Annotated in this window: 102 protein-coding genes and 4 tRNA genes (2 of these 106 only partly in view); 56 read left to right on the forward strand and 50 right to left on the reverse strand. The window is 49.7% G+C overall.

Annotation, left to right across the window (positions count from 1 at the left end):
- The 3 genes from ACJJIZ_RS07095 to ACJJIZ_RS07105 form a co-directional block, all read left to right on the forward strand.
- Positions 1-487: the 3' portion of an amidase gene (locus ACJJIZ_RS07095; RefSeq protein ID WP_444915662.1), read on the forward strand. The gene continues 935 nt to the left of window position 1, outside the view; only the last 487 of its 1,422 coding nucleotides appear in the window; its start codon lies off the left edge, out of view; it ends in the stop codon at positions 485-487.
- A 472-nt stretch (positions 488-959) separates the two neighbouring features.
- The gene (locus ACJJIZ_RS07100; protein WP_444915663.1) at positions 960-2,525 is read left to right on the forward strand and encodes a M28 family peptidase; all 1,566 of its coding nucleotides are present in this window, start codon (positions 960-962) and stop codon (positions 2,523-2,525) included.
- 357 nt (positions 2,526-2,882) lie between these two features.
- Positions 2,883-5,510: a TonB-dependent receptor plug domain-containing protein gene (locus tag ACJJIZ_RS07105; protein ID WP_444915664.1), complete on the forward strand. Its 2,628-nt coding sequence runs from the start codon at positions 2,883-2,885 to the stop codon at positions 5,508-5,510.
- Positions 5,511-5,636: 126 nt separating this feature from the next.
- Here the strand turns inward: ACJJIZ_RS07105 and ACJJIZ_RS07110 are convergent, their stop codons facing one another.
- The 4 genes from ACJJIZ_RS07110 to can form a co-directional block, all read right to left on the reverse strand.
- Entirely contained in the window at positions 5,637-6,368 is a 732-nt protein-coding gene (locus ACJJIZ_RS07110) for a glycerophosphodiester phosphodiesterase (RefSeq protein WP_444915665.1), read from the reverse strand.
- Positions 6,369-6,527: 159 nt separating this feature from the next.
- On the reverse strand, positions 6,528-7,040 hold the full coding sequence (locus tag ACJJIZ_RS07115) for a flavin reductase family protein (protein WP_413663130.1): 513 nt from the start codon (positions 7,038-7,040) through the stop codon (positions 6,528-6,530).
- Between the two features lie 103 nt (positions 7,041-7,143).
- Positions 7,144-8,760, reverse strand: a complete 1,617-nt coding sequence (locus ACJJIZ_RS07120; protein WP_444915666.1) for an FAD-dependent oxidoreductase — start codon at positions 8,758-8,760, stop codon at positions 7,144-7,146.
- A gap of 94 nt (positions 8,761-8,854) precedes the next feature.
- Positions 8,855-9,511, reverse strand: coding sequence for a carbonate dehydratase (can, locus tag ACJJIZ_RS07125; RefSeq protein ID WP_444915667.1), 657 nt, complete (start codon positions 9,509-9,511; stop codon positions 8,855-8,857).
- A gap of 136 nt (positions 9,512-9,647) precedes the next feature.
- On the opposite strand from can, the gene ACJJIZ_RS07130 reads away from it, so the two are divergent.
- The 7 genes from ACJJIZ_RS07130 to ACJJIZ_RS07160 all read left to right on the forward strand — a co-directional run bounded on the left by ACJJIZ_RS07130 (position 9,648) and on the right by ACJJIZ_RS07160 (position 17,275).
- The gene (locus tag ACJJIZ_RS07130) at positions 9,648-9,851 is read left to right on the forward strand and encodes a hypothetical protein (RefSeq protein WP_413663128.1); all 204 of its coding nucleotides are present in this window, start codon (positions 9,648-9,650) and stop codon (positions 9,849-9,851) included.
- A 136-nt stretch (positions 9,852-9,987) separates the two neighbouring features.
- Positions 9,988-10,497 (forward strand): GNAT family N-acetyltransferase, encoded by a 510-nt coding sequence (locus tag ACJJIZ_RS07135; RefSeq protein WP_444915668.1) that lies wholly within the window; start codon positions 9,988-9,990, stop codon positions 10,495-10,497.
- A gap of 1,153 nt (positions 10,498-11,650) precedes the next feature.
- Positions 11,651-12,373 carry a hypothetical protein gene (locus tag ACJJIZ_RS07140; protein WP_413663126.1) on the forward strand — a complete coding sequence of 241 codons (723 nt, stop codon included), beginning with the start codon at positions 11,651-11,653 and terminating at the stop codon, positions 12,371-12,373.
- Positions 12,374-12,609: 236 nt separating this feature from the next.
- Positions 12,610-13,722, forward strand: coding sequence for a phospholipase A (locus ACJJIZ_RS07145; RefSeq protein WP_444915669.1), 1,113 nt, complete (start codon positions 12,610-12,612; stop codon positions 13,720-13,722).
- 80 nt (positions 13,723-13,802) lie between these two features.
- Entirely contained in the window at positions 13,803-14,207 is a 405-nt protein-coding gene (locus ACJJIZ_RS07150; protein ID WP_444915670.1) for an NUDIX hydrolase, read from the forward strand.
- A gap of 247 nt (positions 14,208-14,454) precedes the next feature.
- Positions 14,455-16,503, forward strand: a complete 2,049-nt coding sequence (locus ACJJIZ_RS07155; protein ID WP_444915671.1) for an aminotransferase class I/II-fold pyridoxal phosphate-dependent enzyme — start codon at positions 14,455-14,457, stop codon at positions 16,501-16,503.
- A gap of 31 nt (positions 16,504-16,534) precedes the next feature.
- Entirely contained in the window at positions 16,535-17,275 is a 741-nt protein-coding gene (locus ACJJIZ_RS07160; RefSeq protein ID WP_444915672.1) for an SDR family NAD(P)-dependent oxidoreductase, read from the forward strand.
- 42 nt (positions 17,276-17,317) lie between these two features.
- Here the strand turns inward: ACJJIZ_RS07160 and ACJJIZ_RS07165 are convergent, their stop codons facing one another.
- Positions 17,318-18,976: an acyl-CoA dehydrogenase family protein gene (locus tag ACJJIZ_RS07165; protein ID WP_444915673.1), complete on the reverse strand. Its 1,659-nt coding sequence runs from the start codon at positions 18,974-18,976 to the stop codon at positions 17,318-17,320.
- A gap of 690 nt (positions 18,977-19,666) precedes the next feature.
- Between ACJJIZ_RS07165 and ACJJIZ_RS07170 the strand changes: the two genes are divergently transcribed.
- The 6 genes from ACJJIZ_RS07170 (at position 19,667) to ACJJIZ_RS07195 (ending at position 24,096) form a co-directional block, all read left to right on the forward strand.
- Entirely contained in the window at positions 19,667-20,350 is a 684-nt protein-coding gene (locus ACJJIZ_RS07170; protein ID WP_413663120.1) for a helix-turn-helix transcriptional regulator, read from the forward strand.
- 4 nt (positions 20,351-20,354) lie between these two features.
- Positions 20,355-20,783, forward strand: coding sequence for a CsgE family curli-type amyloid fiber assembly protein (locus ACJJIZ_RS07175; protein WP_444915674.1), 429 nt, complete (start codon positions 20,355-20,357; stop codon positions 20,781-20,783).
- On the forward strand, positions 20,783-21,184 hold the full coding sequence (locus ACJJIZ_RS07180) for a curli assembly protein CsgF (RefSeq protein ID WP_413663118.1): 402 nt from the start codon (positions 20,783-20,785) through the stop codon (positions 21,182-21,184). The genes ACJJIZ_RS07175 and ACJJIZ_RS07180 overlap by 1 nt, the downstream gene beginning before the upstream one ends.
- Positions 21,185-21,225: 41 nt before the next feature.
- Positions 21,226-22,071 (forward strand): CsgG/HfaB family protein, encoded by an 846-nt coding sequence (locus ACJJIZ_RS07185; protein ID WP_444915675.1) that lies wholly within the window; start codon positions 21,226-21,228, stop codon positions 22,069-22,071.
- A 306-nt stretch (positions 22,072-22,377) separates the two neighbouring features.
- A complete protein-coding gene (locus ACJJIZ_RS07190; protein WP_413665886.1) occupies positions 22,378-22,863 on the forward strand; it encodes a hypothetical protein in 486 nt (161 codons plus the stop codon).
- A gap of 54 nt (positions 22,864-22,917) precedes the next feature.
- On the forward strand, positions 22,918-24,096 hold the full coding sequence (locus ACJJIZ_RS07195) for a hypothetical protein (protein ID WP_444907429.1): 1,179 nt from the start codon (positions 22,918-22,920) through the stop codon (positions 24,094-24,096).
- Between the two features lie 91 nt (positions 24,097-24,187).
- On the opposite strand, the gene holA is transcribed toward ACJJIZ_RS07195, so the two are convergent.
- The 3 genes from holA to leuS all read right to left on the reverse strand — a co-directional run bounded on the left by holA (position 24,188) and on the right by leuS (position 28,413).
- Positions 24,188-25,192, reverse strand: a complete 1,005-nt coding sequence (gene holA / locus ACJJIZ_RS07200; RefSeq protein ID WP_444915676.1) for a DNA polymerase III subunit delta — start codon at positions 25,190-25,192, stop codon at positions 24,188-24,190.
- Between the two features lie 13 nt (positions 25,193-25,205).
- Complete coding sequence (locus tag ACJJIZ_RS07205; RefSeq protein ID WP_444915677.1) at positions 25,206-25,730, reverse strand: LPS-assembly lipoprotein LptE; 525 nt, start codon at positions 25,728-25,730, stop codon at positions 25,206-25,208.
- Positions 25,731-25,815: 85 nt separating this feature from the next.
- The gene (leuS, locus tag ACJJIZ_RS07210; protein WP_444915678.1) at positions 25,816-28,413 is read right to left on the reverse strand and encodes a leucine--tRNA ligase; all 2,598 of its coding nucleotides are present in this window, start codon (positions 28,411-28,413) and stop codon (positions 25,816-25,818) included.
- 161 nt (positions 28,414-28,574) lie between these two features.
- Between leuS and ACJJIZ_RS07215 the strand changes: the two genes are divergently transcribed.
- From ACJJIZ_RS07215 to ACJJIZ_RS07225, 3 genes are all read left to right on the forward strand, one after another.
- Entirely contained in the window at positions 28,575-29,024 is a 450-nt protein-coding gene (locus ACJJIZ_RS07215) for a zinc ribbon-containing protein (protein ID WP_108734284.1), read from the forward strand.
- A 197-nt stretch (positions 29,025-29,221) separates the two neighbouring features.
- The gene (locus ACJJIZ_RS07220; RefSeq protein ID WP_444915679.1) at positions 29,222-29,803 is read left to right on the forward strand and encodes a YdcF family protein; all 582 of its coding nucleotides are present in this window, start codon (positions 29,222-29,224) and stop codon (positions 29,801-29,803) included.
- 172 nt (positions 29,804-29,975) lie between these two features.
- Complete coding sequence (locus ACJJIZ_RS07225; protein ID WP_282931509.1) at positions 29,976-30,389, forward strand: hypothetical protein; 414 nt, start codon at positions 29,976-29,978, stop codon at positions 30,387-30,389.
- Positions 30,390-30,399: 10 nt separating this feature from the next.
- Here the strand turns inward: ACJJIZ_RS07225 and ACJJIZ_RS07230 are convergent, their stop codons facing one another.
- The 6 genes from ACJJIZ_RS07230 to miaB all read right to left on the reverse strand — a co-directional run bounded on the left by ACJJIZ_RS07230 (position 30,400) and on the right by miaB (position 37,130).
- Positions 30,400-31,317 (reverse strand): TIGR01777 family oxidoreductase, encoded by a 918-nt coding sequence (locus tag ACJJIZ_RS07230; RefSeq protein WP_444915680.1) that lies wholly within the window; start codon positions 31,315-31,317, stop codon positions 30,400-30,402.
- Positions 31,318-31,431: 114 nt separating this feature from the next.
- Entirely contained in the window at positions 31,432-32,997 is a 1,566-nt protein-coding gene (gene lnt / locus ACJJIZ_RS07235) for an apolipoprotein N-acyltransferase (protein ID WP_444915681.1), read from the reverse strand.
- A 60-nt stretch (positions 32,998-33,057) separates the two neighbouring features.
- Positions 33,058-33,954, reverse strand: a complete 897-nt coding sequence (locus tag ACJJIZ_RS07240; protein ID WP_413663108.1) for a CorC family transporter — start codon at positions 33,952-33,954, stop codon at positions 33,058-33,060.
- A 71-nt stretch (positions 33,955-34,025) separates the two neighbouring features.
- On the reverse strand, positions 34,026-34,496 hold the full coding sequence (ybeY, locus tag ACJJIZ_RS07245; RefSeq protein ID WP_444891860.1) for an rRNA maturation RNase YbeY: 471 nt from the start codon (positions 34,494-34,496) through the stop codon (positions 34,026-34,028).
- Between the two features lie 16 nt (positions 34,497-34,512).
- Positions 34,513-35,568: a PhoH family protein gene (locus ACJJIZ_RS07250; protein WP_413663106.1), complete on the reverse strand. Its 1,056-nt coding sequence runs from the start codon at positions 35,566-35,568 to the stop codon at positions 34,513-34,515.
- A 194-nt stretch (positions 35,569-35,762) separates the two neighbouring features.
- Positions 35,763-37,130, reverse strand: coding sequence for a tRNA (N6-isopentenyl adenosine(37)-C2)-methylthiotransferase MiaB (gene miaB / locus ACJJIZ_RS07255; protein WP_413663105.1), 1,368 nt, complete (start codon positions 37,128-37,130; stop codon positions 35,763-35,765).
- Positions 37,131-37,310: 180 nt separating this feature from the next.
- Between miaB and ACJJIZ_RS07260 the strand changes: the two genes are divergently transcribed.
- The 3 genes from ACJJIZ_RS07260 to olsF all read left to right on the forward strand — a co-directional run bounded on the left by ACJJIZ_RS07260 (position 37,311) and on the right by olsF (position 40,416).
- A complete protein-coding gene (locus ACJJIZ_RS07260; RefSeq protein ID WP_172975496.1) occupies positions 37,311-37,643 on the forward strand; it encodes a DUF1820 family protein in 333 nt (110 codons plus the stop codon).
- A 311-nt stretch (positions 37,644-37,954) separates the two neighbouring features.
- On the forward strand, positions 37,955-38,746 hold the full coding sequence (locus ACJJIZ_RS07265) for a UDP-2,3-diacylglucosamine diphosphatase (protein ID WP_444896292.1): 792 nt from the start codon (positions 37,955-37,957) through the stop codon (positions 38,744-38,746).
- Positions 38,743-40,416, forward strand: coding sequence for a bifunctional ornithine lipid synthase OlsF (gene olsF / locus ACJJIZ_RS07270; RefSeq protein WP_444915682.1), 1,674 nt, complete (start codon positions 38,743-38,745; stop codon positions 40,414-40,416). Before ACJJIZ_RS07265 ends, olsF begins: the two co-directional genes overlap by 4 nt.
- A gap of 84 nt (positions 40,417-40,500) precedes the next feature.
- Here olsF and ACJJIZ_RS07275 read toward each other — a convergent pair whose 3' ends face one another.
- Positions 40,501-41,775: an aspartate aminotransferase type Ic gene (locus ACJJIZ_RS07275; protein ID WP_444915683.1), complete on the reverse strand. Its 1,275-nt coding sequence runs from the start codon at positions 41,773-41,775 to the stop codon at positions 40,501-40,503.
- A gap of 191 nt (positions 41,776-41,966) precedes the next feature.
- Positions 41,967-42,833: a DUF6279 family lipoprotein gene (locus ACJJIZ_RS07280; protein WP_444915684.1), complete on the reverse strand. Its 867-nt coding sequence runs from the start codon at positions 42,831-42,833 to the stop codon at positions 41,967-41,969.
- 262 nt (positions 42,834-43,095) lie between these two features.
- Between ACJJIZ_RS07280 and nagB-II the strand changes: the two genes are divergently transcribed.
- Positions 43,096-44,094: a glucosamine-6-phosphate deaminase NagB-II gene (gene nagB-II, locus ACJJIZ_RS07285; protein ID WP_444915685.1), complete on the forward strand. Its 999-nt coding sequence runs from the start codon at positions 43,096-43,098 to the stop codon at positions 44,092-44,094.
- A 32-nt stretch (positions 44,095-44,126) separates the two neighbouring features.
- Positions 44,127-45,257, forward strand: coding sequence for an N-acetylglucosamine-6-phosphate deacetylase (nagA, locus tag ACJJIZ_RS07290; RefSeq protein WP_444915686.1), 1,131 nt, complete (start codon positions 44,127-44,129; stop codon positions 45,255-45,257).
- Between the two features lie 29 nt (positions 45,258-45,286).
- Here the strand turns inward: nagA and ACJJIZ_RS07295 are convergent, their stop codons facing one another.
- Positions 45,287-46,333, reverse strand: a complete 1,047-nt coding sequence (locus ACJJIZ_RS07295) for a LacI family DNA-binding transcriptional regulator (protein ID WP_444915687.1) — start codon at positions 46,331-46,333, stop codon at positions 45,287-45,289.
- Positions 46,334-47,161: 828 nt separating this feature from the next.
- Here ACJJIZ_RS07295 and edd point away from each other — a divergent pair.
- From edd to ACJJIZ_RS07335, 8 genes are all read left to right on the forward strand, one after another.
- Entirely contained in the window at positions 47,162-48,982 is a 1,821-nt protein-coding gene (gene edd, locus ACJJIZ_RS07300; RefSeq protein WP_444915688.1) for a phosphogluconate dehydratase, read from the forward strand.
- Positions 48,983-49,035: 53 nt separating this feature from the next.
- On the forward strand, positions 49,036-50,496 hold the full coding sequence (gene zwf / locus ACJJIZ_RS07305) for a glucose-6-phosphate dehydrogenase (protein WP_444915689.1): 1,461 nt from the start codon (positions 49,036-49,038) through the stop codon (positions 50,494-50,496).
- A 69-nt stretch (positions 50,497-50,565) separates the two neighbouring features.
- Positions 50,566-51,276: a 6-phosphogluconolactonase gene (gene pgl / locus ACJJIZ_RS07310; protein ID WP_444915690.1), complete on the forward strand. Its 711-nt coding sequence runs from the start codon at positions 50,566-50,568 to the stop codon at positions 51,274-51,276.
- A 21-nt stretch (positions 51,277-51,297) separates the two neighbouring features.
- The gene (locus ACJJIZ_RS07315; protein ID WP_444915691.1) at positions 51,298-51,924 is read left to right on the forward strand and encodes a bifunctional 4-hydroxy-2-oxoglutarate aldolase/2-dehydro-3-deoxy-phosphogluconate aldolase; all 627 of its coding nucleotides are present in this window, start codon (positions 51,298-51,300) and stop codon (positions 51,922-51,924) included.
- 75 nt (positions 51,925-51,999) lie between these two features.
- Complete coding sequence (gene gap, locus ACJJIZ_RS07320) at positions 52,000-53,034, forward strand: type I glyceraldehyde-3-phosphate dehydrogenase (RefSeq protein WP_444915692.1); 1,035 nt, start codon at positions 52,000-52,002, stop codon at positions 53,032-53,034.
- A gap of 118 nt (positions 53,035-53,152) precedes the next feature.
- Complete coding sequence (gene pyk, locus ACJJIZ_RS07325) at positions 53,153-54,589, forward strand: pyruvate kinase (protein WP_444907446.1); 1,437 nt, start codon at positions 53,153-53,155, stop codon at positions 54,587-54,589.
- Between the two features lie 868 nt (positions 54,590-55,457).
- Positions 55,458-57,233, forward strand: coding sequence for an HNH endonuclease (locus ACJJIZ_RS07330; protein ID WP_444915693.1), 1,776 nt, complete (start codon positions 55,458-55,460; stop codon positions 57,231-57,233).
- Between the two features lie 18 nt (positions 57,234-57,251).
- Positions 57,252-57,698 (forward strand): SMI1/KNR4 family protein, encoded by a 447-nt coding sequence (locus tag ACJJIZ_RS07335; RefSeq protein WP_444915694.1) that lies wholly within the window; start codon positions 57,252-57,254, stop codon positions 57,696-57,698.
- Between the two features lie 254 nt (positions 57,699-57,952).
- Here ACJJIZ_RS07335 and ACJJIZ_RS07340 read toward each other — a convergent pair whose 3' ends face one another.
- A complete protein-coding gene (locus tag ACJJIZ_RS07340; protein ID WP_444915695.1) occupies positions 57,953-58,123 on the reverse strand; it encodes a hypothetical protein in 171 nt (56 codons plus the stop codon).
- A gap of 473 nt (positions 58,124-58,596) precedes the next feature.
- Between ACJJIZ_RS07340 and ACJJIZ_RS07345 the strand changes: the two genes are divergently transcribed.
- From ACJJIZ_RS07345 to ACJJIZ_RS07355, 3 genes are all read left to right on the forward strand, one after another.
- Positions 58,597-59,925, forward strand: coding sequence for an RHS repeat-associated core domain-containing protein (locus ACJJIZ_RS07345; protein ID WP_444915696.1), 1,329 nt, complete (start codon positions 58,597-58,599; stop codon positions 59,923-59,925).
- A 1-nt stretch (position 59,926) separates the two neighbouring features.
- Complete coding sequence (locus tag ACJJIZ_RS07350; protein ID WP_444915697.1) at positions 59,927-60,337, forward strand: SMI1/KNR4 family protein; 411 nt, start codon at positions 59,927-59,929, stop codon at positions 60,335-60,337.
- Positions 60,338-60,965: 628 nt separating this feature from the next.
- The gene (locus ACJJIZ_RS07355) at positions 60,966-61,787 is read left to right on the forward strand and encodes a hypothetical protein (protein WP_444915698.1); all 822 of its coding nucleotides are present in this window, start codon (positions 60,966-60,968) and stop codon (positions 61,785-61,787) included.
- A gap of 1,184 nt (positions 61,788-62,971) precedes the next feature.
- On the opposite strand, the gene ACJJIZ_RS07360 is transcribed toward ACJJIZ_RS07355, so the two are convergent.
- Positions 62,972-63,130 (reverse strand): hypothetical protein, encoded by a 159-nt coding sequence (locus tag ACJJIZ_RS07360; protein WP_444915699.1) that lies wholly within the window; start codon positions 63,128-63,130, stop codon positions 62,972-62,974.
- Between the two features lie 806 nt (positions 63,131-63,936).
- Here ACJJIZ_RS07360 and ACJJIZ_RS07365 point away from each other — a divergent pair.
- From ACJJIZ_RS07365 to ACJJIZ_RS07375, 3 genes are all read left to right on the forward strand, one after another.
- Positions 63,937-64,488, forward strand: a complete 552-nt coding sequence (locus ACJJIZ_RS07365) for a putative adhesin (protein ID WP_444915700.1) — start codon at positions 63,937-63,939, stop codon at positions 64,486-64,488.
- A 554-nt stretch (positions 64,489-65,042) separates the two neighbouring features.
- Positions 65,043-65,957 carry a zinc metalloprotease gene (locus ACJJIZ_RS07370; protein ID WP_444915701.1) on the forward strand — a complete coding sequence of 305 codons (915 nt, stop codon included), beginning with the start codon at positions 65,043-65,045 and terminating at the stop codon, positions 65,955-65,957.
- A gap of 33 nt (positions 65,958-65,990) precedes the next feature.
- The gene (locus tag ACJJIZ_RS07375; RefSeq protein ID WP_444915702.1) at positions 65,991-66,392 is read left to right on the forward strand and encodes a hypothetical protein; all 402 of its coding nucleotides are present in this window, start codon (positions 65,991-65,993) and stop codon (positions 66,390-66,392) included.
- Between the two features lie 78 nt (positions 66,393-66,470).
- On the opposite strand, the gene ACJJIZ_RS07380 is transcribed toward ACJJIZ_RS07375, so the two are convergent.
- The 3 genes from ACJJIZ_RS07380 to ACJJIZ_RS07390 form a co-directional block, all read right to left on the reverse strand.
- Positions 66,471-67,334: a DUF4396 domain-containing protein gene (locus ACJJIZ_RS07380; protein WP_444915703.1), complete on the reverse strand. Its 864-nt coding sequence runs from the start codon at positions 67,332-67,334 to the stop codon at positions 66,471-66,473.
- A gap of 47 nt (positions 67,335-67,381) precedes the next feature.
- Complete coding sequence (locus ACJJIZ_RS07385; RefSeq protein WP_444915704.1) at positions 67,382-67,981, reverse strand: class I SAM-dependent methyltransferase; 600 nt, start codon at positions 67,979-67,981, stop codon at positions 67,382-67,384.
- Between the two features lie 366 nt (positions 67,982-68,347).
- A complete protein-coding gene (locus ACJJIZ_RS07390) occupies positions 68,348-69,361 on the reverse strand; it encodes a Vgb family protein (protein WP_444915705.1) in 1,014 nt (337 codons plus the stop codon).
- A 409-nt stretch (positions 69,362-69,770) separates the two neighbouring features.
- Between ACJJIZ_RS07390 and ACJJIZ_RS07395 the strand changes: the two genes are divergently transcribed.
- Together ACJJIZ_RS07395 and ACJJIZ_RS07400 are read left to right on the forward strand one after the other, a co-directional pair.
- Entirely contained in the window at positions 69,771-70,952 is a 1,182-nt protein-coding gene (locus tag ACJJIZ_RS07395) for an MFS transporter (protein WP_444896316.1), read from the forward strand.
- A gap of 197 nt (positions 70,953-71,149) precedes the next feature.
- Positions 71,150-71,224: transfer RNA gene (locus ACJJIZ_RS07400), tRNA-Cys, on the forward strand.
- An 82-nt stretch (positions 71,225-71,306) separates the two neighbouring features.
- On the opposite strand, the gene ACJJIZ_RS07405 is transcribed toward ACJJIZ_RS07400, so the two are convergent.
- On the reverse strand, positions 71,307-71,867 hold the full coding sequence (locus tag ACJJIZ_RS07405) for a disulfide bond formation protein B (protein ID WP_444915706.1): 561 nt from the start codon (positions 71,865-71,867) through the stop codon (positions 71,307-71,309).
- Positions 71,868-71,878: 11 nt separating this feature from the next.
- Positions 71,879-72,034 carry a DUF5993 family protein gene (locus ACJJIZ_RS07410; protein ID WP_444915707.1) on the reverse strand — a complete coding sequence of 52 codons (156 nt, stop codon included), beginning with the start codon at positions 72,032-72,034 and terminating at the stop codon, positions 71,879-71,881.
- 427 nt (positions 72,035-72,461) lie between these two features.
- On the opposite strand from ACJJIZ_RS07410, the gene ACJJIZ_RS07415 reads away from it, so the two are divergent.
- Positions 72,462-73,169: a SapC family protein gene (locus ACJJIZ_RS07415; protein ID WP_444907459.1), complete on the forward strand. Its 708-nt coding sequence runs from the start codon at positions 72,462-72,464 to the stop codon at positions 73,167-73,169.
- 139 nt (positions 73,170-73,308) lie between these two features.
- The gene (locus tag ACJJIZ_RS07420; protein WP_444915708.1) at positions 73,309-74,391 is read left to right on the forward strand and encodes a sulfite exporter TauE/SafE family protein; all 1,083 of its coding nucleotides are present in this window, start codon (positions 73,309-73,311) and stop codon (positions 74,389-74,391) included.
- Between the two features lie 119 nt (positions 74,392-74,510).
- Here ACJJIZ_RS07420 and ACJJIZ_RS07425 read toward each other — a convergent pair.
- From ACJJIZ_RS07425 to ACJJIZ_RS07475, 11 genes are all read right to left on the reverse strand, one after another.
- Positions 74,511-74,585, reverse strand: a tRNA-Gln gene (locus tag ACJJIZ_RS07425).
- A 39-nt stretch (positions 74,586-74,624) separates the two neighbouring features.
- Positions 74,625-74,701 (reverse strand) — tRNA-Met (locus tag ACJJIZ_RS07430).
- A gap of 92 nt (positions 74,702-74,793) precedes the next feature.
- Positions 74,794-75,747 (reverse strand): DMT family transporter, encoded by a 954-nt coding sequence (locus tag ACJJIZ_RS07435; RefSeq protein ID WP_444915709.1) that lies wholly within the window; start codon positions 75,745-75,747, stop codon positions 74,794-74,796.
- A gap of 58 nt (positions 75,748-75,805) precedes the next feature.
- A complete protein-coding gene (gene ychF / locus ACJJIZ_RS07440; RefSeq protein WP_282933944.1) occupies positions 75,806-76,897 on the reverse strand; it encodes a redox-regulated ATPase YchF in 1,092 nt (363 codons plus the stop codon).
- A gap of 206 nt (positions 76,898-77,103) precedes the next feature.
- Positions 77,104-77,700, reverse strand: a complete 597-nt coding sequence (gene pth, locus ACJJIZ_RS07445) for an aminoacyl-tRNA hydrolase (RefSeq protein ID WP_444892988.1) — start codon at positions 77,698-77,700, stop codon at positions 77,104-77,106.
- A 5-nt stretch (positions 77,701-77,705) separates the two neighbouring features.
- Complete coding sequence (locus tag ACJJIZ_RS07450; RefSeq protein ID WP_444915710.1) at positions 77,706-78,326, reverse strand: 50S ribosomal protein L25/general stress protein Ctc; 621 nt, start codon at positions 78,324-78,326, stop codon at positions 77,706-77,708.
- Between the two features lie 189 nt (positions 78,327-78,515).
- Positions 78,516-79,445 (reverse strand): ribose-phosphate pyrophosphokinase, encoded by a 930-nt coding sequence (locus tag ACJJIZ_RS07455; RefSeq protein ID WP_108735320.1) that lies wholly within the window; start codon positions 79,443-79,445, stop codon positions 78,516-78,518.
- 355 nt (positions 79,446-79,800) lie between these two features.
- Positions 79,801-79,875 (reverse strand) — tRNA-Gln (locus tag ACJJIZ_RS07460).
- 11 nt (positions 79,876-79,886) lie between these two features.
- Positions 79,887-80,810 carry a 4-(cytidine 5'-diphospho)-2-C-methyl-D-erythritol kinase gene (gene ispE, locus ACJJIZ_RS07465; RefSeq protein ID WP_444915711.1) on the reverse strand — a complete coding sequence of 308 codons (924 nt, stop codon included), beginning with the start codon at positions 80,808-80,810 and terminating at the stop codon, positions 79,887-79,889.
- A 68-nt stretch (positions 80,811-80,878) separates the two neighbouring features.
- The gene (lolB, locus tag ACJJIZ_RS07470; RefSeq protein ID WP_444915713.1) at positions 80,879-81,526 is read right to left on the reverse strand and encodes a lipoprotein insertase outer membrane protein LolB; all 648 of its coding nucleotides are present in this window, start codon (positions 81,524-81,526) and stop codon (positions 80,879-80,881) included.
- Complete coding sequence (locus ACJJIZ_RS07475; RefSeq protein WP_444915714.1) at positions 81,510-83,327, reverse strand: tetratricopeptide repeat protein; 1,818 nt, start codon at positions 83,325-83,327, stop codon at positions 81,510-81,512. Before ACJJIZ_RS07475 ends, lolB begins: the two co-directional genes overlap by 17 nt.
- A gap of 237 nt (positions 83,328-83,564) precedes the next feature.
- Here ACJJIZ_RS07475 and hemA point away from each other — a divergent pair, with 237 nt between their 5' ends.
- Genes hemA through ACJJIZ_RS07495 form a run of 4 tightly spaced genes read left to right on the forward strand, consistent with a single transcriptional unit; the run spans position 83,565 to position 87,741 of the window.
- Positions 83,565-84,842, forward strand: a complete 1,278-nt coding sequence (hemA, locus tag ACJJIZ_RS07480; RefSeq protein ID WP_282933939.1) for a glutamyl-tRNA reductase — start codon at positions 83,565-83,567, stop codon at positions 84,840-84,842.
- Positions 84,839-85,921 (forward strand): peptide chain release factor 1, encoded by a 1,083-nt coding sequence (prfA, locus tag ACJJIZ_RS07485; RefSeq protein WP_444892992.1) that lies wholly within the window; start codon positions 84,839-84,841, stop codon positions 85,919-85,921. The genes hemA and prfA overlap by 4 nt, the downstream gene beginning before the upstream one ends.
- Before the next feature lie 50 nt (positions 85,922-85,971).
- On the forward strand, positions 85,972-86,799 hold the full coding sequence (gene prmC, locus ACJJIZ_RS07490) for a peptide chain release factor N(5)-glutamine methyltransferase (RefSeq protein WP_444915715.1): 828 nt from the start codon (positions 85,972-85,974) through the stop codon (positions 86,797-86,799).
- Between the two features lie 42 nt (positions 86,800-86,841).
- Positions 86,842-87,741 (forward strand): cation diffusion facilitator family transporter, encoded by a 900-nt coding sequence (locus ACJJIZ_RS07495; protein ID WP_444915716.1) that lies wholly within the window; start codon positions 86,842-86,844, stop codon positions 87,739-87,741.
- 11 nt (positions 87,742-87,752) lie between these two features.
- On the opposite strand, the gene ACJJIZ_RS07500 is transcribed toward ACJJIZ_RS07495, so the two are convergent.
- The 3 genes from ACJJIZ_RS07500 to ACJJIZ_RS07510 form a co-directional block, all read right to left on the reverse strand.
- Entirely contained in the window at positions 87,753-89,219 is a 1,467-nt protein-coding gene (locus ACJJIZ_RS07500; RefSeq protein WP_444915717.1) for a succinylglutamate desuccinylase, read from the reverse strand.
- A gap of 121 nt (positions 89,220-89,340) precedes the next feature.
- On the reverse strand, positions 89,341-90,771 hold the full coding sequence (locus ACJJIZ_RS07505) for an MATE family efflux transporter (RefSeq protein WP_413663066.1): 1,431 nt from the start codon (positions 90,769-90,771) through the stop codon (positions 89,341-89,343).
- 172 nt (positions 90,772-90,943) lie between these two features.
- Positions 90,944-91,657 (reverse strand): alpha/beta hydrolase, encoded by a 714-nt coding sequence (locus tag ACJJIZ_RS07510; protein ID WP_444911393.1) that lies wholly within the window; start codon positions 91,655-91,657, stop codon positions 90,944-90,946.
- Positions 91,658-91,801: 144 nt separating this feature from the next.
- Between ACJJIZ_RS07510 and ACJJIZ_RS07515 the strand changes: the two genes are divergently transcribed.
- From ACJJIZ_RS07515 to ACJJIZ_RS07525, 3 genes are all read left to right on the forward strand, one after another.
- On the forward strand, positions 91,802-92,419 hold the full coding sequence (locus ACJJIZ_RS07515; protein ID WP_444915718.1) for an HvfX family Cu-binding RiPP maturation protein: 618 nt from the start codon (positions 91,802-91,804) through the stop codon (positions 92,417-92,419).
- A 47-nt stretch (positions 92,420-92,466) separates the two neighbouring features.
- On the forward strand, positions 92,467-93,975 hold the full coding sequence (gene rhlB / locus ACJJIZ_RS07520; RefSeq protein WP_444915719.1) for an ATP-dependent RNA helicase RhlB: 1,509 nt from the start codon (positions 92,467-92,469) through the stop codon (positions 93,973-93,975).
- Between the two features lie 274 nt (positions 93,976-94,249).
- Positions 94,250-95,398, forward strand: a complete 1,149-nt coding sequence (locus ACJJIZ_RS07525) for a hypothetical protein (RefSeq protein WP_444915720.1) — start codon at positions 94,250-94,252, stop codon at positions 95,396-95,398.
- Positions 95,399-95,451: 53 nt separating this feature from the next.
- On the opposite strand, the gene cysZ is transcribed toward ACJJIZ_RS07525, so the two are convergent.
- From cysZ to gatC, 5 genes are all read right to left on the reverse strand, one after another.
- Positions 95,452-96,282, reverse strand: coding sequence for a sulfate transporter CysZ (gene cysZ / locus ACJJIZ_RS07530; RefSeq protein WP_444915721.1), 831 nt, complete (start codon positions 96,280-96,282; stop codon positions 95,452-95,454).
- A gap of 43 nt (positions 96,283-96,325) precedes the next feature.
- Positions 96,326-96,622: a PA4642 family protein gene (locus ACJJIZ_RS07535; protein WP_108734243.1), complete on the reverse strand. Its 297-nt coding sequence runs from the start codon at positions 96,620-96,622 to the stop codon at positions 96,326-96,328.
- A 66-nt stretch (positions 96,623-96,688) separates the two neighbouring features.
- Positions 96,689-98,140: an Asp-tRNA(Asn)/Glu-tRNA(Gln) amidotransferase subunit GatB gene (gatB, locus tag ACJJIZ_RS07540; RefSeq protein ID WP_444915722.1), complete on the reverse strand. Its 1,452-nt coding sequence runs from the start codon at positions 98,138-98,140 to the stop codon at positions 96,689-96,691.
- Positions 98,141-98,151: 11 nt separating this feature from the next.
- Positions 98,152-99,597: an Asp-tRNA(Asn)/Glu-tRNA(Gln) amidotransferase subunit GatA gene (gatA, locus tag ACJJIZ_RS07545; RefSeq protein WP_444915723.1), complete on the reverse strand. Its 1,446-nt coding sequence runs from the start codon at positions 99,595-99,597 to the stop codon at positions 98,152-98,154.
- Positions 99,598-99,668: 71 nt separating this feature from the next.
- Positions 99,669-99,956, reverse strand: coding sequence for an Asp-tRNA(Asn)/Glu-tRNA(Gln) amidotransferase subunit GatC (gatC, locus tag ACJJIZ_RS07550; protein ID WP_444915724.1), 288 nt, complete (start codon positions 99,954-99,956; stop codon positions 99,669-99,671).
- Between the two features lie 357 nt (positions 99,957-100,313).
- On the opposite strand from gatC, the gene ACJJIZ_RS07555 reads away from it, so the two are divergent.
- From ACJJIZ_RS07555 to msrB, 7 genes are all read left to right on the forward strand, one after another.
- The gene (locus tag ACJJIZ_RS07555; protein ID WP_020412569.1) at positions 100,314-101,348 is read left to right on the forward strand and encodes a rod shape-determining protein; all 1,035 of its coding nucleotides are present in this window, start codon (positions 100,314-100,316) and stop codon (positions 101,346-101,348) included.
- 139 nt (positions 101,349-101,487) lie between these two features.
- Positions 101,488-102,330: a rod shape-determining protein MreC gene (gene mreC / locus ACJJIZ_RS07560; RefSeq protein WP_413663056.1), complete on the forward strand. Its 843-nt coding sequence runs from the start codon at positions 101,488-101,490 to the stop codon at positions 102,328-102,330.
- Entirely contained in the window at positions 102,317-102,796 is a 480-nt protein-coding gene (gene mreD / locus ACJJIZ_RS07565) for a rod shape-determining protein MreD (protein ID WP_444896337.1), read from the forward strand. Before mreC ends, mreD begins: the two co-directional genes overlap by 14 nt.
- Before the next feature lie 97 nt (positions 102,797-102,893).
- The gene (locus tag ACJJIZ_RS07570) at positions 102,894-103,505 is read left to right on the forward strand and encodes a Maf family protein (protein ID WP_413663054.1); all 612 of its coding nucleotides are present in this window, start codon (positions 102,894-102,896) and stop codon (positions 103,503-103,505) included.
- Positions 103,502-104,989 carry a ribonuclease G gene (rng, locus tag ACJJIZ_RS07575; protein WP_413663053.1) on the forward strand — a complete coding sequence of 496 codons (1,488 nt, stop codon included), beginning with the start codon at positions 103,502-103,504 and terminating at the stop codon, positions 104,987-104,989. Before ACJJIZ_RS07570 ends, rng begins: the two co-directional genes overlap by 4 nt.
- A gap of 36 nt (positions 104,990-105,025) precedes the next feature.
- Positions 105,026-109,228 carry a YhdP family protein gene (locus ACJJIZ_RS07580; protein WP_444915725.1) on the forward strand — a complete coding sequence of 1,401 codons (4,203 nt, stop codon included), beginning with the start codon at positions 105,026-105,028 and terminating at the stop codon, positions 109,226-109,228.
- A 74-nt stretch (positions 109,229-109,302) separates the two neighbouring features.
- On the forward strand, positions 109,303-109,845 hold the full coding sequence (msrB, locus tag ACJJIZ_RS07585) for a peptide-methionine (R)-S-oxide reductase MsrB (RefSeq protein WP_444915726.1): 543 nt from the start codon (positions 109,303-109,305) through the stop codon (positions 109,843-109,845).
- A gap of 59 nt (positions 109,846-109,904) precedes the next feature.
- On the opposite strand, the gene yjgA is transcribed toward msrB, so the two are convergent.
- From yjgA to ACJJIZ_RS07620, 7 genes are all read right to left on the reverse strand, one after another.
- Positions 109,905-110,420 carry a ribosome biogenesis factor YjgA gene (gene yjgA, locus ACJJIZ_RS07590; RefSeq protein WP_444896341.1) on the reverse strand — a complete coding sequence of 172 codons (516 nt, stop codon included), beginning with the start codon at positions 110,418-110,420 and terminating at the stop codon, positions 109,905-109,907.
- 46 nt (positions 110,421-110,466) lie between these two features.
- Positions 110,467-111,834, reverse strand: a complete 1,368-nt coding sequence (gene mgtE, locus ACJJIZ_RS07595; RefSeq protein ID WP_413663049.1) for a magnesium transporter — start codon at positions 111,832-111,834, stop codon at positions 110,467-110,469.
- Between the two features lie 99 nt (positions 111,835-111,933).
- Entirely contained in the window at positions 111,934-112,203 is a 270-nt protein-coding gene (locus ACJJIZ_RS07600) for an HPr family phosphocarrier protein (protein ID WP_413663048.1), read from the reverse strand.
- 19 nt (positions 112,204-112,222) lie between these two features.
- Positions 112,223-113,083: an RNase adapter RapZ gene (gene rapZ / locus ACJJIZ_RS07605; RefSeq protein WP_444907483.1), complete on the reverse strand. Its 861-nt coding sequence runs from the start codon at positions 113,081-113,083 to the stop codon at positions 112,223-112,225.
- A 105-nt stretch (positions 113,084-113,188) separates the two neighbouring features.
- Positions 113,189-113,650, reverse strand: a complete 462-nt coding sequence (ptsN, locus tag ACJJIZ_RS07610; protein WP_444896344.1) for a PTS IIA-like nitrogen regulatory protein PtsN — start codon at positions 113,648-113,650, stop codon at positions 113,189-113,191.
- A gap of 3 nt (positions 113,651-113,653) precedes the next feature.
- On the reverse strand, positions 113,654-113,944 hold the full coding sequence (hpf, locus tag ACJJIZ_RS07615) for a ribosome hibernation-promoting factor, HPF/YfiA family (protein WP_108734230.1): 291 nt from the start codon (positions 113,942-113,944) through the stop codon (positions 113,654-113,656).
- A 196-nt stretch (positions 113,945-114,140) separates the two neighbouring features.
- Positions 114,141-115,343, reverse strand: partial view of an RNA polymerase factor sigma-54 gene (locus ACJJIZ_RS07620; RefSeq protein ID WP_444915727.1) — the 3' portion only. It continues 264 nt past the right edge of the window; the window shows 1,203 of its 1,467 coding nt (coding positions 265-1,467); its start codon lies off the right edge, out of view; the stop codon is at positions 114,141-114,143.

The raw sequence follows: 115,343 nt of genomic DNA on the forward strand, positions 1-115,343 counted from the left end.
TTTTGGCTGTCTATTTTGCGCGGGAATAGCGAGTATCTTTAGGGCGATGGATAGTACCAGGCGCCAACTGGTGGAGCCCCAATTGTTAGAGGTCGCAGAACAAGCGGACAAATTATCCTTACCTGATTATCTCGACGCGCTGAAGTGGCGAGATAACTTTGTCGAGCGATTACAGGAATTTTTTCTGAAATATGATCTGTTAGTGACCCCAACTTTACCTATTACCGCATTTAGTGCAGGGGTCAATGTGCCGGATAATAATCCAGGCTCTCTATGGTATTCCTGGACACCTTATACCTACCCCTTCAATTTATCAGGCCATCCGGCAATATCAATCAATTGCGGTTTTTCAGCGAGTGGTCTGCCTGTAGGCTTGCAAATAGTAGGCAGAAAATATGCTGATGAGACCGTTTTATGTGCAGCCGCTGCTTTACAAAACCAGCAGGGATTAAAAAAGAGGCTTCCTGGTTGGGTGGATTCCTTGTGAATTGTAATCTTCAAATTATTCTTGTAGATCTAATTAAAATAAAGGGCTGAAAAACCCTTTAGTTCAGAAATTATTCCTAGTTCTATTTGCTATTAATAGTGTTTTTATATTCTATGTTTTTTGTGTATTTGTGATCCACTTAAAGTTTATTGCGGCTCTTACGTTGAAAGATGCCAAATTGTTTTAGTATTTATTTGAATGTGCTAGCTTTTCCTTGCCGGATTGGTCAATCCGGTTTTGTTTGTTCTCTCTGCGCTTTTCGAAATTCGAATAATAAAAATATTTCTGGATTGTCCGCGATTGTTTATAGGTATGGCCTGTAGTTCCATCCTCATTGGTTTTTGTATTATTTGAATATTATTGAGATTCAAAACTGCTGTTTGTGCAGGCTTCTTGCATGTGTGTTTATTGCCTGCCTGTGTTTTTGAAATATTAGGAATTCGCAGGGGGCTAACTTAATGTGGAGAAGATAATGAAAAAAATTATTAGTAGGTCTTTAGTTGGGGTTCTTGCACTCCCCGGCGCTGTTGTGGCAGAAGAGCTGTGGATAACTATAGGTAGTGATGGTTATAAAACCTTAAAGCAAAACAGTAGCCTGGTTGCCAAGCAACCACTCTCGATTCAAGGTGAGGAACGTAACGGAGTCACTATTCTAAAAGTTAATGAAAAGAATCTTTCCGAAATATCGACTCTGATGCATATCAACCATAACCGTTGTGGCGGCTTTATGGTGCATGACTCATTGGAGGAAGCAGAAGCTGCCCAGATTTCATCGCTGACGACAACAGTGAATAACGTGATCGCTTACTCTATTGATAATGCAGATGTGGTTAACGCCCTGCAGGCAGAGATCTCAGAGTCTAATATACGGTCAACTATTCAAAGTTTGTCGAATTTTACTAATCGCTATTACACCACTTCAACCGGCGTGGATGGTGCTGAGTGGATAAGGGATGAGTGGCAGGCATTAACGAATTCACGAAGTGATGCCTCTGTCGAACTTTATAGCCATAGTTGGGCGCAACCCTCTGTAATTTTGACGATTCAGGGGCAAACTGACCCGGATGAAATTATCGTGCTGGGGGCGCACCTGGATTCTACGGTCGGTTTTGGCACTGGTGAAGGTACGAGAGCGCCGGGGGCTGACGATGATGCGTCTGGCATAGCAACATTGACTGATGTCATTAATGCAATTGTCGCTACAGACTATAAGCCGGATAAAACGCTGGCTTTTATGGGGTACGCTGCTGAGGAAGTGGGGCTGCGGGGGTCAGATGATATTGCTAGCGATTACAAATCACAGAATAAAAATGTGATAGGTGCCTTGCAGTTGGATATGACTAATTACTATGGCTCAAATAGTGATATCTATATTATTGGAGATTACACCAATAGTGCCCAGAATAGCTTTCTTGAGGATCTGGCCCAGACCTACCTGAGCGGCCTCACTGTTGGAACAACTTATTGTGGTTATGCGTGTTCTGATCACGCATCTTGGTATAACCAGGGTTATCCGGTTTCCTTTCCTTTTGAGGCGACTTTTAATGGCTCAAACCCTTATATCCACACTTCAAGTGATACCCTCGCTAATAGTGGTGGAGATGCCAGTCATGCGGTGAAGTTTGGAAAGCTTGCTGCTGCCTATGTCGCTGAATTGGCCAAGGGTTATATAGGGGATGATCCGGGCCCAGACCCCGATCCGGACCCCGATCCCGATCCAGACCCCGGTGAGGAACAAACAGAAACCTTTAGTGGTGATGTGGGGCGAGGTTCGGAGGATCACTATGGACCTCTCAGTGTAACGCCCGGTACAGATTTTATCGCGGATATGACCGGTACTAATGATGCCGATCTATATGTCCGTTTTGGTGCGGCACCTACTTGGCGCTATTACGATTGCCGTCCCTATGAGGGAGATAGCTCTGAGAACTGTTCCTTAACCGTGCCAAGTGGTGAGAGTGAAGCCTATTTTATGGTGCGGGGTTACAGTCGCCTGGGATCGGATTATGAGGTTGATGTTACTTATACACCTCAATAGACGGTGCTGATTTCACCTATTTATTTTTTTAAGTGAACTCATTGCTGTCACTTTTACTTCAGCCTTTCTAAAAGTCACGTTTGGCAGTTTTTAGCATTTGCTAAACGTGTACCCCCTCCTTTTAAAATAAATATCGCGACATTAATTTTTTGATTTGTTGGAAGTTGACATTTAATCGCGTAAAAGATCTACCCTAGGCGTGCACTAATTTCTGGCATGGATGCAATTAGACGGAACGTCAGTATGCCGCTTTTTTTGTTTAACCCCTGCACGGATCTAATTTGATGTGCATTGCTTTGATGAATTATCCGGTGATGTTCTGTTTGATGTTAATAATGAGAAGAGAGGGTGGTGAATATGAAGCGTTACTTGTTGAGACCTTTGTCATTGGCGGTGGCAGTTGCGATTTTTAACTCTGGTGGGTATGCGATTGCTGAGGAAAAGGAAGAGGGTGCCTCTAATACTGCTGATCGGGCAATGGAGGAAGTGATAACCACAGGTACACGCAAAGAGGGTGTATCTCCCACCGAGACTCTTTCTCCGGTAGATGTGGTTGGCGGAGAGGATATTGCGGATCAAGCGAGCTTTGATCTTACTGAGTCCCTGGCAAAAATTGCCCCTTCATTTAATACGCAGAGATTTCCAATTGCTGATGGTACCGCTTTTATCCGCCCGGTAACTTTACGTAATTTATCCCCAGATCAAACTTTGGTACTGGTCAATGGAACTCGCCGCCATCGCTCTGCGCTGGTTAATTTGCAGCTTGCCCCCCTGGGTACAGTTAACCAGGGTGCCCAAGCCGTCGACTTTTCGGCGCTACCCTCTATGGCTATAGAGCGAGTTGAGGTTTTACGTGATGGCGCTTCAGCACAATATGGCTCCGATGCGATTGCCGGTGTCGTTAACATTATCCTGAAGGATGATGCAGAGGGATTTAGCTTATCAGCTCAGACAGGGGAGTATTTTGAAGGGGATGGAACCCGGATGAGTATTGCCGCAAATACGGGATTTGCGCTGGGTAATGCAGGATTTATTAATGGCACCGTTGAATTCTCCCGCGCAGATAAAACCTGGCGCAGCGAAGCGCGGCCAGATGCGCAACAGGTAGGATCAGTTGTGGGAAATAATTTAGTACCACTGGATGGCTTGGGTCAGAGATGGGGTGATCCCGATGTTGAGTCCCTGAAGTTTTTTATTAACAGCGGCCTGGAGATCTCTGATTCGGTAGAGCTCTATGGAAATTTCGGTTATTCACAAAATGAAACAATTTCTGACTTTTTCTATCGTGGACCGGTGCTCGACCCAGAACACCAGTTTACTGCGAGAGGTACCCTGCAAGTAGACAGCCCTAATGATCCCCTTGATCCGAATAGTATCGACTACATGCCCGACCCAGCTCCCCAGTCTTTAGTGGATTCTATTTTGGAGCAAGGTCTAAACCCCTCGGATTACCTGGTAGCAGATACTTCCAGCGACAGTGGGTACGTGTTGCGAAACCCAATTTATACTCAGTTCCCCGGCGGCTACAACCCTGAATTTGGTGCAGATATTTATGATATCGCTGCTGTATTCGGGGCGCGTGGAGAGCTTGCCAATGGCCTCTCCTGGGATCTACGCGGACGTTTGGCTGAAAATGAAGTGGACTATGTCCTGAAAAATTCAATCAATCCAAGTTTGGGTATTTTGTCTCCTACTTCCTTCAAGCCGGGAACCCTCACGCAGGAAGAGTCCAGCCTCAATGCGGATTTTGTCTACCCCATTGATGTCATGGCTTTTGCTTCGCCATTGAACCTTGCATTCGGCGCTGAGTGGCGTGAAGAGACTTACTCAATTGGTAGGGGGGATGCAGCGTCCACTGAGGTAGGTCCAACTGCTGCGTATTTTGGTGTGGGTTCAGATGGTTTTCAGGGATTCCCGATTGAAGCGCTGGGTAGTTTCAGTAGTGAGAGTATTGCAGCTTACATTGACCTTGAAGCCGATGTGACTGAGGCTCTGACTTTGGGAGCGGCTTTACGGTTAGAGGAATATGATGAGTTTGGCTCGACATCGGATTGGAAATTGTCAGCACGGTATGATGTGAATGAACAACTGGCATTTCGAGCGACGGTAAATACTGGTTTCAGGGCGCCAACACCCGGACAGGTGAATACCTTAAATGTTACTACTACGACGGACTCCAGTGGCAACCTGATACCCAATGGAACCTATCCTGTGGCTCATCCGGTAGCGTCAGCGCTCGGAGCCGTTGAGCTGGAGCCGGAGGAATCCACCAGTTTTACCCTGGGTGCAGTTTTTGCTCCACTGGACAATACCAATGTGACAATAGATTACTACAACATCGACATCGAGGATCGCCTGGCTCTGCGCAACAATGCCATCGGAGATGACGAAGTGATTCTGTTGCAAAATGCCGGTATAGAAAATGCAGCACTACTCAACGGCAGCAATGCAAACTATTTCGTCAATGCTTATGACTCGGAAGTGTCTGGTATAGATCTGGCAGTTACCAGTGATTTCGAGATTTTTGAAAGTTTATTGGTGGTGGATTTACGCCACAATCACAATCGCCAGGAAGTTACCAGTGTTACGCCAAATACCATCAATGCCTCACGGGTATTTGACCTGGAAAACCAAGTTCCCAGTGATCGAACGACTTTAACTTTTGATCTGGATACGGGTGATTTATTTGCAGGGTACCTGCGTTTTAATCGCTATGGCAGTTGGGAATCAACAGGCGGGTTGTTTGGTGCTGGGGATGCTAGTGATACCTATAGTTATGGCAGTGAAATTCTCGTTGATATCGAAGCGACGTTTACGCTGTATGAAAATTATAAATTGTCGTTGGGGGGCGAGAATATCTTTGACGTAATGCCTGATGATGAGCAGGAGCCCACATTGCGATATCTCGGGGTACGTCATGCCCTCACATCACCATTTGGTTTTAACGGTGGCTATTGGTATTTACGTGCTAGCGCAGAGTTTTAAGCAGTATAAATAGGGGAGACTATTTAGCCTCGAGTCTTTTCCTGCTTTAACTTACAGCAGTAGCCCGGTAGTTGACCCGGGTTACTGTCTTTTCTCTTAGTTGGTGAAGGGGATCCTCTCCAACGTCTAAGTGCCAGTTTTTGTGAATTCAACACGGGCATTAAAATCGGATACGATTTGAGGTTCATCAGTGAAAACCCCATCAATACCTTGAGCTGCCAATAGTATCAAATCGTTGGGGTCGTTGACGGTAAATACGTAGTTCTTAAGCCCGCGCTGTTTTGCATCGGCTATTAAATCTGCATTTATAAAATCTACGTTCGTATGTAATGAATAGGCCATTAATGGAGCAGAGCAGGCTGCAAGATCGAGGGGAACACCGGAAACCAGCACTCCCCGCCGAACCTCAGGAGCTAATTGCAGGCACTGGTACAATTGGCGGTGATCGAAAGAGGAAACGATGTATTGCTCGTAGCTTGCACCAGTATCCTGCGTAAAGGTGTGGATTTCATCCGCGAAAAGGGCTGCACAGTTAGGCCCTTTCAGCTCGATATTGAGTTGGGCACTATTTCCCACAAGTTCCAGAACTTGCCTTAATGTAGGGACCTTATTCCCGCAAGGGAGAGGTCTCTCTTTCAGGGCATCGGGATGCATTTCAGTGATGAGTTCAGAGCCCGCGATTAGGCGTCCGAGTCGCCGGTCATGCTTGACCAGAAGCTGCCCACCAATATTCCACACATCAATTTCGATACCCCTGACGTTGAGTTCCAACGCATGCCCGATTGCTTGGAGAGTGTTTTCACTGGCTCGCTGTTGATAGCCCCGGTGGGCGAAACAGAAGAGCGTAGTTGAAGTCATGGCTTATCAGTCCATTTTCATGGTTTGCTTCAGACTGCCCTTGAATTATTACGAGGTCACTAATGCAACACCAAAGTTTCTGCCAAATACTGGTTAATTGGCATTAAAAAATTATTTTTATAGCCTTTGGGTAGTGATTAGGCTCCAAAAAGTGAGCTGCTACTCTCCAGCCAATGCACGATAACAGCCTTGATGAAAGACCAGGGGTTCACCACCAAAAGCGGCAAATTCCAGCACCTCTCCAAGCAATATTGTGTGATCTCCACCATCAATGCACTGCGCGCGGCGGCAATGGAAATAGGCTGCACACTCCTCTAGGCGAGGTATACCATTGGGGCCTTCATACCAGTTGACCTGTCCAAACTTGTCTGCCCCTCGACCAGCAAATAGGTTTGAGACATGTTGTTGGTCTGCTCGCAGGATATGCACGGCAAAGTGCTCCCGGGTGGTAAATGCTTTATAGCCCATGGACTGCTTATCGATACTCCATAGAACCAGGGCGGGGTCGAGGGAAACGGAATTAAAGCTGTTAGCCGTCATGCCGGCAGGTTGGCCATTGGTATCCTGAGTGGTAATGACAGTTACACCGGTAGCAAAGTGGCCGAGGGTGTCCCGCAGTAGCCGGCTTTGCTCGGGTGACGGGGAAATCGTACGGCTTTTCTCTGTCGTCATACTAGGGCTACTTGTACCAAAACTTTGAAGGGCCGCCATTTTAAGGCAAAAGTTAACGGTTTGCGCGCTTTACCTCGAATAGCTATTAAAATAAGTATGATTATCAGTCATTTTTTGACTGGTCGTTCATAATTGGCTGGCACTCTTGGCTGAGCCTTTCCCGGAGGGCGATCGCACTACCGGTAAGGGCAAAACCTAGTAGATTGCCCTTTTCGTCGCGAAATTCGGCGCAAACCCCTGAATCTTCTTTGTTGATTTGCCAAGTCCCCTTGGTATCAGGGCTTGGTGGGCAAACGGTAGTTGGGTGCAGGGTTGTCTTTACGGCCACAGGAATAACGCCAAAGCAAACGGGAGTCAGATTTCCTGACAGAGTTTGTGAGAGACTCTTCGCACAGCTGATTAGGGGGGCGACAAAGAGTAACTGATGGCCGTCTATTTCTGCGCAATCCCCCAGGGCGTAGATATCGAGATCGCTTGTTTGCAGATATCGATCTACAGCAATACCTCTTTGCACGGCTATACCGGCCATGGAGGCTAAGCCGGTGTTAGCCTCAAGTCCAAGTGCGGCGAGAACGACATCCGCTTCTATTTGCTCTCCATTACTCAGCTGGGCCCGGAAACCGGTGCTCAATTTCTCGATACGCTTTAATGATGAGCCCCCATGGAAGCGAACGCCATAGTCTTCCAGGGCTCTCTGCAGATCGCGTCCGGCGACTTCCGGCAGCAGTGTCGCCAGTGGCCATTGCTCTATATCAACCAGATCCACTGCGAAGCCGGTCTGTACCAGATCGTTGGCAAATTCACAGCCAATCAAACCAGCGCCCAGGAGTAGTATGCGCTTGCGCCCCACCACGGCAGTTCGAAAACGGTGGTAGTCTCTGAGATTATTTATGCGAAAGATATGTGATTGGGCATCCCCCTCATAGTGGGGAAGTTTGCGGCACTTGGCCCCGGTTGCCAGAACTAGCTTTCCATAGGGAATCTTGGATACATGCTCTGCACCATCCTGCTGAATCGTCAGAGTTCTGTTTTGGCGATCTATATGTATTACCCGCGTGTGAACCAGAATTTGTGCATTGAGTTCGCGAGCCATATCTTCAGCACTGGAAGTGCTGAGTTGCTGTGCAGTCTTGCCGTGAGAGAAAGAGGCTGACAGCAAAGGCTTGGAGTAAAAAGCCCCATCATCGGCGGTGATTAACAGGAGAGAAGACCGGGGGGTAAGCTTGCGAAATTCTCGCGCCAGATTATACCCGGCCAGCCCTGTGCCAATAATAATTAAAGGTGCTGAGGTTGTAGTGGATGCGTTTTGGTTGGCTGAAGGGGACGGGGCTATGGGGGCTTGGCCCACGAGGACCATATCAAATTCTTGTTTACTAACGCCGCATTGAGGGCAATTCCATTCGTCGGGAATATCCTCCCACCGAGTACCAGGAGCAATGCCATCTTGTGGACATCCCTCGGCCTCATTGTATGTCCAGCCACATACCATACACTCCCAGATCCGGAAGCCATCATTGCTAGCTAAGCTGGCTTGAGTGGTATCGGCGCCAATCTCCAGCATGGAGAAATCTTGTTTGGCTGCACCACACTCCGGGCAGTACCAGTCTTCAGGTATATCTTCCCAGCGAGTACCGGGAAGAATTCCATCCTCGGGCCAACCTTTGGACTCATCGTATATCCAGCCGCAGTTCTGGCACTGCCACTTTCTGTATGCCGACATGTTTCTCCACCAAGCAGGGTCGAGCCCGATAAATAAATACCGGGGCTTTCCCATTTATAGCGGTAAAAACGAAAGGAGTTGTGGTTGGGCGGTATTATTCCGTGCTGCGCTGGGCGATTTTACTGAGAGCACTTTGATAAATATCAGCAATTTCCCCAGGGTGCTTGATTGAAATACCCAAATCGTGCAGCAGGCCATCCTTGAGTCCATATACCCACCCATTGACGGTCAGTTCCTGGCCCCTACGCCAGGCATCGCGGACAATGGTGGTCTGGCAAACGTGTATTACCTGTTCCAGAACATTGAGTTCGCACAGTAAGTCTGTGCGTTGCTGTTGCTGGAAAAGATCTATCAAGGTGTGATGCTTATCCCTGACATCCTGAATGTGTCTCAGCCAGTTATCGATCAGGCCAAGTTGCTCGTTATTAAGTGCAGCCTGGACACCGCCGCAGCCGTAATGACCACAGACAATAATATGTTTTACTTTTAGGATTTCTACAGCGTACTGCAGTACTGAAAGGCAGTTCAGGTCTGAGTGGACTACTACATTGGCAACATTTCTGTGGACAAAAAGCTCCCCGGGTAATAGGCCGACAATTTCATTCGCGGGAACGCGACTATCAGCGCAGCCAATCCAGAGGTATTCAGGGCTCTGCTGCTCAGACAGTTTAAGGAAAAAGTCAGGCTTATCTTCGCGAGTTGCCTCTGACCAATGTTGGTTGTTCTCTATTAAATGATTAAGCGGGTGCAATGAATCTATCCTGATGTGACCGTTTGGACAATTAGTCAGCAGGATAGCGACTTTGTTCGTGCGCGCCAAGTGTATCTGGTCTAATCTAAAAAGATGACTATTGCCTAAAACCTGGTCTAAAAAGGAATCTAAGATCATGGGAAGAAAGAAAAGCGCCATTCCCAGAAGGCGGCAGAGGGTTTCCAGGCACTCGAATTCAGTGGGGCGGCATCGCTTGAGAGTGCGTCAATTGCTTGCAAGAAGGACGCGTTTGCGTAGCTATTTACAGCATTTCCCAATGGATGAAAAAGCCAATATCGAGGCGGTACCGGAAAAGAAGGGTGCTGAAGTTACGGAGTAAATCCGATATTGTACCCTCTGTTGTCCACGCTGTATCAGAGATCTATAAGTGTGGTGGATAAGTTGGCTGTATAAGTGGTTATTAAATTACATTCAATAAAACCGTTGAGCTAATGGAAAAGTAAAAAGAGAATCATATGGTGTTGTCAGGTTGTAATGTAGGTATTGACTTAAAAATTAGTTTGGCGAATTATGATGACTTGCATGATGCAAAAAGCATAATTGCTTTAATGGAAGAGTATGCACTTCATCCATTTGGTGGTGGTGAAGCTCTTTCTGATCATTGTCGAACAGGGTTGGTGCCGGCACTAAATGAATTTCCTGGAGCTTTTAGTATTTTAGCATACCGAGATAGTAGAGCTGTTGGTCTAATTAATTGTTTTACTGGTTTTTCCACTTTTTTATGTAAGCCTCTTATTAATATTCACGATGTTGTTGTTAGTGAATCTGCACGAGGTTTGGGCGTTTGTACGGCTATGCTGGGTTTTCTTGAGAAAGAAGCAAAAGATAGGGGATGTTGTAAGTTAACCTTGGAAGTTCTACAAAAAAATTACACTGCGCAGGCTGCTTACCGTAAGACTGGCTTTAAACCGTACGCCATGGATGAGGAGTTCGGTCAAGCCGAATTTTGGCAGCGATATCTTTAATGTTCACCTTTTAAAATTTGTAGTCATTGTATGGAGCTATCTTCCGATAAGCCGTGGCTGTGATCTGACAGCTACGGCTGACCAATACTGTTAGATATTTTATTGGTAGCTGCTGAAGTGCGATGTACCCCAATTATTAGTTCCATAGATTGGGTCTGTAGCCCTGAGATTTTACTGATTGATAATATTAAAAATAATGTCCATACAAACGGTGGTAGCAGTAGATACACAGAAGCTTTATGGAAGGGAATGTTTCTTGAGGTTTTGGGTGTTTTAAGAGTCCTAAATACCAATATCATATTTCTTGACTTTGGTGACGCTAGTGCGTGAAAGCTGGTAGGAGAAAGCGATATTTATAGGGATCTAATGGTTGTATTCCAGCAACATCATGGATACCTAAAGATATTGTCTCCGTAGCTCTTCTAAGATAATTAGTAGTTGAATTAGCGATCCTCTATTCAAACAAATTTCTGACATGCTGTTGCGTCGAATTTTACTCGCCATGAAAGCCATTCACTTTGCTGTACCAGCAAGTTACTGGTTTCGATGAGTGATATGGATAATGATAAAATTCGAGAGTTTACTCTTTGGTCATGCTCAAGAATTAAAGGCTACCAAATATATTTGGCTCATTCCCCCGGAAATCCTGTGCTGATAGCTGGAGTTTTATGCTTATGTGACGTGGGAAAAATTATTTGATGTTTATTGCGTCAGCTTGACGTTATTCCGCTTAAATAGTTTAAGTTTCTTTTGGGTGAATGAGAATAAAAGAAGAGGCTTTAAGTACTTTTGAAGATATAGGTTTTCCAATGATTGATAGTTGGTTCTAGGTCAGGAGTTACCTGGAATTTTTGATGAGCCTATTTTGGGGATACCTTAAATAAACCTCACTAGAGCTTTATATAAAACGTTCACTCTTTTGGTGCATCCAGCTGGAAAATTCTTCAACTACTTCAGGTTAAGTCATTCACTTTGGAGGTATTTCAGCTGTTTCATAGTTTTCCCTTATTTTTAAATCCTTGTGTTAGTCACTGTCTCCATAGTGTTTGGCTAAAGGAGGCGTAAAAAACGAGGTTAGCCTCCCTCCATGTGCAATACTTTTTGGGTACTGGACCGCCGGTCTGATGTACAGCGAGCAAGGAGGGAACCTGCGATGCGTTTAAATTCAACTTTGGCTCAGGGTCGCTATCACTACAGTTGTGATGGCAGGGAAATGCCTGTGCAAGATAGTTGGCAGTTAGGGAATGATGAGCAGGGGCGACGCTCGCTTGTCAGTCGGCGCTTAGTCGGGGACCAGGGGTTTGGTATCGAAGTATTTGCTCTTTTGGAAGGGGGGCTAGTGAGTGAGTGTGTTGTGCATTGGCGAGATGAAGTTGATGAGGTGAGCGCCCACTACAAGTTAATTCCAGAAGAGGGAAAGAGTCCTGCGATAGGTGATGATATTCAAGCCAGCTGGACAGGCCCCAATGGCCCTCAGCAACTCAATATCGAAGGGGAAGAGCGGCTATTGTTTCCACTGATGCGGGTTTTTATGGGGCCTGTCTTGTCGAGGTTGGTACAACATGAAAATGGCCTGGAAGTTGTGTCTCCTGATATTGTCGATCCATCTCAGCGGGGTAAGTTGCTCTCTCCTAGGGTGAGCCATCGCACGGCAAGATCAATGGCGGGGGATGTTTCGAGCCAGAAGGCTCAGGAACTGGGTTCTGATATTATTGCTTACATTTACCAGGGCGATGAAGCTGAAAGAGATGCCCATTGCTATGTTGATAGTCGGAGCCTGTTAGTGGGGTACGATTGGCCATCTAGTACTGGCCGCCTGTGGCAGGTTCGGCTGAGGGACTTGGAGTGGTCGTCGAGCTTAAAAGGACTACTTTAGCCCAGCTTGAGGAAACTTTATAACCACTATTGGTCACACAAATAGGCTTAAATGGAGATTGCTGTTTCTATACCTGTCATTATTTAGTTTTTTGTTCTAGCTAAGCTGAAATAAGGGCTTCTCTAGCCTGATTGGCTGTCTTGTCACGATAATCGCAAAATTATGTAGTGGGACTTGTAATCCTCTCCAGTGTAAGCTTGCATCATGATTGCAATAAATGACTGGGGGAAAGCGTTTTGTCCTACTATCGAAGAAGGGTTTTTGCCGGGCTCACATTACTTTCTTCTGTTGGGTTAGTTGCACAGTTGCCAACAGCTTTAGCTGAAGAGGTGCCAGAATCAACTTTTTCTATGGATGCAGGAGAAAACCTGCAGACCCACCATAAGCGCTGCTTGAACGAGCAAATTCTTGTTTCGGATGCCGATGTCACGATAAGGGAAATCCGACGTATCTGCGCTGAAAGAGTTAGAGCTGAACTGACTCTTGAAGAGGATCCGGTGATAGCGGACTTTATTGTCGACGAGTATGAGGAAGACCTTCCTACAGATGAAGTATTGTTAGGGGGGAGGGCTCAGGCTATCAGGGATGCTGCCAATAACCCTTTTACTTTAGCTTCCCATAAAACTAACTACGTGCTGCCAATGGTCTACAATCCAGCCCCTGAAGAGGGAGGGCTGGCAGACATTGAAGGCCTAGCTGAGGCAGAAGAGTTGGATAACGTCGAAGTTCAATTCCAGCTTTCTGTGCAGGTTCCTATTTGGCGGGGTTTTTTGGGGCAGGCTTCTGTACTGAGTGTCGCCTATACAAATCGCAGCTTTTGGCAGGCGTACAACTCCGATGACTCCGCTCCCTTCCGTGAGACAAACCACGAGCCGGAATTGATTCTGAGTTGGCTCAATGACTGGAGCCTATTTGGTTGGAATAATGTGGCTAACCAGGTAGCGATTAACCACCAGTCAAATGGGCGCAGTGAACCCTATTCCCGCAGCTGGAATAGAATATATGCGAATTTCATTTTTGAGCGGGATAATTATTCAATCAGCCTAAAGCCCTGGTACAGGGTCCCTGAAGATAAGGATGATGATGATAATCCGGATATTGAGCACTACTTGGGGCATTTTGAATTGGGTGGGCGATACCGCGATGGGGATCACACGATTTCAATGATGCTACGTAACAATTTGCGCTCAGATAATCGTGGTGCAGTGGAGCTGACCTGGGGCTTCCCTCTCGGGAAACGCGTCGATGGGTATGTTCGCTATTTCAATGGTTACGGCGAGAGCCTCCTTGATTATGATGAATCGGTGCAAACTTTAGGGTTTGGATTTGTGTTAGCCCAGGGATTTTAACCTTAACGTCGAGGGCGTATTCGCAATGAATAGGCTCTCGTTTTTCTCTTCTTAACCTGACTTATTATCAGGGTTTGTTCATGGCCTTTGATGATAGTTACCGCCTGAGTGCCCATGCGGTAATCACGAATACTGTCGGGGAGGTGCTGCAGCTGAAAGCGACTTATGCTGAGCGTAGCTGGGGCTTGCCTGGCGGAGCATTAGACCCGGGTGAAACTGCCCATGAGGCATTGGTGCGGGAGTGCCATGAGGAACTTGGGCGTGAAGTTCGAATAGAGTATCTCAGTGGTATCTATTACCACAGCGCTTTCAACTCTCATGTTTTTATTTTTCGAGCCCATTTCGTTAAAGAGAGTGACTATATTCTCTCTGATGAACATTCCCAATGGGCTTACTTTCCGCTCCACCGATTATCCCAGGTACAACGTCACAGGGTCGAGGATTGCTTAACGTTTAGTGGTATTGTGCGTAGCGCAAAGTTCTAACTTTATTATCTTCCTTGGCAATAGATCTGGTATGCCAGGGTACATTTGGCGAAAATCGCCAAATGCAATGTAGTCGCAGAATTCCCCTCCCTCCTACATTAGTATTTGCCCCCTGGTGTTTATTGCCCTGGAATTCCAGAGCCACCGCAACTCGCGGGGGCCTTATAAAAGTTAATAAAATCAAATAGTTGAATAATTGATACAGCAAGCTGTACTCACCTGCAAGCTATGCTGATGGATAAGAATTATGGGTTTGGAATTGAAGATGCCTGAGTTGGGCAACCTAAACGAAAATAGCCTTGAATTAGAGTGCCGGGTCGCTCTGGTCAGTTCTGATAGCAAATTGGCCAATGAGTGGATTACCGCTCTCAATAATACGGCAGCAGTACATGACAATCCTTTTGGTCTTCATTTTGAAGCCGTAACGCCCGCAGATGCTGAAAGGTTGGCAAAAGAAGAGGATTCCCTGCAAGCGGTCATTGTCGATGGTGGCAGTGACGGGCAGGGGCTGGATGCTGCAGATGACCTCGCTGACCGAATTCACGCTTTGCGTTCCCAGCTTAATATCTTCCTCGTAGCTCACAGTGGTTTTGCTGGAACAACCTCCAAGACGGGCAAATCCGGTTCAAAATCCCTGGCAAATTTGCGTCGCCGCTTCGATGAGTTGTTCGACCGCCGTGAGGGCAATTTCAACCATATGTTCCGCTTGGTGCAGGCGTTTATTGCTCGAAGAGCTTCGACTCCTTTTGCCGACACCCTGAAAGAATACGTATTCTCAGCTCGGGATGCGTGGCATACACCTGGCCATTCTGGTGGTGACAGTCTGCGCAATAGTCCCTGGGTGGGGGATTTTTATCGCTTTATGGGTGAACATATCTTCAATACAGACTTGTCTGTATCTGTTCAAGTTTTAGATAGTTTACTCGAGCCCCACTCGGTTATTCAGGAGGCGCAGGATCTAGCGGCTCAGGCTTTTGGAGCTCGCCATACCTTTTTCCTGACCAACGGCACCTCTACCGCGAATAAAGTGGTTATTCAGCAAATTCTTGGTGGTGGCGGAAAAATTATCGTTGACCAAGCGTGTCACAAATCAGTTCACCATGCGATTGTGATGAATCGCTGTGAGCCGGTTTACCTGAAGTCTGTACTGCATCCAGAATTTGGAATTTACGGGCCGGTAAAGCGTTCGGATATTGAAGCTGCCCTGGATGAGCACAGTGATGCGCGCCTATTGGTAATTACCTCCTGCACCTATGATGGATTGCGTTACGACCTTAAGCCAATTATCGACTACGCCCATGAGCGTGGAGTGAAAGTGCTGGTGGATGAAGCCTGGTTTGCCCACGGTTTCTTCCATCCCGAGTTGCGGCCTACAGCACTGGAGTGTGGGGCAGATTATGTGACCCAAAGCACCCACAAAATGCTGTCGGCCTTTTCCCAGGCCAGTATGATCCACGTGCAAGACCCGGACTTTGATGAATTCCGTTTTCGTGAAAACCTGAATATGCATGCCTCTACCAGTCCTCAGTATGCAATGATTGCGAGCCTAGATGTGGCGCGTAAACAAATGGCGATGGAGGGGTATGGTCGTTTGAAGCAATGTCTAAAGATGGTGGAAATTTTACGTAATGCCGTTAATGAGACAGGTGTGTTCCGCGCGCTAACACGTGATGACTTAATTGCTGACCCACTTGCCAGTGATAACATTCGCCTTGATCCCACCAAGGTGACTATTGATATTTCCAAGAGTGGTTACTCTGGCAATGAAATGCAGATTAAATTGTTTGATCAGTATGGCATCCAGGTGGAAAAGACCACCTACAATACCATTACTGTACTTGTAACCCTCGGTAGTACAGAGAGCAAATTACTTCGCTTGATTCATGCTCTTAAGCAATTGGCAGGAAATACTCACAAGCGTATTCATATCGGGTCGCCGAGGCGTTTGCCAGAATTTACCCGTTTTACATGTCTACCGGCAGATGCTTATTTTTCGGAAGCAGAAGAATTGCCGCTGATGGATAATGGCACAGAAGCTATTGAGAACCTGGTTGGTCGGACCAGTGCAGATGAAATTGTTCCCTATCCGCCAGGTATTCCGGTCCTTGTGCCGGGACAGGAAATTTCAGCCCAGATAGTGCAGTTTTTACAGCAGCTACTTCAGGGGCAGAATACGACAGAAATTCACGGTCTTATTTTCCGCTCTGATGAGCCGATGCTAAGGGTCGTTAAGGAAGCCTCCAAGGGCAAAGCTGAGAAAGTGCAGTCTTCTGGAGAGAAAAAGAAAGGAAAATAGTAAAACTCCATAATCCGGCATGGAGGCCGGTATGCTCGAAAGTCCACAATCTGTGTTGATAGCCGGTGCTTCCGGTGGCATAGCGCAGGCTATTGGCGCCGAAATTATTCGGCGCTATCCTCAAGTTACATTATTGACCTTGAGTCGAATCACAGTTGATATGATTCCTGGCCATGTCGGTGAGCGACACCATTTATCCGTTTGTTTAGAGCAAGCCGAGTCCATCGATATTGTTGAAAATTTTTTGGCCGAACACTCTGAGCCACCAGGTTGGGTAATCAACTGCTGTGGCATTTTACATGATGAGTTCCACGGACCGGAGAAGTCCCTATCGCAATGTGATGATCACTGGTTATTGCAGTCGATTCAGGTCAACGTACTTTCCCATTTACATTTAGCGCGCGCACTGGATGGATTCTTGAAGCGCAGACGCCCTTTGTTGTGGGCATCGCTTTCGGCAAAGGTGGGAAGTATCACGGATAACCAGCTCGGTGGCTGGTACAGCTACCGGTGTAGTAAGGCCGCATTAAATATGCTGGTTAAGAATCTGTCTATTGAGTGGGCGCGGAAACTGGAGGAAAGTTGTGTGGTAGCGATTCACCCAGGTACGACAGATACTTCACTATCCAAACCTTTTCAGTCTAATTTGCCCCCAGATAAACTCTACACCCCTGAATTAAGCGCGAATCGTATTGTAGATGTCTTGAGCCAACTGGCATCGGCAGACACTGGAAAATTACTGTCATGGGATGGAAGTTTTATACCCTGGTAGCGATCAGCGTGAAATAGGCGCGTTAGTAGCTGTTATCGTATCTTAAGTTATAAGAGGGTTTCCCCGCTCCAGAATAGTGGCGATATCAATCCCAGTGGGTAGGCTTCCAGTATTGTGTGTGCCGTTAATCCCTATTCTTGATTTGATAAAGGCGTCAGTTACACAAGGGTTACTCCCCTGTAGCAGAAGGTGCGCCTGCATGGTCAGGGCCATTTGGTCAATAATATGACGGGCACGGTATTCAAATTGATTTAGGTCGGAAAGATCGTTTCTTAACTTGTCGACTGCCGTATCAAATTGTGTGCTTATGCCTCGGCTAATGTTTAATTCATCAAACCAGTGGCTAATTACTGCAGGGGTTTTAGTGATGGCACGTAACACGTCCATCGCTTGAATATTCCCTGAGCCTTCCCAGATTGCATTTATCGGAGCATCTCGGTACAGCCGTGCCGTAATAAAGTTTTCAATAGCTCCATTGCCTCCCAGGCACTCCATAGCCTCATAGGCGTGATGGGGACTGCGTTTGCATATCCAGTATTTTCCCACCGCGGCCCCGAGTCTGAGTAGCATCTTTTCGTGTTCGCTGGCCTCTTGATCCATTGCTCTGGCTATGCGCATGGTAAAGGCAATTGAGCCTTCCACCTCCAATTGCAGGTCGGCAAGCACATTTTGCATCAGTGGCTGATCAATCAGCTTTTTGCCAAATGCTTTGCGCTCACTAGCGTTGTATATTGCCTGGATAACAGCTTGCCGCTGCCCTGCAGATGAACCCATCATGCAATCAAACCGTGTAATCGCTACCATCTTGATGATGGCGCTGACTCCACGCCCTTCCTCGCCGATTAGCCAGCCCAATGCGCCGCGTATCTCAACTTCTGAAGATGCATTGGAAACATTGCCACACTTTGTCTTCAGGCGTTGAATCTCCAGCTGGTTCTTCGATCCATCCGGCCTCCATCTTGGAACCAAGAAGCAGGATAAGCCGCCGGGCGCCTGGGCAAGAATTAAAAAGGCATCGCACATAGGGGCGGACATAAACCATTTGTGCCCTAATAATTCATAGGTTCCATCGGCGAGGGGAATTGCAGCGGTGGTATTTGCCCTGACATCTGAGCCCCCTTGTTTTTCGGTCATGCCCATACCGATCGTCAATGAATTTTTCTCAAAATATGGGCGATTACTTCCATCGTAAGTGCGGCTGGTTATTTTGGGTATCCATTCGATGGCGATTTCAGAGTTTAGCTCGATAGTGGGCACTGAGGCGAAGGTCATAGTGATAGGACACCCGTGACCGGCTTCAAGCTGAGTGTGCAAGTAATTTTTTGCAGCTCTGGCCACGTGGGCACCTGCGCGTGGGTTGGTCCAGGGAGAGCTGTGTAAACCTTCTGAAAGTGCTAGCTGCATTAGCTGGTGATAAGAGGGGTGGTATCGAACCAAATCAATGCGGTGGCCGGAACGATCGTGACTTTCGAAGATAGGTTTAAATTCATTAGCGGCATAACCCCGCTCAATCATTTCTGGCCTGCCACACACCTCCCCATACCGCTCCAGGTCATCTTCAGCCCAATGGGCCCCATTAATATGTACGGCTTCCTTTAACGCTTGATCAGCAATATAGAGGTTATGACCAGAAAGCGGGCTGGGCTGGTTGGCAACCTGATAATTGATTTTGCAATCTGATGTGTGGATCTCACTGTTCATAACTTCACCCTGGAGGATGTAGATTTCTATTTGATACTGCAATTTAACTTGTACGGTTTTGCCAATTCCCCTAGGGGAATAGTTCAGGCATAGCCGAATATGAGCATAAAACAAGCTTTTCCTGATTACTATTTAAGCTGTTTAATTTTAAGTCGTGATTTTGCCGTTTTTATTTGCAGGGCCTGATCCTATGAATTCTCAGGTGATTTTACTCGATCAAATATGGCTTAAAAGTAATGAGGTGAAATTTATATTTTATTGCTATCGAATACCGTTTTGTCAGTCTGTCTCTGATGAGGCTCGAATCATCTTGTGTTTGTCGTCTTATTGTTGGTAGCAATTTTTTTTATCTTAAATTATTCAAAATAAATTTATTAATAATGTGGACCAGTACAAAAAAATTGATATTTATAGGGTTCTATTGCCGATAGAAAATCTATACCAAAGCATGTTGATTTTTCTTTTTAGTTTACTGATCCATGATACCTTTGTATTACAAAATGGTATTAGAGAACCAAGTTGGCACACTTAAGATTGAATTTTTGATATCTAGATCACTACCGGTTGCAGTTAATGAGTTGATCGAATAGATTTAGCTCACAGCGTAAGATGAGCGCGGAAAATTGATAAAAAATAGTTAGGCTGGTAACAGGCTGAAACATAAAAGGACTGCACATTGGGGGAACCCAGATGAATTTGCATAAGGATTATGCACCACTAAAGGTTGTTAGCCCTAAGTCAGAAAAAACAGGGATTACAGTTGCCTTTTTAACCGCATGCGTCAATCTTCAATCCTCAATATTTGCCGGGCGAATTGAAGATGAATTTAAGACTACCTGCGCTATCCTTCAGCGCTCGACACTTTCATCCCTAAGTGGTATTAAGGCCGAATACCTTCTTCTTGATTGTGCCGATGTATCCTCTTCAGATCTCGAGAATCTTTTGAGGGAGATACACTCCCTGCCCACACCTCCTAACATAGTATTGATCAATGTCGATCAGAAGGCCGATATTGATTTTGTTCTGCATTGGGAAAAAGTTCTGGGATTAATACCCTCCGAATGCGAAGCAAAAGTCATTATGGAGAGGTTGGGTAGGATATTCTCGGGAGAATACTGGTTTCCAAGAGATGTTCTCCATAATTTCCTCAGGCAACACAGAAAGCCTAAAAAGTGGTGCGATAAGGCTTCAAACCTCACGCAGCGAGAACGGCAAATTTTACAGTTGATCTGTGATTGTAATACCAATGCCAATATAGCCGAAACATTATGTGTAAGTGAGCATACCGTTAAAAGTCATTTGTATAAAATCTATAGAAAAATAGGCTGTAAGAATCGGTTAGAAGCAAGTAGTTGGGCCAGTCAAAACTTGTAATACTATGAAATCACTATTTTTGTACGCAACTGTGTTAACAGTTGCGCTTTCGTGTATCGTTCACAAAAGTTGCGCTCAAGAAACAAGTGATCAAAGCTCTGAGGAATCCCTGCTTACTGGATTGGTAATTGATAATACGGTAAGTGGTATAGGTCATGAGTTCGCTAGATCGCTATCAATTTATATAACAACTAATTTGACAGGATTCGACTACAACCTGACCGTGCATGAAAGGCCTTCGGCAAGGTGGGGCAGTGTTGTTTGGGTAACCTTTGAGAGCAAGCAAGTCTTTAAAACAGTCATTTATCCTGGGCGGAGAAAGTTCGGTGCAATTGTCGAGCAGGCTGCTTCGCAAATAAATAATAATGTGAGGCAGCAACGGTTGCAGGATCTTTTATCTCAAAATGTTGATTTGGCGGGGGATGAAATATAATGAAATTTTTATTCACAACGGCTTTTTTATTGTTTTCTGGCTCGGTGTTTGCAACAGAGCTGGTGTACACGCCTGTGAATCCATCGTTTGGGGGCAATCCTCTTAATGGTAATTATTTACTGAATAATGCTAGCGCACAGAACAGTAAAAAAGATCCTGATGCTAAGGATTCACCGTACTCTGATTCTTCTTCCCTGGATAGATTTACTGACACGCTAGAATCTCGCCTTCTCTCACAGCTGCTAACAGATGTGGGAAATGGTAATGACGGTACTTTGGTAACTGATGACTATATCGTAAATATTGTTGATATTGATGGTGAATTGACGATCACCATTACCGACGCTGTTACGGGTGAGATATCTGAAATTGTAGTTGTAGGTCTCAATCCAAGTAACTAATAAAATTATATTTGTAAGCTTAGGTTTTGTGGGGTGGTGCGATGTTATCGAGAATATTTATTCTAATTATTGTTTTTAGTGTTAGTGGGTGCAGTTCTGTTAAGGAAGCGTTGTTCGGCCCTGGACAACAAAAAGCAACTTTGACGGATAGAATGAGCACCTATTCTGACTTAGTCAGTTTGCCTGCTCCTAGAGGGAAAATAGTTGCAGCAGTGTACGGTTTTAGTGATCAAACTGGACAATATCGGCCAGCGCCCTCCAGCTCATTCTCGACCGCAGTGACTCAAGGGGCTGCAGCTATGCTGGTTCAGGTTCTGAATGAATCTGGGTGGTTTGTGACTCTTGAGCGGGAGGGTTTACAAAACCTCTTAACCGAAAGGAAAATAATTAGAGCTGCACTGAAAGAACAGGACAATCCTGCCAGTCCTGTATTCGATCTGCCTTCTCTTATGTCAGCCAATATTATGTTGGAGGGTGGAATAGTCGGTTACGATACAAACATAAAAACAGGGGGTGCGGGGGCACGTTACTTCGGTATCGGTATTTCTGAACAATATCGTGTAGATGAGGTTACTGTAAACCTGCGTGCGGTAGATGTCCGAAGTGGACGAGTTCTAAGTAGTGTTTTAACGAGCAAGAAAATCTTGTCGAGGCAAGTTCAAGGCGATGTTTATACTTTTGTGGAATACAAGCGCTTACTTGAAATAGAGGCTGGGATGACCACGAACGATCCAGCTCAATTATGTGTTCTTTCTGCGATAGAGTCGGCGGTAATTCATCTTATATCCCAGGGGGTTAATGCTAATTTGTGGGCATTGGAGGATAATAGCCAATACCCTATGTCTGTCCTCAGTGAATATTCTGCGACACCAGTAAAAATATTATAAATCTTTAGCGGATATTAAATTTTATTGGTATGTTCATTTATAGGTATATGTAATTTAACGAAATAAAATTTTATTAAATTATATCTGTGTATTTTCATGTTTGTGTGTGTAATTTGGTGGAATTGAACTGTTTTATTTTTTGTGTGTTTTGATTTAAATCACCACCTTAATACAAAAGTTTTACGTTCTTCTTATTCTTTCCGGTTAAATGTAATCTTTCTTCTGATTTAAGATATATTTTTTTTTACCTATAGTGTCCATGTTGTTTCTTATAGTTGTTAACCGTTCTTATTGGAGAGGTGGTTGGTGATTGCTACAGCTAAACGAGTAACGGCAATTTTATTTCTGTTTCTGGTTTTACCGCTTTCGGTGTGCTGGGCTTCTGATTTAGATGACCACAATGAATTGTCTGCTGGGCAGGGTGCTCTGGATCTTCTTTTGTTAAGAAAAGATTCAATTACGGGTAACTTGGCTCAGGTTTCACAAGTAGGTGATTACAACCTTGCTGAAGTTACCCAGTCTGGTCTTTACAACCAGGCTGTCCTGATCCAGGAGGGTGGCTCCAATGCAGCGTTGGTGCAACAAACAGGCGATTCTAATTATGCTGCGATATCGCAGTCAGGAGCCTACAACCAAGCTACAGCGATACAGAATGGCGTAGATAATGTGGCTTTAATTAGCCAGGTTGGTTACGGAAATTCTGCAAACATTATTCAAAATGGTGATGGATTGTTTGGTTATGTCGCGCAGTTCGGTGACGACCATGCGGTGCAACTGGTGCAGTACGATTAAGGCATTGCACTATTTTACTTGTATTTATAATTTTATTCTGAGGGAGATTGATAAATGAAAAAGATTACACTTGCTGCTGCTATTGCTTTGATTGCTGGCGCAGGTCAGGCTGTAGCTGATAATAACTACGGTGATCAGGTTCAGCTCGGCGAAAATAACTCTGCAAATGTATCCCAAGTATATGAGGCTAACAATAATGCTGCCTATCAGTGGCAGGAGGGTAATGATAACGTAGCTGTTGCAGCTCAGGATTATGCTGATGATAACTACATTGATCAGACCCAACTCGGTGACCGTAATGCTGCTTACACCAGTCAGTCCAGCCAAATGGGCAGTGAAGCTTTGACCTACCAGGATGGGGAAGGTAACAATGGAACTATCCACCAGTGGACCGGTTCCTACAATAGTGCCTACGCTGCGCAGTTTGGTAGTGAAAATATGATTCATTTGGATCAGTATACCGACTCTAACTTTAACTATGCCGATATGTATCAGGACGGCAGCGACAACATGGGCGTTCTGCAACAGGAAGGTGACGGTAACTACTTCGTCAGCACCCAGGTTGGAGACAATAACGGTGTTTGGAACAGCACCTGGTACTCCTCATTTGATGGTTTTGTTGGTGGTCAGGTAGGTGACTTCAACGTAGGTACTGTTTTTCAGTCAGGTGCTGAGAACACTGCAAACCTGATGCAGAGTGGTGATATTAACCTGCTCGACCTGTCTCAGTCCGGCCTCAGCAACACTGCGACTATCCTGCAGCAAGGTGATGCTAACGCTGCTTTCGGTTACCAATCCGGTGTTAACAACGTTGCCAATATCACCCAGAATGAGACCAATAACTTTGGTGCTATGGCTCAATTTGGCAATGACAATACCGCTAACCTTGTACAAACCGGTGACATGAATAGTGCTGACTTTGGTCAGTATGGCGATGCTAACCTGGCAAATATTGATCAGACAGGCAACAGCAACTACGCCTATGGTTACAGTGCTGGTGTTGCAAATATCGTAGATATTGATCAAGCGGGTGAGTTGAACCTGGCAGAAGTTCACCAAGACTTTGGCGGCGATAACCTGATTACTGTGGCCCAAACTGGCTACGAGCATTCCGCTCACGTTGGACAGGGTGGCTATGAAAATGTTGCCACTGTTAGCCAGAACAGTGCATATAATATGGCTAGCATTGAGCAGGTTGGTGCAAGCAACGTTGCCACCATCACTCAGAACTGATTCTGAAGAGTTTCAGGTATGAAGAAACCGCCCTATTGGGCGGTTTTTTTATATAAAGGTAGAAGCTAATCCTTATCTAAGAGCAGATTGACTAAATGGTTCTCTGCCCGCAAAAATTGAGAGTCAGCTCTAATAGCCCTGTCCATGGAGATTGCTGCCCACTACCACCTTTGATAGAGCTATCTATAGCTCGAGCGCGAATTAATAAGCTTTCCAGTTGCTTCTTATTAAGTCTGTGTAGGGCTCCTTGGACCAATGGCTGGCGCTTTTGCAGCCGAACCAATCTCGCTAGAGGTTGGCCTTGATCCAGTTTTTCCATGATGTCGAGAAGAGTTCGAATTTCTCTTGCTATTGCCCAAAGTACAATGGGTGGTTCAATACCTTCGACCCTCAATCCGTCGAGTGTTTTGACTGCTTTGGCTGAGTTGCCAGAGAGTGCTGTGTCAATTAGGTCAAAAACACTGTAACGGGCGGAGCTGGTAACACTATGCTCCATCATTTCCCGGGTGATTTCTTGCCCGGAGCTGGAAAGCTTAAGTTTTTCTATCTCCTGGCTTGCGGCAAGTAAGTTGCCCTCTACTCTTTCTGCCAGGATTTGTATTGCTTCTGGTTCGGCTGAGAGGCCTGCAGATGCAAGGCGCTGGTTGATCCAGCGGGGCATTTCCTGAATCGTCACAGGCCATACCTGAACCAGTACTCCTGATTGTTCTAGGACTTTGACCCATTTGCTGTTGAGTTGCGATTTATCAAGTTTCGGTAATACCAGTAAAAGCAAAAGATCTTCACTCGCCAGTGAAGCAAACTCTTGCAGGGCTTTACTGCCCTTATCCCCCGGTTTACCTCCGGGTAAACGCAGCTCGACAAGTTTTTTTTCTGCGAAAAGAGACATATTTCCGGCTGAAGCAACCAGCGTGCTCCAGTCAAAATTATGCTCTGCGTGAATAAGTTCTCTCTCGGTGAAACCGTGCTTTTTCGCTGTTGAGCGCACTAAATCGCAGCACTCTTGAACTATTAAGGGCTCATCACCAGTGATAATAAAAATTGGCGATAGGCCCTTTTTTAGATTTTGCGATAATTGATGGGGGTTAACGCGCATTAATAAAACTAACCTAGTAGCTCTTTTCTTCTAATGAAGCATTCACATCGATACGCCGTAAGCGATCGATAATGCGCCCAATAAGCTCCCGCTGCATCTCCGCGCGTAAGGTATTTTCCTCTTCACTTTTACTGACAATTTCATTGACATCCCACTCCAAGGTGCGATAAACGTCTGCCTGTGCTTTATTTAGGAGGACTTGGCCTGAAGCTGTGCGTACGCTATAGATTGCACTGGTAATTAGTTCGTATTCAGATGCTCGCCCTTCAGAGTCTACAGCTACAGTTAGTTTTCTCTCGGTTTCCTGGTGAATGATGAGTGTATAGTCAGCTTCTGCAGGAGATTCCGCCATAGGCACACCCGCATTATTGAGTAGTCGCGTTAATTGATATGCGATATCACTGCGAGGGTCTACTGTGGATATATAGAGTGTACTACCGGGAGGAAAATTCTTAGGGGCGCCTCTTAGATGCCAGCCGCAACCGGCAATAGTGATAGCGAGAAGAAAAATAAAGGCTCGATTTGCGATTGTTTTCATAAACTACTTGCCATGGTCTTGTCGGCTACAGCGAGCTGACTTAAGTGAGCCGGGAGTGAAACTCCCGGCATCATATTGCGGGTCTTTACTTGGCGACAATATTAACCAGCTTGCCAGGTACGACAATTACTTTGCGCACCGTAGCTTCACCGATAAATCTCTGAACGTTCTCATCGGCGAGGGCGAGTTTTTCCAGGTTCTCTTTGTCTGCATCAGCAGGAGCATCCAGTTTTGCGCGTACCTTGCCATTGACCTGGACGACCAAAGTAATCGAGGTGCGCACCAGTGCTTTTTCATCTGCCACTGGCCAAGGAGAATCGATTAGGGCACTGGTATTCCCCAGCACCTGCCACAGTTGATGACAGATATGAGGAGTAACCGGAGCCAACAGCAAGACGGCGGTCTGTAGGGCTTCTCTCTCTACAGCCAGTCCTTGATCACTGTTGCGATCTGCCAGCTTGCCGACCTCATTGAGCAATTCCATTACTGCTGCGATAGCGGTATTAAAGGTTTGGCGGCGGCCATAGTCATCCCCCACTTTTTGGATGGTCTCGTGGGTTTTGCGGCGCAGCTGCTGTTGCTTGTCATTGAGGGACTGCTGGTCGATCTGTGCTTCACTGGAGCCCGCTGCAATATGGACGTGAACGGTCTTCCAGAGCTTACGCAGGAAGCGGCTGGCACCTTCCACACCGGCATCGTGCCACTCCAAAGTCTGCTCCGGAGGGGCGGCAAACATGGTGAACAGGCGAACGGTATCGGCACCGTACTCCTCAACCGCAGCGTGAGGGTCTATGCCATTGTTCTTGGATTTGGACATCTTTACCACGCCGCCGGCAATAATCTCTTCGCCGGTGGCTCGCTCAATCGCTTTGGTCGGCTTGCCCTTGTCATCGCGCTCGACGTCCACATCGGCGGGGTTGATCCAGGTCTTGTGGCCGTGTTCTTCCTTATAGAAGGATTCGGCTAACACCATGCCCTGACACAGCAGCTGCTTGAAGGGTTCATCGCTATTGACCAGGCCCTCATCCCGCATCAGCTTGTGGAAGAAGCGCGCGTAGAGAAGGTGTAAAATGGCATGTTCAATACCGCCGACATACTGGTCAACTGGCAACCAGTAGTTGGCGCGGTCCGGATCCAGCATGCCCTCTTCAAAATCGGGACAGGTATAACGGGCGTAGTACCAGCTGGACTCCATAAAGGTGTCGAAGGTATCGGTTTCACGTTCTACAGAAGTGCCGTTGAGTTCGTCTTTACGCCATTCGGGATCGGCTTTAATAGGTGATTGAACGCCGTCGAGCTCGACATCTTCCGGCAACAGGATCGGCAGCTTGTCTGCGGGTACTGGTATTTCTCCGCCGTCGGCCAGGTTGAACATGGGGATGGGCGCACCCCAGTAGCGCTGGCGGGAGACACCCCAGTCGCGCAGGCGATAGTTGGTCTTAACCCGACCCTTACCTGCAGCAATCAGCGCTTCGGAGATCGCAGTAAAGGCGCCATCAAAATCCAGGCCGTCAAAACTGCCGGAATTTACCAGTTTGCCTTTCTCCGTATAGGCCTCTTTCTCCAAGTCGATGGACTCGCCGTCGGCAGCCTCGATAACCTGGATAACGGGCAGCTGGTATTTTTGCGCAAATTCCCAATCGCGCTGGTCGTGTGCCGGTACTGCCATCACCGCGCCTGAGCCGTAATCCATCAGTACATAGTTAGCCACCCATACGGAGACTTCTTCACCACTGATGGGGTGAATCGCCTTGAGCCCGGTATCCATGCCTTTCTTGTCCATCGTGGCCATATCGGCTTCGGATAGGGACTGCTTTTTGCACTCGGCGATAAAAGTTTTGAGTTCGGGGTTGGACTCGGCAAGTTCCAGAGCGATGGGGTGCTCGGCGGCGAGGGAAACATAGGTAACGCCCATCAGTGTATCCGGACGGGTGGTATACACATCGAAGTGGTCTATGCCCGCAATAGGCTTGGGCAGGGCAAAGCTCAGCTCTACTCCCCGGCTCTTGCCGATCCAGTTGCGCTGCATGGTGCGCACCTGCTCGGGCCACTCGGGCAGTTTGTCCAGGTCTTCGAGCAGCTCTTCGGCATAATCGGTGATCTTGATAAACCACTGGGCCAGCTCGCGGCGCTCAACGGTGGTGCCACAGCGCCAGCAGGCGCCATCTTCGACCTGCTCATTGGCCAGTACGGTCTGGTCGTGGGGGCACCAGTTCACTGCAGAGTTCTTCTTGTAGACCAGGCCTTTTTCGTAGAGGCGGGTGAAGAACCACTGCTCCCAGCGGTAGTAGGTGGGCTGGCAGGTGGCCAGTTCGCGGGACCAGTCAAAGCCAAAACCCAGGGCCTTGAGCTGGCCTTTCATGTACTCGATATTGGCATAGGTCCATTTGGCTGGAGCGGTCTTGTTCTGGATGGCCGCATTCTCTGCAGGCAGACCGAAAGCATCCCAGCCCATCGGGTGCAACACGTTCTTGCCCTGCATGCGCTGATAGCGAGTAATTACATCGGTAATGGTGTAATTGCGCACATGCCCCATGTGTAGCTTGCCGCTGGGGTAGGGGAACATGGATAGGCAGTAGAACTTTTCCCTGCCGGCGTCTTCCTTTACTTCAAAGCTCTTCTCGGCCTCCCAGAATTCCTGGGCGGAAGCTTCGACTGCGGAGGGGTTGTACTGCTCTTCCATCGATTCGGGACCTATACTCTGTGATCAAAATTTGCGGGAAACTGTTCAGTGTTTATTGGGGGATGTGAACGCTTGTCAATCGGTAAAGATTGATCGCGATCAAGTTTCGCTCCCAGTGCATCTTTTACGATGCGTAAACGCTGGATTATAGGAGGGATACCGTGACGAAGGAACCAAAGTTGCCGCCGAAGGACGATCTGATTAATGAGTTTCGCGAAGACTTTGAAGATTTGGTCGAAGGTGAGCTGGCTGTTGAGAATCTCACCGCCAATAAGATGGCATTTTTGCGCGCTTGGCTGAAAGATGACCTGCATCGTGCTGCTGACTATATCCGGGGACTAGGTGGAGAATTGAAGACCCTGGAGGAGCGCAGCGGTGATTGGCTGCTGGATGCGGCGGACCCCACAGAAACCGCATGGCCAAACTTAATGCGATGCATTAAAGAGGGCAAGCCCTGGGCTTTGGCCGGCGAGTTTGTAGGGCCGGATGAGGAGTTGCAGTGTTTGGGCTGTGGATACCGAGCTATGCCGCCGGCAAATACCCAGATTACTCCCTGCCACCGGTGTGGTTATGGATGCTTTCGCCAGATTGAGGGTGGTCTCGAGTATTGAATGGGCTCTATACGGCGGCGGCCACGCTTCTGATGCCTCCAGCAGCCCCATTGTTGGGGCTGCTGGTTGCATTCCTTTTGCGATTCTCTTCATCCGGGTCCCTGCTTGAAAGATGTTCTCTACCCTTGGCTGTGATTTCCTTTTGTGTGCTTTGGTTAGGGGCGACCCCGGCATTCTCATCCTGGCTTGGAGATCGATTGGGCAAGGTACCTTATCAACCCCATATAAGGCCTGAGGCCGTTGTGATCCTTGGTGCAGGGCGATACCGCGACAGGTATTCGAATAGGGAGAGACTCTCTGCAGCGAGTCTCGAAAGAGTTGCCGGTGCTGTCGAGCAAGCACCAGAAGACTTACCGATTCTGGTATCTGGCGGTCGGGTTCACAGCGGAGAGCGGCTGGCAGAGTCTGATTTAATGGCTGCGTTGTTGGAGGAGGAGTTTTCCACTCCGGTCACTTGGCGTGAAGATTGCAGTCGTACTACTGCAGAGAATGCAGTAAATAGTGCTGATATTTTGCACAGTGCTAATGTGAGGTCGGTTTTTTTGGCCACTCACTGGTGGCATATGCCTCGCGCAGCGGAAATTTTTTCCCGCGCTGGCTTAGAGGTACAACCCCTGCAGGTTGGGAGTGCCGGAGAATTGATGCCTCGCGCTCAAACAGGTGTGGGGCGCTGGCTGCCCAATGCTGTCTCCCTGCTAAGGACCCAGGTCTATTGGCGGGAAATACTGGCACGGATCTGGTATCGGTGGAGTTCGCTACCGTCCATCAGAAAATGTTGAGGATGGATAAGGAACTTTTTGATAAATGTAATCTCAGAGGCCTACAGGATTTGAGGGATCAGGCGTCGAGCCCAAATGTTTGAGAGCTCTTGATTGCTGGTTGTACCGGGCTTAGGATGACTGGCGCCACAGGACATACCCATTGATTACCTTTTTTTATGGAGTAGCGGCTGTGGATAAGAAACATAACAATAATCGAGATAACCTTATGATGAAGGGCATCCCACTTTCTTTCTCTCCGATACAGTTGCATAACCGGTTAAACCGGGCTGTTTGGATTGGCTTCAAGCGGGTTGAGCAGGATGGCCGCACGCTGGTTTTTCTGTGTGCCGGTGGCGATAGCAGCGCCCAGCTCAGTAAAAATTTTGAGACCTTTGCCGGGCAGATAGTTCGGGAGTTCGGTTTTGCTCCCGCCGAAGTGGAGTTTATCGAGCTGCGTTCAAAAGCCGAGGAGTCCCACTGGTATCGCTGGCATGCCCAGTGGGTGGGGTCTGCGCCAATGGAGTGCCATGGCGACCTGGTGACCAGTGAATCTAGCCGACGCTACTTAGCCCAGGCACTCGAAAGCGATATGGCCGCCGCTTAAATTCATTTGTTCAGGCGCTGGCTTTAGTGGCAGCGCCGTCACCCTTGAGCAGGTCTGAGAGGGCTTGCTCCAGAGTTGGAAATTGGAAGGTATAGCCGGTTTCCAGTGCTGTACAGGGCTCGACCCTATCACTGGCTAGCAGTAATTCATCAGCCATCTCTCCAAAAGCTATCTTTAAAGTCCAGGCCGGTAAGCGTAAAAACGCCGGGCGATGCAGCTCTTTGGCCAGGATCCTGGCAAAGCTGTTGTTGGTTACAGGTTCTGGTGCACTTCCGTTAAATGGACGGCAAAGTTGATTGTCGATGGCGTGTAATATCAGCCCGACTTCGTCTTCTTCGTGAATCCAGCTCATCCAGTGCTCGCCCGAGCCCATGGGGCCGCCAAGCCCGAGCCGAAATGGTGGCAGCATTTGGGGAAGGGCGCCACCGCGCATGGAGAGAACGATAGCTGTGCGGATAATGCCTACCTTAACGCCAGAGTGCTGCAGCGGGAGCGTGGCGGCCTCCCAGTCCCGACACAGCTGTGCGGCAAAGCCCCCTCCTGGAGCACTGTCTTCTTTCAGTAACTCCCCTCCGCGATTGCCGTAATAGCCGATTGCGGAGCCGGACAAGAAGTAGGATGGCTTGTCTCTTTGGCCCAGGGTCCAGCGAACCAGCTTCTCTGTTGTGTCCAGGCGTGAACTGCGAATCTCAGTGCGATATTTTTCTGTCCAGCGACGGGAGATGGGGGCCCCGGCAAGGTTCACAATAACATCTACGGGCTGGTTTACCTCTGCGGGATCGCGGCAGGCGTTGGCTGATTCGCCACATAAGTTTCGAACCCTGTCCGGATGTCGGCTTAATACCGTAATAGTATTGCCTCGCTCCAGCCAGCGCCGACAAAAGAGTCTGCCTATAAGCCCGGTGCCACCGCTAATCAAGCAATGCATGGGGAATCACCTTGCCTTATATTCGCTAGAAAATTGAATGGAGCATAGCAGTGATATTCAGTGGCGGTAGCTTACCGATGGCCACCCCGGCAGGGAGTTGCCACAGGGCTTGTTTTAATCGGGTAGCTCGCCACTGAGAGGGGAGTTGGATTGGGGTTCCACCCTACGGCGTAAAAACAGGGCCAGGGCCAGCATTGGGAGCGCCAAGGCAAATACCAATGAGATGCCGGCTAGCATAAACGGAGTGGCGCCACTCATCGCTCTGATATCCCCGGTCATATTCGCGCGCTCGAATTGGGGGAGTTTTTTAATAACCTTCCCCTTGGGGTCCACAATTGCCGTCACACCAGTATTTGTCCCTCTCACCAGGTAGCGACCAGTTTCCAAAGCGCGCATCTGCGCCATTTGCATATGTTGTAAGGGGCCAATAGAGGTCCCGAACCATGCATCATTGCTAATGGTCAGCAAAACCTGGGAAGACAGTGCTGAGTCGGCAACCAGCCTGGGATAAACAATCTCATAGCAGATAAGCGGCGCCCAGCTTGCACCAGCAGCATTGAGCGGCGATTGTTCGTCCGGGCCTGAGCGGATAAAGGAAGTGGGGAGATTAAAAAACTCGATAGTGCCCCGAATAAAATCCTCTAACGGTACATACTCACCAAAGGGGACCAGGTGGCGCTTGTGATACACGCTGGGGCTCTGGCCAAAAACAGCGGCGGAGTTGTGAATACTCGGCCGCTCCTGTGCCGAACCCCGGGTGTCATAGAGAATACCGGTGATCAAATCGATGTTGGTAGTCTCAGCATTGCGTTGCAGCGCCTGCATAAGGTTGGGGGCTTGCCCGTAGAGCATGGGCAGGGCGGCTTCGGGCCAGATAATAACGTCTACATCCTGATCGCTAAGGGCGCGAGTACCCTCTTGGTAGCGGCTGATAGTTTCCCCGCGAAACTCTGGCAACCACTTCTTTTCCTGAGGAATATTAGCCTGCACCAGCCCAACGCTGATAAGAGGACCTTTTGCGGAGGTCCACTCCACTTGGGAGAGGGCAGCTCCTATTGGCCAGGGGGCCAGTGCCGCAGTGAGTAGAATGATATGGCTGTGCCGCTTGAGCGGGGATAGGCGGCCACTGACAACCAGGGCCAGCACTGCGCCGGTAAATGCCAATAGCAGGCCTATGCCGTAGACACTCAAAATCGGCGCCCAGCCCGCTAGCCAGGTTTCTGTATGGCCATAGCCGGCGAAGAGCCAGGGGAAACCGGTAAAGGCCCAGCTGCGCAGCCATTCACTGATAAACCACAATGCGGCAAAAGCCAGAGCGAAGCTGAATTTATTATCTGTGAAGCGGCCCAGAATGTAGAAGGGCGCGGCTAACAGCAGCGCCATAATAGCGACGAAGCTTCCGGTGAGGGCCAGTCCTAATGGCACCGATGAGTTGCCAAAATTTGTAATCGAAACGTAGACCCAGGAAGCCCCGCTGGCGAAGAGGCCCAATCCATAGCAGAGGGCGAGCCAGAAGCTTTTGCGACCCGGTAGCACCTGCCCTTTGGCTGCAGAGAGCAGAATCCAGGCGAATAGTGTCAGGGACAGCAGGCCACATACCCAATAGTTAAATGGGGCAAATGAAAGTGTCATCAACCCGCCAGCTACAACGCTGGCGAGAGGAGAAAATAATCTGCGCATAAAGTTGTTGTCAGGATACCCCGTTCTCTAAGGGTATCAGTGTGTTAAAGCTTGCAGTGCTCAGCTGTCTTCTTCTGGCGGTTTGCGCATATGGGCAACCCGCAAAAGGTGTATCTGGCGGCTGTCTGCATAGAGTACCCGGAACATAAAGTCACCCAGTCGGGTGACTTCGTCACGGCCCGGCAAATGGCCGAATGATTGCATAATAAGACCGCCGACAGTGTCGAATTCTTCATCACTAAAGGCGCTCTCGAAAAATTCATTGAACTCTTCAATGGGAGTCAGAGCTTTAACGATAAAATCGTTTTCCCCAACTTTACGGATATAACTATCCGCTTCTTCCTCGTCGGTCTCGTCTTCGATTTCACCGACAATTTCCTCGAGGATATCTTCAATAGTCACAACACCGGATACACCGCCGTATTCGTCTATCACGACCGCCATATGGTAGCGGTTCTCACGGAACTCGCGCAGCAGGATATTGAGGCGCTTGCTCTCGGGAATAATATTGGCTGGGCGGATCAGGTCTTCGAGCTGAAATCCGTCGAAACCTTTCAACAGGAGAGGGAGCAGGTCTTTGGCGAGCAATATCCCGCGTATATCATCGACACTTTCGCCGACGACAGGGAATCGGGAGTGCCCCGAATCAATAATTTTGGGGAGGAACTCTTCCGGCTTATCGTGAAGGCCTACCACAACCATTTGCGAGCGTGGAATCATAATCTCGCGGACTTGCTGGCTGGAAACGTCCAGTGCGCCTTCGATAATAGAGAGCGCTTCAGCATCTACCAGCTGATTTTCAGCGGCGTCCTTAATGATGTCCAATAATTCGTCGCGAGACTTGGGTTCAGCTGAAAAGGCGCTGAAGAGCTTTTCCAGCCAACTTTTTTCACTCGCGCGGGATTTGCTCGCTGAGTGACTACTTGGGGGCTCGTCTGTGGTCATGGAAGTGGCCATGCTCCGGGGTTCTCTCGTTGGTAGATAAAATTCAGTAGCAGTTTGCCATTACTTCGGTGGTACAGCGGCTATCATCCCACTTCATCCAGTGGGGCGTAGGGGTCTGCAATGCCGAGGTTGGCGAGCAACTTCGTTTCCAGGCTTTCCATAACCTGAGCGTCTGCATCTTCGATATGGTCATAACCTAGAAGGTGCAGTGTGCCATGGACCACCATATGTGCCCAGTGCGCCGATAGTGATTTGCTCTGTTGCTCCGCTTCCAGTTCAACTACTGGGGCACAGATCACAAGATCTCCAAGCATCGGGAGATCCAGCTCCGCAGGGAAATCGGTAGGGAAGGATAAAACATTAGTGGGTTTATCCTTGCCTCGGTACTGGTGATTAAGTTCCTGGCTCTCACTTTCGTCCACGATTCGCACCGACAGTTCCGCTTCGTTGCGGTGGCCGGTCAAAGCCTTGGATACCCAGTTGCTGATAGCCTCATCGGAAGGGATGTCGTGGCAGCGGCTGACCCGCTGCACATCGAGTGTTAAATCAGTCATAACTCAGGTGCGGACTCTAAGCGGCATTCTCATCGGCTTTATTGGAGATTCGATCTGCCGAGGCCATTTCCAGCTCGGCTTCATGAATATCGTAGGCCTCCACAATGCGCTGCACGAGGGGGTGGCGAACCACATCCTTGGCTCCAAAGTGGGTAAAGCTGATTCCATTAACTCTCCCCAGTACTCCAACAGCATGACGCAAACCGGAAGCTTGGCCACGGGGCAGGTCGACCTGGCTGGGGTCACCGGTAATTACGGCGGTGGAGCCAAAGCCAATCCGCGTGAGGAACATTTTCATCTGCTCGCGGGTGGTATTTTGGCTCTCATCGAGAATAACAAAGGCGTTATTTAGGGTGCGCCCGCGCATATAGGCAAGGGGAGCTACTTCGATAACGTTGCGCTCGATCAGCTTGCCAACAGTCTCAAAACCGAGCATTTCGTAGAGGGCGTCGTAGAGCGGGCGGAGGTAAGGGTCTACCTTTTGGCTCAAGTCACCGGGCAGGAAGCCCAATTTCTCGCCGGCTTCAACGGCGGGGCGGACCAGGAGGATTCGCTCAACTTCATCCTTGAGCAGAGACTCCACAGCACAGGCTACTGCCAGGTAGGTTTTACCGGTACCTGCGGGTCCGATACCGAAATTGATATCATTGGTCTGCACAGCGCGAACGTATTTACGCTGATTGAGCCCTCTGGGGCGTACCGAGCACTTCTTAGTGCGAATCAGTACTACTTGGTCAGCTTCGCTGGAGTCACCGCTACCATCTTGGCCGGTGAGTTCTTCAACTCCCGCTTGCTGCAGAGCCAGGTGAATCTCATCTGGAGTGAGATAGTCCTTGGTACCGGTTTCCTTGTAGAGCCTACTGAGTAGTTCGCCAGCGGCACGCGCCGATTTGGCATCGCCAAAAAATGAAAACTGGTTGCCGCGATTTCGAATTTCGATATCCAGGCGCTGTTCTATTTGGCGTAGGTGTTGGTCGAACTGACCGCAGAGATTGGCGAGACGGCGTGCGTCGTTGGGCTCGAGAGTGATGCTGTGAGCGAGGGTTTGTGTTTCCAAATTGGTTTCCGGCACCTTTAATCCAGGGGTTATATTGCTAGGGTATACCCATTTTCCCTAAAGGGGAAAGAGGTGATTCCTACAAATAGGTTCTAACTTTACCTAATTTTAATTACGGGGCGTAATTTGGGGGGCAAGTTGAGCCTAATTTGGCGGCAGGATGTGCTTTCGAAGTACATCTTGCCGCTATTTGAGGTAATCACAAAGTCTTAGAACAGGTCTTCTTCCAGCTCAGATGTGACTAAAGTACCGCGCAGGGAGTTTGGCAGGGCCTCTTCAATCACAACATCGGCAAATTTGCCGATCAGGGCGAGATCGTCCGCACGGAAGTTGACTACCCGGTTGTTCTCGGTGCGGCCTTGTAACTGTCCGGGGTCCTTTTTGGAAACACCGGTTACCAGTACACGCTCGGTGTTGCCAACCATGCGGCGTGCAATAGCTGCCGCCTGCTGGTTAATCCGCGCCTGCAGCAGCTGTAGGCGCTGCTTTTTCACTTCTTCCGGCGTGTCATCGGCCAGGTCGGCAGCTGGGGTGCCCGGGCGAGGGGAATATATAAAGCTGAAGGAGATATCGAAGCCCACGTCCTGGATCAGGTTCATGGTCGCTTCAAAGTCCCTGTCAGTTTCGCCGGGGAAGCCGATAATAAAGTCTGAAGACAGGCAGATATCCGGGCGAATTTTCTTCAGGCGGCGGATCTTGGATTTGTACTCCAGGGCGGTGTGGCCGCGTTTCATTGCCATCAGAATGCGGTCGGAGCCACTCTGTACGGGCAGATGAAGATGACTAACCAGTTCTGGTACCTGTCCGTAGACATCGATCAGCGCATCGGAGAACTCTACCGGGTGAGAGGTGGTATAGCGGATGCGGTCGATGCCATCAATCGCTGCCACATAAGTGATCAGCTCGGCGAAATCCACTTCGTGGCCATCTTCTCCCGTAGCGCGGTAGGCGTTTACGTTTTGCCCAAGCAGGTTCACTTCGCGGACACCCTGGTCTGCAAGGTGGGCGATCTCTTCGAGTACATCGGCCACAGGGCGGCTGACTTCTTCGCCACGGGTGTAGGGAACCACGCAGAAAGTGCAGTACTTGGAGCAGCCTTCCATAATAGAGACAAATGCGGTGGCGCCGTCGGCCTCTGGCTGGGGCAGGCGATCAAACTTCTCGATCTCCGGGAAGCTCACATCGACGATAACTGCGCCGCTTTTTTGCTCTTTGGTCTCCATCATCTCCGGCAGGCGATGCAAGGTCTGGGGACCAAAGATCAAGTCTACATGGGGTGCGCGCTTGGCAATCGCCTCGCCTTCCTGACTGGCTACACAGCCGCCAACACCAATCACCAGGTCGGGATTTTTTTCCTTCAGGTGCTTCCAACGGCCCAGCTGGTGGAACAGCTTTTCCTGGGCTTTCTCGCGGATAGAACAGGTGTTGACCAATAGTACATCCGCCTCGTCGGGATCGTCGGTAGGTACCATGTCGTGGGACTCGCCGAGCAGATCGCGCATCCTCGCGGAATCGTACTCATTCATTTGGCAGCCGTGGGTCTTAATATATAGCTTTTTCACCGATGTTTCGGACATATCGCGCCTGGTTAAAAACTGGTCAACAATTAGGGTGGGGCATTATAGCGATACGACCCGGCACTGCATAGATGGCTATATTAGCTGTTGCGAACCTGTGCTATTCTTGCGCGCTTTTTCGGGCTTTGCCCGTTCTTTGATCAATTTGAGCTTCGGGGTCATCCCCATCCTGAGAGACTTATGGCCAACCCGATTTATAAAGTTATTTTCCACAATCAAAACCAAGTGTACGAACTCTACGCTCGGGCCATCTATCAAAGTGATATGTACGGCTTTATCGAGGTGGAGGAGTTTGTATTTGGGGAAAAGGCTCAGCTTGTGGTCGATCCCAGTGAGGAAAAGCTGAAAACCGAATTTGCTTCGGTAACCCGTTCCTATATTCCGATGCACAGCATCGTGCGTATTGATGAAGTGGAAAAAGAGGGCACCGGCAAGATTGTTGAAGTAAAGGGTGACAAAGTTGCGAAGTTTCCTTTTGCCCCGCCTATCCGTCATCCCCAGGACACAGAGTAAGCTTTATTTTTACTCTGAATCAGGCCGGGCTCTATGCCCGGTTTTTAGCGCCAAAATCATCCGCTGCACCTTTTTTTCCTCTGCAATATAAGCTTCAATAAAAATCCTCCTGACTGTCATCAAATCGCTGCAAAGTGGTTGCGCTGACGATCAACGCCGTTCTGTATTTAGTTGATCTCAATTTGCTAGCAAGAGAGCAAATACGGATTTATCGATTTTTCTCAAGTTAGCTCAAGCGACGACCTATATTTTTGCCGCGTATCTGCCCTGATTTTTATGGGCTGATAACTGGTACAGACTGGAACTTTGCTATGAGCAATCGCTATCGCGCACTGTGGATTTCCGATGTCCATTTGGGCAGCAGAGACAGTGAGCCCCATCGACTTGCAGATTTTCTGGCTCAGAATCGCGCCGATACGGTCTATCTGGTTGGGGATATTTTTGATATGCAGGCACTCGCTCAAGGACGAGGTACATGGTGTCAGGCCTCTTCGCTGCTACTGGAAATGCTTTCCGAATTAAGTAGCCTGACGCCTGAAGTCATTTATATTCCTGGAAATCACGACGCGCCAATGCGCAGCTGGGCCGGAAAGCGGCTCGGCAATATCCGAATTGAAAAAGACTATATCCACACTGCTTCTAATGGGCGCCGCTTTTGGGTAACCCACGGCGATCAGTTTGAACACCGAATTAAAATAAATCCAATCAGTTACCATATCGGCGATCGCAGTTATTACCTGATGCTGCGCTTTAATCGCTGGATCAATTATTGGCGCAATCGATTTAATAAGCCCTGGTGGTCGCTGGCCAGCCAGATAAAAAATCGTGTGGGTGCCGCTCGACAAATGATGAGTGATTTTGAGGATGTCGCCACTCGTGAAGCGATATCGCGGGGATTCGATGGTGTTATTTGTGGCCATATCCATAGGCCTGCCCTTAGAAATAAAACAGTGTGTGGGGATGCTGTGACCTATGCGAATTGTGGTGATTGGGTCGACTCTATGAGTGCGGTTGTAGAACAACAAGATGGCAATTTAGATCTTTTACATTGGTATCGGACTCCAAAAATTGCCAGCATAATGACAGAGGTGGTTGCGGCATGATTCATCTTGAGACTCTTTTGCAGAAAAACGCCTGGTACAGCGCGGCACCACAAAAAACCACGCGAAAATTGGTTTCTGCCACAGTAAAGAAAATCTGTTGTGAGGAGCAGCTACAGGAATTTACCAGCAGTTACCCCCATCTTGGTGGCCTGGATTTTATTCGCCAGGTATTCGATGACTTGAATTTTCGCTACGAATTAAATCCATCAGAGTTGGCTCGGGTTCCCACTAGTGGGCCGCTGGTGATTGTGTCTAATCACCCCTTAGGAAGCCTGGATGGTCTCGCTCTGATCGATATGGTGGCGCGGGTACGGAAAGATGTTCGAGCTGTCGCAAGCCAATTATTATGGAATATAAAATCCCTGCGCCCCTGTTTATTGCCCGTAGATAACTTTAATGGGCGTACCCGTCGAGCCGATATTGAAGGTATCTATAGCCATTTAGGTGACGGGGGAGCGATTATCATTTTCCCGGCGGGAGAAGTATCCAGGCTCACCCCCCATGGGGTTCGAGATGGACGCTGGAATTCAGGATTTGCCCGTTTTGCGGAAAAAACCAATGCGCCGATATTGCCGGTGCAGGTTTTAGGGAGGAATTCCTGGTGGTTCTATGGCCTCTCCATGTTGAACAAGCCCCTCTCGACTTTATGGTTGATTAGGGAGATGTTTAAACAGGCCAGCCGCAGTATCGATATTCGTATAGGACGTCCCCTGGAAGCGGAACACTTTCGTAGCTGGCCGCTAACACCCCGCGCCAAGGCTGCTCTGTGGCGCAAACATGTCTACCAGTTACATCGTTCGCCCGCCCCTCTGGGGCCGGAATTAATTGTTGAAGCTGAGCCAAAAGCCGATGTAGCGCGAGTGGTTGAGTCCTGTGTATCACTCTCTGAACTGGGTAATTTTTCTGTGCGTTTATATCGGCAGAAAGCAGATTGCCCCGTCATGCGGGAATTGGCCAGAGTGAGGGAGATAGCCTTTCGCTCAGTGGGGGAAGGGACCGGCCAGAGCCGGGATTGGGATGCGTTTGATGCTCATTACGACCATCTATTGTTGTGGGATGCAGAAAATCGACAGATTGCAGGAGCTTACCGCATAGCAGCGACCGAGGCGCTCTCGGATGATCAGATATACAGCAGTACGCTATTTAATTACCCGCAGCCTCCTCGGCAGTGCCTGCCAGATTCTGCTGAGCTAGGGCGTAGCTTCCTACTGCCGGAATATTGGAGAGGGCGCGGGTTAGACCTGCTCTGGTGTGCTATTGGACAGTGGGTATTGCGCAATAAGGTACGCTACCTATTTGGCCCAGTGTCTATGCCCGGTACATTTTCCGTGAGAGCGAAGTCCGTTATTGTACGCTATTTTTCCCATTATTTTGCTCCTGAAAACTCCTTGGGGGATGCTCGACTGCCATTTCCGGAAGCACAATCTGAACTGCCTGAATTACTTGGGGATTCGGTGTCAGATATGCGTCAATTGAAGCATATTTTGCGTGAGGAGGGCGTTATGCTACCTCCCCTATTTAAAAAGTATGCCTCTGTTACTAAAACGGGAGGGACCAGTTTCCACGCCTTTAATATTGACCCGGATTTTTGCGATGCTGTGGATGGGCTGGTCGTTGTTGATTTATCAAAAGTGGACGAGAAGTTTGCTAAACGTTATTTATCCAGCTGACTTAGAAGTGACTCTTTATGAAAAAGGCAGCGTAAAGCTGCCTTTTTTGAAGATTCAGGAAATCTCACCTGGCATTTTGGATGGTTAAATTTTGCCAAGCTTTTTACGTAGACTCACCAGTTTGACACAGAGGACGAAAACAGACATTGCGGTATCCAGTTCTTCCAGCGGTGGGAAACTGGGTGCAATACGAATATTGCTGTCCTCAGGGTCCTTACCATAAGGGAAGGTAGCGCCGGCAGGTGTTAATTTTACTCCGGCATCCGCAGCCATTTTAACCACTGCTTTTGCGCAACCGGGAAGGGTATTAAAGGAAACAAAATAACCCCCTTCAGGTTTTTCCCAAGTACCCATATCTGCATCGGTGAGGGCATTATGTAAATGCTCCAGAACACACTCGAACTTCGGGCGAAGAATATCTGCATGTTTATGCATGTGTTCTGTCAGGCTGGTGTATTCGGTAAAAAATCTCGAGTGACGCAATTGGTTGACTTTGTCAGGACCAATGGTCATTGCCTGCATTTGGCCTTTGAGGGAATCGAGATTTGCCTGGCTGGCGCTCACAAACGCAACGCCTGCGCCAGCATGGGTGACTTTTGAAGTTGAGGCAAACTGTATTACGGAGTCTGCAGTATCATTTTCCAGGGTTGCTGTGCGAATATTTGGCAGATTTACATAGTTGCCAATGTCGTGCACCGAATAGGCATTGTCCCAAAATATCCGGAAGCTAGCGCCGGCAAATTGTCCCAGCTGCGCCAATCTTTCTACAGTTTCCTTGCTGTAAGTGGCTCCTGTTGGATTTGAAAACTTGGGCACACACCAGATACCAACAATCTCTGCATCTTCGCGCACGAGCTTTTCCACAAGCTCCATGTCGGGCCCCTGCTCTCCCATGGGCACGTTAATCATCTCGATACCCAGCTGCTCACAGATCGTAAAATGGCGGTCATAGCCGGGAACAGGACAGAGAAATTTGGGAGCTTTTAATTCGCGCCAGGGGGTAGTGCCCGCAAAGCCGAACAGGTAACCGGTGACTAGGGCGTGATACATCAGTGTGAGAGAGCTGTTGCCTCCGGCAATCACTTCGTTGACCGGCACTTGAAGCATTTCGGCTCCCAGCTCCCTTGAGCAGGTCAGGCCGATTAAGCCACCGTAGTTGCGAGTGTCGGTACCGTCTGCCGCTCGATAGTCACCGGAGAGAATTCCATCAAGTTTATCGGAAAGTTTTAATTGCTCCGCCGAGGGCTTTCCACGTGTGATATCCAGGCTTAACTCGTGTTGACAGATCTTGTTGTAGTGAGCGCTTAATTCTTTTTCCCACTCGATCAATTGTTCCTGTGTGGCGGATTCGATATGCACTTGAATTCCCCTGGCTGGTAATGTGAGTTGGCGAGCTTATCAGCCTTAGGTCGCTTTCGTCAGCAGGAAATCACACATGATTATTAGTTTCTCTTGAATCTATTGGGTGGAATTTATCCTGGATACGCTAGATTTTTGAGGTGTCATGTCGTTCATTAGTTCGGCGGTGGTGTTGGGATCTGGGCGTCTGATTATTGGCTGGCTAGAGAGCGGAAGTCCTGGGCATAGTCGCGCAGAGTTTTGCTTAGATGACGGCGTTGTGTGGGGCTGGTACTGGATAGAATTTGTTCTCCCAGTTCGCGAGCTTGGGTTTTGCGCTGCTCTTGCGCCTTGCGATATTCGTCGGACCAAAGTTGGTCTGGGTTTTCCAGCAGACCGCGCAACTGTTGTTGGTATCCATCAGGCTTCTGTCGGAGAAGCTCAATGGCATGTTGCTGCCAAATCATATGTTGTTCGTTACGTAAAACAGGGTTGTACTCTACCTGCTTTACCCAGGCTGCGATCAGCTGCTTTTGTTGCTCGGTTAAACTTCCCAGCCATCGCCTGCTCTCCCGGCGAATTTGCCGATCGCGGTGTCGTTGTATTTTCCACGGCGAGCGCTGCCATTTTTCCAGTGTTTTCTGCTGCTTTTTGGCCAAGTTGTGTTGCAGGCGATCAATCTGTTGTGGCGTTAACTGCGCCACAATAGGAAGCATTAAGTTGAAGGCGTTGTTACTGGCGCTTTCGATGAAGTGGTACACCTCTTTTTCAACCGGAGCCAGCTGAGGATTCTCAAGTTGACCTTGATCTACTTTATCTGCCAGTTGGCTCAGGAAATCGGCATATTTTGGTAGCTGTGTTTGGCGGTGCCAGTGAAAGAAGCTGTTTAGAGCCCCTTGAAACTCCAGCTCTTGCTGGGAATTTAAGTCGACATAGTCACGAAGCTTCCAGCGTATCCAGTAATCAATGTTGTTATAGGCGAATTGAATGCTGGAGCAGCTGCTCAGTAAGCTCGCAACTACAAGGAGAATGATTAAACGCCATTTTTGTGTGGTGTAACTGCCCGGGGTTTGGGGCATTGATCCTTCCTGTAGGTATGATCGAGAGCAACTGATAGGGGTGCCTTAAGCATAGATTAAAAAGGTATACCCAATTCCAGTTTTGTTGTGACAGTAATGGGGTATCGGGTTGGCGAGCTAGTGGGCGTTTGAAAACAAAGCAGGACGATTAATGGCGTCAATTAACCGAGGCGAAGTACTGCTGGGCATAGACTGATTGATGGAGCTCGGTATTAATGTGAGAACTGGGTTCATATTTTGAGTGAGTCAGGTAGGAAGTATTATGGTTACCACGGTCATGGAGGCTGAGGCTCGTGAGGCGCCGGATAGGATTGCTGAACAGCTGCATTCCAATGCCAATATAATGTCCCATCTGGGAGAGCGGCTGCGCCAGAAGCCTCCTCGTTTTGTGATGATTGTGGGGAGGGGTTCTTCTGATCATGCGGGCGTCTTTGCCAAGTATCTGATAGAGATTGAAACTGGTACCCCTACTTTTGCTGCCGCACCGTCGGTCTCCAGTGTTTATGGTCGCAAATTAAAGCTCGATGAGGCCCTGGTTATCGTCATTTCCCAGTCTGGGAGAAGCCCAGATATTCTGACCCAGGCCCGCATGGCGAGAGAGCAGGGGGCTTATACAGTCGCTTTGCTTAACGATGAAGATGCGCCGATTAAAGATGTGGTTGACTTGGTAATACCCCTAAAGGCTGGCCCGGAAAAAGCGGTTGCAGCTACAAAAAGTTATCTAGCGACCCTATCTGCGATACTGCAGATGGTCGCCAATTGGACGCAGGATCCCGCTCTTTGTAGTGCTCTGGAAAAGTTGCCGGAAACTTTGAGATCTGCGGTGCGGGCAGAAATTCAATTGCGCCCGGAAAACCTGGCCTCGGTACAAAATCTGGTAGTTTTGGGGCGGGGTCCCGGTTATGGGATTACCCGGGAACTGGCGCTGAAGTTAAAAGAAGTCTGCAATATCCATGCGGAGTCCTATTCCAGTGCGGAATTCTTGCATGGCCCCGTTACGCTGGTGGAAGGGAAATTGACAGTGGTGAATGTTCCAATCGAGGATGAGTCATTCCCCACACACAGCCAGCAGATTGATGAAATTCGACGGCGTGGGGCGGCTCTGATTAATTTGCATGTGCCGAGTAAGGGGGTTCACCCGAGGGTGGCTCCACTGGCGCTGTTGCAGCGTTTTTATATCGATGTGGCCCACGTGGCGGTAAGTCGGGGGATTAATCCCGATGAGCCGGCGGGTTTAAAGAAAGTTACTCAGACAGTCTGAATAAAACAGAAAATAATATTTGGGAGGGGGAAGTGGGGGTTATCCTGATTGCTGAAAAGCTATTTGATGGCGAGCGCATACTTGCAGATGTTGCTATCACCATTGGAGATAGCGGACTGATTTCCGCAGTGGGTGGGGGAGTGAGTTCCGATGCTGAGCGCTTACCGGGTTTGTTGGTGCCGGGCTTTATTGATATCCAGGTCAATGGTGGTGGTGGTGTACTGTTTAATCAGGAGCCCTCAGTTAATGCGCTTCAGCAAATAAGCGAAGCCCATAGTCAGTTTGGTACCAGTGCTTTCCTGCCCACCTTGATTACGGATAGCTTTGCAGTGATGCAGCGGGCAGCCGATGCGGTAAGTGGGGCCTTGTCCAGCGGTGTTCCGGGTGTGATTGGAGTACATTTTGAGGGGCCGCATTTAAGTGAGGCCAAAAAGGGTACCCATGAAGGAGGGTTTATCCGCTCTTTGAGTCATGAGGAGCTCTCCCTCTACGCCCGGGAAGACCTGGGAATCCGCTTGGTCACTCTGGCGCCAGATTGTGTATCGGTATCCGATATCCGAAAGTTGGTTTCCCTGGGGGTTCATGTTTGTCTCGGCCATTCGAATGCGAGTGCTGAAATTGTTGAAGCTGCGTTGGATGCTGGAGCGACAGGATTTACCCACTTATACAATGCAATGTCCCCGCTTCATTCGCGTGAGCCGGGTATGGTGGGGGCAGCCCTGATCCGGGATGACGCCTGGTGTGGATTAATTGCCGATGGCCACCATGTCAGTACCGGCGCTATGGCGTTAGCTTTGAAAGCAAAACCTCGCGGTAAGTTGTTACTGGTAACCGATGCAATGTCGCTAGTGGGCAGTGATGCCACCAGTTTTCCCCTATTTGATCGAGTGGTTACACGAGAAGGGGATAAACTGACCTCCAGTACCGGAGAGTTAGCGGGTTCTCACTTGGATATGATCGGCGCGGTTAAAAATATCCGCGACTGGTGTGGGATTGAATTGCCGGAAGCACTGCGCATGGCAAGTTTGTATCCGGCGCAGTTCCTTGGTCTGGGAGCAGGTGTAATCACTGAAGGGGCCCGAGCGGATATGGTTTTATTAGGTGAGGATCTGCAAGTGAATAGGACCTGGAGCCTGGGGCGTGAAATTTATCGACGAAATTAACTTTCCAGATCTCTCTTAAGCTGAAGGGGTTATTTGGGTGCGGGGCCAGTGGATTGTCGAATAATTAACTCGGGGGTGAAGCTACGGTATGTTTCACTCTCTTGCCCAGAACCATTGAGTTCTTTTGAACTTTTACACTGAATTTTCTCAAGCAGTAATTCTGCTGCCGAGCGGGCGATTTCCTGGTTGGGTTGGTGTGCGGTTGTAAGTTTGGGCCAGGTTTGTCGAGAAAATGGGCTGTCTTCAAATCCTGCGATAGAGACTTGCCCGGGAACATCAATCTTTAACATACGGGCGGCAAATAGAGCGCCCGCTGCGATTTCGTCATTAGCGGCAAATATTGCTGAGGGAGGTTTGTCGCTGTCGAGGATCTTTCTCGCATTGATCTCGCCCGATTCAAATGAATATTTCCCTTCAACAATCAAATGTCGGTCTACTGCTATTCCTGCATCTTCGAGTGCCTGGCTGTATCCATTTTGGCGCCCCAATGTGGAAAGGTGCTCCTCGCCTCCGCTTAAATAAGCGATACGCTTGTGCCCGAGTGAAAGTAGATGCTGGGTAATATTGTAAGCGGCCTGGCGGTCGTCAATCTGTATAGACTTTCCCTTTGCTTTCTCTGTATTGGTGGAGGAAATAATTCGCACAAATTCCACATTCATGGATTGGAGTATATCGATAAAAGAAGGTGACTCTGAAAAAGGGGGGGTCAGGACCAATCCGGCTACTTTGCCGTGCTCGACCAGTTTATTTAAGTCGCTGTGGATAACTGGAGATTTCGAATTGCAAGGATGGATAAGTAGCTCATACCCTTTTGCTCTGCAGGCTTCCAATATGCCGTTTTGCATATCGATAACGTAGTGGGCATTAGGGTTGTCATAAATAAATGCGATGGAATAGGAGTGTGTCCCCGCCAGATTCCGCGCTGCCAGACTGGGTGTGTAGTTCAGGCTTTTGACTGCGTCGAGCACTTTTTGCCGAGTGGCTGCGCGTACAGAGGGCTCATTATTGATCACCCTGGACACTGTTTTGATAGATACGCCGGCGCGCTCGGCAACATCGTTAATTGTGACTTTCATGCATCAACTAGTTCTATCTGAGCCTTGGCCTTGCTGGCATCGACAAGTAAGTATTACTGGAAGGTGGGATTTTAACAGTTATGAGTCTGCAATTAGCTTATGGGGTGCGCCTCCTTTCTTAATTTGTGGGTAATTTGTAGTTTTTTATCCCAATTCTTTGAGATTCCTAGACCTTATCATTTGCCTGTAAAAATCCTACACCTAAGCAAGGCCAATCTTTCACTTTGTGACTGAATGAAGGCATTAAGTTTCCCAGCATTAAAGAAAATGATGGCTTTTACGCCAAATACTTCCTATATGCCTGTCTCCCCTGGTCAACATCTTCAATCACTATTTGAAGCCTCTTGAAAATTTTTGTAGTTTTACTACATAATGCGCATCAATAAGATTGAGTGGCTACAGATTGGGTGAATTACTCAAGCCGGGCGTCCAAAGTCTCTACCACCTCAGTGGGGAGGAGGTTCCGGCATTGTTGGATCACTAACATTCAGCTCTAAGAGCGGGAAGAGACTCGGAAGTGAGATTTCTACCCGATAACAGGATTTCCCATGAGTCTCCATCAGCAGTCTTGCCGTGGGCTGAAAGGTGGTCCGCTGGAATGATTGGGTTTCCAGCGATCTGATAAAAGCAACTTTGTTCCTTCTGCTTCAGATTTACGATTGGGTAATAGGACATTGATGGCACTACAACCAAAGGGTTGCAGTGGGAGCCATTCCGCCGAAAGGCGCTCCACGGAAAGATAATCACAGGTGGCTGATGCCACTGAAATGTGACCCTGGTGGTTTTTGTAACTAGAGACCACCTCAACAGAGTTATTACGGAATAGTCATGGTTCACAGCAAGCTTCAGACCGTTACCGAACGCATCATTAAGCGCAGCGAAGAAACTCGTGCAGAGTATCTGGCGCAGGTTGAAAAAGCGCATATTGAAGGGCGGGCAGCGGCACATGTGTCTTGCGGAAACTTGGCCCACGCAATAGCCGCATCTCCAGAAGGTGATAAGCAGTTGATCGCCTCTGGGCGGGGGCCGAACCTGGGTATCGTCAACGCCTACAACGATATGTTGTCCGCTCACCAGCCCTATGGTGCCTACCCTGCTCAATTGAAAGAGGCAGCTGCGCGCAATGGCGCAACGGCCCAGGTTGCCGGTGGTGTACCGGCAATGTGCGATGGGGTGACTCAAGGGCGTGCAGGGATGGAACTCAGCCTGTTTTCGCGAGATGTGATTGCCATGTCCACAGCAATCGCGCTTTCGCATGATGTTTTCGAAGGAGCCATATTCCTGGGTATCTGCGACAAAATTGTCCCCGGCCTGGTTATTGGTGCTCTCTCTTTTGGCCACTTGCCTTCAATTTTTGTACCTGCGGGTCCAATGCCCACTGGCCTGTCCAATGCGGAAAAAGTCCGGGTTCGCCAGCTGTATGCTGAAGGCAAAGTAGGGCGCTCTGAACTATTGGAAGCCGAGAGTGCTTCCTACCACAGTGCCGGCACCTGCACCTTTTACGGCACTGCCAACAGTAACCAGATGCTGGTAGAAATTATGGGGCTGCAATTGCCCGGCAGCTCCTTCGTAAACCCCGGTACTGATTTGCGCTCGGCATTAAATGAAGCTGCCGTGGCGCAATTGGTAAAAATTACTGAACCTAGCCAGCACACTTCGGTAGCTAAAATTCTCACCGAAAAAGCATTCGTCAACGGAGTGGTGGGATTGCTCGCTACCGGCGGATCCACAAACCACACATTGCACCTTATTGCGATGGCGCGTGCAGCAGGTATTCAGTTGACTTGGCAGGATATGGCAGACCTCTCTGAAGTGGTGCCGCTGCTTTGTCATGTCTACCCGAACGGCACTGCGGATATTAACCACTTTGCCGCAGCCGGCGGTATGCAGTTCCTGATTCGCGAACTCCGCTCCGCTGGCCTTTTACACGATGATGTTCACACAGTACTCGGTAATTCCGGTCTTGAACCCTACTGTGAAGACCCCTTCCTCAACAGTGATGCTGGCGGCGGTGTGGTTTGGAAACCTACTCCAGAAGAGAGCGGTGATACGACGGTCATTCGTCCAGCCACTGACCCTTTCTCCCAGCATGGTGGTTTGCAGTTGCTCGAAGGAAACCTTGGGCGCAGTGTAATCAAAGTCTCTGCGGTTAAATCTGAGCATCTCAAGGTGAAGGCGCCTGCCATTGTCCTGGATAACCAGGACGACCTGCTCAAGCGATTCAAAGCCGGTGAGCTAGAGCGTGACTTTGTCGCTGTAGTGAGATTCCAGGGGCCTCGCGCCAATGGTATGCCTGAACTGCACAAGCTGACACCGACGCTGGGGGTGCTGCAGGATCGTGGCTTTAAAGTGGCATTAGTCACCGATGGGCGTATGTCCGGCGCTTCCGGGAAAGTCCCAGCGGCCATTCATATGTCACCGGAAGCCGTAGAAGGCGGTGCAATTGCCAAGGTGCAAGAGGGTGACATGATTGAACTCGACTCAGAGGCTGGTGTTTTACGCGTACTGGTAGATGAAGCTGAATTTAATGCCCGCCAGCCGGCCCAGTGTGACCTGTCTGAAAGTGCCCGTGGTACCGGCCGTGAACTATTCGCTAATATGCGCGGGCTTGCCAGTGGTGCAGAGACCGGTGCAAGTATTCTTTATTGATTATTACGGAGCCAAACAGGCTCCGAGACAAGAACGATCTCAGAGCAAAATTTATGATTAACCCTTTTGATATGGTGTTATTTGGTGGAGGCGGAGACCTTGCACTGCGCAAGTTACTACCGGCACTTTACCGAGCATTTAGAGAGGGCAGCTTGGTTGAGGGCTGTCGCATCCTTCCGGTGTGTCGCCGCCAGTCAGATGTTGATCAATATATCGATACAGCCCACCAGGCACTGCAAAAATATCTCCGTGAGGGTGAGTACAGTGCTTCGAGCTGGGACCAATTTAGCCAATTACTTTGTCCGATCGCACTGGATATCGCCGTACCGGATAGCCAGTGGGATCACCTGGCAGAAATTCTCGGTTCCGACTCAGAGCGGGTTCGTATTTTCTATTTGGCAATACCGCCCGCAGTATTTGGTCCCTGTTGTGAAAACCTCTCAGTAAAAGGCCTTATTACTGGAAATTCCAGAGTCGTAGTGGAAAAGCCACTGGGCTATAACGCCCAAACCTCTGATGAAATTAACAGTAAAATTGCCAGTTACTTCCCGGAAGATAGTATCTTCCGTATCGATCACTACCTGGGTAAAGAAACTGTCCAAAACCTTCTTGCACTGCGTTTTAGCAATGTATTGTTTGAGCATCTTTGGGATGCAAAAACCATTGATCATATCCAGATCAGTATTTCAGAAACCGTAGGCCTGGAAGGGCGTGCAGGTTTTTATGATGAAACTGGTGCTATGCGGGATATGGTGCAAAACCATCTGCTGCAACTGCTGTGCCTTATCGCCATGGAATCTCCCAACAGTATGTCGGCGAAGAATATCCGTGCAGAAAAAATTAAGGTGCTTGAGGCTTTGCGCCCGCTTACCGGAAACTTGGTCGATAAAAACGTTGTGCGTGGCCAGTATATAGCTGGGCAAATCAATGGCAATGATGTTCCTGGTTACCTCGATGAGCTCGACGGTGGAACCAGTTCAACCGAAACCTTCGTTGCCATTCGAGCGCATATCGATAGTTGGCGTTGGGCAGGGGTGCCGTTTTACTTGCGTACTGGTAAACGCATGGAAAAGCGCTGTGCCGAAATTGTAGTGCAGTACAAAAATGTTTCTCATCATGTGTACGATGAGTCAGCCGGAAAGATTGTTCCCAACCGTTTGGTTATTCGCTTACAGCCAGAAGAAAGTATCAAACTGGTTTTGATGGCGAAGAAAATGGACAGTCTCACCACCGAGTTGCAACCGGCTGAATTGAATTTAACCCTTTCTGATACTTACGACAGCTTCCGCAGCGACGCTTATAAGCGCCTGATGTTGGATGCTGCAGCAAATAATCCCGCGCTCTTTATCCACCGTGACGAAGTTGCCGCTGCCTGGGCGTGGGTGGATCCAATTATTGAGCATTGGCGCGAAACGGCTAATCAGCCGCAGCCCTATCCTGCAGGTAGCTGGGGGCCAGAAGAGGCAGAAAAACTGCTGTCACGCAGTGATCGTCATTGGTTTAACGCGCAGTAATAATCTGGAAAGCCGGCACAGCTATTAATTTTACCGCGCTGGTTTCCACTAAGAGAAATGGAAGAATCCATGGCTGAAGAAAAATTTTTCCAAGATCGCGAGCGTCTGGTGCAGGCTCTAGCCCACGATTGTGCTTGCGAACTGCAAAAAGGCATTAAAGAAAATAATCACGCAAGTTTCCTGGTATCTGGCGGCAGTACGCCGGAACCAGTATATCGCGAGCTATCCAAACGCCCGCTTCCGTGGTCACAAATTACAGCGGCTCTCGTTGATGAGCGCTGGGTAGAAAAAACCGAAAGCGGTAGTAACGCAGCTTTTATTGAAAAGTCGCTCTTACAGAACTTTGGAGCTGAAGCCAATTTCCTGGGTATGAAAAACTCACATGCAACAGCCTCTGAAGGTGAAGAAGCCTGTGAGCGCGCATATTGTGAGTTACAGAAACCGTTTGATGTTTGTCTGCTGGGTATGGGCAGTGACGGCCACACCGCATCACTATTCCCCCATGCACAGGGCTTACAGGATGCACTAAATCCTGAATCACAGAAGTTGTGCAAGGCAATTACTGCTAATCAAAGTGAAGTTACTGGCTCCAATACCGAGCGTATGACTTTGACTCTGAGTGCAATTTTGCAAGCGCGCAATATCAAGTTATTGATCACTGGCGAAGAGAAGCTAAAAGTTTATCGCGAGGCGTTGCTCGGCAGTGATGAGTTAGAAATGCCGGTGCGCAGTATTCTTAAGCAGGGGCTGAAACCAGTCACTGTTTACTGGGCGCCTTAACGAAAGATTTGGAATTATCTGATGCAGAAAAATATCGCCGAGATTTTGCAGGTAGCTGGCGTTGTCCCAGTACTGGTTGTAGATAAAGTTGAAGATGCCCTCCCTCTTGCCGGCGCTTTGATTGAAGGTGGCCTGAAAGTACTTGAGGTAACCCTGCGCACTGAGGCAGCCCTGGAAGTTGTTGAACAAATTGCAAAACACCTGCCGGAAGCCCATGTGGGAACTGGCACGGTGCTCAATGGTGATGATCTGCGTCGCTCTATCGAAGCCGGCGCCAGCTTTATGGTGAGCCCCGGCGCAACCGACCGTTTACTGGATGCTGCTGAAGGCAGTGAAGTACCGCTGCTGCCCGGTGCTGCCAGTGTTTCAGAAGTGATGCGCCTCTACGAGCGTGGTTATCGCTACCAGAAATTTTTCCCAGCCCAGGCGGCAGGGGGAGTGCCAATGCTGAAATCCATTGGCGGTCCGCTACAGGACGTTCGCTTTTGTCCCACCGGTGGTATAGGGCCTCAAAATGCCTCGGACTTTCTGGCTCTGAACAATGTGGTCTGTGTCGGTGGTTCCTGGATGGCGAGCAGCACTCTGGTTCGTGAAAAGAACTGGGCAGAGATTACTCGTCTGGCAAAACAAGCTGCGGAATTGAAATAACACACACTCGGTATGGTGCACTCGCAAGCGGGTGCCACTTGAAAAACCAGAAGCATATAAAGAGGGTAAAGCGAGATGAAAATTAAAATTGCCATTAATGGTTACGGTCGTATCGGTAGAAATGTCACCCGAGCTATCTATGAATCAGGCTACAGCGATCGTGTTCAATTGGTCGCGATTAATGATCTCGCTCCGGTAGCTTCTAATGCTCACCTTACTCGCTTCGATACTATTCACGGTCGCTTTGGTACAGACGTCAAAGTCGATGGTGATTCTCTGGTTATTGGTGGTGATCGAGTTCAGGTTTGCCAGGAGCGCGACCCTTCCAAATTGCCTTGGAAGCAATTGGGTGTGGATTTAGTCCTGGAGTGTACAGGCCGCTTTACCGATCGCGCTTCCGCTTCTGCCCATATTGAAGCCGGTGCCGCTGCAGTGCTGATTTCTGCACCCTCAAAAGATGCGGATCTCACAGTTGTTTACGGTGTAAACGACAGCAATCTCACTGCGGATCACCGTGTGGTATCCAATGCATCCTGCACTACCAACTGTCTGGCACCTGTAGCTCAAGCACTGCATCGTGAATTGGGTATTGAGCGCGGCTTTATGACCACCGTGCACGCCTATACCAACGACCAAAATACCCAAGATGCGGTGCACGCAGATATTTATCGTGCCCGTGCGGCGGCGGATAATATGATCCCTACCAAAACAGGTGCGGCTGCAGCGGTTGGTTTGGTATTGCCTGAGTTAAAAGGTCGCCTCGATGGTATGGCCGTCCGTGTACCGGTAAGCAATGTGTCTCTAGTGGACTGCCAGTTTATTGCCGGCCGTGACACCACCGCCGAAGAAGTTAACCGCATTATGCAGGAAGCTGCTCAGGCCAGTGGTGGTGTACTGACTTACTGCGATCAGCCCTTGGTATCTGTGGACTTCAATCACACCAGTGCCTCCAGTCACTTTGATGCGAATCACACCCGTGTGAATGGTAACTTGGTGAAGGTCATGGCCTGGTACGATAACGAGTGGGGCTTCTCCCACCGTATGTTGGATACCAGTCTGGCAATGGCTGAGTCACTTCAGTTGAAGCAGCCTGTTGCTGAATCCGCCTGATCCCCCCTCATTTACCATATTTTGGTAATTCAATTACTGAGGGCCATTAAATGGACATAGAATTCCTGTTTGATAGCCCTCTGAACCTCCTTCTCAAATTATTAGATGACGGGATCTTATGATTCGCCATACAAAAATCGTAGCAACCTTAGGCCCGGGTACGGACAAGCCTCGCGTAATTGATGAAATGATTCGCGCTGGGGTGAACGTTGTACGTCTGAACTTTTCTCACGGATCGGCGGAGGATCACCGACGCCGCGTTACAGAGGTGCGCAATGCCGCCGAAGCGCAGGGAAAAATTGTTGCGGTTTTGGGGGACTTGCAGGGGCCCAAAATCCGCATTGCCCGTTTTGCCAAGGGCAGTGTACAGCTTGAAAACAATGACGAATTTACCCTCGACCTGGATTGCCCGGTTGAAGGGGGAGATGAGCACCGCGTTGGAGTGGATTATCCAAGCCTGATCAGCGACTGCCAGTCCGGCAATATCCTGCTGTTGGATGACGGCAAGATTCGCCTTGAAGTAACGGGCACTACGCCAAGCAAGCTCTATTGCCGGGTTTTACAGGGCGGTAAGCTGTCGAATAACAAGGGCATCAACTTGTTGGGCGGCGGCCTGTCTGCACCGGCTCTGACAGAAAAAGACTACCGGGATATCAAGCTGGCAGCAGATCTCGAAGTGGATTTCCTCGCGGTCAGTTTTCCGCGCTGTGCAGAAGATCTGGATACGGCTCGCAAAGCCATGGCAGAGGCTGGTAGCCAAGCAGCGATTGTCGCCAAAGTTGAAAGGGCCGAAGCTGTTGCCGATGATGAGCAAATGGACAGCCTAATCCTGGCTTCCGATGCGATTATGGTAGCTCGAGGTGACCTGGGGGTAGAGATCGGTGATCCCGCTCTGGTCGGGGTGCAGAAAAAACTGATCAACCGCGCAAATGCTCTCAATCGTGCCGTAATCACTGCAACACAAATGATGGAGTCGATGATTACCAGCCCGACTCCCACCCGTGCTGAGGTGATGGATGTTGCCAATGCGGTGCTGGACGGTACCGATGCAGTTATGCTGTCGGCGGAAACAGCTGCAGGCGATTACCCGGTTGCCGCTGTGGAATCTATGAGTGAAGTGATTATCGGCGCTGAACAGTATTTGGGCAGTGTTCCCTACACTGCAGAGGACCACGGTTCTTCAGCTTTAATCGATACTGTAATTGCCCAGGCGGCGATTGATGTTGCAACGCGCGTGGAGAATCTCTGTGCTGTAGCCGCACTGACCGAGTCTGGCCGCACACCGAGAATGATGTCCCGTGCAAATACTCGCTTGCCGATCTATGCACTGACCCGGCACCCTAAGATCGCGCGCCAGCTGATGCTGTTACGGGGAGTAGAGACAGTGAGCTTTGATCCGGCTTCAGTTCCCCTGGGACATTTAACTGAAGCGGTTATCGAGGTATTAAGCTCTAGAATCGATTTGCAGAAAGGGCAGCGGGTACTTATTACCCAGGGGGAACGCCTCAATATGGGTGGGCATACCAACTCCATGCGGATCAAAGAGATCGAATAGGCTTTCTGAAAAAAGGCTCAGGCACCTGATCATGAGGTTACTGGGCCTACTTCAACCCATACCGTGCTTTATTGCAGTTCCAGGCAATCCCGTCCGCTGATTTCCCCGTTCACCCTGCTTGTAACTGGGATACCCTTGTGATGAGTGTCACAAATTTAAAGATCCAATTTCACAGCCTGCCAAACGCTATCCAATTAGTTACTTTTATCAATAACGGAATATTGATACTCGCTGTAGAGAAATTATCCAATTACGGTAAACAAATGAATAATAATTGTTCATAGAAATTGTATTGCGGGATATTTTTTTAATACGCGGGTACTATTTTTATTGGTTTATTAAAAATTAATCGATGATAGTTTTAGTCTAATTCTTCATTACTGAAGTTTTGATCACTGTTCCCGAAAGCTTCGCGACTCAGCTTAACACTTGCTATCTACCGTATTTACCTAATTTGCGGTAACCTCGCGAAGTAGATCTCAGTCCTATGTTTTATTTGGCGCCACCTAGATTCTTAATTTCTTAAGAGTGAAAAGGAAGATAAGAATCTAGTCGTTAGTATTCTTCTAGCACAGCAGCCCTTAAGCTCCCTTTTTTGGATAGAGAATGTTCTTCTCAGCGGCTTCGTTGTGTAATGGCGTGGTATTGGCTGGTCTTGCGATTTCGATTTTAATCGACGCCGACAAAGCTCGGAGGAATCACCAGTTGAAGTCTGGTTGACTTCAGCTTAAGGGTATTTTGCTCGAAAAATAGACGAAATCGAAAGCTTACCGGAGTTCTTTGGGGGTTCCCTAATGTTCGCGGGTGAGAGTTAACTGAATTAGGCCCCCACTAGGTCCAGATAGGCGTAAGTGTTTAAAGGATTATCATGCAGCTACGTGTTGAAAATAAGCAAGGCATCCAGTACGAAGTGAGAGTAGGGTGGACGTACCCGCAGGGGATTCCGATACAGGTCGATGCCGGCCACTTGCTTTCGATGTTCGACGATGCGGTTATTGAGAAAATTTACCAGCACTTTTTCAGCCTGGGAGGTAGCTCCTGCAATTTGCTCAGTACCAGTATTCAAGCGGGTACCTCGGGCGCAATCTTTCTGGGGCCCCTATCTGAGCCGCCCGGCTACTTGTCCTCTTCTGAACGAGAGATTTATCGCGCTTTAATCCAGAATCGACTGATTATTGAAGAAGCGCCAATGGCAGCTACCGTAATTGCGGAGAAACAGGCTGAGTTGATTGCCAAGATTCGTATCGGCCTACAGCAAATTATTGCCCAGGAGAGGGCAGAGGCGGCCCAAATCCAGCAGCAACATGAGAAGCGCTCAATGCTGGAAAAAGTGGGTGCCTATATTGAAAGTGGCGCGACCGGTTTTGGCAATGCCGCCTGGGGCTTGGCGGTATGGACAAAAGATGTGCTTGAAGTGGCGCAAATATTGAATCCTCTGCGCCAGCCGCATAGGTTGGGTGTTGCCACAGCAAATTACTTCTGGAATGGCAAAAGCTTCGCTGAATCCGGTCAGGAGTATGTCACAGATCTGCAAAAGGAAGTGGTGGATGTACTCGGTTTTGACCCTTCAAAGGTTACTCGGCAGCAATTGGATTTGGCATTCGACGTTGCTCAAATTATTTACGATGATCCGGCCCTGCGCGGGGTTATCTTCCGCTTTGCCCAGGATTATGTAAAAGCCCAACACAGTCTGGAAATTACCGAAATAGCCGGTGGCGGAACATTTGAAATTATCTTTACTATCGTCCTCGCAGCGATAACTGGGGGCGTCGGTGCAGCTGTATCTATGGTCAAAAATGCACGCTTACTGAGGTCCTTTAAGAAGATCGGTGAGCTGATGATGGAGCTCGCTAAACTGAAGAAGCTGCAACAGCGGGTACTTAAGAAAAGGGGCGGTAAAGCAAAAGGCGGCAGTGCAAGTTTCTCCGACCTGAGCTCTTCGGAGGTTACGGTGCCGCAAAGGTCCAGTGGACCGCCTTCGAGCAATTCCAGCTCTGCTACTTCTAATAGATCTAGCTCCAATCAAAGCAGCAGCATCGCCGATAGTAGTTCCGAAGGTGCAAACAGGTCTGTGCGAACAAATCCCTTAGATGGTGAAAATGTTAGATTTGCTTCTAATCTCGATGATGAAACCAACAATGTATATAATTCTCTGAATTCGCAGCGGGCACAGCTACTAGAAAATGGTGAGTTAAATAGACCATGGCAAAGGCGTAATGTTAGTGCTGCTAGTGGCCGCATAATAGAAGTTAATAGTGGTAGTCCAGCGGATGCGATAGATAACCAAACTCCCTGGACAAATTCAGTAAAATTAGGTAATGGTACAGTGGTTCGATATGATTCCGAAGGCTTTCCTGTATTTAATGATCACGTATTCATACATGAATCTTTGACTGCGAATACAGTTAAAATCAAATTAACGGGAAGTGACTTAGATGACTTTAGAGCAGCGGATGAGTTGGCTGGAATTAATAAAGCTTTTAGGGATGAACATGATTTAACATGGCATCATCATCAAGACTTAGGAGTGTTGCAACTTGTGCCTAGATCAATTCATGGACCTGTTACCCATACAGGAGGTGTGAGTCTTCATGATCAGTTTGTTAGACTGGGGCATTTGCCTGGGCCAGCATATGACCGCTAGATGGAGAGGAGAATTTTAGTGAAAATTTTTTCAATGTCTGAAAAGGCTTCCGAAGATTTGGTGTCTAAATTTGAGGGTGAGCTGGGGTATCAATTTCCAAGAGAGTATAGAAACTTTTTAATTGAGAATAATGTTTGCTCTGTAGATCCTTATGGATTTTTTTATAAACATACCTCAGAAATTGGTAGTGAAGATAGGCCAAAGGGAGAGCTTGGAATATTCTATGGATTCACTGAAAAAGAAGAGCGGCGTTTAGATTGGGTAAAAAAGGTCTATGTAGATAATTCCCGGATACCTAAAGGGTACTTCCCTATAGCGGTGGCCGGAGGAGGGAATAATCTTTGCATTGGTGTTGATGAAGCTAATTTTGGAAAAATTTACTTTTGGAATCATGAAGCTGAAGGCGCAAAGAATCTGAGGTGCCTTGCGAATAGCTTTAATGATTTCTTATGCTCTTTGAAATAGAATATTTAGTTGTTAATAATAACCCAGTCAGTCGATTGGGTTATTTTTTTGGTAGTCCACAATTTATTTTTCAGCAGTGAATGCCAAGCATCTATCCACCATATTTAAACATCAATAGTGCTTAATATTAAGTCAGGTTTTATCCAACTAATGCTCATTAAGATGTAGTCAAGAAAGTTTTCCAGTAAACTATCTTTACGACAGTTATTGTATATTCCCTTTACTTACATCGAGTTGGGAGAAGTTACAAAAAGCTATCTGCTTAAGGATGACGGCAGACTATCCTCGTATAATTCCAGCTCCAGCTCCAGCTCCAGCTCCAGCTCCAGCTCCAGCTCCAGCTCCAGCTCCAGCTCCAGCTCCAGCTCCAGCTCCAGCTCCAGCAGTAGTGGTTCCGGCAGTGGCTCCAACAACAGGATACACATGTCTAGACTCCTATAGATTACAGTCCTAAAAAGTGAAGTCAGAGAAATCTAGGGGACGCAAAGACTGGATAATAGTTTGAGCAAGAGAATGCCGGCTTCCGCCGTTATTGCAAAGGCCAGTTTATCGCAGGGGGAAAACACTTACTGCAAGCGACGCTAGGGATATGAAGCCAATGACCGCGAAACCATGGATCGGCAGGGCAAAGATAAACTCACCCATAACTATGATGCTACTGGCAACCGCATTGCCACGACTTTGCCCGCTCGTGAAGTCCTCAACTTCGCCTTCAACCCAGCAGGTCAATTCCAAAGCCTGTGCTGCCGCCCGGTGGGGGGGGGTAAGATCGATCAGCTGATTCGATGAGCAGGGCAGGGAGAGTCGGCGCCACCACGGTAATAGACTGGAAAGCCAGCGAGACCATTATCCCCAAGGGCGCCTGCAAAAGCTGAGCCTGGGCAAGGCCGGTGGTCCAGTGTCAGATCCGACCCAGGAATCTAACTCAATCCTGGAGCGCAGCTACCAGTACAATAAAGCTGGGCAGATTGCCAAAATCGAGGACAGCCTGCGCGGCACACATAGCTACCACTACGACGCCCTGGATCGCCTCACCCAGGTTGATGGGCCCAACCCCGAATATTTTGTGCACGACCCTGCCCACAATATTCTGGCCGCCGCTAGATCAGAAGATGAAGCCAAACAGCAGGCCAGTGCCACTCAAGTCAAGGGCAATCGCCTAGCCTTCCGTGGCGATACCCACTACCGCTACGATATCCACGGCAACCGTATCGCCGAGCTGCGCGGTAAAGGGCAGAAACTGCAAACCCGCTATCACTACAACAGCCGCCAGCAGTTGGTGCGGGTTGAAAAGCTCAAGGTGGAAGAGGGGAGCGAACAGCTTCAACAAGAGATTCACTACCAGTACGACCCGCTGGGCCGTCGTATTGGTAAGGTAACTAACAGTGAACAAACCAGCTTCCTCTGGGATGGGGATGTTCTGCTTCGCGAAAACAAAGCTGATATCCACACCCAACAAGATCTGAATACTCGGACTTACTATTTTGAACCGGGGACTTTCAAACCGGTTGCACTGAAAGAAGATGAGCAGGTATACCACTACCATCTGGATCATCTGGGAACGCCTGATACCCTTACCAATCAGGAAGGTGAGGTGGTTTGGAGTGTTGCTTATAAGAGCTATGGCAATATTGCGTTAGCCCATAAAAATCAGATTGAGCAGTCTATTCGCTTCCAAGGGCAGTACTTCGATGAAGAGACTGGGCTGCACTACAATCGGTTTAGGTTCTATGATCCTGAGGTCGGAGAGTTTACTCAGCAAGATCCGGTGGGGCTTTTAGGTGGTGAAAATAACTACCGGTACGCGCCTAACCCAGTTCGGTGGGTCGATCCTTTAGGTTTAGTTTGTAAGGAAGTTGTTGAAACTAAATCTATGGAGAAACTTAAAAATAGAGGATATGAAGGTGTTGTTGTCACTGAAAAAGGTGGTTTAGATTATACAAGTAGTAATGCTCTATATTCTAAAGAGGGGAAGGTCTCTATTGTCCGGATAGAGTATTCTGGAGACTATTTAACAGATTTTGAGATGGCAAGCAGAGAAGCACTTGGCCAAAAGTCAACGCCTAAAGACTATGTCTGGCACCACCTTGATGACTATGATCCTGAAACAAATACCGGAACAATGCAGTTAGTTGAAAAGCGAGCACACACTGGTATTTCGCATAATGGTGGCGTATCGCAGTATAAGGCAGCGACTGGAAATTCATATACATTTAAAACTTGGTAAAATGATTAAGTTAAGCGATTGTTCAGAGTCGGTTTCTCATAAAGAATTACAGAGTATTTTATCTCAGGTGCCGTTTACTCTGCCTGAGAGCTTCTTGAAGCTCTATGAGTCATATAATGGCGGAATTCCAGATAAAACGGAAGTAAGAGGGGGGAGGAATATTTTTCCTGTACACCAATTTTATGATTGGTCTGATATTCTTTTTTTTAAAAGTGATCTAGATTCTTACTCCGTACCCAGTAGTTTAGATTCGAATAAGGTGTTGCCATTTGCATGTGATCAAGGCGGTAATGTTTATTCATTATATTTTGATAAGCAGCTCCCTAGAGTAATTTTTTATACTACGAGTGACGAGATGCTGGTGTGGGGGGAGTGGGATACCTTTAGTTGTTTTTTAGAGTGCTTTCAATAGTACTCGAAGCTTTGGAGAGGTAGTATCTGATCCGTGTAGGAACATTAAGATACAGCAATCCTGGACATCCAAAGAATGGAGTATCGGAAGCTAGACAAGAATTTTTATACCACTACTTGGTAGCTGGTATATCTTTATAAAATAGATGGCAATTTGGTGTTAAAAGATTTTTTGGGGAGTCCGTAGGGAATTAGGGAGGAGTAGAGTTAGGGCGATGTAATCTAGGGCAGCTGATAAGTGGGTTTCTATAATTTAGCAGGGGATGGGGCTAAGAAAGCGCTGGCAATCGTGCAGCCCGTGTACCCAGCGTTTATTTTGCTACGCACAGACCTGAGGTACCGCTTCCGCCGAGCCCACCAAGCGTTTAAAGTGGTTTTCAAAATTGCGGTTTAGATAGAGCTACTGTTTTGGCGAAATACCCAGCCGCTTGAGGACAGGTGGAATGTTCTCGATTACAAGTTGTCGACCCCAGAAATTTAGTTATTACAAAAGACCGTGACACCCATGAGCTTGTACATACAATGACTACGAGTAACCCAGGTAATAAATGGAAGGGGCCTATAAAAGAGAAAGATGCTTTAGACATTGATGATTCTTATTACCCTATGGCTCCGAGGGATTAATAATCATGAGTTCCGCAGCACTAATTTATAGTTTGATAGGATTAGGTGATACGCCCACCAAATTTGCATTTGGTGAGCTGAAGCATAGATGTTGTTCAATAATGAATAATCTCGCTCCCCCCTCTTGCAATTATCCGCCAGCATTCTCTTTTATTTGGAAGGGGTCGGGTAGCTCGGCCATGTACGGCTTTTGGAAACATTGGCTAAACGATAGGCAATCTACGTATGTAAGAATGTCTCCAGAAAATAGTTATCGTGTTGCAGAATATGGTCGGAGTTACAATCAGTTAGTTAGTGTTATTTTATTACAAGAAATTTGTCCTGCTGAAGGCATAGATGATGATATTTACGATTTTGCTAATACAAACAAGATTGAAAATCTCGAAAAGATAGATGAAATATCTCTTGAAAGTGGGGATGATGTGAGTGGCTTGCTGAATTTAGACTCGTTTATCTCTACGCCTCCCTTATGCTGTGAACCACAGAGTTACAATGGGGATTTTCCTTCAGCTAGTATGCAAATGAAAGCGGAAAGGATACGTAAAAGTTGTACTTTGGAATACTCGCCTGAGGGTATTGAAAAGATACTAGAACTTGATATTGCTCCTGACTGGTTTAAGACTGTTGATCAGGAGCCATTGTTTTATCAATTACTTTCTAAAGGAGATATGGCTGGAGCTTGGATGTGCTTAAACTCAAATGGTTGGAGGCTTAAAGACGCAACAAAAGCAATTAAGGCGCTGGCAGAAAAATCTAGTGATGATAACTTTAGAGAGTTTGCGGAGCTTTGGTCTTCCTGTGAGCGAGATAGTAGTTACGAATACTGAAAGTATAGAGCGCCACTAAAATAGCTGGACACCCACAGTTTGCAAAAGGTTTCTGACCTTATTGTCAGCACTATAACTAATGCAATTTCTCACGGGTTTAGCGATTAGGGATAATGAAATACCGAAAATTTAATACTTGATGCTCATTTTTCGTAGTTTTGGATAAAAGCTGGAAGAGGTGGTTTCAAGAGATTGTATTGAAAATAGCAGGGTATCGTAGAAAGTAAGTGCCGACAGTCACTGATGTCGTGTACCCAGCGTTTATTGAACTAAGTATAGGCTTGCTGTACTGCCTCGACTGACCCTACCAAGCCTTTAAAGCGGCTTTCAAAGTTTCGATTGAGGTGGAGCCTGTGTTTTGGTGAGATACCCTGCCGCTTGAGGATGGGTGGAGTGTTCTCGGCAATACAACCCCGTTTTCTTGGACCAAAATTTCGGCCTCTCCAGTCCACCAGCTCCAAATAATGATCTAACTGAAAGGGCAGCCCTTTTGACCTGTTCAGACGCTCGCGGCCTCTGATTGGCAGAAGCATTTTAGGTTGTCGACCTGAGATTGCTGCGCGAATACGTTGTTGAACCGAAGTGTGGTCAGACTCTTCTGGGGCTTTCGGCAGGGATAGGGTTGAGATCGATATAGGCTATACAGGCGGTAATGGCTCTTGATACGACCTTCCCAGAAACAGCCTGTACAGTTATCTTCAGCGGGCGATAGATTCGTTTAAACAGCGCATAAACCTGCTGATATCCGTTAAGTGTTCCCGCTATTGGGACAAGAATTCTTTTAGTCTGTTTACTTCGGCGTGATCGAGGGTATCGCCTTGAATATAGCGCTGGGCAAAGCTAGAGGCTTTGAAGAGCTTTTGCCTCTACGACCACTTATCATCACATTCTGTGTCGATGTATAGCATTATGTGGTAGTGATTACTTATTACTGCATAGGCAGCAATATCTAGCGCAAACGCCTCGACCAACTTATGCATATGGCTTTCAATCCATTCGTGTCGATGCTCGTAATCTTTTCCGGATTCAGCATCTCTGACACAAAGAAATGCACGCAGCACACAGATGGCAACACTTAAAGATAGAAAAGTATAAGGAAGGAAAAACTTGTAACCTGAATTTGACCTGATGAGGCACCTTTTTAAAAGCTGATAACTGTCATAACAAGTCTGAACTACTACATTTTATACAGACCCTTTAAGTCGATTTAAAGTCTCCGCTGCCCCCAAGTAATAAAGCAGCTTAGTGTGTCCCTGCCAAACAGTTTTGATGCCAGGCTCACCACCGCTTCTTCGCCCTAGAAAGCCTCCAGTTTCTACCTGCATACGATTTATATCTTTCATTTTGGAGGTTAATTTGGTGAGGAATTTTTACCCATGCCATATGCCACTCTTTTCAGAGTAGACATTCGTCCATAGCTCATCAATTCATTCTTTTCAGATTAAAATAGTAATCCAACTGAGAGGGTGGGTTGTCAAGCTGTTCAAGTCTTAGTCGTCTGTGAGAGATTTCTCTCTAGTATATTTGTAAAAAAATAACTCTGTATTTCATATGGTGTTACTTATGTTAGCAATCTAGGCTTTTGTAGCTTATTGGTCTCTCTTCCTAGAGCAATGATGAGAGATGGTATACCTTTCATCTCAAATTTTAACCAAAAAAATTTAAATAAAGAGTTTGCTAGGTGTGCTTGACTGTATGATGGTTGCAATAGTCAATAATGTTGTCTTTTATCTGTAATAGAACTTTTTTTCACGCGAAATTGAGTCTCAGTTTCTCGAAGGCTACATAATCATTTTTTGTGAGATTGTTCATCAGGTTTTAAATCCATTTACTCCTGGCTTGAAATGTGGATGAAAAATTCCTCAATTGAGATTTTGTGGTTTTTTTGGGTTTTGTATGACGCTTGTTTCGCAGTCCATAGTTTTTTTACTTGTCTTGATTACGGTTTTGCTCGAATGAGAGGATGGTAATGAGGATTGGATTTTAGTCGCTTACATAGATTTTATTTTCGTTGATCTAATTTTATTTATCTGCAACCATTAAAAGCAGGTGGGTTTTATTTGAAAAGAATAATCTTAAATTTGTGACCGCATCTTGATGGTGTGGTCAAAAAAATAGATTCTCCAACCTTTGATCGATAAGGAATGTGATGAAAACTGTTCAGTTTGGAAAAGTAATAATTCATAAAAAAGAACAAGCCAGTGGTAATGAGGCGATCCTTTACGCACATGGTTCATTTGATAACGGCTCTTTTGGTAAGACTGAATTGCCAGAGAATTTGGCTCTATACTTCTACTCATTTCATGGTTCGGCGTCTTCTGATCATGCAGTCAGGAGTTTGACAAAAACAGGTAAGCCTGCCAATGAGGAAAATAGTAAAGAAAAATTTGGAACTTTAGAGTTCCTAAATATGGGGTCAGGAAAAGTTCACTCGATAGCTGGTGGTGGTGCGAGTATTTATAATTATAATCTCTCATATAATGAAAAAAGCCCTGGTCATGTGGATAATATTAAGAAGGCTTGGCAAAGTGGTCTTCATGATCATGATTTGATTTTGGTTGAAGAGGGGGCCCATATTCATTTAGATGATGTTCTAAAAGTCATTACTGAAAATAAGCTAGGTTATAACAAGCTTCACTTTACCGCCTGCCGCTCGCCGAGCAGCGGAAATGATCTTAGCTCTCAAAAACAGTGGGGTTAATTTAGAGTAGAGTGTTGACTCTAGTTTAAAAACTGTAGAATTTATAAAGGCCACTTACCTTCATGGCCACAGAAGGTAAGTGGCCTTTGTTATTTGTGATTGGCCTTTTGAATTAGGTGCTCTAGTGGTTGGAATATCTTTTTATTGTTAGCCCCAGTTGGTGCGAGCTGTTTTTGCTATGATGTATCATAAAAAATATAACTGTCCGCTTTGTTGAAATAAAATTCGGTATTTTTTATTGGAATTTTACCTGTCAGTAATTTCAGGTTCCTCAACTTTTTGTTCGCATTTTTAAGTGAGTTGCACCTTGTGTTTTCCGTGAAAAAATTTCATATGTAACTAATTTAAGGGAAAAATGTATCTGTATTTTGTTTTTTGGGGTTTTTATTTTTTTATATTTACATTTTTTTGTTGAACGTTACGCCTTGTTAAAGAGTTTGGTGTCATTATCATAAATTTAAGAATTGGTGCTATTGACAAAAGTTTATGGAAGCGTGGAAAGTTGGCGGGCTCTTATGGGAGTGTAAATAAATAATAAAATTAAGGCTTAGGCTATGAGAAAGACTGTTTCCAATATCTCGATAAAAACTGCTCTATCATTGTGCATACTTGCTTCATCAACTATAGGTTTTGCTCAGAGTGTTTCTTCGGTTGAGGCTGCCAACAATAGCGTTGGGCTAAAGCGCTGCGGTACAGACCACCCATCAATTCAGGAAGCTGCATTAAAAGAGCAGCATTTTTCTACTCTGCGTGGTATATCAAGTGATAGAAGTGTGGCACACACATTGCGGCCCGCAGGTTCTGTAGAAGTTGATGTTTACTTTCATGTAATTACTGACTCAGCTAATAATGGAGCGCTTTCTAATAGTGAGATTAATGCGCAAATGGATGTGTTGAATGATGCTTACGCAAATACTCCATTTACTTTTAATTTAGTTTCAACCACTGTTACAGCAAATAATTCTTGGTATAACGTTGGTTACAATTCATCGGCTGAGCAGTCAATGAAATCTTCCTTGCGAGTTGGCGATGCCGGGGATTTGAATATCTATGTAGCTGAAATTAGTGACGGCCTACTTGGATGGGCTACATTCCCAAGTAGTTACTCCTCTGATCCACTTGATGATGGTGTAGTAATTTTAACTGGTTCTGTGCCTGGAGGTGATGCTGCGCCCTACAATGAGGGGGACACCTTAACTCACGAGGTTGGCCACTGGTTGGGTCTTTATCATACGTTCCAAGGTGGATGTTTTGGCCGGGGGGACTACGTCTCAGATACTCCTGCGGAGAGATCGGCTGCTTATGGCTGCCCTGTTGGTCGGGATACCTGTACCAGGGGAAGAAATGCTGAAGGGGAAGATCCGGTAACTAACTTTATGGATTATACTGATGATAGCTGTATGTACGAGTTCACTGAAGGTCAAGCCACTCGCGCGGATGAACAAAGCGCGACTTATCGTGGTCTTTAATGGTTAAGGGGGGCTTGCCCCCCTTCTTTAATTATGAATAAAGAACATTATTTATTTTTAGTGCTGAGCTTATTTGTTTTTGCTAGCCCGAATCTTTTGGCTCAAAGGCTAGCTGTTCCAGAGTACGTAACTTGTGATCGAAACCAATTAACTTCATGGCAGGGGGAGATTACAAAACTTGTGCGGGTGAAAGATGGAGTTAAGATTTGGGTTGCTACTGACCATGGAACAAATGAGTTTTTAAACCTGATTATGCCAAATTGGAAGGAGGTTCTCGGGCAGTTCCGCATCCATGGCCGTTCTTTTCATTCCAGCGATTGGGAAAAACTCATTGATACTAAGGGGAAGCTTAAAGTTGGTATAAAAGCGATTGTTTGGTTATGTAATACTGAAGGAGTAAGCCCGGTAATCAATTGGCAACCAGCCTCAGAGTGAAATCTTACTATAGGCGGAGAAAGAAATTTTTTGAATCTTATGCTTAAGCGATTATTTTGAGTGCATAAAGTTCTGAGATCAAAAGTATATTGGTGTGATTTTATCTGTGACATAAATTGCAAGAAAAAGAGCTATAAAAGTGCCCATTATCCATATACTCGATTCCATTAAAGATAAAGAATGCATCTCCATTTTCGGCGTTTCTGCTTGTGAGATAGCCTGGATGTGCGGTGCTGAATTTGAGGCGCATTCATGAGAGCAATGACCAAAATTGGGCGCGACTCCATCTTTTCCCGGGAGGGTCATACAGCCATGTTTTAAGTGATTTTTTACCAGCCAATAGTTAATAGGGTAAGCAATGATGCCCCCAACAATGGTTGCCAAGCTCATACGAAACCAAAAGGTAGCATTTGTTGGGTCTTCAGAATTTGGCCATATGGAAGTCAGTATTACCATAGCGGGTATCATGCCAGCCATAACTATATTCATAGATACAGTTTCAGCAAAGAAAGTTTTACCCACTGCTTTTAAGTAGTTTCCCTGATACATACTTCGCATCATCAATGCCTGAAAAATAAACAAACCACAAACAAAGCCAGCCAAGTACTCAATTATGGAATCCCATCCATTGGTGAGGCCCAGTGTGGGTACAATAGATGCTGCGATAAGGATCCCAGTTGCATCACCTGCAAGACAATGCATTTCGCTATTTACACTTTGCTTCCATGTCGCTCGAGTGAATTGATCGTGGCCGCCTGGAAAGGGGCGGCGACAGGTGAGCAGGTAGAAGATTAAGCCGATAACACCGGTATAAAGAATCACTAATATCCAAGCCAGGCGCTGAACCCAGCTGGTTGGCGCATTAGTGATTGAGTCCCAAATAACAAAAACTAGGCTGAGACCGGTAAGAATAAACCAAACAAGCATTGCTCCGGTTAACATATAGGCTACCCATGATTGAGGGGGCGGGGTCCGTGTATATAAAATAATTATATCTTCTGAGCAATCAAGTAGGCGTGTAATTCTGACGGTTGATCGTACTCCAGATGTCTACAAATACAACCAGATGAAATAAGGAGTTGTACAAATTTATTTGTGCCTAAGGTGGAGTAATATAATTCCGGTCCCATCGCATCATTCGTATGATAGTCCTCTTTATCTGTTCCGCCAAAGGAAAATATTAAAACGCCTTCCTTGTTTAGGTAAGACGCTAGATTCCTTATTGTTTCCTCTTGTTTTTCAATTGGTATATGCCAGGTGCTATCCCACGCACTTATAAAGTCATATTTTCTTGTGGCTTTCCACTTACATATATCCTCTAGATAGAAGTTGACATTAGGGTGCTTATCCCTGGCGATCTCTATCATTTTTTCAGAAACATCAATTCCCTCGGGAGAAAATCCTTCAGTTAGCAGAAGCTCGACATGCCTTCCTGTGCAGCCACACCCTACATCTAGTGCGGAGCCTCTATTTTTTACAAAGCCAAGTGCCCGCTTATACTGGCTAATACCGTTGTTCCTGTTGAACTCTTTACGTTCCCATAGATGTGTGATGGTATCGTATGCTTCCCCTGTCTGTTTCGGTTCCATAATTGTAAATTCTGTTTATGAATTTTATTTAATGATTGCTACACGCTTTTTGTTTTGTAGATTCGTTAGAGTTTGATTTATTTGAGGCGAATACTTCAACACCTATAATTATAACGGTCGCCACGAGTATCCACACGAGCCACTTCATGCCATTTTAAGCTAGTGTAACTTGTAGTGGGTTGCCAAAATAAGGTAATCCATCAATGGTTGCCTCATTAGGGCGCGGTGAATGGCTGTTAGTAGAGCTGAAAAAATTAGAATTCTAAATGGAAGTCTGTATTTGAATAGTTTGTCCTGTATCAGGATATATAGAACTATTGCAGTGACGCCATACATCGATTGATATCAATAGAGCTATATATACTTCTATTTTGGTATTCCCTGGTCGATAAATCCAGAATCAACACCAAACCAAAAGCTTCCATCCATATTGTTAAAATACATATATCTTATATTTCCACCACTTGGAACTGGGGTCTTGCTTGTAAATTTCTCTTTTTCTGTGTTAAAGGAAAAAATGATATTTGGAATCTCTCCAGTATCAGCGAGCCAAAGTTGGTTATTGTTGTCCAGTGCTGTTCCGTAGGGGCGTGGATTCTTACTGGGTAGCTTCCACTCTTTAAACTCCTTGGTCGTCGGAGTATAACGCCCCAAATAGCCTTCTGGATAATCAACGTACCAAATATTGCCGGTAGGATCGATTTCCAGTCTGCGAGGGCGAGCATTTGGGCGTGGCAGGTTAACCTCATTTATGGTCATGGTTTTTGCGTCTACGCGAGCTAACTTGTTGGTGCCGAATAGCGCTACCCAGGGGTTTCCCTGGGCATCAATCTTAATACCATAGGGGCGGGCATTAGCGGTTGTTGGGGTGACACTTAGAACTTTGCCACTCTGTACATTTAGCAGGCCTATGCGGTTACTTTGCTGGGCTGTGAACCAGATATTTCCCTCTCGATTGAAGACTAGCGTATGTGGGTCTTTGATACCTTCAGGCATTGGATATTGTTTAATTTGTCCATTATTGGTGTCTAATCGCCCAATATGCGCATTTCGATTACCTGCATACCAAACAATATCGTTTGAATCCACAATCAGGTTATGAGGGTGAGTACCTTCAGGTATTTCATACTGCTTAAACTCTTCAGAGGTGGGTGTAAACTTCCCGATGTAGTTACCCGCTTGTCCACAGAACCAGACATTCCCTTTACTGTCCACATGCGGGTCTCTGGGGAGTCCCTCCCAAGGCACCTTCCATTCGTTTAATTTAAGTTTGTCAGGTAAGTTATCTTCTTGAGCAACGGCGTTCACCAGTAGAAAAGGGAGTGTGGTAAATAGCATGACTAAGGTGAGATGATAAATTCGCCAGGAATGAATACGCATTTTTCTCTCCAAGAGTTATCTATGTCGGTAATCAGCCATGCTGTTGTGTAAGCCGCCTAGCTATATAGCAGTTAAAGCATAGGTGAGTTTAGATTAGAATTGTCTGATTCTAGTCGTTATAGATAGTGAACTAAGCTTCCTCATCTCATTCAAAATACATGATCAGCGGTAATTTATACATAATTAGATTGCTTGCTACTTTTCCAATTGGTACGTCTTGTTCACCAATTTTTCGGGCAATTGAGCAAGTGGTTAGTCGGTGTTACCACTATTTAATGGTTTAATTAGTATTTGATTTTATGAGCTGCAATATTCTCGATGAAAAACTCATTCTTCAGTGCTATTTTTATAATTTTACAGTTGGATATTGAGGGCGTATATTGCGGGCCTTAGCTATAGGAGGTCATTTATGCTACAACGTCTTCGCCGGCCTGAAATTCTTTTGCTTATTCTGGCAGCTTCGATGCCGCTCTCATTTGCTGTTTGGAATACGCTACTTAATAACTTTGTCATTGAAAAGGCAGCATTTACCGGTGCAGATATTGGTTTGTTGCAAAGTGTGCGTGAGATACCTGGCTTTTTAGCCTTCCTGGTAGTCTTTGTTTTGCTTTTTGTCAGGGAGCAGAGGCTGGCGATAATCTCCCTGGTAGCAACTGGCCTTGGAGTGATGCTAACGGGACTGTATCCATCATTGACCGGGTTGTTACTCACTACACTTTTAATGTCTACGGGATTTCATTTTTATGAGACCTTGCAGACTTCCCTGGCACTCCAGTGGTTTCCCAAACAAACAGCAGCAGTTTGGATGGGACGCATGGCTGCCGCAGGTTCCTTTGCTGCGCTTCTGGCTTATGGTTTGGTGTGGGGTTTAATGAACTTCGCGGGTTTGGATTATTCCTGGGTTTATCTAATTGGTGGTGGCGCGACCATTGTCATTGCTTTAGGTGCCTGGGTCCTTTTCCCTCAGTTTGCTCAGCCCCACAGCCAGCATAAGAAGCTTATTCTGCGAAAACGCTATTGGCTCTATTATGCGCTCACGATGATGAGTGGGGCTCGCAGGCAAATCTTTATAGTATTCGCTGGTTTTTTGATGGTGGAGAAATTTGGATACAGCGTGGGGGAGATTGCTGCTCTCTATACGGTAAACCATTTACTTAATTTGTATATCGCACCGAAGATCGGACAGTTTATCGTTCGGTTTGGCGAGCGCCGTATCCTCACTTTGGAATATATTGGCCTGATACTGGTATTTGCGGGTTATGCGCTGGTAGAAAGTGCTGCGCTGGCAGCGGCATTATATATTGTTGACCATTTATTCTTTTCTATGGCAATTGCGATTAAAACCTACTTCCAGAAGATAGTCGACGAGCGGGATATCGCGGCTTCGGCTGGAGTCAGCTTTACTATTAATCATATTGCCGCAGTAGTTATCCCTGTAGTATTTGGCTTGCTGTGGCTTGTCTCTCCGCCAATGGTATTCTTTGCGGGGTCTTTAATGGCCTTAATTTCTCTTGGGTTGGCACAGCTGGTTCCAGAGCAGCCGTTGCCCGGTAATGAGATTAGGGTTGGGCAGTATTCTGGGGCTACCTAGAAAGAGTTGAAATGGAGTTTTTGTTCCATTATCCTTGGCGGCAACTTGAACAAGACAATTTACTATGAAATACGCGCAAGAACTTCTTTCTATATGTTGCTGCCAGGCAACCTGCGTGCTTCTGTAAATTTATTCGGAAGCGTTTTTTGCTTCCGGAGAGTCAAAGAACCCGGAGCGGAAGCGCCGGGTTTTTTTATGGCCAGGTGGCAGAGAGGAAATGCGACGGTCTGCAACACCGTTTTTCACCGGTTCGAATCCGGTCCTGGCCTCCAATCTATTCTGTTGATCTATGGATATATGCTTGGCAAGCTGTCTTTTGTATAGTCATACACCTTTTCTCTTCTCAGCTTGCTTTTAAGTTCCGTCGATTGCACCAAAGAGCCAGTATCTGTCTGGATTGTCTGGGCAGACAGTGGGTCCGCACTCTGCGAAAGTTATAACAGTATTAAGTGTGGTAATTGAGAGCGCAGTCACTATAGCCGTTTTACCGAGTACCCCCTGATCTCGAAAACTAATAAATAGGGGTTTCTCATATTGCTTGTCAAATGCGCTGATAATCGAGATGCCAATAATTGTCATGTAGAAGATAATCAGTGCCCAGGTGTAATAGTGATATCCCATTAATGGATCGCCATAACCTGGTGTTCCGGGAATAATATGTAGGCTGACTTGGCGCAGTGCGGTAGCGGTGCCAAATAGCGCTGACAATGTGGCCAAGCTGTAGTGTAGAGGGCGGTTGCCATAGAGTACATTTAGCATCAGTCCAAATAAGATTCCTGTGAGCCCAATTCGTTGAAGTAAACAGAGAGGGCAAGGCACCTCCCCATTCGCTAGTTGAAAGTATTCTGCGGCGGCGAGTACGGCACATACAGCAAGTATGCCCAGCGCATTAAGCTTTCGAAATATCAGCCCCATTTCGCCCTCCTCTAAAAGGCTAAGTTGAGACTATCGCTGGTGTGATAACCCAGCCAGGCGATGCTTGATATCAAGGCAAAAATGAATGTTGCGGTCGCTAGAGAGTGGTAATTCTTCACAGCTAGAGACATTGCTAGGAGGTAAAAGAGGAATAGTAGGCTCATCATAGTGAGGCGCCCCTCAGTTTTTGCATTGAACTCACTCCAACCAGCTCTTTAATCGTATAAAAAAACACCACTTCTTACGATAGCTCTAGAGATGAGGAGGGGGCGATATAGGTGATGCGCTACCTGTCAGGGTTGGCTAGCTAATACTCGATTCGTTGATTTTGAAGGTTGCCGGGTCATTTTAAGGGGGAGCAGTGAATTTAATTGGTTCGACAGTCTTGAATTGTGTGAATTTAACCAAATAAATTTGTCTTTAGGTTGTTGTTGGTGGACTTTGTTTGCCAGTTGGGCTTCTTCCCTGTTTAATGCTGGCTTTGGTTTCCGGCGACTGCCGGGAAGCACTTGTCATCGTAGATGCGTAGAAGAGTGGTACGTTAGGGTATCTCTGAAAATTTAGTAACTATAAAAGTAGCTAGGAGTTGTACTTATGGCACAGATCAAAGCTTTGGATAAAAAGGCACATGCCAACCTGAAACTCACCCAGGACATTACTTTTGACCATGTAAGCGGTAATCACATTTTGCCGCTGGTGGTTCAGGAAATCGTACAGGCAGCCCAGAGCTACCCGATCCTGTTCGTTAAAGACCAGAATACTGACCAGTTTAAAGTTGTGGCGCTTACAGGTCTGCGCCCCGGTGAAAACCTGTTCTCTGGCGCTGATGGCTGGAATGGCAGCTACATTCCTGTGCAAGTGCGCACTTACCCGTTTGTTTTGGTGAAGAATCCAGATAACGCTGATCAGGCTGTTCTGTGCATCGACGAAGACTCCAAGATGCTGAGCGACTCTGAAGGTGAAGCGCTGTTCGATGGGGAAGGCGAGCAAACTGACTTCCTGAAGAATCGTGCTCAGGCAGTGGTTGAAACTGCACAGCGTGTTGCAGTGACTGAGTCTTTTATCGAGTTCCTGGTCTCCAAGGACTTGCTGACCCAGAAGAAGCTGACTCTCCGTGTTAGCGAAGATGACAAGCCTTACGATCTGACAGGTTTCTTTGTTATCGATGAAGAGAAGCTTAACAAGCTGTCTGATGAAGACTTCCTGGAACTGCGTAAACGTGGCGCGCTGCCGGCAATCTACGCCTCTATGATGTCCTCTATGCAGGTTCAAAACCTGATTCGCAAGAAGCGCTTGAACTAATCGCGCTTTGCCCGGCAGCTGCGGCTGTCGGGCGACCCTCCTGACTGGAATAGGCGAGTTCGCCAAATCTTGTCTTGATCCCACCTCACACTCGTACCACTATTGTCTCCCTCTGACGCTTCAGCTCACAAATAATAAAATGAAAAATGTGGCGCGATTCTCTCTTCGCTATTGGTTCGCTTGGTTGGTTCTGTTTTACGGTGTTTGGTTGTTCCTGATTTTACAGGGCGAGAACCTGGCCCTGGCGCTCGAGCATTGGTCCATGGCGCTGGCGATGGCGCTGGGTAGCTATGCCGCAGGTTCTACGCCGATGGGCGGCGGGACAGTTGGGTTTCCCGTGCTGGTGCTGTTTTTTGATATGCCGGCAAGCCTGGGTCGCGACTTTAGTTTTGCGGTTCAGTCGATAGGGATGGTCAGCGCCAGTTTGTTTATTCTCTGCCGACGCCAGCAGCTGGCTTGGTCGATGTTGCGGGGGGCGCTGCTTGGCTCCCTATTGGCGACTCCCGCCGGTATCCTGCTGTTTGCCCCTCTGATACCCGAACTCTGGGTGAAACTCTCCTTTGCCGTTCTCTGGGGCAGTTTTGGCATTTTCCATCTGTATCGCCTCAGCGAAATTACTGATTGTGAGCACGCGGGGGACCCCCGGTGCCCGACTGATTTTCGTGTCGGCTTGCTATTGGGTGCTTTTGCCGGCTTTTGCGTTGTGGCAGTTACCGGTGTGGGTGTGGACATGCTGGTGTATGCGGCTCTTGTGCTGTTGAGCAGGGTGGATCTCAAGGTGGCGATCCCTACATCCGTGGTGATCATGGCATTTTGTTCGGTACTCGGAGTAATAGTGAAGTCGCTGGCGGGAGATTGGCAGCCTGGGGTGTTCGGGAATTGGCTGGCGGCAGCACCGGTAGTGTCCCTGGGGGCGCCTCTGGGCGTTTTTGTTGTTAGCTTGCTGGGACGCAAACCGACCCTGTTGATTGTGGCCTTCCTGTGCGTTGTGCAGCTTGTGTGGACTTGTATGTCCGAGAGTGAGGCTATGAAGGGATATGGCGGCCCGCTAGTGCTGCTGGCATTGCTGTGCTGCCTGGCGGGGTTCGAGTGGCTGCGGGCCCTGGGTTTGCGCAGGGAGCAAGTGCGAACGCCTGCAGCAACTTCAGGTACTGCTGACCTGGAGTCCGATAGCGCCGGAGTGACCGTTATGGAAGCTAATGGTGTGGTGCTGCCCGAGTAGTTGATTTTTGGATTGTGTTCGCCGGACGAACTCTGGCGAACTATTCGCAGAATCAGATAAAAAACGGTTGGGCTTTTGATTGCTGCCCAGACTTGGGCCTGCTAGATAATTTGGGAAGATGGCTGGGGCGGAAGGATTCGAACCTTCGCATGACGGGATCAAAACCCGCTGCCTTACCGCTTGGCTACGCCCCAGTTTCAAGGTTCACAAAGAATAGCCTCTGTGATTTGAAATGGTAGCAAGGGGGAGACTCGAACTCCCGACCTCAGCATTATGAGTGCTGCGCTCTAACCGGCTGAGCTACCTTGCCATTTCTTTTGTTGTCTCGGCTGTCCCGAGGGCGCGCATTATTAAACGATGGGCCGGGGGTGTCAACACTTTTTTTGTATTCTTTTCAGATAGTTAGCGATTTTTTTCATCTGATGCCCGGGACTGCTCAGAACCGCGCCTGGAACTGATTGCGGCGAGGGCGGAACCGAGTACCACGGCGCCGGCGCCGGCCCAGCTGATCCAGTTGAGCGGCTCAACTGCAATATAGTCGGGCCAGATAGAGCTGATCAGCGTACTGAACAATAGGGTGATGACTGGCACTAATGACAGGGTTGCGCTGACACTGGATGCCTCCCAGTGCGCTAGTGCCTTGCTAAAAGCCCCATAGGCGATCAGCGTATTGGCGGTGAGAAACGCTAAAAGCGCCCACTCGAGCCAGCCCAGGTGGGAAACCTTCATTGGCTCCGCCATGGGCAGGAAGAACAGGGTCCCTGCGATATAAATCACTACCAGTAAATCCTGGGGTGTTGCGCGGCTCAATATTTTCTTCTGGAAAAAACCGTAAATCGCCCAGGTGACAGCGGCGATCAGGATATAGCCGAGCCCCAGCAGGTATTCGCCGCCGGCGCCACTGGTCAGCTCTTCCAGGCGCTGGTTAAAAAATAACAGCAGCCCAATTACTACCAGTACTACGCCGCTCCACTGGCGCGGCGAGAAGCGCTCTCCCAGCCAAAGTACGCTGGATATCAGTAGAAGCAGGGGAGCCAGCTGGATCACAACCTGGGCGGCACCAGGGGTGATGTAATTGAGTCCACTGGCGTAGGCGAGGTAGTTCACCAGGAGGCCGGCAACGGCGAGGAAGGTGAAAAGCAGCAAGCCGCGACTGAATAGTGGCTTGAGCTGTAGTTTACGCGCCTGTCCGTAGTAGACGCCCGCTAACAGTGCTGCACCGGCAAAGCGATACCAGGTGGCGGTACCGGGACTGATGTATTCGAGAAGCCCTTTAAGGGCAATGGGCAGGGTTGCCCACATAAATACGGTAATCAGTGCCAGCGGCAGGCCGACTTTCCAGTTTGATTGAGCCATGGAATTTACACGGGTGGGCGCGCCTCCCCGGGGTGGGGAGGCAAAAAAGGAGAGGTGGTTAGACGTTAAAACGGAAGTGGATTACGTCGCCGTCGGCGACAATGTAGTCCTTGCCTTCCAGGCGCCACTTACCCGCGTCTTTAGCGCCGGCCTCACCATTGTTATCAATGTAATCGCTGTAGCTGATCACTTCTGCGCGAATAAAACCCTTTTCAAAGTCGGTGTGGATTTTGCCGGCAGCGTTGGGAGCGGTAGCGCCCAGTGGGATGGTCCAGGCGCGCACTTCCTTCACGCCAGCGGTGAAGTAGGTGTGCAGGCCCAGCAGTTGGTAGCCGGCGCGGATCACGCGGTTCAACCCCGGCTCTTCCATACCCAGTTCTTCCAGGAACTCCTGCTTCTCTTCGTCGTCCAGCTCGGCAATTTCCGCTTCGAGCTTGTTGCAGATAGGTACCAGTACCGCGTTTTCTTCAGCGGCGATGGCAGCTACAGCATCCAGGTGCGGATTGTTCTCGAAGCCATCTTCGTCCACGTTGGCGATATACATGGTGGGCTTGATAGTGAGCAGGCTCAGTTCGCGCAGGTCCGCCAGTTCGTCTTCTGAAAGCTCGAAAGAGCGCAGCGGTTTGGCTTCATCCAGGTGTGGCTGGATTTTTTCCAGCAGCGCTTTCATCTTGATCGCGTGCTTGTCCTGTCCCTTAGCGGCGCGGGTAAAGCGCTGTAAGGCCTTTTCCACAGTGTCCAGATCGGCCAGGGCCAGCTCGGTGTTGATCACCTCGATATCCGCTACCGGGTGTACCTTGTTGGCGACGTGGATAACGTTATCGTCTTCGAAGCAGCGCACAACGTGGGCGATAGCGTCGGTCTCGCGGATATTGGCGAGGAACTTGTTACCCAGACCTTCCCCCTTGGAGGCGCCCGCAACCAGACCGGCGATATCGGTAAATTCCATGGTGGTGGGAATGACCTTTTCCGGCTTGACGATCTCAGCCAGTTTGTCGATGCGGGGATCTGGTACCGGCACGACCCCAGCATTGGGCTCGATGGTGCAGAAGGGGAAGTTTTCCGCATCGATACCCGCTTTGGTCAATGCGTTGAATAGGGTGGATTTGCCCACATTAGGTAGGCCGACAATACCGCAAGTAAAACCCATGGTGATATTTTTTCCGTTTGCCCGAGGCGCATACAGCGCGCTCTGCTAATTGCGTTTGAGGTCCGGTAGTGGTTGCGCTGGCGGGATTTTGGATGGGCGGGATGTCTCGGCCACCACAGGGTCCGGGCCAGCCGGGAAAATACCGGCAATTTAGCGCAGCACACTATCGAGATTTCCGCGGCAAAAGGCAAGCCGGCGGGTGGGATCTATTTGTTGGTGTGCAGCGTTTTCATGGCTGCGCCCCAATCGCCGGAAGCGGCGGTGGGCAGAACGTCGATCGAGCGATCGATCGCATCAGCCAGTGTTTCCTGTTCCGCCCTGGGGGCTCGCTGGAGCACAAACCGGGCCACTTCGCTCGAGCTGCCGGGGTGGCCAATGCCGAGTCGCAGGCGCATAAAGTTTCGGTTGTTGCCCAGTGCGGCAATGATATCCCGCAGGCCGTTGTGTCCACCGTGACCGCCGCCGGCTTTCAGGCGCGCGATACCGGGGGCCAGGTCCAGCTCATCGTGAGCGACCAGAATGGCTTCCGGGGGAATCTTGAAGAAGTTCGCCAGTGGGCCGACAGATTGGCCACTGCGATTCATATAGGTGGTGGGAATCAGCAGCCGGATATCCTGGCTGCCGACCCGCACACGGCCAGTGAGGCCGTGGTACTTGCTGTCGAGGCTGAGCTGGGTGCCTTGTTGGCGGGCCAGCTCGACAACAAAGTCGGCACCGGCGTTGTGTCGCGTCCGATCGTATTCCGGTCCGGGGTTTCCCAGGCCGACAATCAACTGGATCGGAGTATCCGGTGCCGCAGCCAAGGCGATTACTCTTCGCCTTCGCCAGTTTCGGCTTCAGCTTCCACAGCGCCGCGAGGCTTGTGGATAGAAGCTACAACCAGATCGTGGTCTGCACCGTGGCTCAGTGCCACAGACTCAACACCTTCCGGCAGTTTCAGGTCAGAGATGTGCAGTACGCCGTCCATTTCCAGGTCGGCCAGGTCCACTTCGATGAACTCAGGCAGCTTGCCGGCAGGAGCGTTAACTTCCAGCTCGGTCAGGGTGTGGGAAACGATACCGCCAGCCTTAACACCTTTGCTGCTCTCTTCGTTCAGGAAGTGCAGAGGTACTTTAACGTGTACTTTGGTGTTGGCAGATACGCGCTGGAAGTCGATGTGCAGCAGCAGGGCTTTAGCCGGGTGACGCTGCAGGTCGCGCAGGATAACTTTCTCTTCTTTGCCGTCTACGTCAACAGTCAGCATGGAGGAGAAGAAAGCTTCGTTTTCCAGAGCTTTGGTCAGGTCTTTGTGCAGCACGGAGATAGAAGCAGGCTCTGCTTCACCGCCGTAGATGATGCCGGGTACACGGCCTTCCAGGCGACGCAGGCGGCGGCTCGCACCTTTCCCTTCATCGCTGCGGGCAATGGCGTTCAATTTAATATCAGACATGGGATAAACCTCGGGTTGTCTGTCCAGAGTGACCTGCGACCGGACCGCTCTGGCATGGATGTTAAATGGGCACTGGGCCCAAAAGTAATCGCCCGGCAGTGCCGGGCGGGCGCGTATTCTACGGGAATCAGCGCTAAAGGCAAAGTGCCCCGGCATGCGGGGCGCGGGGATACCTTGATCGGCAAGTTCCTAGCGGAACATTGCGGACAGGGATTCCTCATTGCTGATACGGCGCATGGACTCGGCCAGCATTGCAGACAGGGTCAGCTGGCGAATTTTTGGTGCCTTCTCCATTTTGTCACCCAGGGGGATGGAGTCGGTAACCACCAGCTCATCCAGAACGGAGTTGTTCAGGTTGGTGATGGCGTTGCCAGACAGTACCGGGTGGGTACAGTAGGCGACAACTTTCTCGGCGCCGTGCTCTTTCAGGGCGTTGGCGGCGTTACACAGGGTGCCGGCGGTGTCGACCATATCGTCTACCAGCAGGCAGGTGCGGCCGCTGACTTCACCGATAATATTCATGACTTCGGCAACATTGGCGGCCGGACGGCGCTTGTCGATAATTGCCAGGTCGCAGTCGAGGCTCTTGGCCACGGCGCGGGCGCGCACAACGCCGCCGATGTCCGGGGATACCACCACCAGGTTCTGGTACTTCTGGCGCTCGATATCGTCGAGCAGGACAGAGGAGCCGTAAACGTTATCCACAGGAACGTCGAAGAAGCCCTGGATCTGTTCCGCGTGCAGATCGACGGTTAATACGCGGTCGATACCTACGCTCACCATCATATCGGCAACCACTTTTGCGGAAATCGGCACGCGCTGGGATCTTACGCGGCGATCCTGGCGGGCGTAGCCAAAGTAGGGGACTACAGCGGTAACGCGGCCGGCGGAGGCACGGCGCAGGGCGTCTACCAGCAGGATCAGTTCCATCAGGTTGCGGTTGGTGGGTTGGCAGGTGGATTGCACCACGAAAACGTCGCGGCCGCGTACGTTATCGGTAATTTCTACTGCAATCTCGCCGTCGGAGAAGCGCTTGACCGTGGCTTCACCCAGGGGGATCGCCATATGGTCGACAACCTTCTGTGCCAGTTCCGGGTTTGCGTTGCCGGTAAAGACCATTAAGTCAGCCACTGCGAGTTCCTTTAATTCTGTCTTGAAGTGAATTGAAGTGTAGATGCCTGCATATTTGCTAGCAGTCAGGGTTTTTGCTGCAACACTTTTGCGTTGAGCGGCGCACTGTTGCGCGGATAAAAACAGGGTTTTGGCCACAGTTTTTTTCCTTGCTCAACGGGTTGCTCTGGGTGCGTGCTCGCACAACCATCGGGCGCTTGCATTGAAGCCTGCCTTCAGGATTCTTTAAAAATTGGGGAGTGGCTCTGTAAAGCCCTGTGCGAATGGCCTGGGCCGGCTGGATCAGCGTAGACTGAATCATGTCGGAACCGGTTTTTGACTGTGCCATTGCATATAAAGAAAGTGGCTGGGGCGGAAGGATTCGAACCTTCGCATGACGGGATCAAAACCCGCTGCCTTACCGCTTGGCTACGCCCCAGTAATGTTTCCTCAAAAATCTGAGGAGATTTTCGCTAGCACTTGATGTGTCGGTGAAACCAATACACCCGCTGCTGTAAAACCCTGCCACGCTTCAGGCAGTTTGGCGTGTGCCTCAATGGCTGCCTCTGCCGTAGGGAATGCCGCAAAAATGCAGCCTCCGGTGCCGGTGAGTTGTGCTGGAGCAAATTGCTCGAGCCATTCTCTGGCATCGCGTATTTCAGGGTAGAGCTTTTCAACTAATGGCTGGCAGTCATTGCCGGAAAATGTTTCCAGTTTTTCGCTGCCGAGTCGCATCTCGTTGGCCTGCTCCTCGCGAAGGGCCGCTAATGTAATTGCGACTGAATCTCTTGTCAAACGTGAATCGCGAAAAATTTTTGCAGTGCTCACTTCGCAACCAGTTGAGACAACCAGGTAGTGGCGTTGCTCGGTGGTTATTGGGGTTAATTTTTCACCAACCCCTTCCGCCCAAGCGGTGCGCCCGCGCACAAAAACTGGAACATCGGCGCCTAATTGTCGTCCCAGCTCTGCCAGTTTATCGATCGATAAATTGCACTGCCATAAGTGGTTGAGCCCGAGCAAAGTGGTGGCGGCATCGCTACTGCCTCCACCGATGCCGCCGCCGTGAGGCAACTTCTTTATCAACCGGATAGAGGCGCCGAGAGAATTTTGTCGGTCAGGCTCAGCTTGTTTGCGCAGTAATTGGGCTGCGCGATAAACCAGGTTGTCTTCTTCAGCTACATCCAGCTGGCCGGCATCGACACTGACAATGCCGTCGCTGCGCTCACTGAATTCCAATAAGTCGCCGAAATCGAGCAGTTGGAACAGGGTTTGTAACTCGTGGTAGCCATCCGGGCGACGGCCGAGAATGCGCAGAATCAGGTTGAGTTTTGCAGGGGCGGGCAGGGTTAGCAGCATGAGGCAAAAAGAGGTCAATCAATTACAGGATCGCCATAATACCTGCATGCTGCGCTTTGGGCATTGATAGAGTTATGCAAAACCCCCTACAAACCCCAGTCTTTAATCACCAGGGTGACGGATACCGGGCCAGTGGGACTGTTGGTTTGTGCTTTGATCCGTGTTGGCAGCATAAAGGGGCCTTCGCTGCGATATTCACTAAAACTCAAGGCCCAGCCGGATTGTCGCAAGCTTTGCAGCTGGCCCTGGGCGTTGCGCTGCTCACCACTCTTGGCGCCGGGCGCAGGAAGACCGCGCACCCAGTAGAACATCTCGCGGGCGGGCAGAGGCCAGCCCAGTGCTTCCTGGGTTAGCTGTGCCGGGTTGCGCGCATAAATTGGCGGCTCGCTACCGCGTACCAAGCTGACGCCACCGGCTGAGCCGGTGATGACGGTAGTGCCCGCTCCGAGCGGACCGCTGAGATGAAGGCGAAAATTCTCTGCGCCGCCCTGAAGCCAAGCCAGGTTAGCGCTGCCGTTTTCTTTGGGGGAGCGAACACCCAGTTTGCCCTTGAGATTCCACTGGGTAAATTCAGCGACTGTTTGCGGTGCTGGATTTTGATTTTCAGTTGGGGAGCCTGGCTCCGGTTCCTGTTTGGTTTTTTGTCCGGCACAGGCGGAAATCATTATTGCCAGACATGCCAGCAATAACAGATAGAATCTTCGCGCGGTTGTCTTGTCAGCTATCTGATGCATGTTGTTCCAGTGACTCTTCGATTTGTAGGCGCTTCATGGCAGCCGGAATAATTTTGCTGTGGGGATTCAGCAGAAGACCTTTTCTCCACATTTTCATGGCGGCTTCTCTGTTTCCCTGAACCCAGAGTACTTCACCGAGGTGTGCGGCAATTTCGTGGTCGGGCAACTTTTCCATCGCCTGCCGCAGATACTTTTCCGCAGCTTCGTGATTGCCGAGACGGTACTCTATCCACCCCATGCTGTCGATTATTGCCGGGTCCTCAGGCTCGAGTTCCAAAGCGCGGCTAATCAATTGGTAGGCTTCTGTGTGCCGGGATTTATCTTCAATCAGTTTATAGCCGAGCGCGTTGAGAACTGTGGCGTTATCGGGATTTCTTTCCAGCAGGTTTCTCAAGTCCTTTTCGAATTGTTGTGCGTTGCCGAGTTGGTCATGCAGCAGCGCGCGGGTGTACATCAAGCGACCGCTGGTGCTGTTGGTTTGTAGTGCCTCGTCTATTCGCTGCAAAGCCATACTGGCTTCACCACTTTTGCGAAGTAATTCGACCTCCATCAGATAAAAATGTTCTTCCTGAGTGGGGTGTTTTTTTCTCAGTTCAGCAAACCACTCCCGGTTAATGCTGTACTGTCCGAGGCTCGCCAGTAATTCCGTACCGCGAGTAATGGCTTCTACGTAATCACTACCGGGCCCCACTTCGCGGAAATATTTAATTGCATGGGAAAAATCTCCAGATTTTTCTGCAATGCTGCCCAGGTAAAAATAAGCAGCGGATTCGTGCTGCTGTAATTCAAGTAGTTGGGTAAAGAGGACTTTGGCCTCGTCAGTTTGCTCGGTCTCGTACTGAATTAGGGCCAACGACAAAATCAGGTTGCCGTCTTCAGGGCGCTGCTTAACCAGTTCGGCAAACTGCTTGCGAGCCAGGGCCAGGTCCTCCCGAATCAACAGGCGGGCGTACTGAAGGCGCAGGCGGCTCTCGGAGGGATGGATGCCGACGAGTCGTTCGAGAAGGGAAATGGCTTCCTTGCGCTTGCCCTGATCAACCAACAGGTGACTTTCTAGCAGTGGTGCATCCAGTTGATCTGGATGGTGCTCCTGAACGCGGCGCACCAGGGATAAAGCGCGGGCGAATTCCCTTTCGGTGCGCAGTACCATGGCATAGGCGAGCACGACCTCGTCATCGAGGGGATAGACTTTTGCCAGCCGGGCAAACTCCCGCTTGGCTTGATCTGTGAGTTGCTCGTGCCCAATAGCGGTTGCTGCGAGAGATTGCATGGGCGGGTTGCCGCCGAGTTCCAGGGTTTTACTGGCGTGAATCAGAGCTGTGTGTAAGTCGCCGGAAAGAGTCAGCTCGGCTGTGAGGGCCAACTGCGCATCGGCATTTTGTGGCTCAAGCTCTACCCATAGCCGGGCTGAATCCAAGGCGGCCTGGCGGGCATTTAAAAAGCGGGCAATGCGTGTAGCGCGGGCGGCAACCCCGGGATCTTTGGTGACCTCCGCCTGGTGGTAGTAATTGGCCAGTGCGACATCGTACTGTTCGCGGATACCGGCGACTTCGGCCACCAGAAGGGTGTAAAAGGTATCAATAGGGAAAGTTTTAGCTTCCGGCCCACCTGACTCAGTGGTTTCCTTACCCTTAAGGTTGCTCGGCTCCAGTGCTGTGCTCGCGATCTCTGCAGAGGGAGCCGCCGGCGTCTGGTGCTGGGTGCAAGAAACAAGCATTACGGATGCTAGAAGGAAAGCGGCAAGCTTGAGCAAGTGGCTGGAAATTCGGGCTGGAAGCTGATGTGCGCGAGGTGGGAGCATAGATCGTGTCCATACGTTACGTTGTCGCTGAAAGCTGGGTATTACTGGCGTGTTTTAAACGATTATCGCCATATAATTCTAGTCGTGAATCGGGTTTGGAGCGGTAGTGGGCAGGGGCTCTTGCCAAATCGGCGGGCAATTTTACTGCCTCTTACGCTTGCAAGGGAGACGGCTGCCTATGAAAATGCGCTCCCAGTGCGGTTTCCGCCTTTTAAGATTTAATGCTAACGGAAGTCTATGCCAATTCTTACCCTGGGTATCAACCACGATAGCGCGTCGGTCGAAGTGCGCGAGCGGGTGGCCTTTGCCCCCGAGGTGATGCCCGGCGCACTGGGAGATGCGCGAAAAGCACTGGGGTGCCGCGAGCTGGCCATCCTGTCTACCTGCAATCGCACCGAAATATACGGAAATGTGGAGTCAGAAGCCCTGTTGCAATGGCTATCTGAATACCACCAAGTGCCCCTGGAGCAGCTCAAGGGCTGTGCCTATGTGTACAGCGATGAAGAAGCGGTACGCCATATGATGCGCGTTGCCTGTGGTCTCGATTCCCTGGTGTTGGGTGAGCCGCAGATCCTCGGCCAGATTAAGTCCGCCTATGCGGTGGCGCGGGAATCCGGCAGTGTGGGCAGTGAACTGCACCGGGTTTTCCAGCGGGTGTTTACCGTCGCCAAGAAGGTTCGCACCGAAACTGCAATCGGTGAAAACCCGGTTTCTGTTGCCTACGCCGCTGTTTCTCTGGCTTCGCGTATCTTCACCGACCTGAAAAAGCAGACTGCCCTGTTGATCGGTGCGGGAGAGACCGTGGAGCTGGTTGCCCGACATTTGCTCGATCAGGGAATCAAGCAGGTCATTGTTGCCAACCGCACATTGAGCCGGGCCCAGTTGCTCGCAGAGAGCTTTGGTGCCGAGGCAATCCTGCTTGCGGATATCCCCGAGCATCTGGCGCGCGCGGATATCGTTATCAGTTCCACCGCGAGCCAGCTGCCGATCCTGGGTAAGGGAGCGGTCGAATCGGCGCTGCGCAAGCGTCGGCACAGCCCCATGTTTATGGTGGATATTGCGGTACCCCGTGATATCGAATCGGAAGTTGGCGAGCTGGATGATGTTTATCTGTATACAGTGGACGATTTGCGCGGGGTTATTGATGAGGGCAAGCGCTCCCGAGAGAAAGCGGCGGAGGCCGCTCAGGAAATAGTAAATGCTGCAGCGGCTGAATTTACCAAAGAGAGCCGCTCTTTGGAGGCTGTGGATAGTATTCGCAGCTACCGGCAGCGAGCCCAGGAAGTGAGCACTTCCGAACTTGAACGGGTACTTTTGCAGCTGGAAAAAGGCGAGGACCCTCGTCGACTGATGGAGCAGCTCGCTCGCTCTCTCACCAATAAATTAATTCATGCACCCACCGTCAGTCTGAAAAAAGCCACGGCGGAGGGTGATATTGAGCGTTTGCGTATCGCTCGGGAGGTCGTTGGGTTGGATGATCTCACCGATATCGATTTAGAGAAAAAGCATCAATGAAAGAATCGTTACTGAATAAACTGGAAACCCTGCTTGAGCGCCACGAGGAAGTATCTGCGCTGTTGGGCGACGCCGACGTAATTGCTGATCAGGATCAATTCCGCGATCTTTCCCGCGAGTATTCTGAGCTGGAAGAAGTGGTGAAATGCTACGGCGCTTACAAACAGCTACAGGAAGATATGGTCGCGGCTCGGGAGATGATGGGGGAAGATGATCCGGAAATGCGCGAAATGGCTCAGGAAGAGCTGCGCGAGGCTGAAGGTCAAGTGGAGCCGCTGGAGCGAGAACTACAGACTTTGCTGTTGCCGCGCGATCCCAACGACAGAAAAAATGTCTTCCTGGAAATTCGCGCAGGAACCGGTGGTGATGAAGCGGCTATTTTCTCCGGCGACCTGTTCCGTATGTACTCTCGCTATGCGGAGAAGCAGGGATGGCGCATAGAAATTGTCAGTGAAAACCTTGGTGAGCACGGTGGTTACAAGGAAATTATCACCCGCGTCGCCGGTGAAGATGTCTACGCAAAATTAAAATTTGAGTCCGGTGCGCACCGGGTACAAAGGGTTCCTGAAACAGAATCCCAGGGTCGTATCCACACTTCGGCTTGTACGGTCGCGGTGATGCCGGAGCCGGATGAGCGCGATGCGATTGAAATTAATAAAGCGGATTTACGTGTGGATACCTACCGTGCATCCGGTGCCGGTGGTCAGCACGTTAACAAAACCGATTCCGCTGTGCGCTTAACCCATATTCCCACGGGGATTGTGGTGGAGTGTCAGGACGAGCGCTCCCAGCACAAGAACAAAGCCAAGGCGATGGCACTGTTGCAAGCGAAGCTCAATACTGCGCAGGAAACGGCGGCGGCCCAGGAAATTTCCGATGCCCGCCGCAGCCTGGTGGGCAGTGGTGATCGCTCTGAGCGAATCCGTACCTACAACTATCCCCAGGGCCGGGTTACCGATCACCGTATCGGCCTCACTCTCTATAAACTCGATGAGATTATGCAGGGGGCTCTGGGGGAGGTGATCGGGCCATTGCGCACGGAGTACCAGGCCGACCAGTTGGCGGCCCTGGCCCAATAAATCCAGATTTTTTACGCCGCCTCGAGCGGCGTTTTTATAGGTTTTTCTCCATGACCAGCGTCAAGGAAAATATCGCACGCTGTGCCCAATTAACCGATAGCGACAGTGCGCGCCTGGATGCAGAGCTTCTGCTCGGCAGTGTGTTGGGGCGCGAGCGCACCTGGCTCTATACCTGGCCGGAATATGAATTAAATGAAGCTGAGCAAATGCGCTATGAGCAGTTGCTCCAGCGCCGGCAAGCGGGAGAGCCGGTGGCACACCTTATCGGTGAGCGCGAATTTTGGTCCCTGCCGCTAAAGGTGGATTCCTCCACCTTGATCCCCCGCCCGGACACTGAATTGTTGGTGGAGACCGCGCTGGAGTTTTTCCCCCAGGGTAGGTTGAGAGCATTGGACCTGGGCACTGGCACTGGTGCTATCGCACTGGCTCTGGCATCGGAGCGACCGGGATGGGAAATTATTGCAGCGGAGAAATCACCGGCTGCTGTAGCACTGGCAGAGGAAAACCGGCGCTCCCTCAAGTTGCAAAATGTGCAAGTTATCCAGAGCGATTGGTTTTCCAGTTTGGAGCCACAGCCGTTTTCCCTGATCGTCAGCAACCCTCCCTATATCGATGCATCTGACCCGCACTTGGTGCAGGGCGATGTGCGCTTTGAGCCCCGCACTGCGTTGGTGGCAGAGCGACAGGGTTTGGCAGATATTGAACATATCGCCACAACCGCTAGTGATTACCTGGAAAACGGTGGCTGGCTAATGGTGGAGCACGGTTGGCAGCAAGCCGAGAGCGTGCGGGATATTTTTTCTGCGGCGGGATTGAATAAAGTTTCAAGTCGCAGGGATTATTCCGGTTGGGAGCGAATTACCTTAGGGCAAAAATAGTGATACCTGCGGAGCTGCCACAGGGATTTGAGGAGGGAGCCTATGCATGATCATGTCCACCACCGAACCGGCAATGGGGCTTTGCGCCCATTAATTATTGCACTGGTTCTCACTCTCAGTTTTTCCATAGTTGAAGCCATAGGTGGTTGGCTATCTGGCTCACTGGCATTGCTTGGCGATGCCGCCCATATGCTTACTGATACTTTTGCCCTGTCGCTGGGGGCTATTGCCGCAGTACTGGCGAAAAAACCCGCCGATCGGGAATTGTCGTTTGGCTGGGGGCGAGCGGAGGTCTTAGCTGCGGTAACCAACGGCCTGATTATGCTACTGATCGTGGTCGGTATTTCTTTTATGGCCATTGATAGGTTGCGTAATCCCCAGCCGGTGCACGGCAGTACGGTGATGTTGATTGCGGCCATGGGGTTGCTGATTAATATTCTGGCGGCCTGGGTTTTATTAAAAGGCGAGCGCACGCTCAATATTCGCGGTGCGCTTTTGCATGTGATGGGCGATATGCTGGGCTCTGTCGCGGCACTGGCTTCCGGAGCTGTGATTTATTTTACCGGTTGGGTACCCATCGACCCCCTGCTGTCACTGCTTATTTGCCTGTTAATCCTGGTTTCCTGCGTGCGACTGCTCAGGGATGCGATCGATGTATTGATGGAGCGGGTACCCAGGGAATTGAGCCTTCCGGTTGTGGGTGAGACACTGGCGGCGGTAACCGGGGTACGCTCAGTGCACGATCTCCATATTTGGCGCTTGGATTCCAGCACTATTTCCCTATCGGCCCATATTGTGGTGGATGACTTACAGGCTTGGCCCAGCGTACTGGAGCGCCTGCGGGAAACCCTGGTCAAGCGCTTCGATATCGACCATATCACCCTTCAACCGGAACCTTTGGCAATGCCCGAAGTGACGGTGATCGATAAAGTCAGTGATTAATAGGTGAGGATTTACTCCTCACCTTCTGTCGGCGGTTGGCGGTTTTCTGGAGTGGCCGGTACTTTGCTCTCTGATTTGTCAGCGACTGACTCTTCCGCTACTACTTCCTGGGGCTGGCTGATTTGTTCCTGGGGAGCCTGGATGCCGATATGGTAGGCGGCAAACCCCGGTTGCACGACCTGGTTTAATGCCATGCCAAGAATGCGGCCGTTGTGCTCAGAGCGAATTTCTGTGCGTACATTAGTAATCGGGTTGGTTACCGTTCCCAGTAAGTCGCCTTTACGTACAAACTCGCCGAGCTGGACTTCACTAAAGATAACCCCGCCAGTCGATGTCCGCTGCCAGGTGGAGGTGTAGTAAACCGGTTCGGGATCGCCCCAGAGGCGGAATTTACTCACCATACCCAGCTGGTTGAGCAGAGTGCGTATACCTTTCACACTGTGACTTACCGATAGCTCATCCAGCACCATGGGTGCTCCGGCTTCCAGCGTGACGGTGGGGATACCTGCCTCCACAGCGGCGCGGCGCAGGGTACCCTTGGCTCCGGCGCTGTGCAGCACCACAGTGGAGCCAAAACCCTGGGTCATTTTCACTACCTTGGGATTGGTTAAGTCGCCGCGCAACTGTGGCAAGTTGGTGCGATAAAAAGAACCCGTATGTAAGTCCACCACGGCGTTACAGTGGCTGATCACTTCGTGGAAAAATGAATTGGCAATTCGCGAGGCCGAAGAGCCATTGGGATCGCCGGGGAAGTGCCGGTTCAGGTCGCGTCGATCAGTCAGGTAGCGGGAGCCTCGATGGAAGCCTTGCAGGTTGACGATGGGTACGCCGATTACCGCACCGCTCAAATGGTCTGCGTCCAGGTCGTACATAACCCGCCGCACAGTTTCCACACCGTTCAACTCATCACCGTGCACTGCCGCAGTAAGGCAGAGAACCGGCCCTGGTTTGGCGCCGTTAACCACCAATACAGCGGTGGGGCTATAGACCCCTTCAAAGTGTTGGCTGGGAGACCAGGCCAGGCGCGTAGAGGTCGCAGGGGGAACCTCTGAGCCTAATAATCGCAGAGGCTTGGCAGTCTCTCCCGGAACCAGGGAGATGGTGCCGGGCTCCGGTAATTCGGGTTGAGGTTTAACTGTTTCAGTTTCTTTATCGGCAGTGGGAGCAGTCTCGGTGGGAGCTGCCGGTTTATCCAGTTCCTGGATAGGTTGGTCCAGCTCCAGATTTTCCGCTTGGGGCAGGGAGATTTCTTCAGAACCAGCATCTGTCGACTGGGATTGCTCTTCAGTAGGGGCAGCGTTGGTGGGTGGCCCCAGCTCTGTGATCACCGGTTGGTCCAGCTGCATATTGGCAGCCTGGGGGACCGCTTCTGTCTCTTCGCCTGTGCTGTCGTCGGCGCTCAGGGCCTGGGTGGATGAAAGCAGTAAAGCCAGGCTTAATAGGTGTCGGGTCCTTCGGGAGGATTGGCGCGGGATCATTCGGCACTCCGGTCAACTTCGTATATCTGGGTGTGCCGGAGAGCCTTGTGTCCGGCACAGATTGGGACTTTGGAGCGCCAGTATAGTCAATACGTTCCCGAGGAATGTGATACGCGCCGAATTACGCGTATCCGTAGGTTCGCTCGATGGCTTTGCGGCTGGTTCGCCAAAAGCGAATTCCCAGCAGGATTGAAGCCGTTCCCAAGCCGATACAGACACCGGTCCAATAACCGTATACCCCCCAGAAGCTCTCTCCCAGCCAGTAGGCGGTAGAAAGCCCCACCAGCCAGTAGGAAAATAGCTGTATAAACATGGGCGCACTGGTGTCCTTATATCCGCGCAGTGCGCCCCAGGTCATTGCCTGGGTGACATCCACCAGCTGGAATGCGGCACACAGCAATAGCAGGTTGGTGGCCACCGCGATAATTTCTTCATTGCTGGTGTAGGCCTGAACAAACAGGGTGCGCAGGGTAATCAAAAGTACACCGGTGCCCAGTGCGTAGATTAGCCCGCTACTGATGCCCACTTTGCCACAGAAGCGCGCGCGCTTTGGCCGTCCCTGACCGAGTAGTTGGGCGGTGCGGATACTCAGGGCCTGGGCCAGTGCTAGTGCGACCAAGTAAAAAATCGAGCCCACATTCATGCTGATCTGATGGGCGGCGACAATGGCTGCGCCATAAGGGGCAAGCAAAATAGTAAGGCTGGCAAAAAAAGTAACTTCACTGGCTGCACCCACACAAATTGGCAGGCCAACTGCGAGCAAGTGGCGGAGGGTTGGCCAGTGGGGGCGAGGCGGTAACAGCCTAAGTTTTAGCTTGTGGTAGACCGGATCAGTGTTCGCGTGCCAGAAGAGTGCCAGTGCGATCAGGCAGCTGACCGCTGCGGTCGCCCACCCACATCCTGCCCCTCCCATTGCCGGTATGGGGCCGGCACCAAACACCAAAAGAATATCCAGGGGAATATTTAAAATTGCGGCAGTGATATAGATGCGCATTACCGGGCGCACTTGTCCCATACCCTCACAGTAACCGCGCAACGCCGTGCCGAGTGCAAAAGGCAGGGTGCCGACAGTCAGGGCCAGTACATAGCCCTCCATCACCTTGCGGACAGGCTCTTCCGTGTCTATCCAGTGGCTCCAGATAGGAACCGCAAGCAGGGCGGAAAACACCAGGATGCCACCGATCAGTGCGATCCACAGCGCCTGGTGCAGTTGCCTGGCGCAGCCAGCTTCATCGCGGCCACCGCGCAAGTGTGCAACAACCGGGGAGATAGCAGCGAGCAGGCCGATTAGTGTCACTGCGCAAACAGCCCAAATACTGGCCCCCAGGGCGAGCCCAGCGAGACTTACTTCTCCAGCGCGTCCTGCTACCAGAGTATCGACAACTCCCATGCTCACCACAGCCAGGTTACTGACCACCAGAGGGCCTCCCAAGGTGGTTAGGTGCGACAGTTCGGTTTTAGTGGCATTTCGGTAAAGCTTGAACAAAGAAAAACCTGAGCTCTTGTTACTGGTCTCGATAGAGGGTTCTGGGGTCTGGGCTAATTTTGACAAAAAATTAATCCTGCGGGGGGTTGTTAACAGGCCCTGGCCTTCGCAAATACAGCTGAAAACGGGCGGCGGGCCAAAGTTCTGAGAGGCTTTCAGTCTGCCGGGAGAAGGCGGGGTAGTACTGCAAAAAGGTTCGACATTCTACGGTACAAACGGCGCCTGCGCCCAGTGCTGATTACGGACTTTCCTCAAGTAGTTTGGCCACAATTTCTGCCTTATTAATGATGCAGTCGTGGTTTATTGCTACCTCCCGATAAAGCCACCCGCTTATCCGCTTTGCTTTGCGGCTACTGTAGACGGCTGGTGGGTATTCGGGTTGGGTACAGTGAATGAAAGTACACGGCGGGCCCTGTTCAGGAGAGCGTTTTAAGTGGATGGGGTCCAGTAGCGTTTTGATAGGGTGCGGGGTCATACGGCGTTTTAGCCAGTTGATATCATCTGGCTGGGTTATCCCCAAGGCTTCTGGAGATGGAGGCATAATACAGAGAGTACCGTCGATATCCTGTGCCTGCTTGAGCCGCTGCTCTTCAATACCGCTGGGGAGTTGGCTGCTGAATGGGCGCCCGGGCTCTGGAACAGCGCCATCCAGGTAGATCAAGCGGTGCACCCGCTCGGGTAGAGCGTCGGCGGCACCGGTTGCAGCCATTCCCCCAAAGCTGTGGCCCACAAGGGTGACTTGCTGCAACTCCTCCCAGAGGATTGTATTGACTAGGTCCTGGATAAAGGTATCCAGGCCAACGGAGGGGGAGAGTAGGTGTTTGCGTTCCCCCAGGCCAGTATGGGTGGGGGTGAGTACTCGATGCCCATTACGCTGCAAGAGGTGGGCGACTCTGCTCCAGCACCAGCCTCCATGAAATAGCCCGTGGACCAGTACGTAAGTTTTCCCCACTAGGTTGCCCTCAAGTTACTTGGGTTCTGCAAGCATAGATGTGCTTTCTGGGGCGCTGAGATAGTGCGGTGTAAGAGTTGGCGATATCACTCGACTAAAGTGAACAAAGACACTGATAAGAGAGTGAGCTAAATGAGTGGAGCTATGAATAGTCTGAGCGGTTGGTACAACTGCTTTGTACATTATGTACGCAAAATAGACTGGCTGGGGCCATTATTACTACGGATTTATTTGGCGCCAATTTTTATCCTGGCCGGCATGAATAAGATGAATAATATCGAAGATGTTGCTGCCTGGTTTGGCAATCCCGATTGGGGGTTGGGGCTTCCAGCGCCGATGTTGATGGCGTGGATAGCTGCATTGGTGGAATTCTTTGGTGGTATCGCTATCTTGCTGGGCGTAGCGACTCGGCTGGTGGCGATTCCCCTGATGTTTGTGATGGCAGTGGCAGCCTATACGGCCCACTGGGAGAACGGTTGGTCTGCGTTGCCGGATAAAACCTTGAGTGTGCCCTGGGAGTGGCGCAAGGACCTTATCGATGAAGCTTCGGTGCGTAAAGAGAAGATTGTTGGTTTACTCAAGGAGCACGGCAATTATGAATGGCTTGTGGAAACTGGAGGAGTGACCATCCTGAAAAATGGTATTGAGTTTGCAGCTACCTACTTCATTATGCTGCTGGTGCTATTTTGTAGTGGGGCGGGGCGGTTTTTCAGTGTGGATTACTGGCTGTGCCGTCACTATAGCGGGCAGGGAGCCCCATAGAGATGTTATACTCGCCGATTATTTGAACATTTGAGCGAGTATTTCACTTGATAGGAAAGTTGTTCCGCCGATCCTCCTCCAAAGAGGATAAGGGCTCCCGCCGGGGAGAAGACAGCTCCGGACGCCGAAAAGAAGGGCAAAAGCCGTCTGATAAGGCTGCCAAGGGGCGTACAAAATCCGCACAGGCGGAGGGGAAGTCGCGCCGGGGCGGTAGCAAAAACGCTCAAAAAGGGCGCCAGCGCAGCAGAAAGCCAGCGGGACCCGCAGCGCCCTGGTCCTTGGATGAATTCCAGGTCCCGGAACAGGAGGGCAAGGTCCGCTTCCACGACCTGGGGCTGCCCAATGAGTTGATGCACGCTATCCACGACCTGGGTTTTCAGTATTGCTCGCCGATTCAGGGCCGCTCCCTTCCCCATACCCTCAATGGCCACGACCTGGTGGGTAAGGCACAAACCGGTACCGGTAAGACAGCGGCCTTCCTGATCACAGTGATTGACGATTTGCTCAAGCACCCGTTTGAAGGTGAGCGCTACGCCGGCGAAGCCCGCTCCCTGATTATCGCTCCGACCCGTGAACTAGTGATGCAGATTGCCGATGATGCCAAGGCACTGTGTAAACACACCGAGCTGGAAATTCATACCCTGGTGGGCGGTATGGATTACGACAAGCAGCAGAGAAACCTGAATGAGCGGCTGGTGGACATCTTGGTGGCGACGCCGGGTCGCCTGCTGGACTTTGTCAGCAATCGGGACTGCTTCCTGGATCAGGTGGAAGTCCTGGTGATCGATGAGGCGGATCGCATGTTGGACATGGGCTTTATCCCCCAAGTGCGCCGCATTGTTCGTCAGACGCCGCGTAAAACTCATCGCCAAACTATGTTCTTCTCCGCCACATTTACTCCCGAAGTGGATGATCTGGTGGAGCAGTGGACAGATGATCCGGTAGTTGTGGAGATTGAGCCGGAGAGGGTTGCCACGGATACCGTAGAGCAGCATGTCTACCTGTCCGCCAGCGAAGAAAAGTACACCCTGCTTTACAATATTGTGCAGCGGGAAGAGGTAGATAGCCTGATTGTATTTGCCAACCGCCGCGACCAATGCCGCCGCTTGCACGAGCAGCTTCTGGCCCACGGTATTTCTGCGGGCCTGCTCTCCGGTGAAGTGGCGCAAAACAAGCGGGTTCGCACCCTCGATGACTTTAAGTCTGGCAAAACCAAGGTACTGGTGGCTACCGATGTCGCCGGGCGTGGCATCCATATTGATGGTATCAGCCATGTGGTGAATTTCACCTTGCCTGAAGAGCCGGAGGATTACGTTCACCGCATTGGCCGAACTGGCCGAGCGGGTAAAACGGGCACCTCTATCAGTTTTGCCTGTGAAGATGATGCGATGCGCCTGGAGCCTATTGAGCAGTTGCTCGGTGGCAAGCTCAAGTGTGAAGTTCCGCCCGAAGAGCTTTTGGTTGAGCCACCCAAAGTGAAAGTTCAGCGCAGTCACGGCGATCGCGATGGGCGTCGCGGTGGCTCTGGAGGCCACCGTCGTCCACGTCGGCACTGATTTTTTCTTATGCTGCAAGGGAGTTTGTGTCCCTTGCAGCCCCCCAATTTACCAGAGAAAGTCATTGTTAACTCTTACTTTTTAATGTCTTAACTTATTCTGGGATTTGGAATATATAAAATAATTACGTTAGTGGTTTTATTTCCCCCTAAATTAAAAAAGATATAGTTGATTAGAATCAAAGCTCAGCAGTTTGAGGCTAACTCTGTAGTGTTGGGCTTAGTGTTTACTTTGGTAGCCCTCATTCAATAAAAAGTTAGTAAATACTCGAATAATGCGTACCCTCTATCTACATATAGGTTTCCATAAAACCGGCTCAAGTTCTCTTCAGTTAGCGATGAAAGAGCAGGAACAAACTCTGAGTGAAGCCGGGTATGAGTTTTTGTCCTTGGGAAAAAAGGGTAACTCTTCGGGATGTGTGGAAGTCTCTAGCTGTACTGGTCAGCTCAGATTTCAGTTGAATACAAGACTGGATGAATTGCTCGCATCAAGTAGCGGTGAGAAAGCGATAATATCGGCAGAGCATCTCTGTTTTTTGCATCAACGTGAAAGTGTCGAATTGGTTCAGCGTACCTGTGCCAAGTATTTCGATAAAATTAATGTGATTGTGTATTTACGCAGACAGGACTTGCAGGCGATATCCTTTAAAAAGCAAGGAGCCAGAGGAGCTGTTGCTTACCGCAGCTCTTCCAGTAAATTGTTTGGACATAGTGAAGGTGCTTTCCCAGCTTTCACTAAGGATATCGAGACTTACTATGATTATTTCTCCAAGTTAATTCTGTGGGAGTCTGTATTCGGCAAGGCTGCTTTAAGCGTTCGCTCTTTTACCCGTGACGCCCTTCAGGGGGGAGATATTGTCAGTGACTTTCTCGCATTGCTGGGAGGTGACATAGACATTTCAGGAAGGCGGGTCAATGAGGGGGTGGGAAGAAGGGAATTCCTATTGACTCACAAGTTATTGGAATTGGGAGTGGCTGAGTCGGAGCTGCTGAAGCTGAAACCAATGATGTTGGAAGAAAATACTCGGTTGGTACCTTCTGAAAAGGATGCCCAAAGTTTCTTTATGCACTTTAGCGATTCAAATCGCCAATTGAATGATCACTTTTTGAAGAATCAATCTGGCTTGGCATTTGATAGTGATTTTTCAGGGTATCCTGAGTGGGGAAATGACCGGATTACAGCGCAGGATTTATTCAGTTGGAGCCCACAAATCTTGGCGTCTGGAATTCAAAAACCAGAGGGTTTACGCGATGCATTACTGGCTGACAGGATTCGACAAATACGGAGCAAGAGTCTCTCGGGCGAGGTGCTTAACAGTGAGCTGGAGTACTTGGAAAAATGCTTGTCGGCTACAGCTTGTGTTTCTAAGGGTAGGCAACCTTGGTATCGCTGGCTGAAAAAGAAAAAAGCTACAGGCCGCTAATATAAAAAGCCCTCTATTCCTGAGGGCTTTTTTGGGGGGCATTTGAAGTTAGATTACTGAAGAATAGGAGTTTCAGTTCCCAGATCCCCTTCAATACGCAATCTTTCAACCCACAGAGCCGTACCGCCAGCAACTGCCGCAGGCATAATAAAGATATTTAAAATCGGCACCATTTTGGCAAGCATCACGGTCCCACCAAAGGTAAGGCTAGTGAGTTTACGGCGGCGCAGTACCGTTTTTAATTCATCGAATGGCCGTTGGTGGTTATCCAGTGGGTAGTCAACGTATTGAATAGCCATACACCAAGCGCCCCAAACTGCGGTGAGCACTGCGGGGATAATAATGGTCCAGCTGGTGATGGTGGCAATTATAAATACGATCAAACCCCAAAATATAAAGTAACCCAGCTTACGCAATTCCCGGCCCAGGGTACGCCATACCATTTGCATTATCGGCTCGGCAGGAGGAGCTTTACCGGTTAGCAATTCTTCTACTTTCTCAGCGAGCAAACCGTTAAAGGGGGCGGCAATAATGTTGGTGATGACGCTAAATAAATAGCCGTAAGCAAGGAAAAATAGGAAAAGCACTATTAGTGCAATAATCCAGGCCAGCCAGCGAAAAACACTGGCGGTCCATGCTGCACCCTTGGCCATAATAGCTTCCCACCAGGACATATTCTCCGTATTTACAGGCGTGTGAGAAAGCAGGCTACTTATATAATCGGTAAGCCCTCCGAGCTGTGAAATCATTATGCTACTGATAATAATAAACAGCACCAGATTTATTAGTAATGGCACCAGGATAAATGGGCGTAACTCACGCCGGGTAATCAAGTGGATACCGCGCACCAATGCGTCGATACCGTGAACGGGATTTGAAGTCATACTCTCACCTTTCGCTGGTACGATGCCTAAATTTCCAGAGTTCTCAGTTGGCGCCAGCGGCTTTTAAAATCTCGCTATATTCTGCGCCCTGGCGGTGTTCAGCAATACGTGCCAGCAGAGTTTTCCCATCGGGACCAGGACTGTTCAGATCCAGGCCTTCAGCGAGAAACAGCTTAACAAATGTGGCAAAACTCTCTGCTTTCATGCTTCGGTAGGCGCGCTCGAGCAGGTGAAAATCCCGGTTTACGCCTGCGGGGGCTTCACCAATCAAGAATCCAGCAATACGCTCCTCGTCAAAAACTTCTCCGAGTACTTTCTGTTTGTCTTTTTTCAGGCTCAAAACTATATCCTTGCTACATAAATAGGGGGCGGGCGAAGCCCGGCCCAGGTCTTGAAATGTTGAGGGTTAAAGCAGTGCGTCCAATTTTTGTTTGAGGATTTTATTAATCATCTGCGGGTTTGCCTGCCCTTTGGACGCTTTCATAATTTGCCCGACGAAATACCCCATCATTTTGGGGCGCTTTGATTCATCGGCCTTGCGGTAGTTTTCTACTTGGGCATCGCTTGCAGCGATCACTTCATCCACCATTTTTTCGATAGCGCCGGTATCAGAAACCTGTTTCAGGCCGCGTTTTTCGATGACTTCGTCGGCACTGCCCTCTCCGTCGGCAATAGCCTCGAATACCTGTTTGGCGATTTTGCTGGAAATGGTGTTGTCTTTGATCCGTGCGATTAGTCCAGCTAGCTGGTCGGCAGAAACCGGAGATTGTGAAATAGTAAGTTCACGACGGTTGAGCAGCGCTGCCAGTTCACCGTTAATCCAGTTGGCGGCAAGCTTGGATTCGCCACAGGATTTACTCACAGTTTCAAAATAGTCTGCACTGGCACGCTCCTGTGTCAGCTGGTCTGCATCATAAGCAGATAGCTGGTATTCCGTTTGGAAGCGGGCTGCTTTTGCATCGGGCAGTTCTGGCAGGATGCTGCGCAGTTGCTCGACATATTCATCGGTGAGTACAACTGGCAGCAGGTCAGGGCAGGGGAAGTAGCGGTAATCATTGGCCACTTCTTTGCTGCGCATAGAGCGGGTTTCATTTTTGTCCGCGTCGTAGAGGCGGGTTTCCTGGGTAATGGTACCGCCGTCTTCCAAGATGTCGATCTGACGTTCAGCTTCGACTTTAATTGCGCGCTCGACAAAACGGAAAGAATTGATGTTTTTTAATTCTGTGCGGGTGCCGAGTTTTTCTTCGCCTTTTAAACGTACGGATACATTGGCATCACAGCGCAGTGAGCCCTGGGACATATCACCATCGGAAATGCCCAGGTAGGTTACGATACTGTGAATTTTTTTCAGGTAGGCCACAGCCTCGGCGGCACTGCGCATATCCGGTTCAGAGACAATCTCGATCAGCGGCGTACCTGCGCGGTTCAGGTCGATACCAGACATCCCGTGGAAGTCTTCATGCAGGGATTTACCTGCATCCTCCTCCAGGTGGGCGTGGTGCAAACGCACTTTCTTACTGCTGCCATCTTCCAGGTGAATTTCCACTTCACCTGGGCCGACAATAGGCTGATCCAATTGAGTGGTTTGATAGCCCTTGGGCAAATCTGGGTAGAAATAGTTTTTGCGTTCAAAAACGGAGCGCTTGCCGATCTCTGCGTTCATCGCCAGGCCGAACATTACTGCAAAGCGAAATGCTTCCTCATTCGGTACCGGCAGTGTGCCCGGCATGGCCAGGTCCACGGCGCAAGCCTGGGTATTCGGCTCGGCGCCAAAGCGGGTGCTGGCGCCGGAAAAGAGTTTTGACTGGGTAGAGAGCTGGACGTGAATTTCCAACCCGATAACGATTTCCCATTCCACAATTTATCTCCTTATACGGCGCTGGCTTTGTGCCAGTCGGTTACCTGTTGGTATTGGTGGGCGATATTGAGCATGCGCGCCTCTTCCAGGTAATTACCGGTTATTTGCAGGCCCACTGGCATATTGTCCACCAGGCCACAGGGTACAGACATGCCAGGTAGTCCGGCGAGGTTGGTGGCGATGGTGTAGATATCCTCCAGGTACATAGCTACCGGGTCAGCGCTCTTTGCGCCAAGCTCGAAAGCGGGGGAGGGGGTCGTGGGGCCCATAATCACATCCACTTTTTCGAATACTTCGACAAAGTCCTGCTTGATCAGGCGTCTGGCCTGTTGGGCTTTGTTGTAATAAGCATCGTAATATCCGGCGGATAGGGCGTAGGTGCCTACCAGGATGCGACGCTGCACTTCTTCGCCGAAGCCTTCACCACGGGAGCGCATATAGAGATCGCGCAGGTCCTTGGGTTCTTCACAACGGAAGCCATAGCGCACCCCATCGAATCGAGAAAGGTTGGCAGAGGCTTCAGCAGGGGCGATCACATAGTAAGCAGGTATCGCTAACTCGGTATGTGGCAGGCTGATATCGACCAGTTGCGCACCCAGCTTTTCAAACGCTTTCAAAGCCTCCTGAACCCGGCTTGCGGTTTCAGGGTTAAGGCCCTCCTCAAAGTACTCTCGGGGTACTCCGATCCGCAGCCCGGCGATCGGGTTATTCAATTCGGCGGTAAAGTCAGCGGGCTGCTGCTTCAGGCTGGTGGAATCTTTCGGGTCGTGGCTGGCCATGGCGGAGAGCAAATAAGCAGCGTCTTCCGCATTGCGGGCTATGGGGCCGGCCTGATCCAGGCTGGAGGCGTAGGCAACGATACCGTAGCGGGAAATGCGCCCATAGGTGGGCTTCAGTCCGGTGGTGTTTGTCAACGCTGCCGGCTGGCGGATAGAGCCGCCGGTATCGGTAGCTGTGGCGCCGGGGATCAGTTGTGCAGCAACTGCCGCAGCTGAGCCACCGGAGGAACCGCCGGGCACACAGCGGGTATTCCAAGGGTTTTTTACCGGGCCGTAAAAGCTGCTTTCGTTGGATGAGCCCATGGCGAATTCATCCATATTGGTCTTGCCCAGGGAGACGGTTCCGGCAGCGTTGAGGTTATCTACCACCGTGGCATCGTAGGGAGGGATAAAATTATCCAGCATTTTTGAGGCGCAGCTGGTGCGCACGCCGTTAGTGCAAATAATATCTTTGTGGGCGATGGGCACACCGCACAGTGCCGGTGCCTCCCCGTTGGCCAGGCGTTGGTCGGCGGCCGCGGCTTGCGCTAGGGCACTCTCTTCAGTGACGGTAATAAAACTGTTGTAGTTACTGTCCAGTTGCTGGATGCGGCCGAGTAAATGGCGGGTTAGCTCTGTACTCGAGAACTCTTTGCTCCGCAATCCATGGATGATCTCGGCGATAGTAAGCTGATGCATATTATTCCCTTAAAGGCTCTAGACGGGCTGAGGGCTGGGTATTTAGGTGAACTTCGTCAGTGTTGGGCCGGCTAATCAATTACTTTGGGAACCAGGTAGAGGCCTTCTTCGGTTTGGGGAGCCAATTCTAGGAAGTCTTTGTGCTTGTCAGTCTCTGTCACTGCGTCGGCACGCAGCTCCTGGACTTCGTCCAGTGGGTGCGCCATCGGGGCGATACCATCGGTATTGGTGGATTGCAGCTGGTCGACCAGTTGCAATACATCGCCGAGGCGGTTGCTGACTTCTTCGATGGTTTCTTTGGATATGGCGATACGGGCCAGTTCCGCCAGTTTTTCTACAGTTTGCGTATCCACTGCCATGGTGATGGACTCCTCCAGCTTGAGTTGCGAGTCGAAAACTGCCCGGATTATTTGCGGCGGGCAGAACCGGCAAATTTAGCACATTGGGGTTATATTCTCACCGGCTCCGGCAGTAATGGATAGTGGGCCTCAAATGACCTCCCTTCAGCCTTGCCCTGATGCCTAGCGGTTGTTAGAGTTTGCCGAATCCTGCCGAGTGATGAGAGACTCCGGTATTTTGCGTAGAATCCGATTCGAAATGCGGCTCGGAACTCAGAATTATTTTTGCGGACTAATTAGGATTTGTATCCATAAAAGAAGCCGCGCCCGCAGTGCCCGACCTGGGGGCTGATAATTAGTACAAGGTAATCGAATTCCATGTTTAAACGTTTGCGGGGTATGTTTTCCAGTGATCTCTCCATCGACCTGGGAACTGCCAACACGCTGATTTACGTTCGCGATCGCGGCGTAGTACTCGACGAACCCTCAGTCGTCGCAATCCGTCACTACAATGGCCAGAAAATCGTTGAGGCTGTCGGAGTAGAAGCCAAACGCATGCTCGGCCGGACTCCTGGCAATATTACCGCTATTCGCCCGCTGAAGGACGGTGTTATCGCCGACTTCCAAGTGACCGAGAAAATGTTGCAGCACTTTATCAAGAAAGTGCATGAAAATAGCTGGATGCGCCCGAGTCCGAGAGTGCTGGTGTGTGTTCCCTGCCAGTCCACAGAAGTGGAGCGCCGCGCGATTCGCGAGTCGGCCCTGGGTGCAGGTGCTCGCGAAGTGTCACTGATCGAAGAGCCCATGGCCGCTGCCATAGGCGCAGGTTTGAATGTCGAGGAAGCGAGCGGCTCCATGGTGGTGGATATCGGTGGGGGCACTACCGAGATCGCCATTATCTCCCTGAATGGTGTGGTTTATTCCGATTCGGTGCGTATCGGCGGTGACCGTTTTGATGAAGCTATCGTCAACTACGTGCGTCGCAACTACGGCAGTGTGATTGGTGATGCAACTGCTGAACGGATCAAAGAGGAAATTGGCTGTGCTTATGCAGGCAGTGAAGTTCGCGAAATTGATGTGCGCGGACGCAATCTGGCCGAGGGCGTGCCTCGCAGCTTTACCTTGAACTCCGACGAAATTCTCGAAGCCCTGCAAGAGCCTCTGACAGGTATTGTGCAGGCTGTTAAAAGTGCGCTGGAGCAATCCCCTCCCGAGTTGGCTTCTGATATCGCTGAGCGCGGTATGGTGCTGACTGGTGGTGGTGCTCTGTTACGCGATCTGGATCGTCTGTTGATGGAAGAATCGGGCTTACCGGTAATTGTTGCCGATGACCCGCTGACCTGTGTGGCGCGGGGGGGCGGTAAAGCGCTGGATATGTTGGATCGCAGCCGTCTCTACCTGATGTCTAACTAGTAGACATCGGTATTATGAAAACTGCTAGGGAGCTTGTGGCTATATCCGCAAGCTCCTTGTAATAAAAAAATGCGAGTCATCTTCTGTGGCTTGTGCTGTTCTCACCATCTTTGATTGACCTGTTAAGAGGGGATTGCCTGTGAAACCGCTATTTACCCGCGGTCCCTCTGCCGAATACCGCCTGGGCTTTCTCATCATACTCGCGATCTCGCTGATCGTTTCCGATCATTACACCAATTGGTTTCAGCCTGTTAGAGAACGCTTATCAGGAGTTATTGCTCCACTGTACTGGGTTACAGGAGCCCCCGAGCGTGTGGGCGATTGGGCCGATGAGCAGTTTCGCTCACGCGAAGAACTGCAAGAGGAGAATAGCCGCCTCAAGCGCCAGGTTTTACTGCTGGAGCAGCGCAGCCAGCTATTGGCGGCCGTAAAAGCGGAAAACACTCAGCTCAAAGAGCTGATGAACTCAGCAGAAATGGTCGATGACCGAGTATTGGTGGCTCAGGTAATTGGCGTTACCCCGGACCCTTTGGAGCATGTGCTGCTGATTGACAAAGGCCGCGATGACGGCATTGATATCGGTACCCCGGTAATGGATGCCAGTGGATTGCTGGGGCAGGTGATTGAAGCTGGCGACTCCTATAGTCGTATCCTGCTGATAACTGATTCCAGTCATGCCATTCCCGTCCAGGTTCTGCGCAACAGTATGCGCACCGTCGCCGAGGGTACAGGTGACCTGTATCGCCTGAAGTTACGCCATCTTGCTAATACCAGTGATATTCGGGAGGGCGATTTGCTGCTCAGCTCCGGCTTGGGTAGTCGCTTTCCCGCAGGTTATCCGGTCGGGGAGGTTATCTCGGTGCAGAGAGACCCGGGTAAACCTTTTGCGGAGGCTGAAGTGTTGCCGAGGGGGCGGATGAATCGCAGCCGCTTTGTATTGGCGGTCATTGGCAGTGGAGGACATTCTGTTGCAAGCGAATAACCGCTGGTTTATCGCGGTCACTATTCTGCTGTCACTGCTTCTCTCGGTTATGCCCCTGCCACAGCAGTGGCTCTGGTTTCGGCCGGCATTTCCGGCTTTGCTGGTGATATTCTGGATTACCCGAATGCCCCAGACCTTCGGGGTGGGGTTCGCTTGGATGATCGGTATTGTCCAGGATTTGGCTACGGGGGCGAGCTTGGGAACCCATGCCCTGGCCCTATCGGTACTCGCCTATTTCAGCTTACTGACTTACCAGCGCACCCGGGCATTTAATCCGGCCCAGCAATTGTTGTGGGTATTTGTTCTGGTGGGCATTCATCAAGTGGTGGGCAATTGGGTGCACGGCCTTGAAGGTAAATCGGTACCCGGGCTGACGTTCCTTTGGCCCGCCCTGACTACAGCCCTGCTCTGGCCCTGGGTGACCCCGTGGCTCAGGGGGCTTTCCGGGCGTTTACACGTTCGTTGACCGTCTCGTCGGCACTGTAAATCAGTGTAAAAAATCGATCATTTTTCGAACAGTGCCGCTATAATCAGCCGCTGACCCACAGGGAATATGTAATAGAGTGACAACAAGCGCTTCAGAAAATCGACTTCTTTTGGCCTCTGGTTCGCCGCGCCGCGCCGAACTGTTGGCCCAGATTGGGGTGCCTTTCTCCCAATTGTCCCCCGCTGTTGTAGAACAACGCCAACCTGCTGAAAGCCCTCTTGAGTACATAGAACGCTTGGCCCACGACAAGGCTGTCGCCGGGTTTCAAGCCGCTGACAGCCCGCAGGGACTCTGGTCTTTGGGAGCGGATACGGTGGTTATGGCAGGTGAGAGGCTGCTGGAAAAACCCCAAGATTTTGCTGACTTTGAGTCCATGATGCTGGCGTTATCGGGAGGAGAGCACTCTGTTTTCACGGCAGTGTGCTTGCGTTCACAGGATCGACAGTTTAGCCGAGTAGTGGAAACTCGAGTCAGGTTCCGTCACTTGTCCAAAGTTCAAATAGCGGATTACTGGAGTACCGGAGAGCCTGTCGATAAAGCTGGCGGTTACGGTATTCAGGGTTTTGGTGCCGCCTTAGTAGAGGCTTTTAGTGGCAGTTACAGCAATGTTGTAGGGCTCCCATTGGAAGCTGTAGTCCCCATGCTGGATCATGCGGGCATTCCCTATTGGCAGGAGGGCCAATCTTGAGCGAAGAGCTGTTAATTAATGTTGCGCCGACTGAGACCCGGGTTGCGCTGGTAGAAAATGGTGTGCTCCAGGAGGTCTACCTGGAGCGGAGTGCGCGGCGAGGGATTGTAGGAAATATCTATAAGGGAAAGGTGATTCGCGTACTGCCCGGGATGCAGGCCGCTTTTGTTGACATTGGCCTCGAGCGTGCGGGCTTTATCCATGCCTCGGATATTGCACCTCTCGACGAAGAAGGTATGGAGGCGCGGGATGCCGAGGTGGCGGATATCCGCGCGCTAGTCAGAGAGGGGCAGTCACTGATCGTCCAAGTAGTGAAGGACCCTATCAGCAGTAAAGGTGCCCGGCTGACTACCCATCTGTCGGTTTCTGCACGTTACCTGGTGTATATGCCGCAGACGCGCCATATCGGTATCTCTAATCGAATTGAAGACGAGAACGAACGCGAGCGATTGCGCCAGTTGGTTGAAGCAGCTTCTCTACGCCTCGCGGAAGATGGTTTGTCGGCCGATGGGGGCTTTATTTTGCGTACCGTTGCCGAGGGGGTGAGTGAGGAAGAGCTGCTGAGAGATATCCCCTTTCTGTACAAATTATGGGGGGAGCTGGATGAGCGCATTAAGGAGCGTCCAGTGCCTTCGGTTATCTATGAGGACCTTCCACTATTTATGCGTGCATTGCGTGACCTTGCGCGCCCTTATACCGAAAAGATTCGTATAGACTCCCGAGAGGCCCACGGCCGTGCGGCAGAATTTGCCGGTAAATATGCGCCGGAAATTGCCGGTCGCCTGGAACACTATCCCGGTGAGCGCCCACTGTTTGACTTATACGGTGTTGAAGAAGAAATAAGAAGGGCACTACACAACAAAGTCACCTTGAAGTCTGGCGGCTACTTGATCGTAGAGCAGACAGAGGCGATGAGTACAATTGATGTCAATACGGGTGCTTTTGTTGGGCATCGAAATCTTGAAGAGACTATCTTCAAGACCAACCTGGAGGCCGCTACAGCGATTGCCCGCCAGCTGCGTTTGAGGAATCTGGGTGGGATTATCATTATTGATTTTATCGATATGAAAGACCCCGAGCACCAGCGACAAGTCTTGCGCACCCTGGAAAAGACCCTGGAGCGCGATCATGCCAAGTCCAGTATCACCGGGGTCTCCGAACTGGGGTTGGTGGAAATGACTCGCAAACGCACCCGTGAGTCACTGGGGCAGATTTTATGTGAGCCTTGCTCTGTTTGCAGTGGTAGGGGCACCTTAAAGAGTGCGGAGACAGTTTGCTTCGAGATTTTCCGCGAGATTATTCGAGAGGCGCGCTCTTACGATAGTGAAAAAATTATGGTACTGGCCAGTCAGGTGGTAATAGATCTTTTACTGGATGAAGAGTCGGCTAATGTCGCCGATCTTGAAGAATTTATTGGTCGGCCGATTCAGTTCCAGGTAGAGCCCATTTACAACCAGGAGCAATATGACATTGTTCTTGTGTAATCCATTATTCACTCGCCAGCAAGCTAAGAGAGCTTATTGTCAGCGCTCGGTCCATGCCTGTTTGGTGGTGAGGGTATAGCGATGGTTGTAATACGCTGGATTGCAAGAAAGTTCTGGTTACTGTCGGTAAGTTTGGTGATTGCACTGGCAATCATCGTGCAAACAGGCCGACTGCTGTCCCCGCAGGTAGAGAACTATCGTCCCCAGATTAGTCATTGGCTTAGTGAGCAGCTAGGCGTTCCTGTACAGATGGATCGTATTTCCCTGCGTTGGGAGGCCCTTGAAGTTGCATTGCAGCTGGATGGACTGCGTCTGGGGGAACACGGTGAGCTGAAAATGGGGCACGGCCTGTTCCAGCTGGATCTACTTTCCAGTCTCTGGAACCGGGAATTGGTCTGGAAAGACCTGCAAATGAATCAGTTTTCGGCCGGGCTCAACCGCGATGAAAATGGCCTCTGGTATCTACAGGGGTTTCCCGATGCCCCGCTTAAGCTTGAAGGTAGCACTGCACCCAATCCCGAAGCGGCAGATCCGGCCCGCCTATTCCAGTTGAGCCCCAAAATTCAAATCAGTGATGCAGCGATCACTGTGCGCCTTCCCGATGAGCAGCTGGCAGAAATCAATTTGCCTGAAATCCAGCTGGAAAATAGCGGGGATTTTCACCGACTGACTGCACGGGCTTTTATTTCCCGTGAAGGGGAGAGTAGCCAGGTTGATGAAGAGACCCTACGGGTTGTGTTAGAGGGGCGGGGCAATCCCAAAGATAAAGAGCACTTCTCACTGCGCGGCTATATGCAGCTTAATGAGTTGCTACTGGATGAAGACATTGTCAGCTTGCTTCACGAACTCACCCCGTTACCCGACCGGTTTCACTGGCAGGGGAAGAAGTGGGCAGACGGCCGCTTGTGGTTGCATAGTGATGCCGTAAGTGGGTATCGCATAGTGGGCCAGGTGGACTTGGCCCAAGTAGAAAGCCTGACCGATATGCAAAGGGCAGGAGAAGATATAGAAGAGCATACACTGGCTCCGTTGCGCGCTTTTTCTGGCAACTTGTCGGGCCGCTGGTTGCCGGGAGAGCACTGGCGATTAGCGCTGCAGGATATTGAAATCGATTGGCAGGGCTTGAAAATGCCGTCGCTGAACCTGCAGGTTAACAGTGACCAAGAGGGTATAGCCCTGATGGCCGATCTGGTCGATCTCGCTGGTTGGAGCAGTATCTTAAATCGCTTGTCGTTACTTGAGGGGGCTGCAGATGAATGGTTGCGTGCACTAAAACCTCAAGGTCGGTTGCGCAGCCTGCGTCTGCGAGCTGGCGCGGACCGGCAGTTAGAGATCAGCGCAAACTTGGAAGATATTGCGGTCGAGGCGTTTCGAGGGGCCCCGGCAATTACTCAGTTGAGTGGATATCTTCAGGTTGAGGGCGCCAGTGGCCGGGTTGAACTCGACGGTACCCCCCTCGGAGCGCACTTTCCCAGTCTGTATAAGAGTGCTTTCGGATTCGATCAAGCCAGCGGCACCATTGCCTGGGATGTCGATAAGGCGTTGAACGAAGTCAACGTATTGTCGGGCCCGCTGATGCTTGGCAGTGAACTTGGTCAGGTCGGTGGTCAGTTTATGCTGTCACTACCCTTCCACGCCCAAACACGACCTGTGGATCTGGTGCTTTCCCTATCGATAAAAGATGCGGGGGTTATTACCCAGGAAGAGCTGGTGCCATTTGTGGTTAGCGATGATTTGCGCAGCTGGTTGAAAACTGGCCTGGGTAAGAACAATCAAGGGCGCGTTGAGAGTGCGGCCTTTATCTATCGAGGCAGCAGTTATAGCAAAGAGGGTAAAGAAGAAACCCTTAAAGCATTCGCGACTCACCAGAAGCGCAGAACGATTCAGTTGGCACTCGATTTTTCAAATGCGAGCCTGGACTACGCCAGTGAGTGGCCTGAGGTCAGGAATGTGGACGGCCGTTTGTTGCTCGATGATGAAATTGTGCGGGTCAATGCCGATAAAGCCAAGCTCTGGAATATGGATGCTGGAAATATTCTGGTTGCGGTAACCCCTCAGAAGAGTGGAGGCTCACGCCTTGATGTACAAACTGAGGTGGTTGGACCGGCTGCCGATGGTTTGCGACTATTGCGTGAATCACCACTCAGGGATCACCTTGGAAGTGCCTTTGATGATTGGAGCCTGACTGGGAGTTTGGATGGCGCTGTATCCTTAACTTTACCCTTGGGACAGTCATCCGTAGTTCCCGAGCAACAGGTTGAAGTCAATCTGAAGCACGGTGACCTTCAACTGAAAGGGCTCCGCCTCGATGCGACTGCGTTGAATGGTTTGGTGAAATACGATAGTGCGACAGGCCTTGAAGGGACCCAGCTGAATGGCAAATTGTGGGGCCGCCCGCTGACTGCTCGTATCCAACATATTGGCGAGGGGGATGCACGGGATACCCAGGTGGTTATCGACGGCAATGCATTGGTTGAGTCGGTACACGCTTGGAGTTCGCGGCCAGAACTGCAGTGGCTGGAAGGAGAAATGGATTATCAAGCCCTGGTGACCATTCCTGCAAAATCAGCGGAAACCCCTTACGCCGCAGTATTTGAACTCACTTCCAACCTGGCCGGTGTGGCTGTAAACCTGCCTGACCCACTTGGCAAGACGGCGGAAACAGAAACCAATTTTGTATTGCGAGTGCCGATTGGAGAGCAGGGCAGCTTGTTCCACTTGGACTATGGAGAACATTTACAGGGGCAATTCTGGCTGATTGATGGAGAGTTAGATCGGGCTGCAATCGCCTTGAATGCTGAGGCAAATTTGCCCTCCAAACGGGAGTTGACGGTCACTGGAGATATTTCCACTGTTGACCTGTCTCGCTGGCAGTCTCTACTGGATGTTTACCAGTTGTCTGAACCAGCGAAGTCAAGCGCTGCCAGCTCTGTTGCAAGTACCACAGAAAACCAAGGAGAGGCTGAGGATAGTGCCAATGAGCCACTTCCGATTCGCCTGGATCTCAGTACAGACCAGCTTCGGTTGGGCTCTGCAGAAATTGAGCATATCCATGTTACCGGTGAGGGAGTGGGGACAGATTGGAAGCTCAAATTTGACAGTGAAATGATTGCAGGAAGTCTAACAGGCTTATTGGATGGCAGTACACCGTTACGCCTCAAGCTGGCTCATTTGCGTCTGCCTCAGCCAGAGAAACCGGCTGAAGTCAGTGATGGAGCTTTTCCCTCAGACCCCTTTGCGGAGGAGGTAGTAGCGGATCCTTTGGCTGAGTTTGATTTTACTAGTTTGCCTCAAATCGATTTTAGTACTGATAACCTTCAAATAGGTGAAGAGGCCCTGGGTCCCTGGTCATTTAAGTTGAGGACAGCTGCAGATCGTTTGGTGGTGAGTGATATCCACGGCACGGTGAGAGGGTTCCGCATCGAGGGACAGGGCAAACACAATGGCGAGCTAGGTGCAGAATTGGTGTGGATGAGGGATGCCGAGGGGCAGCAATCATCACAATTTATCGGCCGATTGGTGGCTGATGATCTTGCAGATATCCAGCGCAAGATGGGCCATGAGCCGTTGATTGAGAGTAAGTCAGCGATCTTTGAAACTGCTTTGAAGTGGGAGGGGGCCCCGACTCAGGTGAAAGGAAGCCTTCTCTCCGGAGAGCTTAAGGTTGATATTCGCGATGGCCGATTCCTGCGATCAACCGGTGCGACAGGCTCTACCGTGTTGCGTCTATTGTCACTGTTTAATTTTGATACCTGGGCGCGACGTTTGCGTCTTGATTTCACCGACCTTTACAAGAGTGGTATGGCTTTTGATAGGGTGCGTGGTGAAGTAGTCTTTGAAGGCGATGGTCAGCTTTTAATCGCTGTACCCATCCAGGTAGAGGGGCCCACCAGTGAACTGCAGATGGCGGGGCGGGTTAATTTAGTCCGCGAAGATCTGGATTTAACGTTGGTGGCTACTTTGCCAGTTGGGAATAACCTGGCTTTGGTTGCAGCGCTAGCCGGTGGTTTGCCTGCAGCTGCGGGAGTCTACCTGATCAGTAAGGCATTTAAAAAGCAGGTTAAAAAGGTCGCCAGTGTCAGTTACCGAATTAGTGGCGGTTGGTCAGACCCGCAAATGCGATTTGAGAAATTGTTTGATGGAGATGGCGCCAAACGTGAGGGAGCGGTTCTGGACCACGAGGGGAACAAGACACAGGTTGGGGTCGGTTCTGAAGAGAAGTCCCCACCTGCAGCTTGAGTTTTAATATCCAGAGGCAGCGTGCAATAGCCATCTAATCTTAGTGATGATCCCCTGTAAAAGGAACACTCTAGATGGCGTTGCATTCATTATTGCCCCTCCTTCTTTTTACAGCCGTCACCCTTTCGGCGTGTTCTGAGGCAGATGACCACCAGCGCGACCAGAATATGACGGTCGCTCAAGCTGAAAAGCATATTGCAGAGGGGACTGATCTCGATCAGATCCCTAAGTCTGTGTGGAAGCAGATCCTGCCAGAGGATCGCTATAAGGTTCTCTGGAAAAAAGGTACCGAGCCCGCTTTTAGTGGCAAGCTTCTGAATAACAAAGAGAAAGGGATTTATGTCACAGCGGGTTGCCGTTTACCGGTTTTCAGCTCTGAGCAGAAGTTTGAATCGGGCACTGGTTGGCCCAGCTTTTGGGATGTTGCCTACCCACAAAATATTGTCTTAAAGGACGATTACAGCTGGGGCTTGAAGCGGACTGAGGTGTTATCAAAGTGCGGGGAACACTTGGGGCATGTTTTTAAAGATGGCCCGGAGCCCACTGGTTTACGCTACTGCCTAAATTCTCTCGCCCTGGAATTTGTGCCGGCTTCTGGGGATAAGAAATCGAAATAACTTCTGGTGTCTAGATTGCGGGCGCTGCCAGCCAGTTAACTCTGGAGCGCCCGGAGCCCTTATTCCGCTTCCTGGATAAAGAAGTCGCGAAGATAGCGGAATAATTTTCGTTGATTGGTTGGTGGCTTATTGTTTTTGATTTCTCGATGGGAGTCCCTAATCAGTTGGCGCAGCTGTTGATGGTCGACACCGGGATGCTGGTCAAAGAACTCACCCTGGGCACTATTGCCTTCTTCCAGTAGTCGTTTGCGCCAGTCTTCAGCCATTTTATCGAAACGCAGGTGTTGTTGGTCGCGCTCTTTAAAGCGGCTCAGCACTGTTTCTATCGCTTCTTGGTCGGCACTGCGCATCAACTTGCCGATGTACTGCATCTGGCGCCGGCGAGCTTCATTGGATTTGATCCGATGTAGCGTAGCAATAGCCTCCTGCAAGTCCTCATCTATGGGGACTTCAGCCAGTTGGGCCTTGGAGAGCTCGGTTAGTTGCTTGCCGAGATCCTGCAGCTCGTGCATTTCTTTTTTGACCTGAGTTTTACTTTTCGGCAGGTCGTCATCGTAATCGTCGTATTCGTACATCTTTGATTCGCTTTCGGTAAATAAGGGGGCTTGGTCCAGAGGTGATTTAGCTAAAGTACCAAGTGGCCAAGCCCAGAAAAGACATAAAGCCTACTACATCGGTGACTGTAGTAAGCGCTACCCCGCCGGCCAGTGCCGGGTCTATATTCATGGCACGCAATGCTACTGGTAATATCGCTCCGGCGAGTGCGGCGGTTAATAGGTTGATTATCATGGCGGCAAGGATAATGACCGCAATCCATATATCGCCAAACCACATGGCGGTTATCAAGCCCATCACAAGCGCCCACAAAAGAGCATTGAGTGCCGCCGAACCCAGCTCACGGGAAAGTAGCCAGCTCAAATTACTGCGTCCTATCTGGCCTAAGGCCATACCGCGAATGACCACTGTCAGCGTTTGGCTACCGGCCACGCCCCCCATGCTGGCGACGATGGGCATTAGGACTGCTAGGGCTACCACCTTGTCCAGGGTATTTTGGAACAAACTGATCACCCAGGAGGCAAGCAGAGCTGTGAGCAGATTAATACCCAGCCAAACGGCCCGGCGCCGCGCAGTGCGCCCTACTGGGGCAAAGGTGTCTTCCTCCTCATCGAGGCCGGCAAGGCTCATCAGGGAGTGGTCCGCATCCTCTCGGATAACATCTACTACATCGTCAATGGTGATTCGCCCCAGCAGGCGGTTATCCTCATCGACTACTGGTGCGGTAATCCAATCATATTTCTCAAACAAGCGCGCGACTTCAGTGTCGGGCATATCTGCGGGTATCGGTTCCACATCGGTATTGACCACTTCGCGAACTGTCACCGATGGGTCTGTGGTGAGAAGTTTGGATAGTGGCAAGAGACCGATATATTGGCCCCTCCGGTTAATCACAAAAAGGCTGTCGGTAGATTCCGGTAGTTGTTCATGGCGCCTAAGGTAGCGAAGTACCACATCGAGAGTCAGGTTGGGGCGGACAGAGATGGTGTCCGTATCCATTAAACCGCCGGCCGTGTTCTCATCATAAGCGAGAACACTTTCAACCCGGAGGCGGTCGGTTTCCGTCATTGATGAGAGCACTTCGGCAACAACTCGCTCCGGCAGCTGCTGAAGTATATCGGCGATGTCGTCGGCATCCAGGCCTTCCATCACCTCCACCATCTCCTCGGTATCCATAGTGGCGAGGATCTGGCTGCGCACATCGTCGGTGAGTTCCTGCAGAACCTCACCCTCTATTTCCCTGTCCACCAAATTCCAAAGTACCTGGCGGATACGGGGTGGAGAGCTCTCCAGCAATTGCGCAACACTCTGGGGAGTCAGGGTCTTGAGCATGCGCCGGACTTCTTGCCCCGTACCGCTATCCAGCGCGGCATACAGCTCACCCAGCTGATTCTGTGCGCGGAATTTGATTTCGGCTTGGGGAGAGCTGGGCACAACAAGTCCTTACTGCTAGTGGTGGATTTGGGAGGCGATGTAAAAGCTTAGCGATTTAATGTTTAGAGTGAGCTTTTCGCGGCAATAGTATACTGGCCTCTATTCAGCTTCGCCGAATCGATCGGAGATCAGTGTGCTGATAGCTTCCAGGGCGGCATTTTCATCTGTCCCCTCTATTTCTAGTTCCAGCTCCGTGCCTTTGCCTGCAGCTAGCAACATTAGGGCCATCACACTTTTTCCATCTACGGCTTTACCCTGGCAATGCACTTTAATATTGGAGCAGAACTTGGAGGAAGTCTGCGCGAACTTGCTTGCAGCGCGGGCGTGCAAGCCGAGTTTATTGATGATGGTCAGTTGGTGTTTCTGCATTGCGCTGCTCGACAAAAATCTATTTTTGTTGCTCCCTGTGGCGTATCTGGACGTTATCAAACTCTTTGGAAAATTTCTTTACCAGCTGTTCAACCATATAAACTGATCGATGTCGGCCCCCTGTGCAGCCGATAGAGACACAGGTGTAGCTGCGATTACTTTTCTGGTAGGAGGGCAGCCAGTTTTCCAAAAAGTTGGTGATGTCAGCCTCCATCTTTGCGGTCTCTGGGTGAGAGCGCAAGAATTCAGCGACCTCGATGTCCTTACCGGTTTTTTCTCTTAGAGCTGGTTCCCAGTAGGGATTGGGTAGACAACGTAAGTCAAAAATCAAGTCTGAATCCACAGGCACGCCATACTTGAACCCGAAGGACTGGAAGAGAATCGCCATGCTGTTTGATTGTTCACCAACAACACGATTTTTAATCAGTTCGCGCAGTTGGTGCAAACTCAGGGTGCTGGTATCAATAACCATATCCGCAATGGTTGAGATAGGGGTGAGCAGCTCTTTTTCCTGATTGAGAGCTTCTAGCAAATGGGTGCAATCATTGCTGAGAGGGTGCTTCCGTCTGGTCTCACTGAATCGCTGTACTAAAACCGGCTCGCGGGCATCGAGATAGATAACATCACATTGAACCCCTGTCTCGCGCAAGGACTCAATAACACTGGGAGCCTGTCTTATGTCTTGCCAGAGGTTGCGGGCATCGACGCCCAGGGCCAGGGGTGTGTTTTCTTTTGGCGGTTGTGCCTTGACCCTCTTAACCAGCTCCGGGAGCAGGCTGGTGGGAAGGTTGTCGATACAATTGAAGCCGACATCTTCCAGTAATTGCAGTGCAGAACTTTTTCCGGAGCCGGAGCGTCCACTAATTATCACCAAGCGCATGGAGAGCCCTTTTCTTTGATCAAGTCTTTATTATTTCGCTTGTTGCACTACCTGAACAATGAGGCGAATGTCAGCTCTGAGACTCAGTTACTAACAAAACCTCCTCTAGGCGGCTGCGGTACTATCAATAGCGAGGGCATATAGCTCATCACTACTTTGTGCTTGCCTTAGCTTATCTCTAACCTGGCTGTTGGAAAACAGAGCGGCGATTTCGGCTAGTGTATCCAGATGTTCCTGCTCAGCATCTTCGGGGACCAGAAGAGTAAATAGCAAATCGACAGGCTGGCGGTCGACAGAGTCAAAATCAATGGCGGGCTGGGTGGTACAGAGAACCCCAATGGGGCTATCACAGCCGGGTAACCTGCAATGGGGAATGGCAACACCATCGCCGATACCGGTGGAACCAAGGCGCTCACGGGCGATCAGTTGGTTAAAAACTGTATCGGAGTCGTGTTGGGGATATTGTTCGGCGATGGCCTGGGCAATATTGAGCAGTAGCTTTTTTTTGCTGCTCCCCGCCAGGTGGCAAAGGCTAAGGCGGGGAGAGAGTAATGCTTCCAGTGTCATAGTTCAGCGATGGTTCTGCAACTTCTCTTTGTGTTTTTTCAGTTGGCGGTCCAGCTTATCGGTGAGCGCATCAATTGCCGCGTACATATCTCTGTCTTCGGATCCAGCACAGAGGTCGTGACCGTTTATGTGTACCGTCGCCTCAGCTTTTTGGATCAGTTTTTCGACGGATAAAATTACTTGCGCGTTGGTGATGTTGTCGTAATGCCTGGACAGCTTCTCCATTTTGCTTTCGCAGTAGCTGCGCATAGGTGAGGTAACGTCAACGTGGTGGCCACTAATATTGATCTGCATGGATTTCTCCTTAAAGGTGCATCACAAGCCGGCGCTCACCCCCTATCGGGTCGCAACCCTACTAGGAAGTGGGCCAGAATGGAAGGATACACTCAAATTTTGGATTTTGGTTGCAGGTTGGGGGCGGAAGGCGCCAGTAGCGTATGACTAGAGGTGGGTTAGGGGTCAGATTAATTGGCTGTATTTAGGGTGTGACTTAAATGAGCCTCTTTCTCTCACTTGAGGAGGGGATACCCATAGATTCGCGGTATTTCGCTACCGTTCGGCGCGCAACCTTGATGCCTTGCTTGTCCAGCTCCTGGGTGATCTTGTTATCTGATAGCGGCTTTCGAGGTACTTCTGTGTCAATCAGCTTGCGAATCAGGGCTCGAATGGCGGTGGATGACGCATCCTCACCGGAATCTGTGCTGACGTGGCTTGAGAAGAAATATTTGAGTTCGAAAACTCCCCGTGGAGTCAGCATATATTTTTGGGTGGTCACTCGGGATATGGTGGATTCATGCATGCCAATGGTTTCAGCAATATCTGCCAGAACCATTGGTCGCATTGCCTCTGGGCCTTCCTCAAAAAAGCCTTGCTGCTTATCCACAATGGACGTGGCGACCTTTAGCAGGGTGTCGTGGCGGCTCTGTAGGCTCTTCAAGAACCAGCGGGCCTCCTGCAAGTGATCCCGCATGAAATTGTTCTCCCGGGAGTTGTCCGCCCGTTTTACCAAGGAGGCGTAGTGGCCATTAATCCGGATCTTTGGAGTGATTTCTGGATTGAGTTCGACCAGCCAGCGGTGATCCTTGCGGGACACAATAATGTCGGGAATGACATAAGCGGGCTGTTCCCCGCTGAACTCCTCACCTGGGTTGGGGGTTAGTGTCTGGATAAGGCGGATCACCTCGCCGAGCTGGGCTTCGTTGAGGCGTGTGCGTCGGGTGAGCTGCCTGAAATCCCTTTTACCAAGTAATTCCAGGTGGCGCTCAATAATGGTCTGCGCTTCCTTTAGCCACAGAGTTTCCGCTGGTAGCTGCTTGAGCTGGAGTAGAAGGCATTCTTGGAGGTTTCTGGCCCCACAGCCAGCTGGTTCGAATTGTTGTACAGCTTTAAGGACTGCAACTACTTCATCTTCTTCGAGCTGAAGGGAGGCGGCTACGTCATCAACGGTGGTATTGAGAAGACCGTTTGGGTCGATGGCGTCAATAAGGTGCTCGCCGATCCATTTATCGTGACTGGAAAGTGCTGTCAGGTTTAATTGCCAGCGCAAGTGGTCTTGAAGCGTGTCGGTGGAAGAGTTGCGCTCAAAATTGGGGTCGTCGCCCTCGGCGGGGCCACTGTAGCTGCTGTAAATGTCGTCCCAGTGAGAATCAACCGGCAGCTCTGTTGGAATATCCTGGTTCCAGTCGGAATCACC

The sequence above is a fragment of the Microbulbifer maximicatervae (SeqCode) genome (assembly GCF_052467225.1).

Bases quoted from the DNA above. Each gene is read 5' to 3' on its own strand.
- ACJJIZ_RS07100 (WP_444915663.1), top strand. From the start codon at position 960: ATGAAAAAAATTATTAGTAGGTCTTTAGTTGGGGTTCTTGCACTCCCC.
- ACJJIZ_RS07105 (WP_444915664.1), top strand. From the start codon at position 2,883: ATGAAGCGTTACTTGTTGAGACCTTTGTCATTGGCGGTGGCAGTTGCG.
- ACJJIZ_RS07110 (WP_444915665.1), bottom strand. From the start codon at position 6,368: ATGACTTCAACTACGCTCTTCTGTTTCGCCCACCGGGGCTATCAACAG.
- ACJJIZ_RS07115 (WP_413663130.1), bottom strand. From the start codon at position 7,040: ATGACGACAGAGAAAAGCCGTACGATTTCCCCGTCACCCGAGCAAAGC.
- ACJJIZ_RS07120 (WP_444915666.1), bottom strand. From the start codon at position 8,760: ATGTCGGCATACAGAAAGTGGCAGTGCCAGAACTGCGGCTGGATATAC.
- ACJJIZ_RS07130 (WP_413663128.1), top strand. From the start codon at position 9,648: ATGGGAAGAAAGAAAAGCGCCATTCCCAGAAGGCGGCAGAGGGTTTCC.
- ACJJIZ_RS07135 (WP_444915668.1), top strand. From the start codon at position 9,988: ATGGTGTTGTCAGGTTGTAATGTAGGTATTGACTTAAAAATTAGTTTG.
- ACJJIZ_RS07140 (WP_413663126.1), top strand. From the start codon at position 11,651: ATGCGTTTAAATTCAACTTTGGCTCAGGGTCGCTATCACTACAGTTGT.
- ACJJIZ_RS07150 (WP_444915670.1), top strand. From the start codon at position 13,803: ATGGCCTTTGATGATAGTTACCGCCTGAGTGCCCATGCGGTAATCACG.
- ACJJIZ_RS07155 (WP_444915671.1), top strand. From the start codon at position 14,455: ATGGGTTTGGAATTGAAGATGCCTGAGTTGGGCAACCTAAACGAAAAT.
- ACJJIZ_RS07160 (WP_444915672.1), top strand. From the start codon at position 16,535: ATGCTCGAAAGTCCACAATCTGTGTTGATAGCCGGTGCTTCCGGTGGC.
- ACJJIZ_RS07165 (WP_444915673.1), bottom strand. From the start codon at position 18,976: ATGAACAGTGAGATCCACACATCAGATTGCAAAATCAATTATCAGGTT.
- ACJJIZ_RS07170 (WP_413663120.1), top strand. From the start codon at position 19,667: ATGAATTTGCATAAGGATTATGCACCACTAAAGGTTGTTAGCCCTAAG.
- ACJJIZ_RS07175 (WP_444915674.1), top strand. From the start codon at position 20,355: ATGAAATCACTATTTTTGTACGCAACTGTGTTAACAGTTGCGCTTTCG.
- ACJJIZ_RS07180 (WP_413663118.1), top strand. From the start codon at position 20,783: ATGAAATTTTTATTCACAACGGCTTTTTTATTGTTTTCTGGCTCGGTG.
- ACJJIZ_RS07185 (WP_444915675.1), top strand. From the start codon at position 21,226: ATGTTATCGAGAATATTTATTCTAATTATTGTTTTTAGTGTTAGTGGG.
- ACJJIZ_RS07195 (WP_444907429.1), top strand. From the start codon at position 22,918: ATGAAAAAGATTACACTTGCTGCTGCTATTGCTTTGATTGCTGGCGCA.
- holA (WP_444915676.1), bottom strand. From the start codon at position 25,192: ATGCGCGTTAACCCCCATCAATTATCGCAAAATCTAAAAAAGGGCCTA.
- ACJJIZ_RS07205 (WP_444915677.1), bottom strand. From the start codon at position 25,730: ATGAAAACAATCGCAAATCGAGCCTTTATTTTTCTTCTCGCTATCACT.
- leuS (WP_444915678.1), bottom strand. From the start codon at position 28,413: ATGGAAGAGCAGTACAACCCCTCCGCAGTCGAAGCTTCCGCCCAGGAA.
- ACJJIZ_RS07230 (WP_444915680.1), bottom strand. From the start codon at position 31,317: ATGCATTGCTTGATTAGCGGTGGCACCGGGCTTATAGGCAGACTCTTT.
- lnt (WP_444915681.1), bottom strand. From the start codon at position 32,997: ATGCGCAGATTATTTTCTCCTCTCGCCAGCGTTGTAGCTGGCGGGTTG.
- ACJJIZ_RS07240 (WP_413663108.1), bottom strand. From the start codon at position 33,954: ATGGCCACTTCCATGACCACAGACGAGCCCCCAAGTAGTCACTCAGCG.
- ybeY (WP_444891860.1), bottom strand. From the start codon at position 34,496: ATGACTGATTTAACACTCGATGTGCAGCGGGTCAGCCGCTGCCACGAC.
- miaB (WP_413663105.1), bottom strand. From the start codon at position 37,130: ATGTCCGAAACATCGGTGAAAAAGCTATATATTAAGACCCACGGCTGC.
- ACJJIZ_RS07260 (WP_172975496.1), top strand. From the start codon at position 37,311: ATGGCCAACCCGATTTATAAAGTTATTTTCCACAATCAAAACCAAGTG.
- ACJJIZ_RS07265 (WP_444896292.1), top strand. From the start codon at position 37,955: ATGAGCAATCGCTATCGCGCACTGTGGATTTCCGATGTCCATTTGGGC.
- olsF (WP_444915682.1), top strand. From the start codon at position 38,743: ATGATTCATCTTGAGACTCTTTTGCAGAAAAACGCCTGGTACAGCGCG.
- ACJJIZ_RS07280 (WP_444915684.1), bottom strand. From the start codon at position 42,833: ATGCCCCAAACCCCGGGCAGTTACACCACACAAAAATGGCGTTTAATC.
- nagB-II (WP_444915685.1), top strand. From the start codon at position 43,096: ATGGTTACCACGGTCATGGAGGCTGAGGCTCGTGAGGCGCCGGATAGG.
- ACJJIZ_RS07295 (WP_444915687.1), bottom strand. From the start codon at position 46,333: ATGAAAGTCACAATTAACGATGTTGCCGAGCGCGCCGGCGTATCTATC.
- edd (WP_444915688.1), top strand. From the start codon at position 47,162: ATGGTTCACAGCAAGCTTCAGACCGTTACCGAACGCATCATTAAGCGC.
- zwf (WP_444915689.1), top strand. From the start codon at position 49,036: ATGATTAACCCTTTTGATATGGTGTTATTTGGTGGAGGCGGAGACCTT.
- pgl (WP_444915690.1), top strand. From the start codon at position 50,566: ATGGCTGAAGAAAAATTTTTCCAAGATCGCGAGCGTCTGGTGCAGGCT.
- ACJJIZ_RS07315 (WP_444915691.1), top strand. From the start codon at position 51,298: ATGCAGAAAAATATCGCCGAGATTTTGCAGGTAGCTGGCGTTGTCCCA.
- gap (WP_444915692.1), top strand. From the start codon at position 52,000: ATGAAAATTAAAATTGCCATTAATGGTTACGGTCGTATCGGTAGAAAT.
- pyk (WP_444907446.1), top strand. From the start codon at position 53,153: ATGATTCGCCATACAAAAATCGTAGCAACCTTAGGCCCGGGTACGGAC.
- ACJJIZ_RS07330 (WP_444915693.1), top strand. From the start codon at position 55,458: ATGCAGCTACGTGTTGAAAATAAGCAAGGCATCCAGTACGAAGTGAGA.
- ACJJIZ_RS07340 (WP_444915695.1), bottom strand. From the start codon at position 58,123: ATGTGTATCCTGTTGTTGGAGCCACTGCCGGAACCACTACTGCTGGAG.
- ACJJIZ_RS07350 (WP_444915697.1), top strand. From the start codon at position 59,927: ATGATTAAGTTAAGCGATTGTTCAGAGTCGGTTTCTCATAAAGAATTA.
- ACJJIZ_RS07355 (WP_444915698.1), top strand. From the start codon at position 60,966: ATGAGTTCCGCAGCACTAATTTATAGTTTGATAGGATTAGGTGATACG.
- ACJJIZ_RS07360 (WP_444915699.1), bottom strand. From the start codon at position 63,130: ATGAAAGATATAAATCGTATGCAGGTAGAAACTGGAGGCTTTCTAGGG.
- ACJJIZ_RS07365 (WP_444915700.1), top strand. From the start codon at position 63,937: ATGAAAACTGTTCAGTTTGGAAAAGTAATAATTCATAAAAAAGAACAA.
- ACJJIZ_RS07370 (WP_444915701.1), top strand. From the start codon at position 65,043: ATGAGAAAGACTGTTTCCAATATCTCGATAAAAACTGCTCTATCATTG.
- ACJJIZ_RS07375 (WP_444915702.1), top strand. From the start codon at position 65,991: ATGAATAAAGAACATTATTTATTTTTAGTGCTGAGCTTATTTGTTTTT.
- ACJJIZ_RS07380 (WP_444915703.1), bottom strand. From the start codon at position 67,334: ATGTTAACCGGAGCAATGCTTGTTTGGTTTATTCTTACCGGTCTCAGC.
- ACJJIZ_RS07385 (WP_444915704.1), bottom strand. From the start codon at position 67,981: ATGGAACCGAAACAGACAGGGGAAGCATACGATACCATCACACATCTA.
- ACJJIZ_RS07390 (WP_444915705.1), bottom strand. From the start codon at position 69,361: ATGCGTATTCATTCCTGGCGAATTTATCATCTCACCTTAGTCATGCTA.
- ACJJIZ_RS07395 (WP_444896316.1), top strand. From the start codon at position 69,771: ATGCTACAACGTCTTCGCCGGCCTGAAATTCTTTTGCTTATTCTGGCA.
- ACJJIZ_RS07405 (WP_444915706.1), bottom strand. From the start codon at position 71,867: ATGGGGCTGATATTTCGAAAGCTTAATGCGCTGGGCATACTTGCTGTA.
- ACJJIZ_RS07410 (WP_444915707.1), bottom strand. From the start codon at position 72,034: ATGATGAGCCTACTATTCCTCTTTTACCTCCTAGCAATGTCTCTAGCT.
- ACJJIZ_RS07415 (WP_444907459.1), top strand. From the start codon at position 72,462: ATGGCACAGATCAAAGCTTTGGATAAAAAGGCACATGCCAACCTGAAA.
- ACJJIZ_RS07420 (WP_444915708.1), top strand. From the start codon at position 73,309: ATGAAAAATGTGGCGCGATTCTCTCTTCGCTATTGGTTCGCTTGGTTG.
- ACJJIZ_RS07435 (WP_444915709.1), bottom strand. From the start codon at position 75,747: ATGGCTCAATCAAACTGGAAAGTCGGCCTGCCGCTGGCACTGATTACC.
- ychF (WP_282933944.1), bottom strand. From the start codon at position 76,897: ATGGGTTTTACTTGCGGTATTGTCGGCCTACCTAATGTGGGCAAATCC.
- ACJJIZ_RS07450 (WP_444915710.1), bottom strand. From the start codon at position 78,326: ATGTCTGATATTAAATTGAACGCCATTGCCCGCAGCGATGAAGGGAAA.
- ACJJIZ_RS07455 (WP_108735320.1), bottom strand. From the start codon at position 79,445: ATGGTCTTTACCGGCAACGCAAACCCGGAACTGGCACAGAAGGTTGTC.
- lolB (WP_444915713.1), bottom strand. From the start codon at position 81,526: ATGCATCAGATAGCTGACAAGACAACCGCGCGAAGATTCTATCTGTTA.
- ACJJIZ_RS07475 (WP_444915714.1), bottom strand. From the start codon at position 83,327: ATGCTCCCACCTCGCGCACATCAGCTTCCAGCCCGAATTTCCAGCCAC.
- hemA (WP_282933939.1), top strand. From the start codon at position 83,565: ATGCCAATTCTTACCCTGGGTATCAACCACGATAGCGCGTCGGTCGAA.
- prfA (WP_444892992.1), top strand. From the start codon at position 84,839: ATGAAAGAATCGTTACTGAATAAACTGGAAACCCTGCTTGAGCGCCAC.
- prmC (WP_444915715.1), top strand. From the start codon at position 85,972: ATGACCAGCGTCAAGGAAAATATCGCACGCTGTGCCCAATTAACCGAT.
- ACJJIZ_RS07495 (WP_444915716.1), top strand. From the start codon at position 86,842: ATGCATGATCATGTCCACCACCGAACCGGCAATGGGGCTTTGCGCCCA.
- ACJJIZ_RS07500 (WP_444915717.1), bottom strand. From the start codon at position 89,219: ATGATCCCGCGCCAATCCTCCCGAAGGACCCGACACCTATTAAGCCTG.
- ACJJIZ_RS07515 (WP_444915718.1), top strand. From the start codon at position 91,802: ATGAATAGTCTGAGCGGTTGGTACAACTGCTTTGTACATTATGTACGC.
- ACJJIZ_RS07525 (WP_444915720.1), top strand. From the start codon at position 94,250: ATGCGTACCCTCTATCTACATATAGGTTTCCATAAAACCGGCTCAAGT.
- cysZ (WP_444915721.1), bottom strand. From the start codon at position 96,282: ATGACTTCAAATCCCGTTCACGGTATCGACGCATTGGTGCGCGGTATC.
- gatA (WP_444915723.1), bottom strand. From the start codon at position 99,597: ATGCATCAGCTTACTATCGCCGAGATCATCCATGGATTGCGGAGCAAA.
- gatC (WP_444915724.1), bottom strand. From the start codon at position 99,956: ATGGCAGTGGATACGCAAACTGTAGAAAAACTGGCGGAACTGGCCCGT.
- ACJJIZ_RS07555 (WP_020412569.1), top strand. From the start codon at position 100,314: ATGTTTAAACGTTTGCGGGGTATGTTTTCCAGTGATCTCTCCATCGAC.
- msrB (WP_444915726.1), top strand. From the start codon at position 109,303: ATGGCGTTGCATTCATTATTGCCCCTCCTTCTTTTTACAGCCGTCACC.
- yjgA (WP_444896341.1), bottom strand. From the start codon at position 110,420: ATGTACGAATACGACGATTACGATGACGACCTGCCGAAAAGTAAAACT.
- ACJJIZ_RS07600 (WP_413663048.1), bottom strand. From the start codon at position 112,203: ATGCAGAAACACCAACTGACCATCATCAATAAACTCGGCTTGCACGCC.
- rapZ (WP_444907483.1), bottom strand. From the start codon at position 113,083: ATGCGCTTGGTGATAATTAGTGGACGCTCCGGCTCCGGAAAAAGTTCT.
- ptsN (WP_444896344.1), bottom strand. From the start codon at position 113,650: ATGACACTGGAAGCATTACTCTCTCCCCGCCTTAGCCTTTGCCACCTG.
- hpf (WP_108734230.1), bottom strand. From the start codon at position 113,944: ATGCAGATCAATATTAGTGGCCACCACGTTGACGTTACCTCACCTATG.